105 protein-coding genes and 3 tRNA genes (2 of these 108 cut by a window edge) are annotated in these 115343 nt (G+C 63.0%); 98 read left to right on the forward strand and 10 right to left on the reverse strand.

The window, feature by feature from the left end:
- The 9 genes in view from AC6H4Z_RS11645 to AC6H4Z_RS11685 are tightly spaced (at most 51 nt apart) and all read left to right on the forward strand, a layout consistent with a single transcriptional unit that may run on beyond the window.
- Positions 1-9, forward strand: partial view of a PHP domain-containing protein gene (locus tag AC6H4Z_RS11645; protein ID WP_497546922.1) — the end only. It extends 849 nt beyond the left edge of the window; only the last 9 of its 858 coding nucleotides appear in the window; its start codon lies off the left edge, out of view; the stop codon is at positions 7-9.
- A gap of 40 nt (positions 10-49) precedes the next feature.
- Positions 50-781 (forward strand): SDR family oxidoreductase, encoded by a 732-nt coding sequence (locus AC6H4Z_RS11650; protein ID WP_497546923.1) that lies wholly within the window; start codon positions 50-52, stop codon positions 779-781.
- Entirely contained in the window at positions 768-1571 is an 804-nt protein-coding gene (locus AC6H4Z_RS11655) for a hypothetical protein (protein WP_497546924.1), read from the forward strand. The genes AC6H4Z_RS11650 and AC6H4Z_RS11655 overlap by 14 nt, the downstream gene beginning before the upstream one ends.
- A 51-nt stretch (positions 1572-1622) precedes the next feature.
- On the forward strand, positions 1623-2618 hold the full coding sequence (trxB, locus tag AC6H4Z_RS11660; RefSeq protein ID WP_497546925.1) for a thioredoxin-disulfide reductase: 996 nt from the start codon (positions 1623-1625) through the stop codon (positions 2616-2618).
- Positions 2615-3256: an MBL fold metallo-hydrolase gene (locus tag AC6H4Z_RS11665; RefSeq protein WP_497546926.1), complete on the forward strand. Its 642-nt coding sequence runs from the start codon at positions 2615-2617 to the stop codon at positions 3254-3256. Before trxB ends, AC6H4Z_RS11665 begins: the two co-directional genes overlap by 4 nt.
- Positions 3257-3259: 3 nt before the next feature.
- Positions 3260-3757, forward strand: a complete 498-nt coding sequence (locus tag AC6H4Z_RS11670) for a DUF4149 domain-containing protein (RefSeq protein ID WP_497546927.1) — start codon at positions 3260-3262, stop codon at positions 3755-3757.
- Between the two features lie 33 nt (positions 3758-3790).
- Complete coding sequence (locus tag AC6H4Z_RS11675; protein WP_497546928.1) at positions 3791-5215, forward strand: aspartate ammonia-lyase; 1425 nt, start codon at positions 3791-3793, stop codon at positions 5213-5215.
- Between the two features lie 39 nt (positions 5216-5254).
- Positions 5255-5743 carry an RrF2 family transcriptional regulator gene (locus AC6H4Z_RS11680; RefSeq protein WP_497546929.1) on the forward strand — a complete coding sequence of 163 codons (489 nt, stop codon included), beginning with the start codon at positions 5255-5257 and terminating at the stop codon, positions 5741-5743.
- A gap of 5 nt (positions 5744-5748) precedes the next feature.
- Positions 5749-6318, forward strand: a complete 570-nt coding sequence (locus tag AC6H4Z_RS11685; RefSeq protein WP_497546930.1) for a hypothetical protein — start codon at positions 5749-5751, stop codon at positions 6316-6318.
- Positions 6319-6350: 32 nt separating this feature from the next.
- Here AC6H4Z_RS11685 and AC6H4Z_RS11690 read toward each other — a convergent pair.
- A tRNA-Leu gene (locus AC6H4Z_RS11690) sits at positions 6351-6434 on the reverse strand.
- Positions 6435-6562: 128 nt separating this feature from the next.
- Between AC6H4Z_RS11690 and smpB the strand changes: the two genes are divergently transcribed.
- The 27 genes from smpB to AC6H4Z_RS11825 all read left to right on the forward strand — a co-directional run bounded on the left by smpB (position 6563) and on the right by AC6H4Z_RS11825 (position 36165).
- Entirely contained in the window at positions 6563-7069 is a 507-nt protein-coding gene (gene smpB, locus AC6H4Z_RS11695) for an SsrA-binding protein SmpB (RefSeq protein WP_497546931.1), read from the forward strand.
- Positions 7066-8346 carry an N-acetylmuramoyl-L-alanine amidase family protein gene (locus tag AC6H4Z_RS11700; protein ID WP_497546932.1) on the forward strand — a complete coding sequence of 427 codons (1281 nt, stop codon included), beginning with the start codon at positions 7066-7068 and terminating at the stop codon, positions 8344-8346. The genes smpB and AC6H4Z_RS11700 overlap by 4 nt, the downstream gene beginning before the upstream one ends.
- Entirely contained in the window at positions 8343-9296 is a 954-nt protein-coding gene (locus AC6H4Z_RS11705) for a dihydroorotate dehydrogenase (protein WP_497546933.1), read from the forward strand. Before AC6H4Z_RS11700 ends, AC6H4Z_RS11705 begins: the two co-directional genes overlap by 4 nt.
- Positions 9296-9988 (forward strand): orotidine-5'-phosphate decarboxylase, encoded by a 693-nt coding sequence (gene pyrF / locus AC6H4Z_RS11710; protein WP_497546934.1) that lies wholly within the window; start codon positions 9296-9298, stop codon positions 9986-9988. Before AC6H4Z_RS11705 ends, pyrF begins: the two co-directional genes overlap by 1 nt.
- Positions 9989-10141: 153 nt before the next feature.
- Entirely contained in the window at positions 10142-10258 is a 117-nt protein-coding gene (rpmJ, locus tag AC6H4Z_RS11715; protein WP_497546935.1) for a 50S ribosomal protein L36, read from the forward strand.
- A 5-nt stretch (positions 10259-10263) separates the two neighbouring features.
- Positions 10264-10641, forward strand: coding sequence for a 30S ribosomal protein S13 (gene rpsM / locus AC6H4Z_RS11720; protein WP_497546936.1), 378 nt, complete (start codon positions 10264-10266; stop codon positions 10639-10641).
- A 20-nt stretch (positions 10642-10661) separates the two neighbouring features.
- Entirely contained in the window at positions 10662-11039 is a 378-nt protein-coding gene (gene rpsK / locus AC6H4Z_RS11725; protein WP_497546937.1) for a 30S ribosomal protein S11, read from the forward strand.
- A 2-nt stretch (positions 11040-11041) separates the two neighbouring features.
- On the forward strand, positions 11042-11677 hold the full coding sequence (gene rpsD, locus AC6H4Z_RS11730) for a 30S ribosomal protein S4 (RefSeq protein ID WP_497546938.1): 636 nt from the start codon (positions 11042-11044) through the stop codon (positions 11675-11677).
- Positions 11678-11893: 216 nt separating this feature from the next.
- A complete protein-coding gene (locus AC6H4Z_RS11735; RefSeq protein ID WP_497546939.1) occupies positions 11894-12967 on the forward strand; it encodes a DNA-directed RNA polymerase subunit alpha in 1074 nt (357 codons plus the stop codon).
- Positions 12968-12971: 4 nt separating this feature from the next.
- The gene (gene rplQ, locus AC6H4Z_RS11740; protein ID WP_497546940.1) at positions 12972-13328 is read left to right on the forward strand and encodes a 50S ribosomal protein L17; all 357 of its coding nucleotides are present in this window, start codon (positions 12972-12974) and stop codon (positions 13326-13328) included.
- A gap of 3 nt (positions 13329-13331) precedes the next feature.
- The gene (rpmB, locus tag AC6H4Z_RS11745) at positions 13332-13550 is read left to right on the forward strand and encodes a 50S ribosomal protein L28 (protein ID WP_497546941.1); all 219 of its coding nucleotides are present in this window, start codon (positions 13332-13334) and stop codon (positions 13548-13550) included.
- 172 nt (positions 13551-13722) lie between these two features.
- Positions 13723-14691, forward strand: a complete 969-nt coding sequence (gene gmd, locus AC6H4Z_RS11750) for a GDP-mannose 4,6-dehydratase (RefSeq protein ID WP_497546942.1) — start codon at positions 13723-13725, stop codon at positions 14689-14691.
- The gene (locus AC6H4Z_RS11755) at positions 14688-15650 is read left to right on the forward strand and encodes a GDP-mannose 4,6-dehydratase (protein ID WP_497546943.1); all 963 of its coding nucleotides are present in this window, start codon (positions 14688-14690) and stop codon (positions 15648-15650) included. The genes gmd and AC6H4Z_RS11755 overlap by 4 nt, the downstream gene beginning before the upstream one ends.
- Positions 15634-18894, forward strand: a complete 3261-nt coding sequence (gene carB / locus AC6H4Z_RS11760; RefSeq protein ID WP_497546944.1) for a carbamoyl-phosphate synthase large subunit — start codon at positions 15634-15636, stop codon at positions 18892-18894. The genes AC6H4Z_RS11755 and carB overlap by 17 nt, the downstream gene beginning before the upstream one ends.
- On the forward strand, positions 18891-19475 hold the full coding sequence (locus tag AC6H4Z_RS11765; RefSeq protein WP_497546945.1) for an acyltransferase: 585 nt from the start codon (positions 18891-18893) through the stop codon (positions 19473-19475). The genes carB and AC6H4Z_RS11765 overlap by 4 nt, the downstream gene beginning before the upstream one ends.
- Before the next feature lie 13 nt (positions 19476-19488).
- Positions 19489-20532: a Gfo/Idh/MocA family protein gene (locus AC6H4Z_RS11770; protein ID WP_497546946.1), complete on the forward strand. Its 1044-nt coding sequence runs from the start codon at positions 19489-19491 to the stop codon at positions 20530-20532.
- 104 nt (positions 20533-20636) lie between these two features.
- A complete protein-coding gene (locus tag AC6H4Z_RS11775) occupies positions 20637-21749 on the forward strand; it encodes a DegT/DnrJ/EryC1/StrS family aminotransferase (protein WP_497546947.1) in 1113 nt (370 codons plus the stop codon).
- Between the two features lie 7 nt (positions 21750-21756).
- A complete protein-coding gene (locus AC6H4Z_RS11780; protein WP_497546948.1) occupies positions 21757-23100 on the forward strand; it encodes a nucleotide sugar dehydrogenase in 1344 nt (447 codons plus the stop codon).
- A gap of 12 nt (positions 23101-23112) precedes the next feature.
- Complete coding sequence (locus tag AC6H4Z_RS11785; protein WP_497546949.1) at positions 23113-24429, forward strand: UDP-glucose dehydrogenase family protein; 1317 nt, start codon at positions 23113-23115, stop codon at positions 24427-24429.
- A gap of 2 nt (positions 24430-24431) precedes the next feature.
- A complete protein-coding gene (locus AC6H4Z_RS11790) occupies positions 24432-25313 on the forward strand; it encodes an NAD-dependent epimerase/dehydratase family protein (protein ID WP_497546950.1) in 882 nt (293 codons plus the stop codon).
- Between the two features lie 88 nt (positions 25314-25401).
- Positions 25402-26205, forward strand: coding sequence for an outer membrane protein assembly factor BamD (locus AC6H4Z_RS11795; protein ID WP_497546951.1), 804 nt, complete (start codon positions 25402-25404; stop codon positions 26203-26205).
- A 2-nt stretch (positions 26206-26207) separates the two neighbouring features.
- On the forward strand, positions 26208-26780 hold the full coding sequence (nadD, locus tag AC6H4Z_RS11800; protein WP_497546952.1) for a nicotinate-nucleotide adenylyltransferase: 573 nt from the start codon (positions 26208-26210) through the stop codon (positions 26778-26780).
- A gap of 8 nt (positions 26781-26788) precedes the next feature.
- Positions 26789-30079, forward strand: coding sequence for a preprotein translocase subunit SecA (gene secA / locus AC6H4Z_RS11805; RefSeq protein ID WP_497546953.1), 3291 nt, complete (start codon positions 26789-26791; stop codon positions 30077-30079).
- 66 nt (positions 30080-30145) lie between these two features.
- Positions 30146-31585 carry an SDR family oxidoreductase gene (locus AC6H4Z_RS11810; RefSeq protein WP_497546954.1) on the forward strand — a complete coding sequence of 480 codons (1440 nt, stop codon included), beginning with the start codon at positions 30146-30148 and terminating at the stop codon, positions 31583-31585.
- Positions 31586-31676: 91 nt separating this feature from the next.
- A complete protein-coding gene (gene radC / locus AC6H4Z_RS11815) occupies positions 31677-32381 on the forward strand; it encodes a RadC family protein (protein WP_497546955.1) in 705 nt (234 codons plus the stop codon).
- Entirely contained in the window at positions 32378-34552 is a 2175-nt protein-coding gene (locus AC6H4Z_RS11820; RefSeq protein WP_497546956.1) for a RelA/SpoT family protein, read from the forward strand. The genes radC and AC6H4Z_RS11820 overlap by 4 nt, the downstream gene beginning before the upstream one ends.
- Before the next feature lie 35 nt (positions 34553-34587).
- The gene (locus tag AC6H4Z_RS11825) at positions 34588-36165 is read left to right on the forward strand and encodes a hypothetical protein (protein WP_497546957.1); all 1578 of its coding nucleotides are present in this window, start codon (positions 34588-34590) and stop codon (positions 36163-36165) included.
- Between the two features lie 5 nt (positions 36166-36170).
- On the opposite strand, the gene AC6H4Z_RS11830 is transcribed toward AC6H4Z_RS11825, so the two are convergent.
- A complete protein-coding gene (locus tag AC6H4Z_RS11830) occupies positions 36171-38261 on the reverse strand; it encodes a hypothetical protein (protein WP_497546958.1) in 2091 nt (696 codons plus the stop codon).
- Positions 38258-40306 carry a hypothetical protein gene (locus AC6H4Z_RS11835; protein WP_497546959.1) on the reverse strand — a complete coding sequence of 683 codons (2049 nt, stop codon included), beginning with the start codon at positions 40304-40306 and terminating at the stop codon, positions 38258-38260. Before AC6H4Z_RS11835 ends, AC6H4Z_RS11830 begins: the two co-directional genes overlap by 4 nt.
- A gap of 76 nt (positions 40307-40382) precedes the next feature.
- Between AC6H4Z_RS11835 and uvrB the strand changes: the two genes are divergently transcribed.
- From uvrB to AC6H4Z_RS11860, 5 genes are all read left to right on the forward strand, one after another.
- Positions 40383-42422, forward strand: coding sequence for an excinuclease ABC subunit UvrB (uvrB, locus tag AC6H4Z_RS11840; RefSeq protein ID WP_497546960.1), 2040 nt, complete (start codon positions 40383-40385; stop codon positions 42420-42422).
- The gene (gene tsaE, locus AC6H4Z_RS11845) at positions 42423-42884 is read left to right on the forward strand and encodes a tRNA (adenosine(37)-N6)-threonylcarbamoyltransferase complex ATPase subunit type 1 TsaE (RefSeq protein ID WP_497546961.1); all 462 of its coding nucleotides are present in this window, start codon (positions 42423-42425) and stop codon (positions 42882-42884) included.
- Positions 42881-43546, forward strand: coding sequence for a tRNA (adenosine(37)-N6)-threonylcarbamoyltransferase complex dimerization subunit type 1 TsaB (gene tsaB, locus AC6H4Z_RS11850; protein WP_497546962.1), 666 nt, complete (start codon positions 42881-42883; stop codon positions 43544-43546). The genes tsaE and tsaB overlap by 4 nt, the downstream gene beginning before the upstream one ends.
- On the forward strand, positions 43543-44001 hold the full coding sequence (rimI, locus tag AC6H4Z_RS11855) for a ribosomal protein S18-alanine N-acetyltransferase (protein WP_497546963.1): 459 nt from the start codon (positions 43543-43545) through the stop codon (positions 43999-44001). Before tsaB ends, rimI begins: the two co-directional genes overlap by 4 nt.
- A gap of 117 nt (positions 44002-44118) precedes the next feature.
- Positions 44119-44616, forward strand: coding sequence for a single-stranded DNA-binding protein (locus tag AC6H4Z_RS11860; protein ID WP_497546964.1), 498 nt, complete (start codon positions 44119-44121; stop codon positions 44614-44616).
- Between the two features lie 170 nt (positions 44617-44786).
- On the opposite strand, the gene AC6H4Z_RS11865 is transcribed toward AC6H4Z_RS11860, so the two are convergent.
- Entirely contained in the window at positions 44787-45674 is an 888-nt protein-coding gene (locus AC6H4Z_RS11865) for a prolipoprotein diacylglyceryl transferase (protein WP_497546965.1), read from the reverse strand.
- A gap of 283 nt (positions 45675-45957) precedes the next feature.
- Here AC6H4Z_RS11865 and AC6H4Z_RS11870 point away from each other — a divergent pair, with 283 nt between their 5' ends.
- Entirely contained in the window at positions 45958-46302 is a 345-nt protein-coding gene (locus AC6H4Z_RS11870) for a PadR family transcriptional regulator (RefSeq protein ID WP_497546966.1), read from the forward strand.
- Between the two features lie 7 nt (positions 46303-46309).
- Complete coding sequence (locus AC6H4Z_RS11875) at positions 46310-48979, forward strand: ADOP family duplicated permease (RefSeq protein WP_497546967.1); 2670 nt, start codon at positions 46310-46312, stop codon at positions 48977-48979.
- 45 nt (positions 48980-49024) lie between these two features.
- On the opposite strand, the gene AC6H4Z_RS11880 is transcribed toward AC6H4Z_RS11875, so the two are convergent.
- The gene (locus AC6H4Z_RS11880) at positions 49025-49405 is read right to left on the reverse strand and encodes an Ig-like domain-containing protein (RefSeq protein ID WP_497546968.1); all 381 of its coding nucleotides are present in this window, start codon (positions 49403-49405) and stop codon (positions 49025-49027) included.
- Between the two features lie 360 nt (positions 49406-49765).
- Here AC6H4Z_RS11880 and AC6H4Z_RS11885 point away from each other — a divergent pair, with 360 nt between their 5' ends.
- The 24 genes from AC6H4Z_RS11885 to AC6H4Z_RS12000 all read left to right on the forward strand — a co-directional run bounded on the left by AC6H4Z_RS11885 (position 49766) and on the right by AC6H4Z_RS12000 (position 79421).
- Positions 49766-52987 (forward strand): SusC/RagA family TonB-linked outer membrane protein, encoded by a 3222-nt coding sequence (locus AC6H4Z_RS11885; RefSeq protein WP_497546969.1) that lies wholly within the window; start codon positions 49766-49768, stop codon positions 52985-52987.
- A 21-nt stretch (positions 52988-53008) separates the two neighbouring features.
- Positions 53009-54385, forward strand: coding sequence for a SusD/RagB family nutrient-binding outer membrane lipoprotein (locus AC6H4Z_RS11890; protein ID WP_497546970.1), 1377 nt, complete (start codon positions 53009-53011; stop codon positions 54383-54385).
- A gap of 246 nt (positions 54386-54631) precedes the next feature.
- Entirely contained in the window at positions 54632-55771 is a 1140-nt protein-coding gene (locus AC6H4Z_RS11895; RefSeq protein ID WP_497546971.1) for a LysM peptidoglycan-binding domain-containing protein, read from the forward strand.
- A gap of 66 nt (positions 55772-55837) precedes the next feature.
- Entirely contained in the window at positions 55838-56644 is an 807-nt protein-coding gene (ccsA, locus tag AC6H4Z_RS11900; RefSeq protein ID WP_497546972.1) for a cytochrome c biogenesis protein CcsA, read from the forward strand.
- Positions 56641-57252: a precorrin-2 dehydrogenase/sirohydrochlorin ferrochelatase family protein gene (locus AC6H4Z_RS11905; RefSeq protein WP_497546973.1), complete on the forward strand. Its 612-nt coding sequence runs from the start codon at positions 56641-56643 to the stop codon at positions 57250-57252. The genes ccsA and AC6H4Z_RS11905 overlap by 4 nt, the downstream gene beginning before the upstream one ends.
- Positions 57243-58541, forward strand: a complete 1299-nt coding sequence (gene hemA, locus AC6H4Z_RS11910; protein WP_497546974.1) for a glutamyl-tRNA reductase — start codon at positions 57243-57245, stop codon at positions 58539-58541. The genes AC6H4Z_RS11905 and hemA overlap by 10 nt, the downstream gene beginning before the upstream one ends.
- Positions 58538-59524, forward strand: a complete 987-nt coding sequence (locus tag AC6H4Z_RS11915) for an NAD-dependent epimerase/dehydratase family protein (protein ID WP_497546975.1) — start codon at positions 58538-58540, stop codon at positions 59522-59524. Before hemA ends, AC6H4Z_RS11915 begins: the two co-directional genes overlap by 4 nt.
- Positions 59525-59535: 11 nt before the next feature.
- Complete coding sequence (locus AC6H4Z_RS11920) at positions 59536-60297, forward strand: MotA/TolQ/ExbB proton channel family protein (RefSeq protein WP_497546976.1); 762 nt, start codon at positions 59536-59538, stop codon at positions 60295-60297.
- A gap of 1 nt (position 60298) precedes the next feature.
- On the forward strand, positions 60299-60712 hold the full coding sequence (locus AC6H4Z_RS11925; protein ID WP_497546977.1) for an ExbD/TolR family protein: 414 nt from the start codon (positions 60299-60301) through the stop codon (positions 60710-60712).
- A gap of 1 nt (position 60713) precedes the next feature.
- Positions 60714-61421 carry a TonB C-terminal domain-containing protein gene (locus AC6H4Z_RS11930; RefSeq protein WP_497546978.1) on the forward strand — a complete coding sequence of 236 codons (708 nt, stop codon included), beginning with the start codon at positions 60714-60716 and terminating at the stop codon, positions 61419-61421.
- Positions 61418-62728 carry a TolB family protein gene (locus tag AC6H4Z_RS11935; protein ID WP_497546979.1) on the forward strand — a complete coding sequence of 437 codons (1311 nt, stop codon included), beginning with the start codon at positions 61418-61420 and terminating at the stop codon, positions 62726-62728. Before AC6H4Z_RS11930 ends, AC6H4Z_RS11935 begins: the two co-directional genes overlap by 4 nt.
- A gap of 80 nt (positions 62729-62808) precedes the next feature.
- Positions 62809-63429, forward strand: coding sequence for a peptidoglycan-associated lipoprotein Pal (gene pal / locus AC6H4Z_RS11940; protein WP_497546980.1), 621 nt, complete (start codon positions 62809-62811; stop codon positions 63427-63429).
- Positions 63426-64235: a tetratricopeptide repeat protein gene (locus AC6H4Z_RS11945; RefSeq protein WP_497546981.1), complete on the forward strand. Its 810-nt coding sequence runs from the start codon at positions 63426-63428 to the stop codon at positions 64233-64235. The genes pal and AC6H4Z_RS11945 overlap by 4 nt, the downstream gene beginning before the upstream one ends.
- Before the next feature lie 16 nt (positions 64236-64251).
- Positions 64252-65043 carry a twin-arginine translocase subunit TatC gene (gene tatC, locus AC6H4Z_RS11950; RefSeq protein ID WP_497546982.1) on the forward strand — a complete coding sequence of 264 codons (792 nt, stop codon included), beginning with the start codon at positions 64252-64254 and terminating at the stop codon, positions 65041-65043.
- On the forward strand, positions 65040-68009 hold the full coding sequence (locus tag AC6H4Z_RS11955) for a putative LPS assembly protein LptD (protein ID WP_497546983.1): 2970 nt from the start codon (positions 65040-65042) through the stop codon (positions 68007-68009). The genes tatC and AC6H4Z_RS11955 overlap by 4 nt, the downstream gene beginning before the upstream one ends.
- A 149-nt stretch (positions 68010-68158) precedes the next feature.
- Entirely contained in the window at positions 68159-69271 is a 1113-nt protein-coding gene (locus AC6H4Z_RS11960) for a hypothetical protein (RefSeq protein ID WP_497546984.1), read from the forward strand.
- Between the two features lie 71 nt (positions 69272-69342).
- On the forward strand, positions 69343-70866 hold the full coding sequence (gene hutH / locus AC6H4Z_RS11965; RefSeq protein ID WP_497546985.1) for a histidine ammonia-lyase: 1524 nt from the start codon (positions 69343-69345) through the stop codon (positions 70864-70866).
- Complete coding sequence (gene hutU / locus AC6H4Z_RS11970) at positions 70863-72581, forward strand: urocanate hydratase (protein WP_497546986.1); 1719 nt, start codon at positions 70863-70865, stop codon at positions 72579-72581. Before hutH ends, hutU begins: the two co-directional genes overlap by 4 nt.
- A 39-nt stretch (positions 72582-72620) precedes the next feature.
- The gene (locus AC6H4Z_RS11975; protein ID WP_497546987.1) at positions 72621-73592 is read left to right on the forward strand and encodes a radical SAM protein; all 972 of its coding nucleotides are present in this window, start codon (positions 72621-72623) and stop codon (positions 73590-73592) included.
- Positions 73589-74872, forward strand: coding sequence for an imidazolonepropionase (hutI, locus tag AC6H4Z_RS11980; RefSeq protein WP_497546988.1), 1284 nt, complete (start codon positions 73589-73591; stop codon positions 74870-74872). Before AC6H4Z_RS11975 ends, hutI begins: the two co-directional genes overlap by 4 nt.
- 63 nt (positions 74873-74935) lie before the next feature.
- Positions 74936-77863, forward strand: a complete 2928-nt coding sequence (locus tag AC6H4Z_RS11985; protein WP_497546989.1) for a tetratricopeptide repeat protein — start codon at positions 74936-74938, stop codon at positions 77861-77863.
- Positions 77860-78867, forward strand: a complete 1008-nt coding sequence (locus tag AC6H4Z_RS11990) for a polyprenyl synthetase family protein (protein WP_497546990.1) — start codon at positions 77860-77862, stop codon at positions 78865-78867. Before AC6H4Z_RS11985 ends, AC6H4Z_RS11990 begins: the two co-directional genes overlap by 4 nt.
- Positions 78868-79146 (forward strand): DUF4321 domain-containing protein, encoded by a 279-nt coding sequence (locus tag AC6H4Z_RS11995; RefSeq protein WP_497546991.1) that lies wholly within the window; start codon positions 78868-78870, stop codon positions 79144-79146. It begins immediately after the preceding gene.
- 8 nt (positions 79147-79154) lie between these two features.
- Positions 79155-79421, forward strand: a complete 267-nt coding sequence (locus AC6H4Z_RS12000) for a Sec-independent protein translocase subunit TatA/TatB (protein WP_497546992.1) — start codon at positions 79155-79157, stop codon at positions 79419-79421.
- Positions 79422-79520: 99 nt separating this feature from the next.
- Here the strand turns inward: AC6H4Z_RS12000 and AC6H4Z_RS12005 are convergent, their stop codons facing one another.
- Complete coding sequence (locus AC6H4Z_RS12005; protein ID WP_497546993.1) at positions 79521-81353, reverse strand: peptidylprolyl isomerase; 1833 nt, start codon at positions 81351-81353, stop codon at positions 79521-79523.
- Between the two features lie 209 nt (positions 81354-81562).
- On the opposite strand from AC6H4Z_RS12005, the gene AC6H4Z_RS12010 reads away from it, so the two are divergent.
- From AC6H4Z_RS12010 to AC6H4Z_RS12090, 17 genes are all read left to right on the forward strand, one after another.
- Positions 81563-84295: a tetratricopeptide repeat protein gene (locus AC6H4Z_RS12010; RefSeq protein WP_497546994.1), complete on the forward strand. Its 2733-nt coding sequence runs from the start codon at positions 81563-81565 to the stop codon at positions 84293-84295.
- The gene (aroQ, locus tag AC6H4Z_RS12015; protein WP_497542209.1) at positions 84292-84732 is read left to right on the forward strand and encodes a type II 3-dehydroquinate dehydratase; all 441 of its coding nucleotides are present in this window, start codon (positions 84292-84294) and stop codon (positions 84730-84732) included. Before AC6H4Z_RS12010 ends, aroQ begins: the two co-directional genes overlap by 4 nt.
- Positions 84725-85813 (forward strand): M24 family metallopeptidase, encoded by a 1089-nt coding sequence (locus AC6H4Z_RS12020; protein ID WP_497542210.1) that lies wholly within the window; start codon positions 84725-84727, stop codon positions 85811-85813. The genes aroQ and AC6H4Z_RS12020 overlap by 8 nt, the downstream gene beginning before the upstream one ends.
- A gap of 38 nt (positions 85814-85851) precedes the next feature.
- Positions 85852-86355, forward strand: a complete 504-nt coding sequence (accB, locus tag AC6H4Z_RS12025) for an acetyl-CoA carboxylase biotin carboxyl carrier protein (protein WP_497542211.1) — start codon at positions 85852-85854, stop codon at positions 86353-86355.
- Entirely contained in the window at positions 86348-87544 is a 1197-nt protein-coding gene (locus AC6H4Z_RS12030; protein WP_497542212.1) for a type IV pilus twitching motility protein PilT, read from the forward strand. The genes accB and AC6H4Z_RS12030 overlap by 8 nt, the downstream gene beginning before the upstream one ends.
- A 56-nt stretch (positions 87545-87600) precedes the next feature.
- Positions 87601-88956 (forward strand): acetyl-CoA carboxylase biotin carboxylase subunit, encoded by a 1356-nt coding sequence (gene accC / locus AC6H4Z_RS12035; RefSeq protein ID WP_497542213.1) that lies wholly within the window; start codon positions 87601-87603, stop codon positions 88954-88956.
- Positions 88957-89703, forward strand: coding sequence for a 2-phosphosulfolactate phosphatase (locus AC6H4Z_RS12040; protein ID WP_497542214.1), 747 nt, complete (start codon positions 88957-88959; stop codon positions 89701-89703). It abuts the gene before it with no gap.
- Between the two features lie 4 nt (positions 89704-89707).
- Positions 89708-92077, forward strand: coding sequence for an FtsK/SpoIIIE family DNA translocase (locus AC6H4Z_RS12045; protein ID WP_497542215.1), 2370 nt, complete (start codon positions 89708-89710; stop codon positions 92075-92077).
- Positions 92061-92825, forward strand: coding sequence for a DUF3108 domain-containing protein (locus AC6H4Z_RS12050; RefSeq protein ID WP_497542216.1), 765 nt, complete (start codon positions 92061-92063; stop codon positions 92823-92825). The genes AC6H4Z_RS12045 and AC6H4Z_RS12050 overlap by 17 nt, the downstream gene beginning before the upstream one ends.
- A 92-nt stretch (positions 92826-92917) precedes the next feature.
- Positions 92918-93292, forward strand: coding sequence for a YraN family protein (locus tag AC6H4Z_RS12055; protein WP_497542217.1), 375 nt, complete (start codon positions 92918-92920; stop codon positions 93290-93292).
- Between the two features lie 112 nt (positions 93293-93404).
- Entirely contained in the window at positions 93405-94448 is a 1044-nt protein-coding gene (gene recA, locus AC6H4Z_RS12060) for a recombinase RecA (RefSeq protein WP_497542218.1), read from the forward strand.
- 117 nt (positions 94449-94565) lie between these two features.
- Positions 94566-95057, forward strand: coding sequence for a regulatory protein RecX (locus tag AC6H4Z_RS12065; RefSeq protein ID WP_497542219.1), 492 nt, complete (start codon positions 94566-94568; stop codon positions 95055-95057).
- Positions 95058-95174: 117 nt separating this feature from the next.
- A complete protein-coding gene (gene alaS / locus AC6H4Z_RS12070) occupies positions 95175-97967 on the forward strand; it encodes an alanine--tRNA ligase (RefSeq protein WP_497542220.1) in 2793 nt (930 codons plus the stop codon).
- Positions 97964-98278, forward strand: a complete 315-nt coding sequence (locus tag AC6H4Z_RS12075; protein ID WP_497542221.1) for a hypothetical protein — start codon at positions 97964-97966, stop codon at positions 98276-98278. Before alaS ends, AC6H4Z_RS12075 begins: the two co-directional genes overlap by 4 nt.
- Positions 98279-98321: 43 nt before the next feature.
- Positions 98322-98894, forward strand: coding sequence for a D-sedoheptulose-7-phosphate isomerase (locus AC6H4Z_RS12080; RefSeq protein WP_497542222.1), 573 nt, complete (start codon positions 98322-98324; stop codon positions 98892-98894).
- Positions 98891-99649, forward strand: a complete 759-nt coding sequence (locus AC6H4Z_RS12085) for an SDR family NAD(P)-dependent oxidoreductase (protein WP_497542223.1) — start codon at positions 98891-98893, stop codon at positions 99647-99649. The genes AC6H4Z_RS12080 and AC6H4Z_RS12085 overlap by 4 nt, the downstream gene beginning before the upstream one ends.
- Positions 99646-100617: an asparaginase gene (locus AC6H4Z_RS12090; protein ID WP_497542224.1), complete on the forward strand. Its 972-nt coding sequence runs from the start codon at positions 99646-99648 to the stop codon at positions 100615-100617. The genes AC6H4Z_RS12085 and AC6H4Z_RS12090 overlap by 4 nt, the downstream gene beginning before the upstream one ends.
- Here AC6H4Z_RS12090 and AC6H4Z_RS12095 read toward each other — a convergent pair.
- Positions 100614-101033 carry a hypothetical protein gene (locus AC6H4Z_RS12095; protein ID WP_497542225.1) on the reverse strand — a complete coding sequence of 140 codons (420 nt, stop codon included), beginning with the start codon at positions 101031-101033 and terminating at the stop codon, positions 100614-100616. The two genes, AC6H4Z_RS12090 and AC6H4Z_RS12095, sit on opposite strands and share 4 nt — an antisense overlap.
- Positions 101034-101197: 164 nt before the next feature.
- Here AC6H4Z_RS12095 and AC6H4Z_RS12100 point away from each other — a divergent pair, with 164 nt between their 5' ends.
- The 6 genes from AC6H4Z_RS12100 (at position 101198) to hflX (ending at position 107058) form a co-directional block, all read left to right on the forward strand.
- The gene (locus AC6H4Z_RS12100) at positions 101198-102538 is read left to right on the forward strand and encodes a CCA tRNA nucleotidyltransferase (protein WP_497542226.1); all 1341 of its coding nucleotides are present in this window, start codon (positions 101198-101200) and stop codon (positions 102536-102538) included.
- Positions 102539-102606: 68 nt separating this feature from the next.
- On the forward strand, positions 102607-103083 hold the full coding sequence (locus AC6H4Z_RS12105; RefSeq protein ID WP_497542227.1) for a hypothetical protein: 477 nt from the start codon (positions 102607-102609) through the stop codon (positions 103081-103083).
- Positions 103080-103796: a ZIP family metal transporter gene (locus AC6H4Z_RS12110; RefSeq protein ID WP_497542228.1), complete on the forward strand. Its 717-nt coding sequence runs from the start codon at positions 103080-103082 to the stop codon at positions 103794-103796. The genes AC6H4Z_RS12105 and AC6H4Z_RS12110 overlap by 4 nt, the downstream gene beginning before the upstream one ends.
- Positions 103797-103820: 24 nt before the next feature.
- Positions 103821-105206 (forward strand): replication-associated recombination protein A, encoded by a 1386-nt coding sequence (locus tag AC6H4Z_RS12115; protein ID WP_497542229.1) that lies wholly within the window; start codon positions 103821-103823, stop codon positions 105204-105206.
- A gap of 31 nt (positions 105207-105237) precedes the next feature.
- On the forward strand, positions 105238-105714 hold the full coding sequence (locus AC6H4Z_RS12120) for an LEA/WHy family protein (RefSeq protein WP_497542230.1): 477 nt from the start codon (positions 105238-105240) through the stop codon (positions 105712-105714).
- A 72-nt stretch (positions 105715-105786) separates the two neighbouring features.
- Positions 105787-107058, forward strand: coding sequence for a GTPase HflX (gene hflX, locus AC6H4Z_RS12125; RefSeq protein ID WP_497547035.1), 1272 nt, complete (start codon positions 105787-105789; stop codon positions 107056-107058).
- Between the two features lie 87 nt (positions 107059-107145).
- Here the strand turns inward: hflX and AC6H4Z_RS12130 are convergent.
- A tRNA-Val gene (locus AC6H4Z_RS12130) sits at positions 107146-107219 on the reverse strand.
- A gap of 404 nt (positions 107220-107623) precedes the next feature.
- Between AC6H4Z_RS12130 and AC6H4Z_RS12135 the strand changes: the two genes are divergently transcribed.
- Positions 107624-108067 carry a hypothetical protein gene (locus AC6H4Z_RS12135; RefSeq protein ID WP_497542231.1) on the forward strand — a complete coding sequence of 148 codons (444 nt, stop codon included), beginning with the start codon at positions 107624-107626 and terminating at the stop codon, positions 108065-108067.
- 52 nt (positions 108068-108119) lie between these two features.
- Here AC6H4Z_RS12135 and AC6H4Z_RS12140 read toward each other — a convergent pair.
- Both AC6H4Z_RS12140 and AC6H4Z_RS12145 read right to left on the reverse strand, forming a co-directional pair.
- A tRNA-Ile gene (locus tag AC6H4Z_RS12140) sits at positions 108120-108193 on the reverse strand.
- A gap of 55 nt (positions 108194-108248) precedes the next feature.
- Positions 108249-109241, reverse strand: coding sequence for a bifunctional heptose 7-phosphate kinase/heptose 1-phosphate adenyltransferase (locus AC6H4Z_RS12145; protein WP_497542232.1), 993 nt, complete (start codon positions 109239-109241; stop codon positions 108249-108251).
- Between the two features lie 115 nt (positions 109242-109356).
- Between AC6H4Z_RS12145 and AC6H4Z_RS12150 the strand changes: the two genes are divergently transcribed.
- The 7 genes from AC6H4Z_RS12150 to obgE all read left to right on the forward strand — a co-directional run.
- Entirely contained in the window at positions 109357-110172 is an 816-nt protein-coding gene (locus AC6H4Z_RS12150) for an MlaE family ABC transporter permease (protein ID WP_497542233.1), read from the forward strand.
- The gene (locus AC6H4Z_RS12155) at positions 110165-111031 is read left to right on the forward strand and encodes an ABC transporter ATP-binding protein (protein ID WP_497542234.1); all 867 of its coding nucleotides are present in this window, start codon (positions 110165-110167) and stop codon (positions 111029-111031) included. Before AC6H4Z_RS12150 ends, AC6H4Z_RS12155 begins: the two co-directional genes overlap by 8 nt.
- Positions 111032-111033: 2 nt before the next feature.
- Positions 111034-112020, forward strand: coding sequence for an MlaD family protein (locus tag AC6H4Z_RS12160; RefSeq protein WP_497542235.1), 987 nt, complete (start codon positions 111034-111036; stop codon positions 112018-112020).
- Between the two features lie 56 nt (positions 112021-112076).
- Positions 112077-112973, forward strand: coding sequence for a DMT family transporter (locus tag AC6H4Z_RS12165; protein ID WP_497542236.1), 897 nt, complete (start codon positions 112077-112079; stop codon positions 112971-112973).
- Between the two features lie 127 nt (positions 112974-113100).
- Positions 113101-114090 carry an asparaginase gene (locus AC6H4Z_RS12170; protein WP_497542237.1) on the forward strand — a complete coding sequence of 330 codons (990 nt, stop codon included), beginning with the start codon at positions 113101-113103 and terminating at the stop codon, positions 114088-114090.
- A 33-nt stretch (positions 114091-114123) separates the two neighbouring features.
- Complete coding sequence (locus AC6H4Z_RS12175; RefSeq protein WP_497542238.1) at positions 114124-114753, forward strand: carboxymuconolactone decarboxylase family protein; 630 nt, start codon at positions 114124-114126, stop codon at positions 114751-114753.
- Position 114754: 1 nt separating this feature from the next.
- A protein-coding gene (gene obgE, locus AC6H4Z_RS12180) for a GTPase ObgE (protein ID WP_497547036.1) crosses the window boundary here: on the forward strand, positions 114755-115343 show its 5' portion. The gene runs 434 nt beyond the window's last position; only the first 589 of its 1023 coding nucleotides appear in the window; its start codon is at positions 114755-114757; the stop codon falls past the right edge of the window.

The raw sequence follows: 115343 nt of genomic DNA on the forward strand, positions 1-115343 counted from the left end.
GCCGCGTAGCCAGCGCTGATCGAACAACTCGCAATTCCTGGAGGGACCGATGGAGCTCCGTGGCCGCATTGCGCTCGTCACGGGCGCGGGACATCGCGTCGGACGCGCCATCGCTGTTGCACTCGGCGCGCGTGGTATGCGCGTCGCCGTGCACTACAACGCCACAGCTGACGGCGCGCAGGAGACCGTTCGAGAAATCCAATCAGCAGGCGGAGAGGCCGCGGTCTTTCCAGGCGACCTGACGAAAACTGAGGCAACGTCGGCGCTAGTGGACGCGGTCGCAGCGAAGTTCGGTGGACTCGACGTCCTCGTGAACTCCGCGGCGGTGATGGTGCGCACGCCTTTTGGCGAGGTGACCGCCGAGCAGTGGGACAGCGTGATGGCGCTCAATCTTCGCGCGCCATTCTTTCTGTCGCAGGCGGCGGCGCCGCTGCTGCGTGCCGCGCACGGTGCGATCGTCAACATTGCCGATCTCGCCGCCTTCGAGTCGTGGCCGGCGTATATCCCGCACGGAATTTCGAAATCCGGTATCGTGCACATGACACGTGCGCTCGCGCGGATTCTCGCGCCCGAGGTTCGTGTCGCCGGCATCGCGCCAGGGACCGTCCTGCTTCCGGAGAAGTGGAGCAACGAGGACGAAGAACGGCTGCGCGCCACCACGCCGTTGCAGCGCACGGGGAGTCCGGCGGATGTATCGTCGACCGTTCTGTTCATTCTCGAATCGGACTACCTCACCGGCGAGACGATCATCGTAGACGGTGGCCGGCATGTCCGCTCCTGACGAGCGCGAAGTACAGGTGTACGACGACATCATCGTCGTTGGCGGTGGTTGTTATGGTGGCTATTACGTCCGTCAACTCGGCCGTGCAATCAAGGCGAACGCGCTCACTGCGAAACGAATCGTCGTCGTCGATCGTGACGCCAACTGTCCGGTCGCGGCGAATCGAGAGACTGCCGCGGAGGGCGCGGTCGTCGACGTCGATATTGTCGTCGCCGAGTGGAGCGCGTTCTTCGCTGATTATCTGGCGCGCGCGGCTGATGCGCCGGAGCGCGTCGCGCGTGATGCGATCGTTCCGTCGCCGCTGATGCCACACCTCATGGGTGAGTGGATCGTGAATCGCGCGCGCGAGCATTTTCCGGAGCGCGAGATTTTGCCAACGCCGTTTGATCGGCCGCCTGACGTTCCGTGGGAGCGCGCCGGTGTGGATGGCACGCACTACGTGAGCTTCGCCACCTGGATGTGCCCAGTGAACTGCGTCGAGCCGCGCATCTGTCCGCACACGCGCGATACGCGGACGTGGAGCATGCCTGAGCGACTAGCCGAGCACGCGCGGGAACAGGCTGTGGCAGGGCACCCCGTGGTCGTGGCGGCGCTGTTTTGCCGGCATCGCGCGTATGGGGTCGGAATGTTCGACACGCGCGAGGTGCTCGAGGCTGACCGGCGGGTGACCGTCGCCGCGCAGCGTGGCGCGGCGGAGGTCATCGTGGGGACGGTCTCGCACTGCCACGGCGCGCTAACGCGGCTCATGATCGCTGGCGCCGCTTCGACAATGGATTCCCCCGTCGCATAGATTTGGTGACATTGGATGGCGACGCTCGCAGAGCTCGCCTGAACACGAGGAATGGAATTGGCCACGACCTATCAATACGACGTCGTCATCGTCGGCGCGGGGCCGGCGGGCATGTGCGCCGGCATGTACGCGGGCCGCTCGATGCTGAAGTCCGTGGTGCTCGAGCGAGGGTTTCCTGGCGGCGAGCTGCTCAACACGGAATTGATCGAGGATTACCCGGGATTCGAGACGATTCTCGGGCACGAGCTCGCGCAGAAGTTTGCCGACCACGCCGCGAAGTTTGGCGCCGAATTCAAGAACGGCGTCGTCGTGGAGTGCGTTACCAGACTCGATGACGGCACGTTCGAAACGCGAACGGAGTCGGGTGATGTCTACGCGTCACCAGCGGTGATCGTGACGGCCGGCGGCACGCCGGTGAAGCTCGGAATTCCCGGCGAGATCGAGTACGCAGGGAAGGGCGTGTCGTACTGCGCGATTTGCGACGGCGCATTTTTCCGCAATCAGGTCATCGCGGTCGTGGGCGGCGGCGACGCGGCGACGGAGGAAGCCGACTTCCTCACGCGCTACGCCGACAAGGTCTATCTGATTCACCGTCGTAACGAGCTTCGTTCGTCCAAGATTCTGCAGAAGCGACTGTTCGCGAATCCCAAAGTCGAGGTCATTTGGGACACGCTGGTCGAGGCCGTCGAGGGCGATGAGCAGGGGTTGGTGAAGACGCTCAAGCTGCGAAACGCCGTCACCGGCGAGGCGAGCGATCTCGCTGCGACCGGTCTGTTCGTGTTCGTCGGATTCCGTCCGAACACGGGCATCATCGAAGATCACGTCGATCACGATGACATGGGGTATTTGCTCACCGATGCGAACATGCACACGAGCATTCGTGGTCTGTTCGCGGCGGGCGACGTGCGTGCCCAGCTCACGCGTCAGGTGACGACGGCGGTCGGCGATGCGACGACGGCGGCAATCGCAGTCGAGAAGTATCTCAAGGCGATTGCCGACGGAAATCCGAACGAGCCCATCGTCGGGACCGGGGGTTACACCGCGTGATTGTCGATTCGCGGACGGTTGGTCCGTTCAGCGAGAACTCATATCTCGTGGTCGACGAAGCGACGAATCGTGCGGCGCTGATCGATCCGGGTGACGAGCCGGACGAGTTGATCGACATGGTTCGGCAGTCGGGCGCGACGCTCGAGGCGATCTGGCTCACGCACGGTCATCTCGATCACATCGGTGGCATTGCCGGTGTGCTGCGTGAGTATCCGGTTCCGGTGCATATGCATCCGGCCGATCTCCCCTTGTATCTGCAGGGGACGAAGCAGGCGGCGATGTACGGCGTGGCGTTCGAACAGCCAGAACCGCCGGACACTCAACTATCCGATGGCGACGTTCTCACGCTCGGCGCGACGTCGTTCGAGGTCACGCATCTGCCGGGGCACTCGCCCGGGCACGTTGTCCTTCGAAACGGCGACGTCGTGTTTGGCGGTGACTTGCTGTTCGCCGGGTCGATCGGCCGTACCGATCTGCCACTCGGCGATCCCGTCAAGATGCAGGAATCGCTCATGCGGATCTGTGAATTGAGCGACCAAACCGTGGTCCATCCGGGCCATGGACCGAGTACCACGATTGGTCGCGAACGGATGACGAATGGTTTTCTCAACGGCGCAGCGCGCATCGCGAGGCGATAGCACATGGAGCACATGCCCGTCCGCGCCAGCATTTCGACGTTGCAGCTGATTCTTCTCTCGCTCTGGATTGGCGCCGCGGCCTTTTTCAGTTCCGCGGTCGCGCCGGCGCTCTTTGCCGTGCTTCCGACGCGGACGCTGGCAGGTGCGGCCGTTGGCCGTATGCTTCCGGTCGTCTTCTACTCGGGGATCGTCGTTGGCGTGGCACTGGTGACGCTCCAGGTCATGGCGCGCCGGCAATGGACCTTCGGCGCGCGGGAAATCGTCGGTGTGGTGATGGTGGGTGCGTGCGGCGTCGCGCAGTTCGTCGTCAGCCCGCGCATCGAACGGCTGCGAGCAGAAATTGGCGGTTCGCTCGAATCACTCGCCGCCGATGATGCTCGGCGCGCGGCGTTCGGGCGGCTCCATGGCATCAGCGTTGGTTGGCTGGGTGTTGCGATGATTGCTGCGGTGATCGCGATGGTTGTCGCCGGTCGGGCATTGAGCGCCGATTCGACGCACTGAGTACATACACAAACTCAAATTTCTACTACTGAAATGACCGATACGCGCCGCGAGAAGGATCCGCTTGGGCCCCTCGACGTTCCTGCCGATGCGATGTACGGAGTGCAGACGCTTCGTGCCAAGCAGAACTTTCCGATCAGCGGGCTCAAGCCGCTCGATGCGTTCGTCGACGCGCAGGTGTGGCTGAAGAAGGCTGCCGCGCTCACGCACAAGGAGACTGGTCGCCTCGACGGCAAGCTGGCCGACGCGATTTCCAAGGCGGCTGACGAGGTCCTCGCCGGTCAGTATCGCGATCAGTTCATCGTCGACCCGTACCAGGCTGGCGCCGGTACGTCGCACAACATGAACGCCAACGAAGTGCTGGCGAATCGCGCCAATGAATTGCTCGGTGGCAAGCGCGGCGAATACACGCCGGTGCACCCGAACGACCATGTGAACATGGCGCAGTCGACGAATGACACGATTCCCACGAACATTCGGCTCGCGTGTTTGTCGCAGCTTCCGGCGTTCAACAAGGCGTTCGAGAATCTGCGCGACGCGTTTGCGGCGAAGGGCGTCGAGTTCGACGACATCGTGAAGGCTGGGCGTACGCACCTGCAGGATGCGATGCCGATCCGTCTCGGTCAGGAGTTCAACGCGTACGCTGGCTCGCTGTCACGCGGCATGAAGCGCGTGAACGAGGCTGCGGACTATCTGCGCGATCTCGGCATCGGTGGAAGCGCGGTCGGCACGGGCGTGACCGTGGAGAAGGAATATCCGGCGCTGATGAACAAGTACCTCAAGCAGATCACGGGTCTCGATCTGCGCGTCGGCCAGGATCGCATTCAACTCATGCAGAGCATGGGTGACGTAGCGGCATTCAGCGCGCAGCTTCGCGTCGTGGCGGTCGATCTGAGCAAGATCGCGAGCGATCTCCGCCTCATGGTGATGGGTCCGCGCACCGGCATCGATGAGATCAAATTGCCGGCGGTGCAGCCCGGTTCGTCGATCATGCCTGGCAAAATCAATCCGTCGATCCCGGAGATGGTGAACCAGGTCTGCTTCCAGGTGATGGGCTGCGACACGACCGTCTCGATCGCCGCCGAGCACGGGCAACTCGAGCTCAACGTGATGATGCCGGTGATCGCGCACAACGTGTTGCTGTCCATGCGCATCCTCACCAACGCGGCGAACGTGCTCGCCGACAAGTGCGTGAAGGGCATCGAGGCGAACCGCGAGATGTGCCAGTACTGGGTCGAGCGGTCGGCCGCGTTGGCCACGGCGCTCGCGCCGCAGATCGGCTACGCCAAGGCGGCCGAGATCAGCAAGCAGTCGGTGAAGGAAGGCGTGCTGATTCGCGACATGGTCAAGCGCGACAAGATCCTGCCGCCGGACGAGGTGGACGAGGTGCTCGACCTCAAGAAAATGACGGAGATCGGCGTTCCCGGCGGAAAGTTCAGCGTGTCGGCGGGAGGATGACGGATATCGCAACGCACTCGGCGCGACTAACTTAAAGCCGTGCGCATCACTACTCTCGCCGAATACGGCGTCATCTGCGCGCTGCATCTGGCGCGGCGTGCTGAAGAAGGTCCGATCAACGGTCGAGAGATCGCTGAACGTGAGCGGCTACCCGGCGACTACGTCGAGCAGATCTTGCTTCGCCTTCGTCGCGCCGGTCTGGTGCGCAGCACGCGAGGCGCGCGCGGAGGGTACGCGTTGGCGCGCCCTGCTCAGGACATTTCGATTCGCGACGTGATCGAAGCGTCCGAAACGACGACGTTCGATCTTCACTGCGTATCGCATCCCGTCGGCGAAGAGCGGTGCTCGTCGTCGCACACGTGCAGCATTCGCCCCGTGTGGATGCTGCTCCAGCGGAAGATCGACGATGTGCTGCAGGGAGTTCGGCTGGCCGATCTCCTCCTCGAGGAGGGTGACGTCAGAACCCGCGTTGGGTTGACCGATCTTCCCGAGCCTGGCTACCGCTCGCTGCCGGTCCTCCAGCTCTAACGTCGGTGCCACTGTTCGCGCGTTGGCGGGCCGAGCGTGATTTGCGCCGAAAGGCGGCAACGTTCGTTGACGCGCTGTTCCGCGAGCCCGATCCAGCCGATGTCCAGTGGTTGGCCGACGCCGCCACGCGTGGAGATCTCGACCACGCCCGCTGGGAGCTTCGCTATGCGCGTCGCGCGCTGGGACTGATCACGGCCCAGCGCGACGCGCTCGATGACCGCACAGCCTCGATTGTGGCCCGCGGAATCGCCGAATCGCTCGGGCGGGACCAGAACATCGCGGCCGAGATGGCGGAGACGGCCGAGCGTCAGTTCAATGCGCGGTTGAGCGCGTATCGGGATGGCCTTGGAGCCAAGGCTGGCGCCCCAACGCAGGTTCGAATGGGCCAGACGTTGATCGCCTTCGCTGGCGGCAGCTTCACGCGTCAGGATGCGAACATTGATCGGGCTGGTGAGCTGCTCGCGGCCTATCTGGCCGAGGCGAACGAAGCTCTACGGTCGAGCTTCGGGGCGGCGGCGCTACCGGAAGGCATTCCTCCGAGCGCACTGGTCGGCGGATCGCCGAAAGGCCGCTAAAAACCACTCAAGAAGTACCAAGAACAACAAAGTGCCGAAGGGGGGACTCGAACCCCCACGAGCTTGCGCCCACTGGCTCCTGAAGCCAGCGCGTCTACCAGTTCCACCACTTCGGCAGGAGCGGAAAACCTAGTCGGCGCGAGAGGCGCAGTCAACGTATCACGTGTTGCTGCGCGAACATGGCGCGTCTAAGTTGCGATATCGCGCGAGGCGTCGACCGCGCTCGATCTCCCTCGCCGTTCCGATGGCCAAGCCCGAGAAATCGTCCGCGAAAGCGGCTGCCAATGCGCCTGCCAAGGCGCCAGAGATCCAGTCGATCGCCCGAAACAAGCGCGCTCGGCACGACTACCACATTCTCGAAACGTGGGAAGCTGGACTCGTTCTGACTGGCACCGAGGTCAAATCGCTCCGTGACGGCCGCGCAAACATCAGTGACGCCTACGGAATTGTGACGGACGGCGAGGTTTTCCTGCTCAATCTGCACATTTCGCAGTATGAGCGAGGCGGATACACCAACCACGAGCCCGCACGGACCCGCAAGCTGTTGCTCCACCGCAAGGAAATACGTCGTCTCATCGGGGCGGTCGAACGCCAAGGTCTGACGCTCGTGCCCCTCGAGCTGTACTTCAAGAACGGGGTGGCCAAGGTGGCGATGGCGTTGGGCAAGGGAAAGAAGCTGCACGACAAGCGCGATACCGAGCGAACCCGGGACGCCGAGCGCGAGATAGCGCGCGCGGTGCGGACTCGATGATCGCGTCGCTTGCCGTCGCGTTCCAGCTCGCCGTGACCACACCCGTGCTCATGGTGCGGGAGCGTGATCGCGTCGTCCGGATTCCGACCATCGCGTCGGCTGACGGGCCAATGCTGCGCCCGGAGTCGCTCGCACCGATGGTCCCGATCGAGGTCCATCGCGTCGCCGGAACGGCCTATACTCTCGACGTGTGGGGCGCTCATCTCCGGCTCGAGCCGGGCGTGGCAATGGTCCGCGTCGGCGACGATGCACGCCCGCTGGCAAGCGCGCCGCGGGTTCAAGATGGGCATCTGCTGATTCCGCTGCAGATGGTGTCGGAGGTCTTTCCGGACGTCGTTCCGAATACGCGCTGGGACGCCGAGACTCGGCAGCTGGTTGTGTTCAGCGCGCAGCCGTCGAATGCCGAGCGTGTCGTGAGCACGGCCAGTGACCGTCGAGATTCTTCGCCGCCTCCCTCTACCCGCCGACTGACGAGCGGCCCATCGTCGTCGCGCGCGGATGATGCGCGCTTGCCCCCGGTACCAGCAAAGCGTCACCGGTATACCGTGATCGTGGACGCGGGCCACGGTGGCGTTGACAACGGCATGACCGGACCGCTGGGCGGCGGCCCAAAGCTGTACGAGAAGAACGTCACGCTCGCCGTGGCGAACAAACTCGGCGACCAGCTCGAGTCGCGCGGTGTCGATGTGGTCTACACGCGCACCAGCGACACGCTGATCGCCCTCGACGATCGCGGCAAGATCGCGAACCGCGCCGCGGGGAGCTTGTTCATTTCGATCCACGTGAACGCGGCGAATCCGAACTGGAAGGATCCGCGCGGATCGCGCGGTTTCGAGACGTACTTCCTGTCCGAGGCTCGCACGGAAGACGCTCGCCGCGTGGAGCAGATGGAAAACGACGCCGTGAAATTCGAGGCGGCGCAGGACCGGATCGACAAGGACGACCCGCTGAGCTTCATTCTCAGCGACATGCAACAGAACATGCATCTGCGAGAGTCGAGCGATCTCGCCGACGTCATCCAGCGGCGACTCGGCAAGATGCATCCGGGGCCGAGCCGCGGTGTGAAGCAGGCGGGTTTCCGCGTGCTGGTGACGGCGTACATGCCGGCGGTGCTCGTGGAAATCGGATTCGGCACGAACCCGGCTGAAGCCGCGTTCATTTCGGATCCGTCCAAGCAGACGGCCATCGCAACCGCCATCGCCGACGCCGCGATGCAGTACCTCGGTCGATACGAGGGGCGCATCAAGAGCGGTAACGGAGTGGGTACGTCACCGTGACGACGAGCGCCTCGCTCCGCACGGTCGTCAACAATCTCATATTTCAGAATCCTATCGTTCTCGCCGCCGGCACGGCTGGCTACGGCGAGGAGCTCACGGGCGTCATGCGTCCCGAGCGATTGGGCGGATTGGTGACGAAGGCAGTGTCCCTCGAGCCGCGACACGGTGCGCCTTCGCCGCGGGTCGCCGAGTTCGCCGGGGGCATGATCAACGCGATCGGTCTGGCGAATCCTGGTCTGGCCGAGGTTCGGCGGGATCGACTGCCGTGGTTGGCGACGCATCTGCCGGCGACGCGAAAGATCGTGAACGTCGTCGGCTTTTCGGTCGACGAATATCCGGCGGTGGTCGCCGGAATCGAGGAAGGTGTGGCAAACGGCGCGGGCGTTGGCGCTGTCGACGCGTTCGAGCTCAACGTGAGTTGCCCGAACACCAAGGCTGGCGGACTCGAATTCGGTGCTGATCCCGCGTCGCTGCGAGCGGTGGTCGAATCGGCGCGCCGCGAGACCAAGCGTCCCGTGTACGTGAAGCTCTCCCCGTCGCTCGCGAACATCGGCGACGCGGCTCGAATCGCGGCAGATGCCGGTGCCGACGCGATCAGCGTCGTGAACACGATCCCCGGCCTCGTGATCGACGTCGAGCGTCGCCGACCCGTACTCGGCTTCGGGACCGGGGGCGTGAGCGGTCCGGCGATTCTGCCGGTCGGCGTGCTCGCTACGTGGAAGGTTCGGAAGGCCGTGACACTGCCGATTCTCGGTCTTGGCGGGGTCTCGAGCGCCGAGGACGCGCTGCAGTATATTTTCGCCGGCGCGTCACTCGTCGGTGTGGGAACGGCCGCTCTGCGGGATCCGCGAGCGCCCGAGCGCATCATCGACGGGTTGGAGGCGTGGTGCAGCCGTCACGGCGTGCACGACATCCAAACCTTGAGCGGCACTCTGGAGTGGTCTAGCTGATGAGCGTAATTCCGATCGTTCCCCTGGATGTTCCGACGGCTGCCCAGGCGCTCGATCTCGTGGATCAGTTGGGCAACCGGTGTCGATTCTACAAAGTGGGGAACGAGCTGTTCACGGCAGAGGGTCCGCCGATCGTGCGCCAGCTGATTGATCGCGGCGTGGATGTGTTCCTCGATCTGAAGTTTCACGATATCCCGAATACTGTCGCGGGCGGCGTGCGGAATGCTGCGGCGCTTGGCGCGCGACTCGTGACCGTGCACGCGGCGGGCGGGGTGGCGATGCTCGATGCGGCGGTCGCGGCGACCGCTGGGACTCGGTGCGGCGTTCTCGCGGTCACGGTGCTGACGTCGATGTCGTCGGCTGAAATCGCGGATGCGTGGGGTCGGACTGAGCCGCTCGATTTGTCGGAAGAGGTCGTCAGGCTGGCGGGGCTCGCGGCGGCGGCCGGGGCGCACGGGGTTGTGTGCTCTGGGCGCGAGGCTGCGCGCGTGAAGGCCGACCATGGGTCGGGGTTGGCGGTGCTGGTGCCCGGAGTCCGCGCAGCGGGCGGGGCAGTGCAGGATCAAGCGCGCGTCGTGACGCCGCGCGAGGCGGCGGACGCGGGTGCGACGTACATCATTGTGGGTCGGATGGTGACGGCGGCGCCGGATCGGCAGGCGGCGATGGACCGGGTGTTGGCGGAAATCGCCTAGGGTCCGCTGGGAAATGCAGGCGAACGCGCGAAATCCGGGCGGCGCAAACGCCGTGTCAACCCGTCCCCTTGCTTGAAGTTACAGCCCTAGCTACTGTTAGGGTCTGGCCGTGAATTTTTTGGTTGGTTTATATCGTCAGTTTTCGGAGCGCCTGTGAAAGTTCGCACAAGCGTGAAGCCGATCTGTGAGCACTGCAAAGTTGTGAAGCGCAACGGCGTGACTCGCATTATCTGCAAGCGCAACCCAAAGCATAAGCAGCGTCAGGGCTAACACTCATGGCTCGTATTGCTGGCGTCGATCTCCCTCGCGACAAGAAGGTCGAGATCGGTTTGACGTACATCTACGGCATTGGCCGTCACGCTGCACTGGAGATCGTCCAGAAGGCGGGCATCGATGCATCCCTGCGCATTCGCGACCTCACGGACGCGGATGTGAACAAGATTCGTGGCGTGATCGAACGCGACTTCAAGGTTGAAGGAGCGCTTCGCACGGAGGTCGCGATGAACATCAAGCGATTGATGGACATCGGATCGTACCGCGGAATCCGTCATCGCCGTGGGTTGCCCGTTCGCGGACAGCGCACGCACACGAACGCGCGCACCAAGAAGGGTCCGCGTCGCGCGATCGCCGGCAAGAAGAAAGTCACTAAATAAGTCTTAGAGATTACTCAGTCATGGCAACCGGGAAGAAAGCAAAGCGGGTCGTCGAAGCGGAGGGCGTGGCGCACATCAGCGCCACGTTCAACAACACGACCATCACGATCACGGACACGCATGGCAATGCGGTGTCCTGGGGTTCGTCTGGAAAGGCGGGCTTCAAGGGGTCCAAGAAGAGCACCCCCTTCGCCGCCACCGTCGCCGCCGAGCAGTGTGCTCGCGAGGCGCTCGGCCTTGGCGTGAAGCGCGTCCATGTGCGCGTGCAGGGTCCGGGCTCGGGTCGTGAGTCGGCGATTCAGGCGCTGGCGACCGCAGGATTGCAGGTCAAGTCGATCAAGGACGTGACCCCGATCCCCCATAACGGTTGCCGTCCCCCCAAGCGTCGGAGAGTCTGATCATGGGTCGCTATACAGGGCCAAGCTGCAAGCAGTGCCGACGTGAGGGAACGAAGCTCTTCCTGAAAGGCACCAAGTGCTTCACGGAGAAGTGCCCGGTCGAACGTCGTCCGTACGCGCCTGGTCAGCACGGCCAGAACACGGCGCGTCGCCGTAAGTCGTCGGAGTATTCCAAGCAGCTGCGCGAGAAGCAGAAGATCAAGCGCATCTACGGCATCAGCGAGCAGCAGTTCCGGAACACCTTCCAGAAGGTGCGTCCGCTGCCGGGCATCACGGGGCACAACCTTCTCGCAGCACTCGAGAGCCGCCTCGATAACATGATCTACCGCATGGGTTTCGCTGCGAGCCGCAAGGCTGCGCGTCAGCTCGTTCGGCACCGTCATGTCGAAGTCAACGGCAAGTCCGTCGACATCCCGAGCTACATGGTTGCTCCGGGCGAAGAGGTGAAGGTCCGTCAGAAGTCGCGTGAGATGGTCGCTGTGTTGGCCGCGATGGATCAGGCCTCGCGTGGCGCTCCGTTGGCTTGGTTGGCGGTCGATCGCGACACGTTCAGCGGCCGTATGCTCGAGCGCCCGTCGCGTCCGAACATTCCGATCGCGGCGCAGGAGCAGTTGGTCGTCGAGCTGTACTCCAAGTAGCGGTTGTAGTCATCCTCTGCCGCCGATGGCGGTAGAGGATCTATCGTCCCTGCCGAGTGGCCAGCCACTAACACGGGATAGCAGATCCCCGTCGCGCGAAGCGCGACGGGGGATGACGGTCGGAGCCCTCATCTCCGTTCGAGCTTGCCGCGCATGAGGGGCGGGGCAAGGCGATGCCGAGGCGAATCTCGGCAAGACCAAATGGAATTCACAGAAATGGCAAACACGATTGATCTGCGCGGACTCGTCCGCCCGCAGCTGGTCGAAGCGACCAAGCGCGAAGACAACCCCAATGTCGCCGAATTCCGGCTGCAGCCGCTCGAACGCGGTTTCGGCCACACGCTCGGCAACTCGATGCGGCGTATGCTGCTGTCGTCCCTCCGTGGGTCGGCAGTGTGGGCCTTCCGCATCGACGGCGTCGTGCACGAGCACCAGACGATCCCGGGTGTCGTGGAAGACGTCCATCAGATCATTGGCAATCTCAAGACGCTCACGCTGACGCTGCCGGAAGACGTCGAAGACGTCGTCCTGCACATCTCGAAGTCGGAAGCCGGCGCGGTCACTGCCGCCGACATCAACGCGTCGGGCGGTGCCCGCGTCGTCGACGGAGCGCACCACCTCTTCACGCTCCAGGACGACCGCGATCTCAACGTCGACCTGTACGTGAACAAGGGCCGCGGCTACATCGAGTCCGATCAGCACCCGATCGACCGTGGTTTGCCGGTCGACCTGGTTCGCATCGACTCGATCTACAACCCGGTTCGTCGCTGCAATTTCACAGTCGCCGAAACGCGCGTTGGCCAGCGCACCGACTACGATCGCCTCGTCCTCACGGTCGAGACGAACGGCACGATCTCGCCGGAAGAGGCGGTCAGCTACGCCGCGGCGCTCGCGCAGACGCACTTCCAGTATTTCGCCGACTTCGGCTCGCACTCCTCGGCGCCGATCGGCCAGTCGAGCGAGAGCGGCGCTGGCGACGGTGCTCGTCTCGGTGGTTTGCTCCGTACGCCGATCGACGACCTCGAGCTCTCCGTTCGTTCGGTGAACTCGCTGAAGAATTCGAACATTCGTACGTTGGGCGATCTGGTCCGTCAGACCGAGAGCCAGATCTTGCAGGTGAAGAATTTTGGTAAGAAGTCGCTCCAGGAGATCGCGGATCTTCTCGAGCGTGAAGGATTGAATTTCGGGATGCGCTTCGAGGAGGGTGGAGACGGTAGCGTGCGAGTGCTCGATTGGGGCACACCGCCGAGCCGCGCCGCCGCCGCCGCGCCCGACGACATGGAGGAGTGAGGCAATGCGGCATCGTAAAGCGGGGCGTCAGCTTCGCCGGACCAGTGAACAGAAGCTCGCGCTCATGCGGAATCTCGCCTCGTCGCTCATCGAGCACGGCGCGATCGAGACCACTGAAGCGAAGGCGAAGGAACTCCGTCCCTTCGTCGAAAAGTTGATCACCAAGGCTCGCGCCGGCACGTTGCACGCGCGACGCTTGGCCGGTCGCCACATCCAGAAGCGTGAGACGGCGGACAAGCTCTTCCAGGAGCTCGGTCCCAAGTTCGCTCGCCGTCCGGGTGGCTATACGCGCATTCTCAAGACCGGCCACCGCAAGGGTGACGGTGCAGAGATGGCGCGCATCGAGCTCATCGAGGCCTGAGCCATGGGAATCCAGAGAAACCGCTGCTTCTGCTGCGACAAGGGCGTCGCCTTCGGCAACAACGTGTCCCACGCGAACAACAAGACGCGTCGCACGTGGAAGCCGAACCTGCAGGTCGTCCGCACGCTGGTCGACGGCAAGATCGAGAAGGTGAAGGTTTGCACGCGTTGCCTGAATGCAGGCAAGATCAAGCGTGCACCGCGCGGGACCGCGGTGGCGTGAGTCTCGCCTCCGTCCGGTTCGTGCACGAACGAGGGGAGCTTTCGGGCTCCCCTTTTTGTCATCCCACGCGAGCAACGCGAGTGTGGGATCTACTGTCTCTTTCGCGAAGCCGGCACCACGCCCAGTGAGAATAGATCCTACGCTCGCTTCGCTCGCATAGGATGACTCTCGGATGACAACAGCTCTAATCACCGGCGTCACGGGCCAGGACGGTTCGTACCTCGCCGAATTCCTCCTCGCAAAAGGCTACCGGGTCGTCGGCACGGTGCGCCGCAGTTCCACTACGCCGTACGAACGAATCGGACATCTAGTCGATCGCGTCGAACTAGTGTCGGCCGATCTCCTCGACCAGTCGTCGCTCACCGACGTCGTTGCCGAATGCGAGCCTGATGAGATCTATAATCTCGCCGCACAGAGCTTCGTCCAGACGTCGTGGAATCAGCCTGTCCTCACCGGTGAGTTCACGGCACTCGGCGTCACGCGCGTGCTCGAGGCAATGAAGAAGGCCGCGCCCAAGGCGCGCTTCTATCAGGCCAGCTCGAGCGAGATGTTCGGCAAAGTCGTCGAGAGCCCACAGCGCGAAAGCACGCCGTTCTACCCGCGCAGTCCATACGGTGTGGCAAAGGTCTACGGTCACTGGATCACGGTGAACTACCGCGAGAGCTTTGGTCTCTACGCCGTGTCGGGAATTCTCTTCAATCACGAGAGCCCCCGGCGCGGTCTCGAGTTCGTGACGCGCAAAGTCACCGACGCCGTTGCGCGCATCAAACTCGGATTGGGCACCGAGGTTCGACTGGGCAATCTCGATTCGCGTCGCGACTGGGGCTTTGCCGGCGACTACGTCGACGCGATGTGGCGGATGCTCCAACAGGACGAGCCCGACGACTACGTCATCGGCACCGGGCACACGTGTTCGGTGCGCGACCTGTGCGACGCGGCGTTTAGTCACGTCGGACTCGACTACCGCGAGTTCGTCAAGCAGGACCCACGCTTCTTTCGCCCGGCCGAGGTCGACTTGCTGGTGGCCGATCCGTCGAAGGCGCGAACGGAACTTGGCTGGGAACCCGCGACGAGCTTTGCTCAACTCGTCAAAATGATGGTCGACGAGGATCTGGCGAGACACGCAGCGACGCGGCGATGACTCGATTCCTGCTGACGGGCGGCAGTGGGTTCGTCGGCCAATGGCTGACGCGCCTGCTGCTTCAGCGGGGACACGAACCGACGCTCGCGGGCTTGGGATCGTGGGACACCGCTCCCGCGATTCTCTCGGCTGAAGAGCGCAAGGCGGTTCGCTGGATTGGCGCCGACATGCGCGACCAGACCGAAGTCAATGCGATGCTGGACGCGGCGCGGCCTGAAGCGATCGTTCATCTTGCGGGCATCGCCTTCCAGCCGGCGGGCGATCAGAATCCGGCGCTTGCCTACGATGTGAACGTCCTGGGCGCGGTCCGCCTGTTTGCCGCGATCAACGAGCGTCGCGCTGCGGGCACGCTGGATCCAGCCACGCTCATCGTCGGTACAGGTCTCCAGTACGGCGTCCATCCGCCTCACGAGCAGCCGATCGTCGAAGATGCTGCCCAGCGCCCACTGACGCCGTACGCGGCCAGCAAAACGGCACAGGAGGCCGTGGCGCTGCAGGTTCACCGCGCCGGGGGCGGACGGATTGTTTGCACGCGGAGCTTCAACCACTCGGGCGCAGGCCAGCCGTCGGAATACCTGCTGCCATCGCTCGTCGGGCGCACCCGTGCGTTGCAGCGAGACGGCGGGAACACTTTGTCGCTCGGGAATGACGTCGTGCGTGACTATCTTCACGTCGCCGACGTTGCCGAGGCGTATCTCGCGCTGGTTGAGCGCGGCCGCGCTGGTGAGGTCTACAACGTTTGCAGCGGTGTGGGGATAGGCGTTCGGCGGTTGGCTGCCGATGTCTTGCTTCGTGCTGGCGTAACCGCTGAGATTTCCACTGCACCATCACTCGTACGAGCTACTGACATTCCGGCGCTGGTTGGTTCGCCGGAGAAGTTGATGCGGGACACGGGGTGGTCGCCCCGGAAAACGCACGCTGACATCATCGACGATTTGCTCAATGCCGCGACGGAATGACCTGCACAAGATTCTCGTAATCGGATCCGGTCCGATCATCATCGGACAGGCCGCCGAGTTCGACTATTCCGGCACGCAGGCGACGAAAGCGCTGAAGGAAGAAGGGTACGAGGTGATTCTCATCAACTCGAACCCGGCCACGATCATGACCGATCCGGAGTTTGCGGATCGGACGTACATCGAGCCGGTGACACCCGAGTTCGTCGAGCTCATTCTCGAGAAAGAGCGGCCCGACGCGATTCTCCCGACGATGGGCGGCCAGACGGCGCTCAACGTCGCCATGGCGCTCGCCGAATCCGGCGCGCTCGAGAAGTACGGCGTCGAGTTGATCGGCGCGACAGCGCACGCGATCGCCATTGCCGAAGACCGCAAGCTGTTCGGCGAAGCGATGGCCCGCATCGGCCTCGCGGTTGCCCAGGGCGGCATTGCCGAGAGCTACGAGGAAGCGGAAGCGATCGTCGAACGGACGCAGTTCCCGGCGATCATTCGGCCTTCGTTCACGCTTGGGGGTACGGGCGGCGGTATCGCGTACAACTGGGACGAGTTCGAACAGATCGTGCGCAACGGCCTCGATCTGTCCCCGACGCACCAGGTGCTCGTTGAGAGAAGTGTGATCGGCTGGAAGGAGTTCGAGCTCGAAGTGATGCGTGATCACGAAGACAACGTCGTGATCGTCTGCTCGATCGAGAATCTCGATCCCATGGGCGTGCACACCGGCGACTCGATCACGGTTGCGCCGGCGATGACGCTCACCGATCGCGAGTATCAGTCGATGCGCGATGCGGCGGTGGCGATCATTCGCGAAGTCGGCGTCGATGCGGGCGGTTGCAACATCCAATTCGCCGTGAATCCGCAGGACGGCGAGATGCTGGTGATCGAGATGAATCCGCGCGTATCGCGGTCGTCGGCGCTCGCGTCCAAGGCGACGGGCTTTCCGATTGCGCGCATTGGCGCCAAGCTCGCGGTGGGCTACCGTCTCGACGAGATCCCGAACGACATCACCAAGACGACGCCAGCGTCGTTCGAGCCAGTGCTCGACTACGTGGTCGTGAAGATTCCGCGCTTTGCCTTCGAGAAGTTCCCGTCGGCCAGTCCGTATCTCACGACGCAGATGAAGTCCGTGGGCGAGGCGATGGCGATTGGGCGCACGTTCAAGGAAGCGTTCCAGAAGGGCTTCCGCTCGCTCGAGACGGGACGACACGGGTGGGTCACTTCGCCGCGCCTGATCGACGATCGCCTGTCCGACGAGACCGATGAGTCGTTGCGTGGAGCGCTGCGTCAGCCAACGCCAGAGCGAATCTTCCAGGTCAAGCGCGCACTGGATCGCGGATTCTCGGTGCCAGAGGTGTACGACCTTACCGGCATCGACCCGTGGTTCCTCCAGCAGATGGTCGAACTCATCGAGGCGGAGCGCGAATACAGCGCGCTCACATCGGTGGCCGAGGACGACGTGCGCCACATGAAGCGACTCGGATTCTCGGATCGCCAGCTCGGCACGCTCCGCGGCGAAGATGAAACAGCCGCTCGTGAGCGTCGCTGGGCGCTGAACGTTCGCCCATCGTACAAGATGGTCGATACGTGCGCCGGCGAATTTCCGTCAGCCACGCCGTATCTGTATGGCTCCTACGACGAAGAGAGCGAAGCGCCGCGCAGCGGGAGGCGCTCGGTCGTGATTCTGGGCAGCGGACCGAATCGCATCGGGCAGGGAGTCGAGTTCGACTACTGCTGCGTGCGTGCGGTGTTGGCGCTGCGCGATCGTGGCTATGAGACGATCATGATCAACTCGAACCCGGAAACGGTGTCGACTGATTTCGATACGTCAGACAAGTTGTACTTCGAGCCCCTTACGTTCGAAGACGTGCTCGAGATCGTGCAGCGCGAACAGCCCGAGGGCGTGATCGTGCAGCTCGGCGGCCAGACGCCGCTCAAACTCACGCGCCAGCTCGAGGCGGCCGGCGTGAGGATTCTTGGAACGTCGCCCGACGCGATCGACATTGCAGAGGATCGTCGGCGGTTCGACAAGATCGCCCGTGAGCTCGGCCTGACGCAGCCGCCGAACGGTACCGCAACGAGCTTCGAAGAGGCACTCGAGGCGGCGAACCGGATCGGGTATCCAGTGCTCGTGCGACCCTCGTACGTGCTGGGCGGACGTGCGATGCAGATCGTGTACGACGATGCGTCGCTCGAACACTATTTCCAGACAGCGGTGCGTGTGTCGGAAGAGCGCCCGGTGCTCGTCGACCGGTTTCTGGAAGACGCCTTCGAGTGCGACGTCGACGCGATCAGCGACGGCAAGCGCGTGGTGATCGGTGGCATCATGCAGCACATCGAAGATGCCGGCATTCACTCGGGCGATTCGGCGTGCGTGCTTCCACCGTATCTCATCGGCGCGTCCGACATGCAGTCGATGCGCGAGCAGACGGTCGCCTTGGCTACCGCGCTCGGTGTTGTCGGCTTGATCAACGTGCAGTACGCGATCAAGAATGGCGTCGTGTACGTGCTTGAAGTGAACCCGCGCGCCAGCCGCACGATTCCGTTCGTGTCCAAGGCGATCGGCGTTCCGCTCGCATCGGTAGCTGCGCGCGTGATGATGGGGGAGACGCTCGACGACATCGGATTCACCGAAGAGATCGTTCCGCCATACGTGTCGGTGAAGGAAGCGGTGTTTCCGTTCAACAAGTTTGCTGGCACCGATCCGGTGCTTGGTCCCGAGATGCGGTCGACAGGCGAGTGCATGGGCATCTCCGACTCGTTCGGATCAGCGTTTGCGAAATCGCAGCTGGCGGCGTCGAACGGCTTGCCGCTCGAAGGTTGCGTATTGATCACTGTCGTCGATTCGGACAAGCCGACAGTCACTCCGATCGCGCGTCGCTTCCACGAAATGGGCTTCAAGATCACGGCGACTGAAGGCACGGCTGCGTATCTCCGTGCTCGCGGCATCCCCGCGCAGCGCGTGCACAAGGTGCACGCCGGTCGGCCGAACTGCCTCGATATGATCGTGAATCACGAGACGCAGTTGCTGATCAACACGCCCATGGGCAAGCACGCGCAGCAGGACGATTATCTGCTTCGGCAAGCGGCGATCGTGAACCGTGTGTCGTACACGACTACGATGTCCGCCGCGAGCGCCGCCTGCGATGCGATTCTGTCGCTTCGCTCGCGCCGGTCCACGGTGCGGTCGATTCAGGAATGGCAGAGCGATCTTCCCGCCAAGTCGGAGACGTCGGCCGAAGTCCCTGTATGACATCGGCCAGCGGGACGTTCATTCACGAGTCGGCGTACGTCGACGACGGCGCCACGATCGGGGCCGGCACCAAGGTGTGGCACTTTTGCCACGTGATGCCCGGCGCCGTCATTGGCGAGCGTTGCAGCCTTGGCCAGAACGTCGTCGTGATGAACGGCACCCGCATGGGAACGAATTGCAAGATCCAGAACAACGTGTCGATCTACGAGGGTGTGGAACTCGAAGATGACGTGTTCTGCGGCCCGTCGATGGTGTTTACGAACGTCATGAATCCGCGGTCGGCGGTGTCGCGCAAGAATGAGTATCGCCGGACGCTCGTGAAGCGCGGCAGCTCGATTGGCGCCAACGCCACGATCGTCTGCGGCGTCACGCTCGGCGAATACTCGTTTGTCGGTGCTGGCTCGGTGATCACTAAGGACGTGCTTCCGTTTGCGCTCATGGTTGGCGTTCCGGCGCGGCGATTGGGATGGATGTGCCGGTGCGGAGAACGCTTGTCCGATACTGGCGTGGGGACGTGCAAGGCCTGTGGGACGACGTACGAGAAACGTGGCGACGGGATTGGTCTCGTCGGCGAGCAGTAACTCCGAGTCTTTCATGAACGATCGTTCGTTTCGCATCGCACTGGTCGGCTGTGGCCGCATCAGCAAGAATCATTTCGACTCCATTCAGCGGGTCGAGGGACTGTCGCTGTCCGCCGTGTGCGACATCGACGCGGAGCGCGCGCGCGCCGCGGGTGAAGCGCTCGGCGTTCCGTCGTATGTGTCCTACGAGGAAATGCTGCGCCAGAGCGATTGCGACGTCGTGACGATCTGCACGCCGTCGGGACTGCACGCGCAGCAGGGCGCTGCTGCGGCGGCCGCCAAGAAGCACGTCGTCACCGAAAAGCCGATGGCGATCTCGCTGCGGCAAGCCGATGAACTCGTGCGCGCGTGCGATCAGGCCGGAGTGCAACTGTTTGTCGTCAAACAGAACAGACTCAATCCGCCGATTCAGCTGTTGAAGCGCGCGGTCGACAAGGGACGCTTCGGGCGCATCTACATGGCCAACGTCACCGTGCGCTGGCAGCGTCCCCAGGAGTATTACGACGCCGAGCCGTGGCGCGGCACGTGGGAGTTCGACGGCGGTGCGATCATGAACCAGGCGTCGCACTACGTCGATTTGGTGCAGTGGCTCGTAGGCCCGGTCGAGAGCGTGCTGGCCAAGACTGCGACTCAGGCGCGACGCATCGAAGCGGAGGACTCGGGAATTGGCATTCTGAAATTCCGATCCGGCGCTCTCGGCGTGATCGAGGTCAACGTTTTGACCTATCCGAGAAACCTCGAGGGCTCGATCACGATCCTCGGTGAAAAGGGCTCGGTGAAGATCGGCGGGACGGCCGTGAACAAGGTCGAGCACTGGACCTTTGCCGAGTATGATGACGACGACAAGCTCATCGACTCCGCGAACACAACGCCGCCGAACGTGTATGGGTTCGGGCACGAGGGGTACTACCGAAACGTGCTCGCCGTACTGCGGGGGCAGGCAAAACCGGAGACGGATGGCCGGGCCGGGCGGAAGTCGCTCGAGCTGATCCTAGGGATCTACGAGTCGGCCAAAACGGGCTGTGAGGTACCAATCCCGCTAAAAAACGTCGGCTAAATTGACCGAGTAGCCGGATCCAGTGAGCTTTGAAGGCATCGGGGCAGCCTCGAGTGCCCCGCCGCGCCACACCATGAGCGCGATCACATTTTTCCGACCCTACAATGCCGGTCTCCTTGCTGGATCTCCGCGCGCAGCACGCGACGATCCGCGATGAAGTCGTTGCTGCGATGATGAAGGTGGTGGACTCTCAGCTGTTCATCCTCGGCGCAGCCGTCGAGGAGCTCGAAGTCGCCGTCGCCAAGCTGTCGCACACCAAGTACGCCGTGGGCTGCGCGAACGGCACCGATGCTCTGCTTCTGGCCATGCGGGCCGTGGATTGCGGTCAGGGCGACGAGGTCATCACGACCCCGTTCACCTTCTTCGCCACTGCGGGAACGATCCACAACGTCGGCGCCAAGCCGGTCTTCGTGGACATCGATCCGAAGACGTTCAATATCCTGCCCGAAGCGGCGGCTGCCGCGCGGAACTCCAAGTCCAAGGCCTGCATCCCGGTCGACCTGTTCGGCCAAATGGCTCCCATCGAAGACGTGATGAAGGCGCTGCCCGGCCTTCCGGTCATCGAGGATGCCGCGCAGACCATTGGCGCCCGCCGGTCGGTCGACGGTGAGTGGCGCATGGCCGGCGAAATGGCCACCATCGGCACCTTCAGCTTCTTCCCGTCCAAGAACTTGGGTGGTTACGGAGACGGTGGGATGATGGTCACACAGGACGAGGCGCTGGCCGCAAGGCTGAAGCGTCTTCGGATGCATGGCGGTTCCAAGATGTATTTCCACGACGAAGTTGGCTTCAATAGCCGGTTGGACGCGCTCCAGGCCGCGGTGCTTTCGGCCAAGCTGCCCCACCTGGCCGGATGGAGCGCCAAGCGCCGGTCGAACGCCGCGTACTACACCAAGGCGTTCGCAGACGTATCTGGTTTGACCACACCATTCATCGATTCGTCCAACGAGTCGATCTTTAATCAGTACACGATCAGGACCGAGCGACGCGACGAACTGCAGGCGTATCTGAAGGAGCGGGGCATTGGCTCGGCGATCTACTATCCGCTTCCACTGCACCTGCAGCCCTGCTTCGCGTATCTCGGCTACAAGAAGGGAAGCTGTCCGGAGTCCGAACGAGCCGCGGCTGAAGTGCTGTCTTTGCCGATCTACCCGGAGCTGACGCAGACTCAGCTCGACGAGGTGATCGAAAACGTGCGGGCATTCTACGGGTATTGATGATTTTATGAAACAACGATTGCTGCAGCGCCTCCAGGACCGATCAGGTGTCATTGGCGTCATCGGTCTTGGCTATGTGGGCCTTCCGCTGGCTGTCGAATTTGCCAAGGCGGGCTTCCACGTGATCGGATACGACGTGAGTGAGCGTGTCTGCTCGCTGTTGATGGCGGGTGAATCGCACATTCAGGACGTTCCCGCGTCGGAGGTTGCGGCACTCGTTCGCAGCGGCGCATTCGAAGCAACGACCGACGAGAATCGGTTGGCGGAGTGCGACGCGATTTCGATCGCTGTGCCGACGCCGCTGTCCAAGACACGCGACCCGGACATGAGCTACGTCATCTCGGCGGCAGCGACGGCGACGCGTCAGGCGCACCCCGGACTGCTCGTCGTGCTCGAGAGCACGACGTATCCGGGCACGACTCGCGAAGTGTTGCTGCCGGCGCTGACCGAGCGCGGCCTGGTCGTTGGTGAGGATGTGTTCGTGGCATTCAGCCCCGAACGCGTTGACCCGGGTAACCCGGTGTATCACACCAAGAATACGCCAAAGGTCGTCGGCGGAATCACGCCGGCGTGTACTGAACTCGCGACCGCGCTGTACGACACGTGCATCGACATCACCGTGCCGGTCACGTCGCCCGAGGCGGCGGAACTGGTCAAGCTGCTCGAGAACACGTTCCGCTCGGTGAACATCGCCATGGTGAACGAAATGGCGATCGTGTGCGACAAGCTCGGTGTCGACGTGTGGGAAGTCATCGACGCTGCCGCGACGAAGCCGTTCGGCTTCATGAAGTTCACGCCGGGCCCTGGCATCGGCGGTCACTGCATTCCGCTCGATCCGCACTACCTCGCGTGGAAGATGCGCACGTTGAACTACAAGACGCGCTTCATCGATCTCGCGAGCGAGATCAACAGCCAGATGCCGCACTTCGTCGTCGACAAGGTGGCACAGGCACTCAACGCCGAGCGAAAGCCGGTGAACGGCAGCAACATCATGGTCCTCGGCGTCGCGTACAAGCGCGATATCGACGACGTTCGTGAGAGCCCCGCGCTCGACGTCATCCGGCTGCTCGAGGAGAACGGCGCGCAGGTCACGTTCCACGATCCGTACATCCCGACGATTCGTGAAGATGGACATGTTCGCACCGGCGTTCCGCTGAACGCAGCCACGTTGTCGGACACGGATGCCGTTGTCGTCGTGACGGACCATCGCTCGGTCGATTATCAAATGGTGATGGACCATGCGTCACTGGTCGTCGATAGCCGCAACATCATGACCGGCCTGGTTCGTACCAAGGCGCGTGTCGTGACCCTCGCTGCGACGTCGCGGGATGCGATGGGCGCTGCCGTCTAAGCCCGGACGGCTGTGAATATTTGCATCGTTGGTACCGGGTACGTTGGCCTGGTGGTCGGCGCGTGTCTCGCGGAGACCGGCAACCAGGTCGTTGGAGCTGATGTCGACGCCGGGAAGATCGACGGCCTGCTGAAGAACGTTCTTCCGATTTACGAGCCAGGCCTCGATCGGCTCGTCGAGCGGAATCAGAGCGCCGGACGCTTGAAATTCACCACCGACGTCACCGCCGCCGTTGCTGCGAGCGACGTCGTGTTCATCGCCGTCGGTACGCCGCCGGATGAAGATGGCTCCGCGGACCTGCGGCACGTCCTCGCCGTGGCGGAGTTGGTGGGCAAGAGCATGGCGCGCGAACTGGTCATCGTCACGAAGTCGACGGTGCCGGTGGGAACGGCGACCAAGGTCGCCGCAGCCGTCGGGCAACACGCGCGCTTTCCGTTCCACGTCGTCAGCAATCCAGAGTTCTTGAAAGAAGGCGCGGCGGTCGACGACTTCATGAAGCCCGACCGCGTCGTGCTCGGCGCCGAGACCGACCATGCGAGAAGTGTGATGGCCGAGCTGTATGCGCCGTTCGTGCGCACGGGCAAGCCGATCATTTTCATGGACGTCGCGTCGGCGGAGATGACGAAGTACGCGGCGAACGCCATGCTCGCGACGCGTATCAGCTTCATGAACGACGTTGCCAACCTCTGTGAGCTGGTTGGAGCGAACGTCGACATGGTGCGTCGCGGAATCGGATCCGACGAGCGCATTGGACCGGCGTTCCTGTTTCCGGGTCCGGGGTACGGCGGCTCGTGCTTCCCCAAGGACGTGAAGGCGCTCGCGCGTACGGCGCGTTCGCATTCGTCGTGTCTCCGGATCCTTGAAGCCGTCGAAGCCGTGAACGACGATCAGAAGCGCCGGCTATTCGCCAAGCTTCGCGAAATGCTCGGCGCCGATCTCACCGGCGCGCGCGTTGCGGTCTGGGGGCTCGCCTTCAAGCCGAACACGGACGACATCCGCGAGGCGCCGGCGCTCACGCTGATCGAGGAATTGCTCGCGTCGGGAGTGTCCGTCGTCGTGCATGATCCGGTGGCGATGGAAGAGGGCAAGCGCCGTCTCGGAGCGAGCGTGGAGTTCGCATCGTCGAGCTACGACGCGCTCGCAGGCGCCGACGCACTGGTCGTGGTGACCGACTGGAACGAGTACCGGCATCCGGACTTCGGCCGCATCAAGGCATCGCTGCGCCGCCCGGTGGTGATCGATGGTCGGAATCTTTATTCGATTGACAAGATGCGTGCGCTGGGCTTTGCGTATGCGTCGATGGGGCGCCCCGCGGTCTCTCCCGCCTGACCATGGCCACGATTCTCGTTACGGGCGGTGCGGGTCACGTCGGCTCGCACGTCGTCGAGATGCTCGCGGCTGATCCGGGCAATCGGGTCATTTCGCTCGACAACTACTTCAACGGCAGCGTCGACAATCACGTCGCCGGTGTCGAATACCGTCGTGGGCACACCAAGGATATTGAGGCACTCGTTCCGGAGACGCCCGATATCATCTACCACCTTGGCGAGTACGCGCGGATTGCGCCGTCGTTCGAGGACGTCCGCCTCGTGTTCGACATGAACACCGTCGGGACGTTTGCCGTGGCCGAGTTCTGCCGGGTGCGCCGGGTGGGGAAGCTCGTGTACGCTGCGTCGAGCACCAAGTTCGCGATCGAGGGCGATGGCCGGCATCAGAATCCGTACTCGTTCACCAAGGCCGGGAACGTCGATCTGATCAACGACTACGGCCGCTGGTACGACCTGCCGTACGCGATCTGCTACTTCTACAACGGGTTCGGGCCGCGAGAGCGAGGCGACGGCAAGTACGCCACGCTCATCGCCAAGTTCGCCCGGCGGTACCTGGCGGGCGAAAGCCTGACCGTGGTCCGCCCCGGGCATCAGCGGCGGGCGTTCACCTATGTGAAGGACCTGGCGCGCGGGCTAATCCTCGCTGGCGAGAAGGGTCATGGCGACGGATACGCCCTTGGCGTCTCGGCTAGCCACTCGGTTCTCGAAGTTGCCGAGGCATTTGGTGGACCTATCGAGCTGGTCGACGGGTATGCCGGTCGCGAGGAATCCGAGAACGATCTCAGCAAGGCGCGCGACGAGCTTGGCTGGAGCCCTACTGTGGACGTGATGGACTACATTGGGCAGTTCGTTCGAGAGCATCCTCGACCAGTCGTTCCGGCCTAAACCTCGCAAGTGGGCCGGGGGAGAGAGGTTGGTTATCTTTCCCGATCGCTCGAACCGATTGCCACAGTAGCGGGTAGAACCCCCCGATATGCACCAATACTCCTGGAGACTCGTCGCGGCACTGCTGTTGTTGGGTGTCGTGGCGTGCCGGCCGGAATTTCAACTAAAGAACCTGACCACGAACGAGGCCTTGTATTCGGCGTCGTTCAACGAGTTCCAGCACAAGCGCTGGGACAACGCGGTCAGCGGCTTCGAGAAACTGACCACCGACCTGTCGGCGCGCGATTCGCTGCTGCCGAGGTCGTACTGGTATTTGGCGTCGTCGCACGAGCGACTGGGCGAGCATTTGCTCGCCGCGCAGAGCTTCAGCCGACTCGTAGAGTCGTTTCCAGAAGACTCGCTCGCGGATGATGCCGCACTCGAGTCATCGCGTGCGTATCGCCGGCTGTGGAGAAAGCCCCAGCTCGATCCGACGTACGGTGAAACGGCAATCGCGTCGTACAACACGCTCATCGGTCTCTATCCGACATCGCCGCTGATTCCGGTGGCGCAAAAGGAGATTGCCGAGCTCGAGAACTGGCTGGCGATGAAGGACTACGACGCCGGCATGTTCTACTTCCGAAAGAAGTGCTTCGACTGCGGCATGATCTATTTCAAAGACGTGCTCACGAAGTACGCAACCTCGCCAACGGCACACGACGCATCGCTCCGACTCGTCGAGTCGTACAAGGCGGTTCGCTATCGCGATGACGCTGCCGAACTCTGCGCGCAAATTCGCGAGCGGTATCCGAATGACCCGGAAGTGCGGGATGTCTGCTCAGGCGTCGCTGTCGTAGCCGCGAAGCCGGACTCGATTCCGCCAGCCGCGAGCAAGCCGCCTCCAGGGCGCTGAGCTTGAGGATCGGGCTCCTCGGGGGGAGCTTCGATCCCCCCCATAACGGGCACCTCCTCGCCGCCGGCGACGCGTTCGACGCGCTGGGGCTCGACCGCCTGATCTTCATTCCGGCCGCCGTCCAACCCCTCAAGGTTGGCAAGGCCGCGGCGGCCGCGGCTCACCGGCTCAGGATGGTGGAATTACTCGTCGGGGGCGATGAGCGTTTCGACGTAAGCGCAATCGAAATAGACCGGGGCGGGTTATCTTACACGGTTGACACATTGGCAGATCTGGCCGGTCGTTGGCCGCAAGCCGAGCTGTTTTGGCTGGTAGGGGCGGACGCGGTTCGGTCGTTCGACAAGTGGCGTGAACCCGGACGAATCGTCGAGCTTGCGACTGTCGTAGTACTTCAACGGGCCGGAGACGCACCCGAAACCGGTTCGATGCCAGGCACCCCGAAGTGGTTGTCCACCCGTCGCGTCGACATCTCGTCTACCGAGATTCGAGCCCGGGTTCGCGAAGGCAAATCGATTCGAGGATTCGTTCCTGATGCCGTCGCCGAATTCATTGCGGCGGAGCAGCTGTACCGATAGGGGATTGCATGTTCAAGCGAGTCATCAACGCCGTGATCGGAACGCGCCACGAGCGCGAACGGAAGAAAATCCAGCCGATCGTCGACGAGATCAACGAGCAGTACGCCCGGCTGCAGACGGTCTCCGAAGAGGAGCTTCGCGGTCAGACGGCGAAATTTCGCGAGATCATTCGGCAGCGTACCGCGGAGCTCGAAGAGCGAGTAGCAACGCTCAAGGAGCAGAAGCGCACGGCGAGTGATCCGGCGGAACGCGATCGCATCGACGCGGAACTGACCGGCGCCGACGGTCGCGGTGGCGCGGAAACCGCGCTGCGCCAGGAGATCGCCGACGTTCTCGATGAGATCCTGCCTGAAGCCTTTGCTACCGTCCGCGAAGGCGCGCGCCGCCTCGTGGGAACGACGGCGATGGTCACTGGCCGCGAGCTCCCGTGGGAGATGGTGCACTACGACGTGCAGCTCATGGGCGGCATTCAACTGCACTTCGGCAAGATCGCGGAAATGGCGACGGGCGAAGGCAAGACGCTCGTTGCAACCTTGCCGCTCTATTTGAATTCGCTCGCCGGCAAGGGCGCTCACCTCGTCACGGTGAACTCGTACCTCGCTCGCCGCGACTCGCAGTGGATGGGGCACCTCTACAACTACCTCGGCCTCACCGTTGGTTGTCTCGACGACACCGAGCCGGGTTCGCACGAACGTCGCGCGGTGTACTTCGCCGACATCACGTACGGCACGAACAACGAGTTTGGCTTCGACTACCTGCGCGACAACATGGTCGTGTCACTCGACCAACGCGTGCAGCGCCCGCACTCGTATGCGATCGTCGACGAAGTGGACTCGGTGCTCATCGACGAGGCGCGTACTCCGCTCATCATCTCGGGTCCCGTTGGGAACGAGAATGACGGCATGTACTTCGAGCACAACGCGGCCGTGGGACGTCTGGTTCGTCGCCAGACCGAGATGGTCAACACTCTCGTTGGCGAAGCCGAACGACAGCTCGAAAAGAGCGATACGGCCGGAGCCGCGCTCAGTCTGTACAAGGCGCAGCTTGGAAGCCCGAAGAATCGTCGTCTGATGAAGGTGCTGCAGGAGCCGGGCAACAAGCAGCTCGTGCAAAAGATGGAACTCGATCACATCGCTGATCGTCGTCTGCCCGCCGCAAAGCAGACGTATCGCGACATCGAAGAAGATTTGCTCTTCGTGCTCGACGAGAAGGGGCACTCGGTGCACCTCACGGATCAGGGCGTGGAGTTCATGTCGCCCAACGAGCCCGAAGCGTTCGTGATGCCAGATCTGTCACAGGAAGTGATTCGGATCGATCGCGATCACGACATGCCGCCCGAAGCCAAGATCGAGGCGCGTCGCCAACTCGAGATCGAGTACGCGTCCAAGGCCGAGCGGTTGAACATCGTGCACCAACTCCTGCGCGCGCATGCGCTGTATGACCGCGACGTGAACTACGTCGTGCAGGAGGGCGAAGTCCTGATCGTCGACGAGTTCACTGGTCGTACGATGCCAGGCCGCCGTTGGTCCGAAGGTTTGCACCAGGCAGTCGAAGCCAAGGAAGGCGTTCGCGTCAAGGGCGAAACGCAGACCATGGCCACGATCACGATTCAGAATTACTTCCGCATGTACGACAAGCTGGCCGGCATGACCGGTACGGCCGAAACGGAAGAGAGCGAGTTTTTCCAGATCTATAAACTCGAAGTCGCGGTCATTCCCACGAACCGTGCAATGGTTCGCGAGGATCGCCACGATCTCGTGTACAAGACGCGCCGTGAGAAGTACAACGCCATCGTCGACGAGACGCGGCGCTTGCACGACCTCGGCTTCCCGGTCTTGATCGGTACGACGAGCGTGGATGCGTCGGAGACGCTGGCGAAGATGTTCAGTCGCGCCGGCATTCAGCACAACGTGCTCAACGCCAAGTATCACCAGCGCGAAGCAGAAATTGTCGCGGGCGCTGGTCAGCCGGGCGCGGTCACGATCGCAACGAACATGGCCGGCCGCGGAACCGACATCAAACTCGGTGGCGGCGTCGTGGATCCCAAAGCGTCGAAGGTCAAAGATCCGGACGGCAAAGAAATCAACGTCATGGAGATCGGCGGACTGCACATCCTCGGCTCCGAACGCCACGAGTCGCGCCGTATCGATCGACAGTTGCGCGGCCGATCTGGTCGTCAGGGTGATCCAGGTGCGTCGCAGTTCTTCCTGTCGCTCGAAGACGACTTGATGCGCCTGTTCGGCTCCGAGCGCATTGCCAAGCTGATGGATCGACTCGGCGCGGTGGAAGGCGAGATGCTCACGCATCCGCTCATCACGCGCTCGATCGAGCAAGCACAAAAGCGCGTCGAGTTGCAGAACTTCCAGGCTCGTAAGCGTCTGCTCGATTACGACGACGTGATGAACCAGCAGCGCGAAGTGATCTATTCGCTGCGCAGCTTCGCACTCGAGGGCGGCGAGGAGCTCAAGGGCGAAGCGTTGAAGATGATCGACAAGGCGATCACGCACCGCATCGAGACGTCGCTGGCCGAGTACGAAGAAGCGGCGCAGTGGGATTTCGATCTGCTGCGGCAGGACCTGCTCATGCACTACTTGCTGCAGGTTCCTGAATTCGACAACGCCGACCATCGCCCGACCGAAGAGGATGCCGCCCGCAGCGTTGCTGTCGAAGCGGCGAAGAAGGCGTTCTGGACGAAGCTCGAGAACCTAGACACGGTACGCGATGAGATGGGCACGCCCTACGGCGATCGCCTGCTGTCGCTCGTGATGTTGAATGTGCTGGACGAGAAGTGGAAGGATCACCTCTACGATCTCGATCAGCTGCGCAACGCGATTCACTATCGGTCGTGGGGACAAAAGGATCCGCTCATCGAGTACAAGCAGGAAGCGTACACGATGTTCGTGGACCTCATGAACGACATCTACAACACCTTCAGTGAGCGTTTCCTCAAGGTGCAGTTGGTGTTCGAACAACCAGCCGCGCCCGAGCCGGTTCGACTCGAGACGCCGAAGAAGCGGTACAACGCCCTCGGCATCCTCGAAGACGTTCCGTCAGAGGACCTGACGCGTACGCCCGAACCGATCGACACCGCAGTAGACATCGGACCGTCGGAGCAGCCACAGGAGCAGGCGGTAACGGCGAAGAAGGATCCGGTGATCGTCGGGGCAGGGCGGACGCGTTCTATCAGCAACGCGGCGAACCCACCGGCGAACATCGATTGGTCGACAGTCGGACGGAACGACCCGTGCCCCTGCGGATCGGGGAAGAAGTTCAAGAAGTGTCACGGAGCGACGCTCTAGTCCGGCACGCCTAGGTACGAGCACAAGGGGCGCGACGAGAGTCGCGCCCCTTTGCGTTGTGAGGCGATGAGTCGTTTGGTGCTCGTGACGGGCGCGACCGGGTACGTCGGTGGGCGCCTCGTGCCGCCACTGCTGTCGCGTGGCTACCGGGTGCGGTGCCTCGTTCGCCGGCCGGAGCAAGCTGTCAAGCGACTCTCGCCCAACGTCGAGATCGTCGCGGGCGATCTCTTGGAGCCAGCATCCGTCGCGTCCGCGCTGATCGGCGTCGACACCGCGTTCTACCTCGTGCACGCCCTGGGCTCCGGCGGCGACCTGTGGCGCGAGGAAACAGAAGCCGCGGAGAACTTCGCCCGCGCGGCGGAGCGAGCCGGTGTTCGACGCATCGTTTACCTAGGCGGTCTAGGAGACGCGCCGCAACTATCTCCTCATCTCGCGACTCGTCAGGCCGTCGGCAAGATTCTGCGCGATAGTCGCGTCGAGACACTCGAATTTCGCGCGTCGATCATTCTCGGCTCGGGAAGTCTGTCGTTCGAGATGATTCGTGCGCTCGTTGAACGATTGCCGGTGATGGTCGCGCCACGATGGGTCCACAGCAAAGCGCAACCGATCGCAATCGAAGATGTGATCGCATATCTCGTTGCCGCGGTCGATGCTCCGATTCATGCGAGCGAGTCGGTGGAGATCGGCGGTGCCGACCGCGCGTCGTATCTCGATCTGCTCCGCGAGTACGCGGCGCAAAGAGGTTTGCATCGCGTGATGATTCGTGTACCGCTACTGAGTCCACACCTTTCCGGGTTGTGGCTCGCACTCGTTACGCCGCTGCATGCGAGAGTTGGTCGCCGCCTTCTCGAGAGCGTGCGAAACGACACCGTCGTAACTGGCAACCGTTCGCGCGCTCTCTTTCCGCAGATCAAGCCGAGGGGATTCCGCGACGCCATTCGGCGCGCGCTGGCCAACGAGGACCGCGAGTTCGCTGAGACGCATTGGTCGGATCCGCTGTCGTCGGGCGCGCCGGCGAGAAGTTGGCACGGCGTCCGGTTTGGCGTTCGTCGCGTCGATTCACGCGCGATGCAGCTCGACGTCAGCGCAGCGGAGGCGTTTGCTCCGGTCGCGCGGATTGGCGGAACGACCGGCTGGTACTACGCGAATGCGCTTTGGCGGGTCCGCGGCCTGGCCGATCTCATTGCCGGCGGTGTCGGCCTCCGACGCGGACGCCGGCATCCCGAACAGCTCCATCCGGGCGACTCGCTCGATTTTTGGCGCGTCGAAGCCATAGAGCCGAATCGGCTGCTGCGCCTACACGCCGAAATGCGGCTGCCGGGGCGCGCGTGGCTGCAGTTCGAAGTAACAGGGAACGGACCCGTGGTTCTCCGGCAGACGGCCACCTTCGACCCAGTCGGCCTTTTCGGATTGCTGTATTGGTATGCCCTCTATCCCGTGCACGCCCTGATGTTCGAGGGAATGCTCAAAGCGATCGCGGAGGCTGGGCGTCGCCAGCAAGCGTGATGGCGAACAGATAGCTGCCACACTGTTTTGATGACGCTCGGCTGACTCGGTGAGTGAAGAATGGCCGGACACCGCCTCCACGAGGTCCTGCATGTCTGGTCAAGCCCCGCCAAGGGCGTTAACTATTCGAGAGTTGCCCCGTTCCGAGCGGCCGCGAGAGCGGCTCATTGACCTCGGTGCTGGTGTATTGAGCAGTGCGGAGCTGCTCGCCATCCTGCTCGGGTCAGGAGGGTCGGGCCGAACTGCGGTTCAGGTCGGTCAGGCAGTTCTCGCCGAAGCGGGCGGGGCGCTCCGTTGGATTGCTCGCCAACCCGTGGCCGCGCTCACCGCCGTACCCGGTGTGGGAACGGCCCGTGCGGTCATGATACACGCGTCGTTGGAACTTGGCCGCCGGATGGCGGCCGAAGGTCGCCAGGACGGGACGCCGATTCGCTCGCCCAGGGACGTGGTCGAGTACTTCGCGCCTCGCATGGAGGACCTGCCGGTGGAGGAGTTCCACGTCGCGGTGCTCGACGCGCAGCACCGGCTCGAGCGGGACATCACGGTGACACGCGGGATTCTGAACTCGTCTCTCGTACACCCGCGTGAAGTGTTTCGGGAAGCCATCGCCGAGCGGGCGGCAGCGGTGGTGTTGGTGCACAATCACCCGAGCGGCGATCCGGCGCCGTCGATGGACGACCGGGCGGTGACGGAGCAGCTCGTCGCTGCCGGACGATTGCTCGACATTCCGGTGCACGACCATGTGATCATTGGACGGGGACGGTACACGAGTTTCGCGGAGGCGGGGCTATTGTGACGACGGCGTCGGTAGTGCGTGAAGTGATGCCAGGGTGGCGCGAGGACGAGCTTCCATTGCACGACAAGCTCGACCGCGAACTGCTCCTGCGTGCCTATCGCTATGGCGAGGCGGCACACAGGGGTCAGGTCCGTAATTCCGGCGACCCGTACATCACGCACTCGGTCGAAGTCGCAAAGATTCTCGCCGACCTGCAGCTCGACTCGATCACTGTCGCGAGCGGGTTGCTCCACGACGTCATCGAGGACACGCACCTCACGCTTGCCGACGTCGAAGCGGAATTCGGGAAGGAGATCGCGGCGATCGTCGACGGTCTGACGAAGATCGCCAAGTTGCCGGCCGGCGGCTCGACGCAGGAGCGCCAGGTCGAGAGCTATCGCAAGCTCCTCCTTTCGATCGCAAAGGATCTGCGCGTGATCATCGTGAAGCTGGCCGACCGGCTCCACAACATGCGTACGCTCGATTGGCTTCCGCCCGAAAAGCGAAAGAGAATCGCCCAAGAGACGCGCGATCTCTACGCGCCGCTCGCGCACCGCTTTGGTATGGCCAAGCTTCGGTGGGAGCTCGAAGACCTGGCGTTCAAACATATCGAAACAGAAGAGTATAAATCGCTCGCCAAGAAAGTCGCGCAGAAGCGCGTCGAACGCGAAGCGTTGATCAAACAGCTGGCCGATCCGCTCAACACGCGCCTCGCGTCGGCGGGCATTCGTGGTGTCGACGTGTCTGGTCGACCGAAGCACCTGTGGTCGATCTACAAGAAGATGAAGCAGCGCGAAAAGCCATACGAGGAGATTTACGATCTCCTCGCCATTCGCGTGCTCGTCAATACCGTTCCCGATTGCTATCACGCCCTCGGCGTCATCCACGACGGATGGACGCCGGTACAGGAGCGCATCAAGGACTACATCGCGCAGCCGAAGTCGAACGGCTACCAATCGTTGCACACGACGGTGTTTGGTCCAGGACGACAGCTGTACGAAGTGCAGATCCGCACGCGCGACATGCATCGCACCGCGGATTTTGGTGTTGCCGCGCACTGGCGGTACAAAGAAGACGCGAAGAGCGACGAGCTCGATCGACACCTGTCGTGGTTCCGTCAGGTGCTCGAGCTCCAGATGGACGCCAAGACGCCAGACGAGTTTCTCGAATTCCTCAAACTCGACCTGTATCAGGACGAGATCTTCGTCTTCACGCCGACCGGCGACGTCATCCAGCTCCCCAAGGGCGCGACGCCGCTCGACTTCGCGTTCGCCGTGCACACCGAAATCGGATTGCACTGTCAGGGGGCTCGAGTCAACGGACGCATCGCGCCGCTGTCGCGATCGCTCCGCAATTCAGAAACTGTCGAAATCATCACGGCGACGTCGGCCAAGCCGACGCGCGACTGGCTGGCGCACGTTCGCACTGGTCGTGCGCGCCACAAGATTCGTCAGGTTCTCAAGCGCGAAGCGCAGACGTCAGCCGAGAAGCTGGGCCAAGAGATGCTCGATCGTGAGATCAAGCGTCGGAAACTCGCGAAGCCGGACGACGATCGTCTCGATGCCGCGGCGCGTGAGCTCAGTCTCACCGACGCCACGCATCTACTTGCGTCGATCGGTCAGGGCGATGTCAACGTCACGCTCGCGCTCAAGCATCTTTTCCCCGATGCCGAAACGGGTGAGCTACCCAAGCCGAACGTCTTCGAGCGTTTCGTCGATCGCGTCACGCGCACGTCCAAGGGCGTTCGCATTCAGGGCGTCGATGGGCTCATGGTGCGGTACGCGCAGTGCTGTCAACCGGTTCCGGGCGATCCGGTCGTCGGTTACGTGACGCGTGGACGCGGTGTGAGCATTCACCGAGCGGATTGTCCGAATTTGCTGCTGCTCGCACACGAACCAGAGCGTCGCCTCGAGATCGATTGGCAGGAAGCGCAGGGTGAGCGTTTCCTCGTGCGTCTCGCCGTGGAAGCGAACGACCGCCGGGGACTCTACGCGGACGTTGCGACCGCGGTCAGTTCAACGGGCACAGACATCAAGAGCATGGATTTGCGGAGTACCGATGGCCGCACCAACGGGTCGATGCTCGTCGAGGTGGAAAACCTCGTACACCTCGAGAAGATCATTCGGGCGACGCGCCGAGTGAAGGGCGTTACAGACGTCGCCCGTCGAGAGCGCCTCACGACGGATACCTAGCGAGACTGCCCGGCGCGTGAGTCGTCTAACAGGCGATGCCCTCGCGCGCCACGTTACCGGTCAGCTTCCGTCGCTTCGTCCTTCCGATCCTGCTCCTCTGGGCGGCATCGGCGGCGGTTCGGTGGTACCGGTATGACGACCGTCTCGTGCCGACCAACGTCAGCGCATCGTACCATGTGTTGCTGACCGTCGAAGCATTGAATCGCACGCCGGTCTCGGTGCATCACATGCTCCCCATCGTCACGCTCGGCAGGCCGTTCGATCGGGAGATTCCATTCGGAGCCTCGGTTCGCGCACCGAACGGCATCTACTACTACACGTCCTTCCCGCCACTCGGCTTCATCGCGCCGTGGGCGTTCTTCAAGGTGACGCACCTGGCGCCCACGGTCGCGCACCTCATGATTTTCAATTTCGGTATTCATCTCGTCGCGACGCTCTTGCTCGGGCTGTTCCTCGCTGAGGTGCTGGCGCGGGCGGGGATTGAAGAAGTCGTACAGCGCTTCGTGATTCTGCTTGGCGCGCTCACGTACCTGTTCACCTTCGAGGCGGCGTATTCGCACGGCCTCGTCTACTGGCACCACTCGCTGTTTCAGGTCGCGTGGCTTGCTCAACTCGTTGCGATCGCGCGCGTGTTTCGCTCGCTCGACGAGAGCGCTCATCCTCGCCGCGTGGACTGCATCGTATTGCTCGCGCTCGGGTTCGTGGCGCCAGCCATCGAGTGGACCGGCTACTTGACCAGCGGCGCGATCGCGGCGGTCCTTTGGTGGCGCCGGAGTTCCGAGTCGCGTCGGCTCGCGCTGGGAGTGGCGATGGCCAGCGCCGCGGCTGCGCTCGTGTTGGTATTGCAGTTTGCGTCGGTGGTTGGACTCGAGCCGCTGCTTCTCGCGCTACGAGAACGCGCGGGTGCCCGCTCGGTCGTTCACGGATCTTTTATATCGCTCGCGCGCGGGTACGTCGAGTCGTTCGGCCTGCTTCTCGCCCTCTGCGCGGGAGTCGCGGTACTCTATGTCTTGCGCATTCGCCAAACGCTCCCGGTCTGGGCCAGTCGGTTGCTGATCGTCGCGTCGATACCGCTGGTCGAGAACGTCGTGCTGATGGAGCACGCGACCATCTATTCGTTCGATCGGCTCAAGGCGCTCGTTCTGGTCATCTTGTTGCTGACGCTTTTCAGCGCGCTCCTGACGTCGACGTTGCGCGATCGCGCGCTCTTTGTCTGGGCCGCCGTTCTCGTCTTCATCGTCTCGTATCCCGCGGCGAAGCGACTCTCCGGCGTCATTCCGCCGCTGGAGAGCAACGCCAATCTGCTCGCTCACGTTCGTGCCGCGGCGCGTCCTTGCGCCGTGTACGCAACGAACAACATCACGCGAGGCTGGGTGGACCTGACGCTAGGCGCGAATGCCTACGAGTCCATTCCTGGCCTCGATTCGCTGCGCCGGATCGTCGCGGCGCGCGGAGCATGCCAGGGCATTTATCTGCGCGTCGCGCTCGACGCCGGCGAATCGATCTATGTCTGGCGCTTTGCCGATGTCTATGATGCCGTGAGCGGACGCGTCGACTCGATTCCCGGAACGGACCCTCGCCGGCCAAGACTGGCAGCGGCGAAACGCGACTAGCTCGATCAGTGCGCGACTGCGTTCAACCACTGTGCATTGCGTGGATCGACGCGCACGACTGAAACGCGAAGCCGTCGAACCGTGAATGACGCGCCAGGCAGCAGCGAGAACGTTCGGAAGACCAACGTCGGTGTGCGGCTTGGATCGACGAAGATCGGGAATGTCTTCTGCTGATCGTACGGCGCGAGCGAGATCGGTAGTTCGCGAATCGCTCCGTCGATACCAATCAGATATCGCGGCACGGCACCAAGAATCGGAAGCCAGTGCAATGGGTTGCGCGTTTCGTACGTCACTTCGACTGACAGCAGCGTCACCGGCGAGCGCAGGCTATCGGGAACGGGTGGGAGCGGAACGCTCGACGTGCCCGCAGGGACGTCCATTGTGCCAATCACGACGGGCTCTAGCGCCGGCGTTGCCCGCCGCTCCCAGAAATACGACCACGGCGTCGTCGACGTGATCACGTACGACCGAAGCAACTCGTCGTACAGCTGCCAACTGTTGTTCTCGATCCAATCTTCATATTGCGTGATCGCGGGCGAGACGGTTTGTACGAGCGCGGGGCGCGTCGCGCGAAACGTGTTGTAATAGTCGCGGCGATTCTCCGGCCCAAGTGCGTGAATGATGTAGTCGAACGTCGGGTGAAAGATTCCGTTCCGCGCCTCGAGCCAGCCGGCGTACGTCGACCATAACGTCGGAAGCTCCCCGCGCGGTCCACGATGGGCATCCAGCGTTCGCTGTCCGTCGCGTAAGGTCTGCGCCCACATCTCATCGATGCTGAAGCCCACTCTATTCACGACGTGCTCTTCGACGAGGTGCGGCGCGATCGACGTATACGCGTTTGCGACGATCGGCGCCTGGACGAGGGCGAGTGCCGAGAGCAGGAGCGCGCCCGCGGCCATCACCGAGGGGACGCCGAGCCAGTCGCGCTGGCCGAACAGGTTGACCGGGCGTTCGGCGAAACGGGCGCCTTCGAGGAGCGCGATCAGAACCAGAACCCGCCAGCACGGCTGCGAGTACGCTCCTGTGAATACGCCCAGCAGCGACGTGCACGACAGCAATCCATAAACCGGGAGTAGTGCCAGCGCGAAAGCTCGCCGTCCGGCGTCGCCGCTCGGTGCGAGCCAAAACCGTCGGATGTACACCGCGACCGCGATAGAGCAGAGCAGCACCGCCGCGCCAATGAACGGCGCACCGATGAGCATCGGCACCACGTCGCTCCAACTCGGAATGAACGCGTTGGGAGGACTGCCGAAATACCAGTACTGATCGAGCGGAATGATTCGAAAGTTGTATCGCAACGCTCCGCGCATTCCAGCGATTCCACCGACTGCGCCGAGGCACACGATCAGCGTCACGGCGCCAATGGCCAACGTCGCGGCCGATTCGCCCAACTCGGCCAGGCGATTCGGTCGCCGCAGGATCGCGATGCCGGACACCACGATATACGCGAGAACGGCGGCGAGTCCCTGCTCGGTGCTGATGAAGAGGGCAAATCCGAGCGTCAGCCCGACGATGACGGTGCGCGTCCGCCGCGTGGTCGCGAGAAATGCAGCGACCGGAAGCAAGGTTGGGAGCGCGGAACGCAACCCGAGCATTCCATTCAGTGCGAAGAAGACGACCGACAACTTCAGCACAAACGAGAGTGCGAGCGCCGCCGCGGTGAGGCAGAGTACCCGTCGCACGTCTCCGACGAAGGCGCGAAAGAACAGATAGAAGACGAGCGGATACGCCGCCGTCGTCAGGAGCTCGCGCGCCAGTTGCGACCCGCGCAGGCCATTTCCGAAGAGTCGGAAAAGCCAGTAGTGGAGATACGGAATTCCAAGTCCGTGGAAGAATTGGAAATCCACGCCCGGGCGAAATCCGCCGGCAATCCTGCGCAATGCGTTGTAGAGCTGGAACGGTCCATCGATCGGCGATCCGTCGAAGTGCATCGCTCGCTCGAAGGCGACGAGCACGCCCGCCAGCGCAAAGACCAGCAGGAGCACGACCCAGACGAACGTAGAGAGCAGGCGACGGTCGCCATGTTGTGGCGATGCGTGGGCCTTCAACGGGTCAGGCAGCGTTGCCGTGAGCGGGGAGTCGGTCGATGAAGTCATCCGGCGGTGTTTGGCTCCGATTGTTTGATCATCAACATCAGCCATGCCTGATTCCGCTGATCGATGTCCCGCGAGTAGATCCTCACGACACTCGGCGTGAATGACGCACCCGGGAGCAGCGAGAAGGTCTGGAAGTGCAGGGAAGGACGTTGTCCCGGCGAGACGAACAGAAGAAAGCGAGCGCGATGATCGTATGGCGCGAGCGAGACCGGCGTGCGGTTGTGCGCGCCTCCGATACCAATGAGGTATCGCGGGTTCGCGCCAATCAACGGCAGTACGTGTAGCGGATTAGAGATCTCATAGTCAACTTCGACCTCGAGCACCGACGCGGCGTTTCCTCCCGTCGCGGGCACTGCCGGAAGCTCGATATACGGCGCCTTCGAGGGAACTGGAATGGTCGACAACAATGCCGGCGGAGCCGCGGGTGTGCTACGTCGCTCCCAGTACAGCGACCACGGCGTGGCCGCCACGACGTCATACCAGGTGAGCAGTTCGTCGTAGAACGCCCAGTTGTTGTTCTCGATCCAGGGCTCGTAGAGTGTGTACCCCGGCGCCACGGTCTGCACGAGTGCTGGCCGGATGGTGCGAAACTTGTCGACGTATGCCCGCCGGTTGTCGGGGCCGAGTGATTGGATGACGTAGTCGAATGACGGGTTGAATAGACCGTTCCGAGCCTCGATCCATCCAGCGTACGTCGACCACAATACAGGCAGCTCACCACGCGGGCCGCGGTGTGACTCGATGACCGCCTGACCCTCGGCCAGCGTGCGTGGCCAAATGCCCTCGGGGCGAAGTCCAACGCCAGCTCCGACATGGTCGCGCAACACGTGGGAGACGAGCGCGAGATTTGCACGCACGGTGCCGACACGAGAGAACGCCCAGAGCGATGCCAGCGCGCTAGCGAGCGCCAGCGCACGCGGCACACCGAATAGCGGCGCTCGTGATGTGCGAGCATCGCGCGCGTCGGCGATGCGCGAGAGCTCGAGCACAGCAACAATGACGAGCGTCCGCCAGAGCGGTTGGATGTACGGTAGGTCTCGCACACCGAGCAGAGAGCCACAGGATACCAATGCGTACAGTGGCAGTGCTGCGAGCGCGATTGCGCGCCGCGCCGATTCATTCTCTCCTGCATCCGCCAAGTTCCAGATGCGACGCACGTAGACGAATGCCACGCCGAGCGTGGCGATGACACCGATGCCGACGGGGGGAACGGCGAAGAGCCTCGCGAAGTCAGGCCACGACGAGATGAAGCGATTCGGCGGAACACCGAAGTACCAGTACTGGTCTTTCGGAACCGTCGAGAAGTTGTACTGCAGTGCACCGCGCATTCCGGCAAAACCGCCGACGGCGAGCAGCCAGAGCGACATCACGGCGATTGCGATCGCGATCGTTGCCGCGGCCTCGCGCAGACGTTCGCCGTGATTGCGCGCGCGAATGGTCGTCACCGCCATCACGCCGATGTAGGCGAGGACCGCAGCGATCCCTTGTTCCGTGCCCATCAGCAGCGCCGCGCCCAACAGCGCTCCCGTCGCCGCGATCCGATGACCGCGGGTGCGCGGGAGATACAGCGCAACGGGGAGGAGCGTCGGCAGTGTGGAGCGCAGACCCAACATTCCGATCGCCGCGAACATGATCGGACCGAAGTTGATCACCCACGATGCGGCGAGGGTGGCGGCCGTCATGCAGAGCGCCCGTCGCCAATTCGGCGAGAAGGTCCGGAAGAAGGCGAGGAACAGGACCGGGTACGTCGTGGTGACCAGAAGCTGCCGGGACAGCTCGGCGCCGTTGAACCCTCCGCCCAACAGGCGGTATAACCAATAGTGGGCGTACGGAACGCCCATACCGTGGAAGAACTGGAACTCCACCCCCGGCCGATACCCGGCCTGGATGCGGCGAAGGGCGTTGTAGAGCTGAAAGGGACCGTCGAGGGCCAGACCGTTGAAGTGCATCGCGCCTTCGACGGCGACGACGAGCGCCGGAATGGCGAGGAGTAGAACCACAAGCGCCCAGACTGTCAGGCTGGCGATAGCGGCCGGCCTGGACACCGGCTGATCAGTCGTCAGAATGTGCTCCGAAAGAGGGACCGAACAAATCCCGAGATAGGTGTTATCTTCCGACCCTATGGACCGCGCAGAATTCGATCTTCAAGCGCCCTTCCAGCCGGCCGGCGATCAGCCAAAAGCGATCGCGGAGCTCTCGGCTGGTCTCGAGCGCGGCGACCGCTTCCAGACGTTGCTTGGCGTGACGGGTTCAGGAAAGACGATGACGATGGCGAACGTCATCAAGCAGCATGGCCGCCCGACGTTGGTGCTCTCCCACAACAAGACGCTCGCCGCGCAGTTGTACGGTGAGCTCAAGAGCTTCTTCCCGCACAACGCCGTCGAGTACTTCATCTCGTACTACGACTACTACCAGCCGGAAGCCTACGTCCCCACGACCGACACGTACATCGAAAAGGACGCGTCGATCAACGAGGATATCGATCGGCTCCGGCTTCGCGCCACATCGAGTCTGATGGAGCGCGAGGACGTCATCATCGTCGCCACGGTGTCGGCAATCTACGGCCTTGGCGACCCCGTGTCATACCGTGAGCAAATGGTGACATTGCTCACCGGTCAGAAGATCGATCGCGACGACATTCTCCGTTCGCTCGTGCGCATCCAGTACGGGCGCAACGATGTGTCGTTCGATCGAGGTACGTTCCGCGTGCGCGGCGATACGGTCGAAATTCTGCCGGCGTACGAGGAGCAGGGCGTCCGCGTCGAGATGTGGGGCAACGAGATCGAGCGGATCTCCAAGATCAACGCGCTCACCGGCGAGACGATTGCCACTCTCGAGCGCGCGGCGATCTATCCGGCGAAGCACTTCGTCACCCAGCGGCCCACGCTCGAGCGCGCGGTAAAGTTGATTCGGGCCGAGCTCACGGATCGCCTGGCGGAATTGCGAAACGCCGGGAAGCTGCTCGAGGCACAGCGCCTGGAGTCGCGCACGAATTTCGACATCGAGATGATGCTCGAGATCGGAACGTGCGCCGGCATCGAGAACTACTCTCGGCATCTCGCGGGGCGCGAGTCAGGCGAGCGGCCGGCGTGCCTGTTCGACTACTTCCCCGAAGACTTCCTCGTCGTGGTCGACGAATCGCATGTCAGCCTTCCACAGATCGGCGGCATGTTCAACGGCGACCGCGCGCGCAAGCTGACGCTCGTCGAATACGGCTTCCGGCTTCCGAGTGCGCTCGACAACCGGCCGCTGATGTTCGACGAATTTCTATCGCTCACGCCGCGGGCGGTTTTCGTGTCCGCCACTCCGTCGGATCTCGAGCTTCGGCTCTCCGAGGGCGTCGTCGTCGAGCAGATCATTCGCCCGACGGGTCTGATCGATCCGGAAATCGAGATTCGCCCGGTCCGCGGCCAGGTCGACGATCTGCTCAACGAGATCCGCGTCCGCGAGCGAAAGGGCGAGCGAGTGCTCGTCACGACGCTGACCAAGCGGATGTCGGAAGACCTCACCGACTACCTGCAGCAGGTCGGTGTACGGGTTCGATACATGCACTCCGACATCGACGCCATCGAGCGCATGGAAATCGTCCGCGGCCTCCGGCTCGGCGAATTCGACGTGTTGGTCGGCATCAACCTGCTCCGTGAAGGTCTCGACCTTCCGGAAGTGTCACTCGTCGCCATTCTTGATGCGGACCAGGAGGGTTTCCTCCGCAGCGACCGATCGCTCATCCAGACGGTGGGTCGTGCGGCGCGCCACGTGAACGGTCGGGCAATTTTTTACGCAGATCGCATCACCGGCTCGATGCAACGCTGTATGGAAGAGACGTCGCGACGCCGCGCAGTGCAGACGCAGTACAACGTCGATCACAACGTCACGCCGATGTCGGTGAGCAAGAGCATCGATCAGGTGCGCTTCATTACGCGAGTCGCCGACGCACGTGCCGAGAAGGAAGACAAGAAGAAGGTCGCCGAGCCGGCGCGTGGCTACGCGATCATGGAAACACAGGCGCTCGAGAAAATGCTCGAAGAGCAAATGAAGGAAGCCGCCGCAGCGATGGACTTCGAGTTGGCCGCGCAGCTCCGCGATCAACTATTCGAGGTCAGAGCTCGGAAGGACACAGCCGCGAAAAAGGTCGCCGGCTCATCGCGCGGTGGACGATAAGTGTCTCACGATCCTCTCATTCCGCCGCTGGCGGACCACGGCCGACTCGCGTGCACGCTCGACGAACTGGTCGCGTGGGGCGAGCGGCTTGGTAAACTCTGCAATCCGCCCCTGATCGTCACCATTGCCGGCGAGCTGGGCGCGGGAAAGACGACGCTGGTGCAGGCGATCTGCCGCGGATATGGAGTGAAGGACGACGTCACGAGTCCGACGTTCGCCCTCGTCCATCGGTATGCCGGCTCGAAGTCGCCAGTGTTTCATCTCGATCTGTATCGTCTCGAGCGTCCCGACGAGCTGACGAATCTCGCTTGGGATGAAATCATGGCCGAGGAAGCGCTCGTCCTCATCGAGTGGCCAGAGCGCGCGGCTGGACGAATTCCGCGCATCCACGTACCGATCGACCTGCAGCACCTTCCCACAGATCCATCGCGACGGCTGCTCTACGCGGGCGGTCACGTATGATCACGTTGGCGCTGGACGCGTCGACGTACGGCGGGAACGTCGCGGTTCTTTCGGGTACGACGTTGCTCGCCGAGTCGGCGACGGCGATGAAGGGTGCGGAAGAAGAACGACTGATGCCCGCGGTGGCCGAAACGCTAGCGCGAGCGGGAGTCGACGTGACGGCGGTCGAGCGCGTCGTGTGCGGAGCGGGGCCGGGAAGCTTCACCAGTCTGCGAATCGCCGGTGCGATTGCGAAGGGCGTGGCGAACGGCGTCGGCTGTCCGCTCTATCCAATTTCGTCGATGGCGCTGATCGTCGGTGGCGACGAACGGGCGCCGGGTCGGTATCTGGCGGCGATCGACGCGCTTAGAGCGGAGTTCTATGTCGGCCTGTATGAGGTCGCGGACGACGGCGAGATCGTCGAGCGTGAACGCGCTCGTCTCGTTCCGGCGGCGGATCTGGAGTCAGTCGCCGCGGAGTTCGATGCAACGATCATCGGACCGGTCGCGGCGCCCAGATCGATCGTCGCAGCGCCGCTCGCCCGCGCCGTCGCTCGGCTCGAGCGCATGCTTGTCGCGACCGGGCCGACAGACATCGGGAGCTGGGAGCCGGCGTACGGGCGTCTCGCCGAAGCGCAGGTGAAGTGGGAGTCAGCGCACGGGCGTCCGCTGCCGGTCGGATGAGGCCAGCGATCGCGGTCGTCACGGCGGACGATCTACCGGGTATCGCCGCGATCGAACGAGAAGCGTTCAGCGATCCGTGGTCGGAAAAGTCGTTCCGCGAGGCGCTGGCGCATCCGTCGATTTACTTCGTTGCGGCGCGCGGTGACGCCGGTGAAGTGCTGGGTTATGTTGTCGCGTGGTTCGTTGCCGACGAGGGGCAGATCGCCAATCTCGCGGTCGCTCCGTCGGGTTGGGGCTGTGGCATTGGTCGCTCGCTGCTCGATGCGGCGCTGCGTGAAGCGGTGCTGCGAAAGGCGACCGAAGTGTATCTGGAAGTGCGGGACTCGAATGAACGCGCGCGTCGATTGTACCGGTCGCGCGGCTTCGAGGAGATGGGCCGGCGGCGCGGCTATTATCGTCGGCCGGTTGAAGATGCCATCGTGCTGCGGCGCACGCTGAAGTCGGTGGATGTGTGAAGTGAGTTGTGAGAGGTGCAGTACAACCGGTTGATGCGCAATACTTTGGTTGCGCACGACCAAGGACTGGATCATACCGTGAACGGCGAGTACCCAATCTCTCGCCAGGAGGAGCTCGTGAGCCGTAGCTTGAACAAAGTCGTGCTGATCGGAAATCTGGGGAACGATCCTGAGGTGCGTTCGACGACGGGTGGTAACCGTGTCGCCACGTTCTCTCTCGCCACCAGCCGGTCGTGGAACGACGCACAGGGTGGAAAGCAGGAAAAGACGGAGTGGCATCGCTGCGTCGTGTGGAACACGAACAGCTCGAAGCTCGCTGACATCGTCGAGAAGTATGTGAAGAAGGGCGACAAGCTCTACGTCGAAGGACGCATCGAGTATCGCCAGTGGCAGGACAAGGAGAACCAGACCCGCTACAGCACCGAGATCAACGTCCGCGAGATGATCATGCTCGGCGGAGGGAAGGGCGGTGGTGGCGGCGATTTCGAGAGCGACGGCGGTGGTTCGCGTCGCGCACCGGCCGCGGCGTCGAAGGCAAAGTCGCCTGCGGGCGGGGACGACTTCGAGGATTTCCCGGGCGCGCTGGCGGACGAGGACGACGATCTGCCGTTCTAGGTCCTCATTATCTCATGCGTCTGTAGACGTGAGATAGGATCGTCGTTCCCAGATATCTCATGCAGTAAGCTTCACGGGCGGCATTTCCTCCGGGATTTGTCGCCCGTCTTTTTTGGCCGGTATCGTTTCTTGCGCAACGACTAATCGTCGCGGCTCCCGAGACTGCGTGCTCAGCGCGGTCCTGCGGCACATGCCCACGCCGTCGCGAGAACCACAGCGCCGCTGATTACGAATTGCAGCTTGCGGCGATTCAGCGTGATGAATGGCATCGCAGCGAGAATCAGCGACGCGATCCACTGTGCCGGCGTCAGGCGCAGATACCGCGCGTCCGATACGCGGAGCAGATCCAGCATGAAACGCACGGGGAAATACAAACCCGCGAACGCGGCGAGAAAGAACCCCGAGGCTCGTGGTCGTCGATCTAGGAACATGAAGGCCGGAACGACGATCAGGAGCAGAAACAAAAACTCGTAGAATCCGAGATCATGGAAGCCCATCACGCCGGCCCCCGCAGGCAAAGCATGACCAGCGGCGGCGTAGACCTGGGCGATGTACGACTGCGCAGCGGCAGACTTCAGGCTGATCGCTAGTGGGAAGGTCGTCACGACGCCGGGATGATCGTGTGCGAGCGCGCACCCGAACCGACCGATCGCCAGCCCGAATGGAAATACGAATGCGATTGCGTCGAGATAAGCAAGCCGGGTGTGGGAGTCGAGTCGGCGCGCGCGAATCGAGAAGAACAACAACGCCCCGATGATCCCGCCAAGCATGCCGCCTAGCGAACTGACGTCCTGCCATACCCGTAGAATGAGCCATGGGTCGGCGCGCAGCTCGTCCGGGAAATACAGCAACACCGAGAACAGATGTGCGCCGAGAATGCCGCCGGCGAGCATCCACCCGCCGAGTCGCCGGCCAAGGGAAACGTCGAGCGCTTTGCGCTCGAAACGCTGATCGGCCAACGTGGAAGCGACCCATGTCGCGACTGCCACCGTCAGTCCGAATGCGTGGATGGTCAGTGGGCCCAGGTGCCAGGCCGGCTGTTCAAAAAAGGGAATCATTGTCGGTTGTACCCGGCATCGGTAATCAGATCCGCCGCAGGCCAGCTGATGCGCGAACGCTGCCTGGCGTGAATATCGTCGCGACGCACAGCATATCATTCATCGCGCGGGCCATCGCCGCACGCAAGGTCGTTCCATACGGACGCGGGGCGTCGGCGTATGTATTGCGGACGAGCCTGAGCCTTCCGAGGGGCGGATGGTGGGCGCCGAGGCCTTTCGGCCGCCGCCTTGCGACGGGGTGCGACGGCGACTAACTCTCCCATAGACGTGACAGGGAGATTAAATGCCGATCGGGTCCTCCGATCTCCTGCAAGGCACGCTTCAGATCCTCATTCTCAAGGCGCTTCTCGCCGAGTCTGCGCACGGCTACGGGATCGCACGGTGGATCGAGCAGACCACCGATGACGCGCTGCGCGTCGAGGAAGGCTCTTTATATCCGGCCCTGCGCCGCCTAGAAGACAAAGGATACGTCTCGTCCGACTGGGGGCTGTCGGACAACAATCGGCGAGCGCGCTACTATGCCCTGACGAACGTCGGGCGGGCGCACCTTGCGAACGAAGCGGCGGCGTGGCTCCGATTCTCACAGGCGATGACGCGGGTCATGCGCGCCGCACCGTCGCTGGCGTGAGGAGCACATGAAAGCCTGGCGACGCTATCTGCGCTTTTGGGGGCCAGACATCGAAGCGGACGTGCACGACGAGCTCGGTTTCCACCTGGACCAGCGCATTCGCGAGTACATGGCACGCGGTCTCTCGCGTGCCGACGCCGAGCGAGCGGCGCGCGAGCGGATTGGCGATCTCGACGCGATTTCGCGAGACCTGGAGACCCACGACAGAGCGCGCGCCCGGCGCGCGCGATGGAGCGACACGATGGACAGAGTTCTCAGTGACCTGCGCATCGCGCTCCGTAGCCTGGCGCGATCGCCGGGCATCGCCGTCACCACGACCGCGATCCTCGCCGTCGGTATCGGCATGGCGGTCGCGATGTCCACCGTCGTTCGAACGGTGATCGTCCAGCGTCTCCCGGTCCAGAATCAGCAGCAACTCGTCGTTCTTCGCGCCTTCGTTGGGAAGAACGAGCTGTGGCTGCCAAGCGACGACCGAAAGGCGTTTCGCCGCGAAACAAGGACGCTGCGCGACGTGGCCGGCGTCGGCGAGCTTCAGATTGCGTCACCGAACATCATCGGCGACGCCACCTATTCTCTCCGCTCGGCCCCCGTCAGCGGAAACTTCTTCGAACTGCTCGGGGCCCGGCCGGCCCTCGGGCGATTGATCACGTCGGCGGACGACGCCAAGGGCGTCCAGCACGCCGTTGTGCTCAGCTATCGCGCGTGGCGGGAGAAATTCGGCGGGGATTCGTCGGTGCTGGGCAAACACAACAGCGACCCGTGGGATCCGGATTACCGCTTCGCGGACTACGTGATCGTCGGTGTCGCTCCTCCCGGCCTCGACTTCCCGGCCGGCGTCGACAACTGGTATACGTACGAAGGCGACCCCCGCGCGTCGCCGGCCACCGCCGGCATCACCATCGGACGACTGGCGCCCGGAGCGACGCGGGGCGCAGCTCGCTCCGAATGGATGGCGTTCCGCGAACGTGCATATGAGCAAGCTCTCGCGCGCGCGCACATGACTGGGAAGTATCATGTCACCAACGTCGACGCCGTCGGTCTCACCGAAGAAGTCCTCGGAAACTCGAGCACCATCCTCGTAATTCTCGGGGCGGCAGTGGTGCTGCTCTTTCTGATCGCGTGCCTCAACGTCGGAAACCTGCTCCTCCTTCGTGCCGCGACCCGCAGCCACGAGCTGGCTGTCCGGCGCGCGGTGGGCGCATCGTTCGGGGACATTCTGTCGTCGCTACTCGCCGAAGGCGTCGTGATCGCGATCCTCGGCGGCGCGGCGGGATTCGTCGTTGCGGAGGCGCTGCTCCGCGCCCTCGTTGCCGCCGCGCCTGCCCAACTGCCGCGCATCGACGACATCTCGCTCGCGGGCGCACCGATCCTGACCGCGGCGGTGATCTCTTTGCTCGCGACACTCGTCTTCGGTGTCGCGCCGGGCCTCACCGTGGCGCGTGGCAGTCTGGCGTCGCCACTTCGCATCGACACGCGGGCCGGCGGTCGCACGCGGCAGAGACGACGTCTTCAGCAAACGCTCGTCGCGGTTCAAACGGCGCTCGCCGTTGTCACGCTCGCCAGCGCCGGGCTCCTGATTCACAGCCTCGAGCGCCTCGAGCGGATCGACCTCGGGTTCGACCCGGACCACCTGTCTGTCTTCAGCGTGACGTATCCGCTCGCGTCGTACGATTCCGTCAGTAAAGTCGGCGCGCTCGGGAAGCGGGTCCTGCCGCTCCTGCGCGCGACGCCGGGTGTGACGGCGCTCAGCAGCGTCTATATGCCGCCGTTCCTGGGCGCGGATCACGGGAACACCGGCGTCATTCGCGAAGGCGCGTCGACGAGTGAAGCCGCGACGCTGGTCGCGGCCGACCTTGGCGACCCGGAGCTTTTTCGCACCCTAGGGATTCCGCTGCTTCGCGGCCGCGCGTTTCTCGCTTCTGACAACGAGCACTCGCAGCCGGTGACCGTTGTGAGTCACGCGGTCGCCGAGGAGCTATGGCCCGGAGAGAATCCGATCGGCAAGCGTGTGGGACAGCTCAGGGGCAGCAACGTGGTCTGGCGAACGGTGGTGGGCGAGGTCGGCGACGCGCACCTGCGCGCGCTGCGCGTCGCGACGCCGACCATATACATCCCGTCGGAGCAGTTCTTTCCAGGATGGACGGCCACAGTGGCCGTGCGCACGAGCGGGGATTTCTCCACGGTGCTCCCGTCGCTGCGACGCGCACTCGCGCAAGTTGATCCGCGCCTCACCATCTGGGACGCGCACTCGTTTGATGATCTGCTGGGCACGCAGCTGGCCGCGCCACGACTCAGCAGTTTTCTTCTCGGCGCCTTTGCCCTCGTCGCGTTGCTGCTGGCGGCCATTGGTCTCTATGGCGTGATGGCCTTCACCGTGCGCGAGGAAACGCGCGAGATCGGCCTGCGAATGGCCCTTGGTGCAGGGCCGGAGCAGGTTCGCCGCGATGTGCTCCGGCGGGCGCTCGCGGTCGTCGGCGTTGGCGGCGCGCTTGGTCTCGTTGGAGCACTCGCGAGTTCGCGGGTTCTGGCCGGGCTCCTCTTTCAGGTCCAGCCGGCAGACCCGGTTGCACTCGGCGCAACGTGTTTGCTTCTTGGCCTTGTTGGGCTGGCAGCGGCCTACCTCCCCGCGCGTAGAGCAACGCGTGTGGACCCTGCGATCGCACTGCGATCGGAGTGATCTCGCGTAGGGCAATCGCGCAGCTTGAACCGACGGACGCGAGGTTCATGCGGGCGGAGCGGTGATCGTGATGACCGATGTGCCTTTGACGCTCGTATCGGCCCTCGAGGTGGCTGTGATTGTCACCACACCGGTGAGTGTTCCCGGTGTGACTAATCCAGCGTCGCTCACCGTGGCGATGGCGACGTTCGACGACGACCACGCAACTGTCCGCAGCGTAACACCGGCTCCCGCGTCGACCGACGCGGCGAGCTGAAGCCGCTCCCCGATTTTCACGGTCGCAGTTTGCGGGGACACCGCCACTGCATTGACGGTTGAGTCCATCGGGGGCCCGCTCATGGGGAGACGGATCGTCGGATCGCTACACGCGAGCGCGCCGGCGAAGGTGCCTGCGACAGCCAACATCCAAACAACGTGTGGTTTCATCTACCTCATCCCCTGAACGATGATCGGCTGCGCCATCGTCGGCGGGATACATCAGCATTTGTAAATACTAGTTTCTCACCAATCCGGCAAGGCGGTTCCGAATGGGCTGCTTTCGCCAGGCTCCGTCGATTTGTCAAGACGTAGGTGCGAGCCGTGTGCCGGATCGTTGATTCGTGAACTGTCGCGCCTCGACTCGGCGACCGGCGATTTCACTTTCCTTACTCTTGTCCGGGTCATCACAAAGAACGAGCGCGCGCTGGTTCCCACTCGAGTCACGAACGGGTAACGTTGGCCCGTCCGAAGCGCTTTCATGTCCACCCATCGCAGCAACTCGGCGGAAATCCGCCGAGCCGAGGACTCATGAAACATCCTTCATTGTGGTCGGTTGGCGTCGCGTGCTGTCTTGCACTCGCGCCGGCCGTGGTCTCCGCCCAACAACAAAACGCCACCATTACAGGTCATGTCCGCGGCGAAGCGGGCAACGCGCTGCCTGGCGCCACGGTGGCGATTCCCGAATTCGGTCTCGGTACGATCGTTCGCGAAAGCGGCGAGTATTCGTTGAACGTCCCCGCGACTCGCATTCGCGGGCAGGCGGTGACGCTCTCCGTCAGGATCATCGGTTACAAGGAGCGAACTGCTCAAGTCACCCTCAACGCAGGCGCGATCACGCAGGACTTCACGCTGATCGCGAATCCGCTACAACTCGGCGAAGTTGTGATCACGGGAGCGGGCACCGCCACGACCCGCGAGAAACTCGGAACGGTGATCAACACCGTCGACTCGGCAGCTATCTCGCACAGCAACGAGTCGAACATCGTCAATGCGCTGGCGGCGAAAGCGCCGAACGTGCAGATCGTGTCTAGCTCCGGTGCGCCGGGCGCGTCGTCGTACATCCGTATTCGCGGCATCAAGTCGCTGTCGGGCAGCGCACAGCCACTGTTCGTCGTCGACGGCATTCCGATCGACAACTCGACGTCGATCAACGGATCGAACTTGAGTGGCGCGAATACGCCGAACCGCGCCTCGGACATCGATCCCTCTGACGTCGAGTCGATCGAGATCCTCAAGGGCGCCGCGGCCGCGGCCATCTACGGCGCGCGCGCGTCGGACGGAGTCATCCTGATTACCACGAAACGTGGGCATCCCGGTCAGACGCGCTATTCGCTGCGCTCCAACATGACCAACGACGACGTCACCAAGAGCTTCCCGCTGCAGACGAAGTACGGGCAGGGAACCAAGGGTGTCGCCGGCACATGCACCACCGAGAACTGCTCCGGTACGTCGACGTCGTGGGGCCCGGCGATCACCGGCCCGACGTACGATCACTTCGGCGAGCTGTTCCAGACCGGTCACACGATGGACTCGCAGCTTCAGGTTTCCGGCGGCGATGACCAGAACCAGTTCTTCGCGTCCGGAGGTCGCACGGACCAGACGGGCGTGATCGTCGGGAACAACAACTTCTATACGAAGAACAACGCTCGACTCAAGGCGTCGCACAAAGTCTCGAACAATCTGACGCTCGGCGGCAACGTTGCGTTCGTCGACGTGCGCAATGCTGCGCTACTGAACGGTGGCGCGGTGTCGGGGCTCATGCTCGGCGCGCTTCGTACGCCGCCTGATTTCAACAACTTCCCGTTCCTCGATTCCACGACGGGCCTTCAGCGTTCGTATCGCTTCCCGCATCCGGGCGCGTCGTCGCTGCTCACGTCGCGCGGGTATGACAATCCGCTCTTCGCGTTGAACAACAACCCGAACACGGAGCTCACGGATCGTACGACGGCAGCGATGAACATCGACTATCAAGCCGCGCTCTGGCTCAAGGTCGCGTACTCGCTGGGTGGCGATTACTACGGCGACACCCAGATGACCGGGTATGCGCTCACCGCGAGCGATTTCCCCAAGGGACGCGTGCAGCGTACCACGGCGGAACGTCTCCAGCTCGACCACAACCTCGTTGCCACCGCGTCGCACGAATTCAGCGACCGCTTCTCGGGCACGCTCACACTCGGCCAGAACCTCAACAGCCGACGCGTTCGCGATCTCTCGGTGACCGGCAGCGACTTGATCGCGCCGCAGCCGTTCGCGATCAACAACACTGTCACGCAGGCGTCGACTGAAGGCTTGTCGACGATTCACACCGAGTCGTACTTCGGCCAGGTGACGAGCGATCTATTCAATCAGCTTTTCCTTACCGCCGGCGTTCGTAACGACGGCTTCTCGACGTTCGGTCAGGCCAATCCGCGCGCGTGGTATCCGAAGGCGAGCGCGGCGTGGACATTCACGAACGCACTCGGCAACACGACGCAGAGTGGACTTCTCAGCTACGGAAAGGCGCGCCTCTCATACGGAGAGACCGGCAAGGAGCCTGGCGTTTACTCGACGAACACGACGCTCGGCAGCGGCAGTTTCGGCAGCGGCTACGGTGACGTCACCAAGGCGACGCAAGGCGGCTTCGGTGGTCTGCTCAGCTCCGGAACGCGCGGCAATCCCGATCTCAAGCCGGAACGGCAGAAGGAAGTCGAAGCCGGAATGGATTTCGGATTCTTCAATCAGCGGGCCGACGCGGGCCTCACGTACTACAACACGCACTCGGTCGACGTCATTCTCAGCGTGCCGCGTCCGCCGACGTCGGGCTTCAGCGCTCAGCAGCTCAATGGAGCGTCGTTGCGCAGCAAGGGATGGGAAGCGACGCTGAACCTTCGCCCGATCACGACGCGACGCGTGACGTGGGAAGTCGGTGTTCAGTGGGCGCAGAACCAGACGACGGTCGAAGACCTTCAGGGCGCGCTCTTCGTCGGCGCAGGCGGCGGCAGCTTTGCCGAAGCGTCTCCGCAGGCGGTTGCCGGCGGAAGCTTCGTATATCGCGGCCTTGGCTTTGCCCGCTGCGGCATGAGCATCCAATCAGCGCTGCGCGACAACAAGAACGCCGTGATCAACGACTTCGACTCGGCCTGTTCTGGAAAGGCGACGGGCACGCTGTACGTCGACGCGTCGGGCTTCCCGGTAAAGGATCCGAACATTCGTCAGGTGGCCGACCCGAATCCGAAGTGGACGGGTGGTCTTCACTCCAACCTGACGTTCGGGCGTTGGCAGGTTTCCGCGCTCGTTGATCACAAGCAGGGCGGCCAGATCATGAACACGACCAAAGGCTCGCTCTACAACTTTGGCACGCACAAGGACACCGAGAAGCGCGACGTCAACGAAGTGTTCGGCACCGATCTACTGCCGGGACCCGTCACTGGTCCGGGCGCTGGCATTCCGGTGATGATCGGAGAAGCGTGGTACACGGGCAACGGCACGGCAAATTCGAACATCGTCGAAGAATTCGCCGAGGATGGCGGGTACACGAAGCTGCGCGAGATCTCCGTGGCATACGCGATGGACAACTCTGTCGTGCGTCGCATGGGCCTGAGCAGCGTCGACATTCGGCTTGCCGGCCGCAACCTGCACACGTGGACCAAGTACAGCGGCCTCGATCCGGAGACCAACCTTGCCGGCGCCTCGGCACTTTTGCAGGGCTATGACTTCTTCAACATGCCGCAGACGCGATCCTTCGTGATCTCGATCGGCCTGAACCGCTGACGCCAAGGAGTATTGTCTAATATGAATCGCAATATTGGAATGGCGCTCGCGGCGACAGCGTTGATCGCGGCCACGAGTTGCAGCGACTATCTGGGATGCGCGGAGTGCGTCACCAGTCCGACTGCCCCCACGACGGCGACGTCGACGCAGCGCATCGTCGCGACGCAAGCAAAGTTGTGGCAGTTCGTGAACGGCGATCTTGCTCGCGAGACGTCGATGTTCATGCAGCAAATGGCTGGCGTCGGCAATCAGTATCAGGTCATCGACAAGTACTCGCTCGACGCGAGCGGTGGCGCCGATTTCACGACGCCATACACGGGCGCTGGTCTCGTCGACCTCAAGAAGGTCGAAGACGCGTCTCGCGCTTCCGGCGACAAGACGATGCTTGGCATCGCGCTCATTCTCAAGGCGTGGCTCATCAGCGTCTCGGCCGACATCTGGGGTGACGCACCGTACACGCAGGCCGGTCAGCCCGACGCGTTCCCCACGCCGGCGTACGATCCGCAGAAGACGGTGTACGACAGTCTGCAGAACGCGCTCAGCGACGCGATCACCGCGCTGGGTGCTGGTGCAGGTGCTGGTCCGTCGTCGGCGGAGCTGGTGTACAAGGGCGATCGCGCAAAGTGGATTGCTTTCGCGCACACCATGAAGGCCCGTCTGTACTTGCACACGGCCGAACGCGATGCGTCCAGCTACGCGAAGGCACTGGCCGAGGCGAACCTCGGTATCTCGTCGAACGCGGGTGACTACGTGACCGTGCAGACGAGCACCGCCGGTGAACAGAACGACTGGTATCAGTTCCAAGTCGTCGGTCAGCGCACGTCGTACATGCGCGCTGGCGCGTTTGGTGTGAATCTGTTGACCAACACCAACGATCCACGTCTGTTGGAGCTGTATCAGAAGGCGACCGGTGCCGCGACGGTCGTTGGCGCCACGCCGGGACAGTCGTTGACCACGGCGATGGGCAACGCCAGCGCCAAGCGACTCACCGACGCCTACGGGCAACCGCTGGTGACGTATAATGAGAATCTGCTCATCAAGGCCGAGGCATTGTTCAAGGGCGGCAACCTCCAAGCGGCGCTCGATACGCTGAACAAAGAGCGCGCGGCGTGGGCGGCGACGACGCCGTGGCACACCGCGATCACGCTGACGGCGGTTACGGGTCCCGTGACGCTCGAGCAGATCATGAACGAGAAGTACATCGTGCTCTTCCAGAACATCGAGTCGTGGAACGACTACAAGCGCAGCTGCTATCCCGCGCTCGTGCCGGGGAATGGAGCGGTCGCCATTCCGGGCCGCCTGCTGTATCCGACGGCGGAGCGTCAGACGAACAGCGCCAACGTGCCGGCCGATCCAGTGCGCAACTGGAACGATCCTAACGCGTGCACGGGCGCGTAACGCGGCGCGACTGATGCAACGACAGGGGCCCGGCGAACATCGCCGGGCCCTTTGTCGAAGTAGCCAAGTTTTTTCGCTCTTCTCTGAGAACACTGTCGTCCGTCATCAATGAACTGTGACGCACCTTACAGAGCGTGTTCATTCATTGAGGCCGGCGTTTCCAACGTCGTAATACGATCGTCCAGCGCTTGAGGTCGGCACTGTCTGCCGCCATTTGGATTTACTAACTCGTCTGGAGTTGACGCTATGCTCGTGCGGGATGTCCGCAGCCGGCAACGCGGTCCGATGATCTGCGCCGCTCTTGCCGCATTCGCGCTCGGCGCGGCCCGTCCTCAGTCTCTGCTCGCTCAAGAGCAGGCTGGGTCGACCCCCGCGTCCCACACGGTGAAGCGTGGCGACACGTTGTGGGATATCGCCAAACTGTATCTCGGTGATCCATACCTTTGGCCGGACATCTATCGGCTGAATACCGATGTCGTTCAGGATCCGCACTGGATCTATCCTGGCGAAGTGCTCAAGCTGGGTCGCACGGCCAAGGTTGTCGCCGTGACTCCGCCCGTAGCGGCGCCAGAACCTGTCGCGGTTCCGGTCCAAGCGCAGTCGGCACCGATGGAAATGCCGTCGGCGTTTTCCGCGCCCGCTGCTGCGCCCGCGCCGCGTGAACAGCAACTCGAACCCGCGCATTCGGCGGTTCGTGTCGGCGAATATGCCGCGTCGCCGTGGGTCGATCAGGACGGCGGACCGCGCGGCTCTGGGTACATCATGCAGGCGCGCGACCTTCCCGGCATTCGGTCGAAGGATCAGTCGCGCATGAATCTGTACGACGGCGTCGTTGTCGCACCGCCTGTCGGTGCAGTCGCGCCAGAACGCCAACTCTATTTGTCGTATCGCCTCGGACCGCTCATCGAAGGCTTCGGGCAGATCGTCATCCCCACGGGCGTGATCGAGATCACGCGTTCGCCGCGCAACGGCGAAGCCGCCATTGGTCGCGTGGTGAAGATGTTCGGCGAAGTCCTGCAGAATCAGCGGCTGATTGCCTACGACAGCAGCGCCGCGATTGTCCGCGGTGGTCCGCTGCCGGTCACAAACGGTGTTGCAGGAAGGATTCGCTGGATCAAGGAGGAGCCGGTTCTCCCGAGCCTCCAGAACTACGTCGTCATCGACATTTCGCGTCGCGACGGCATTTCGACGGGCGACCAGATCGACCTATACAAGCCGCGTCAGCGTCCGCTGGACGATGACGGTCTCGCGATTCCGGAGCTGTACATCGGCCGCGCACAGGTGCTTCGCGTGACCCCGTACGGCGCCACCGCGATCATCACGGCGCACGAACAACCGCGCATCGAGGACGGAACGAACGTCCGCGTTGCCGCAAAGATGCCTTAAGCGCGAAAAGCTGTAGGACCGGCGATGCCGTAACTCCTGTACCAGCACTAGATTTGGGCGAGCGCCATGATAGCGATCGCCCAGTTCATCGCCATCTCGTTTTACCTAGGCGCCGCGGCATTAGCTGCGGTGCCTTTTGCGCGTCCCGTTCAGGCTCCTGTTCGGGGGGTTCTCGCGGCGCTTGCCGGGGGCGTCACCGCGCACATCGTGGCTCTCGTCGCGTTCGGACTTTCGGCTGGCGCCGTTCCGCTCACGGGTCTGGGGCCATCGCTGTCGTTCGCTGGGCTCATCCTCGCCGCCACGCTTTTCGTCGTTGAGTTTCTGGCGCGCGACGTCAGCGTGACGCTGGTTGCCGCTCCGCTCGCGGCAATTCCGACAATCTGCGCCAACATTATCGGCCTGGCGCCCGGTCGATCGCAGGAAGGAGCGCGCGGCGCATGGCTGTTCGCGCACATCGCGCTGAGCTTCATCGGGATTGCGGCATTCGCGACGGCGGCTGCAGCCGGCGCGATGTACTTGCTGCAGCGCCGCGAACTGCGGTCGCGCCGATTCACCACGCTCTTTCGATTCTTTCCGCCGCTCGCAACGCTCGATCGTGTGAATCACCTCGCCGCCATCGCGGGCTGGGTCGGACTCACGCTCGGTGTCGTGCTCGCGACGACGTATTCGCTTGCGTACCACGAACTCAATCTGCCGCAGATCGTTTGGGGCACGGGTGCGTGGCTTGCCGTGAGCTGCGTGGCGTTCGGACGGCTGACGCGCGGCTGGCAGGCGCAACGCGCCGCGAAATACTCGAGTGCTGCGTTCGTGGCGGTGCTCGTGTTGTACGTCGCGTTCCGCGTCGTCGATCCGACCGTGGGGAAATTCCTGTGAGCGCGTATCCGCTGATGCTCGACGGTGCGACGCTCTCGGCGCTTGTCGTCGGCGCGGGACGCGTTGCGACGCGAAAGGTCGCCGGCCTAGTTGCCGCTAGCGCGGAGGTTCGCGTCGTTGCGCCGGACGTTTCGCCGGAGATTCGTCAGATCGCACTGGCGAGTGGCCGGGTGCACGTGATCGAAGCGCGCTTCGACGACCAACATTTCGGCGACGAACTACTCGTCATTGTCGCGACCGACGACCCTGAGACGAATGCGCGAATTGCCGCAGCGGCTCGCGCCCGTGGCCGTTTGGTCAATGTGGTGACTGCGCCAGAGCAGGGAAACTGTGCGACTCCCGCCGTACATCGCGCCGGCGGAGTGACGGTCGCGGTCACCGCTGATCGTGTCCCAACTGCCGCGGCGCGCATTCGCGATCGTGTTGGGAAGATCGTCGATACGCGCTACGGCGAGGCCGTCGGTGCCCTGACAATGCTGCGTTCGAGTTTGCTCGAGCGCGGCGCACGCGATCGCTGGATCGAGGCGAACAATGCACTCGTCGGCGATAACTTCTGCGAGCGTGTCGAGGCGGGTGAATTCGACGCCGGGATGGCCGCATGGCGGTGATCGTCGTCGGCGTGAATCATCGCGGTGCGCCGCTGGATGTGCGCGAGCGAATCGCCTATCGCACAGCGGAGACCGACGACGCGCTCGATGCGCTGTGCAGCGCGACCGACGCGAGCGAAGCCGTGCTTCTCTCGACGTGCAATCGCACGGAGATCTATCTCGTCGAGTCGACCAATGACGCCGCGTCGGTGATCTGGTCTGCGCTTTCGGAGCGCCTCGGTGCCGACGCCGCGTCGTACGGGTATGTTCGCCGCGATCGCGACGCCGTGACGCATCTCTTCCGCGTCGCGAGCGGTCTCGATTCGATGGTGCTCGGTGAAGCGCAGATTCACGGACAGGTGCGCGACGCGTGGGAATCGTGCCGCACGCACTCCGGGCCGATTCTCAATCGCCTCTTCCAGTCGTCGCTCTCCGTCGCTGGGCGCGTGCGCAACGAGACGGCCGTTGCGCGCGGCGCCGCGTCCGTAAGCTCGGCGTCGGTGCAGTTGGCGAAGCAGATCTTCGGATCGCTGTCGGGCAAGCGTGCCATGGTGCTCGGCGCGGGAGAGATGGCTGAACTCGCGCTGGAGTGTTTGACGGATCAGGGCGTGCGGGCGGCGATCGTCGCGAATCGCACCTTCGAGCGCGCAACGGCACTCGCGGCGAAGTACGGCGCGGTCGCGATGCATTACGACGAATCGTGGGCGCTCCTCGCTGACGTCGACGTGCTCGTGTGCTCTACGTCGGCGCCTCGGCCGATCGTCTTCGCGGAGCACGTTCGTCCGGCGCTCGCGGCTCGTGGCGACCGTCCGCTCTGCGTGCTCGACATCGCCATGCCGCGCGACGTCGATCCGTCAGTTGGCGAACTCGGAAACGTCTTCCTGTACAACCTCGACGATCTGCAGGCCGTCGTATCGGCCAATCTCGAGCGACGTCGCGCCGAGTTGCCTACGGCCGAGCAACTGATCGCCGGCGAGACCGATCGATTCTGGGATTGGCTCGGCGGCTTGTCCGCGGTGCCGGTGCTCAAGGAGATGCGCGCGCGAATGGAAACGCTGCGCAACCGTGAGCTCGCAGATGCGTTGCGACGTCTCGACCACCTCGCGCCGGCGGATCGCGCGCTCGTCGAGGAGTTTTCCAGAACACTCATGAACAAATTCTTGCACGAGCCGTCGGTACGACTGCGGGCCGCCGCCGCCGAGGGCCGCGGGCTTGGCGTCGTCGACACGGTGCGATACCTGTTTGGCTTGGATCACGCGAACGAATCGGCTCGCGAGCCAATGCTTACCAACTCCGGGGGAGATGAATGACGCGGCGGGTTCTCGTGACGGGCGGGGCCGGGTTCGTCGGATCACACGTCTGTGATCTCTTCCTGTCGAAAGGCTGGGCGGTCGACATCATCGACAATCTGTCGAGCGGAAAGCGCGAGAATGTGCCCGCAGGCGCGACGTTGAATGTCGTCGACATCCGCAGCGAGGAAGGCGCAGCGATCATCACCAACGGCGCGTTCGATGCGATCGTGCATCTCGCCGCGCAGATGGACGTGCGGCGCAGTGTGGCCGAGCCGATGTTCGACGCGAGCGTCAACATCCTCGGAAGCTTGAACGTGCTCGAGGCGTTGCGGGCGAGCGGGCGCGCGGCGAACACGCGGGTCGTGTTCTCGTCGACCGGCGGCGCGATCTATGGCGATTTCTCTACGCCGCCAAACCACGAAACGACTCCGAAGGAACCTGACTCGCCCTACGCAGTCGCGAAGCTCTCGGTCGAATACTATCTCTCGTATTACACGCGCATTCACGGCTTCGATGCCGCGAGCGTGCGCTACGCAAACGTCTATGGTCCGCGTCAGGATCCGCATGGCGAGGCTGGCGTCGTCGCGATTTTCTGCGGTCGCATCATCGAAGGTCGGCCGCTGACGGTCTTTGGCGACGGTGAACAGACGCGCGACTACGTCCATGTCTCCGACGTGGCCGACGCCACCTATCGCGCCGCGACGACCAAGCTCGATTCGCCGCGGCAGGTCGACGATCGTTCGTTCAACGTCGGAACCGGAGAAGGGAAGTCGGTGCTCGAGTTGGCGCACACGCTGCTTGCTGCGGCGGGCGCGCGCACGTCACTCGAGTTCGCCCCGAAACGGCCTGGCGAACAGGCTCACTCGTTCATTGCCACAGACAAGGCTCGCGCGGTATTGGGATGGTCGCCGCGAGTGTCTTTCGCTGAAGGACTTGCTGACACGTACAGCTGGTTCGCTGCACGCGCGAACAAGCCCGCCGTCGAAACGGCGCGAACCTGAACCCGCCTCTCGTGCCTCTCATCCTGCCTGTCCTCCAAGCCACTCAGGGCGCGATCCCCTCGAGCCCAATCGATCTCATCCTGAGCGCGAGCACGATGACGCAAGTCGTGCTCGTTATCCTCGCGTTGCTCTCGTTGTTGAGCTGGTCGATCATGTTCGGCGTGTGGCGCTCGCTTTCGAAAGCGCTCAACGCGGCGGACAAGTTCAAGAAGGACTTCGAGCACGCGACGCACCTCGACGAGGCGTTGGCCTTCGCCAAGCGTGCGACGCCCAGTGCGCTGCCGCGACTGTTCATGCGGGGGATTCGCTTCGTGTCGGATGCGCGAGTAGCTGGCCAGCAGATCCGCGAGCGATCGACGCCGTCGGGCATTGGCGTCGACGCGCCGCCGTCGGCCACGCTGAGCGGATCACAAATCGAAACTCTCCACCTAGTGCTCGATAGCGATGCATCGGACGAGCGCGATCGCATTGGTCGCTTCCTTCCATGGCTCGCCACGATCGGATCGGTGAGCCCGCTCATCGGGCTGCTCGGAACGGTGCTCGGCGTCATCAACGCGTTTCTCGGAATCGCGACGAAGGGATCCGGCAATCTGTCTGCTGTTGCGCCGGGTGTCGCTGAAGCACTGATTGCCACGGCAGCGGCGCTGTCTGTCGCGATTCCCGCCACCTTTGGTTACAACATCTTCGCGAGCCGCCTCAACCGTCTGGATGGAAAGATGGAGAGCTTCAGCACGGCATTGATTGCGATGCTCGTGCGCGAAGGGCGGATCTAGAATGGCTCGCCATCGGCGGCGCCATCGGTTCGAGTTGAATGCGGACGTAAACGTCGTCAGCCTGATCGACGTCATGCTGCTGCTGCTCGTGATCTTCATGATCACGGCGCCCATGATGCAGGGCGGCGTGGACGTCACGCTCCCGGCGACGGACGCAAAGCCACTCGAGTCAAAAGACGGCCTCACGGTGACCGTGAATCGGCTGGGTATGGTCTCGATCGGCGACGAAAAGTTCAGCGTCGCGCAGTTCAAGGTGGTTTTCCGGGCGCTGGCCAAGAACAAGACGCGCAACGGTGTGTATCTGAGGGCAGACAAGGACGTCCCCTATGGGGTCGTCGCACAGGTGATGGCCGTCATGGCTGCCAGCGGCGTGAGCAATATCGGATGGGTGACTGAGCCGGAGGAGATTCATTAGCGTGGTGCAGGCACCGCGGTTGACCGGCGGCGTCGTCGCGTCGGTCGTCTTTCACGGCGGTCTTGTCGCCGCGCTTCTGGTGTTGCGTCCAGGTGCGACGCCACCGTCGCCACCGGTGTATCGCGTGCAATTGTTCGCCGCGCCGGCGGGCGAGCGCGCGATCGGCGTCGTGCAGCCTGCGCCCGAAGCCCCTCCGGCGGCAACGCCTCCGCCCATTACGAAGACGGTCACGCCAAAGCCAAAGGTTCCGGCGATAAAGCCCAAGCCGGCCCCGACGCAGAAGGCCGCGACTGCGACTGCAGCACCGAAGCCGCCTGAGACCAAGCCCGCGCCCACGACGCCAGAGGCAACAGCTGGCGGCGGTCCGACGGGCGGGAAGGGAGCGGACGTTGCCAACATCGATACGAACGGCCTCGAATTTCCGTATCCGTATTACACGGCCAACGTCGTCAGTCAGATTCTCAAGCAGTTCCATTCGACCAGCGCGCGGTACATCGCCGAAGTTCGCTTTGTCATTCAGCGCGATGGAACGGTCGATCCGACGAGCATCAAGTTTGTGACCAGGTCGGGCAACTATCCGTTTGATATGCAGGCGTACGGCGCGGTCGAAGCAGCATCGAAGGACAAGGGCTTTGGCGCGCTGCCTCCTGGTTTCCACGAAGACATTCTTCCCGTGACGTTTCGCTTCTCCCCATCGCTTTCGAAATGACCCGCTCTCTTCGCGCGTGCGTTTGCGCCCTTCTCGTGGCTGCCGTCGTTCCGGCCGTCGCTTCTGCGCAGGACACGACGTTTCGTGGCATCAAGCTGAATGGCGCGTATGACGCGTCGGGCAAGATTCCCGTTGTCGTGCTCCCGGTCTCTGGCGCGTTTGGCGATTCCATTCGCACGATCATTCAGCGCGACCTGGATTGGAGCGACCGCTTCACTGTCATTCCGATCGACAGCGCCGATCCGAACGCACTTCGGACGGAAGCAGGTGGCGGACTCAGCTATCCGCTCTTCGCGCGTATTGGTGCGGCCGCCGTGGTGCAGATCACGTCGGTGGCGACTGGTCTTCACGTCGCGTTGCACGACGTCGGCAAGTCACAGGTAATGAACGTCGGCGAAATGCCGCTCGCGTCGTCGGGGCTGAGCCGCGATTGGCGCCTCGGCGTGCATCGCGCTTCTGATGAAGTCGAGCGATGGATCACTGGGCAGCGCGGCATCGCGGCGACGCGAATTTCCTACCTTCGCAGCGGCTCGATTCGCATCGTCGACAGCGACGGCGCCAATGAAATCACCGTTCCGACCGAAGAGAACGGATTCTCGCCGGCGTGGAGCCCCAACGGTTCGACGTTGGTCTACAACACCTTTGGCTCGGTGGGATCGCGCCTGATCCTGATGGATCTCGTTACCGGACGGTCGCGCACCTTGGCGACCGCGCCGCGCAACACACAGTACATCACGCCCGTGTTCTCGCCTGACGGCAACACGATTGTGTTTTCACGGGTAAGCGACAACGGCTCTGATTTGTTCAGCCTCGGCATCGCCGGCGGGGAACCGCGACGTATGACGTCGTTGCGGGGAACCGAGAATACGCAGCCCACGCCGAATCCGACCGGCACGCGCTACGTGTTCAACAGCGACCAGCAAAACCATCCCGAGTTGTATATTACCGACGCCGATGGATCGAACGTCGAGATTCTGACGAACTTCGACTTCAGCACGAAGAACTACCGTTCGGATCCGGATTGGTCGCCCGACGGAAAACAGATCGCCTATCAGGAACGCACGAACGATCACTTTCAGATCCGGACGATCCGCGCGAGCGGCAGTACGCCAAAGTATCTGACCAGTGAGGGCGAGAACGAGCAGCCGTCATGGGCGCCCGATTCACGCCATATCGTTTTTACGTCGACCCGAACGGGCGTTCGACAGCTGTGGATTCTGGATACGGAGTCGAATCGGCTCCGTCAGCTCACGAAGTCGTCGGGTTCCAAGCTCGCATCGTGGTCGTCACGACTCACCACGCCGTAAGTCGCAATTCGTACGTTGTCATTTGAAAGATAGAAATCCCCCGCGTCTTCCCCCTGCCCCCACCTCGGAGAACTCACATCATGCACACTCGACGGATCGCAGTGCTGGCGATGGCGGTGCTTTCTGTGGCCACGGTTGCCTGTCACAAGGCTCCAGCTCCAGCGCCGGCACCCGCGTTACAGTCGCAGCCAGCAGGACCGAACGCCGATAGCATCCGTCGCGCGCAGGCCGAGGAAGCCGCACGCCGCGCTGCCGCCGATGAAGCTGCTCGCCGCAAGGCAGCAGACGACGCCGCAGCCGCAGCTGCGCGTGACGCCGCGAGTGCGGCGGCGAACGCACGCACGACGCTGCTCGCCATGGTGCATTTCGAGTTCGATCAGTCTGATCTGCGCGCCGAAGATCGTGCGCTGCTCGATGCCAAGGTGCCGATTCTCCAGGCCAATGCTGGCGTCATGATTCGAGTGGCAGGGCACACGGACGAGCGTGGCTCCGACGAGTACAATCTCGCGCTCGGTCAGCGTCGCGCGGCCGCGGTGAAGGCGTATCTCGTGCAGCATGGCATTCCGGAAACGCGGATCGAAACGGTGAGTTACGGGGAGGAGCGTCCCATCGCGCAGGGATCGAACGAGGGTGCGTACTTGCAGAATCGTCGCGCCGAGTTTGAGATCACCGCCGGTGGACAGACGCTGCGCAAGCCATGAAATCCCGGGTGGTCGTCGCGTCGATCCTGATCGCATCCACGGGCTGTCTCGCCTCGAAGAGCGACATTCGTCTTCTCCAGGATGAGCTGCGGGCGACACGCTCGCAGCTCGGTATCGTCGACACGTCGATCCTCCGGGCGAATGAACAGCGCCGTCAACAGATCGCTGCGCTCTCGGGCAACATCGATCGAATGAACGATTCGCTCCGCGTGCTCGCGGCGCGTTTCTATTCGTTCCAGGCCACGGCGACTGGCGAATTCGACAGCATGGCTCGCCAGATGGTCTCGATGCAATCGCTCCTCGGACAGACGACGCGAAACGTTCAGGACACGCGTGCGCAGATCGAGGCCCTGAAGGAGCAGTCGAATTCTGGCGCCGCGCCTCCGGTCGCGGCGGCTGGTGGCGGAGCACCCTCTGGCGTTCCTGGCGCTGGCACGCTGTTCACCACAGGCCGGCAGTTGCTCGACGAAGGCGCGAATGGCACGGCTCGCACTGCCTTTGAACAGCTGCTCAGCGCGTGGCCAAGTGCGCCAGAAGTGCCGCGGGCGCAGTACTACATTGCGGTTTCTTACGCGAATGATCGGAACACAACCGCTGCGGACTCGGTATATCAGCTCGTTTTCAACAAGTATCCCAAGAGTCCCGAGGCGGCGACGGCGCTGTACAAGCATGGGCTTTTTCTCTGGGACGCCAACAAGAAGGCCGAAGCTCGCATGGCCCTGAATAGGGTTCAGCGAGACTACCCCGATTCCGACGAAGCGCGAACCGCTCGGGATTTTCTGAGGGATCGGGATAAAGATCGGTAGCGGAGCCCAGAGCTGAATGTCAAAGCAGCAGCCAATGTCGGGAGAGATGCCCTTCCTCGACCATCTCGAGGAATTGCGCTGGCGCATCATCTATGCGCTGGGGTCCGTGTTCGTCGCAATCGGCATCGGGTTTTGGGTGACGTTGCATTTCGATCTGGTGGGGATCCTGGCCAAGCCGATCCTCACCTATCTCCCTGAACACGTTCTCTACTTCACGCACCCGAGTGACAAGTTCAGCATCGCGCTGAACACGTCGATGACCGTGGGCCTCGTGCTCGCGGCGCCGGTCATTCTCTACCAACTCTGGCTGTTCCTCGCGCCCGCGCTGCACAAGCATGAAAAGCGCGTGGGCATTGGCGTGTTGTTCAGCGGCATGCTCCTGTTCATTGCGGGCGCCGCGCTGGCATATCTCGTCGTCGTTCCGCTCGCGCTGCCCTGGCTGCTCGATTTCGGTTCGGCATCGATGAAGCCGCTCATCACCGCGGAAGAGTATTTCGGATTTCTCTTTACGATGGTGCTGACCTTCGGCATCAGCTTCGAGTTGCCGATCGTGGTGCTCGCTCTCGCGGCGCTCAACATCGTGACGCCGCAGTTTCTTTCGAAATACCGTCGCCACGCCATCGTTGCCATCATCATCATTGGCGCTTTCTTGACGCCGGGCGATCTGGTGTGGACCACCATTGCGCTCGCGGTGCCGCTCTACGCCTTGTACGAATTGAGCGTGGTCGGAGCGTATATCATTTTCCGCGGCAAGCAACGCCGCCGGGCGGCGCTGGCCGCAAAGGAGCAGGCGGAGGGCTTGGCGTGAACGCCCTCGTCGGCCGGGTGATCGTCGCGACCCTCGTCGGTGTCGTGATGGCCCAATCATCCGCGGCTCAGATCATTCCTGGCCGACCACCGGTTCGTAGCTCCGGTCTGCAGCCGGTGAAACGCGATACGACACCGGACAGCACCGCGATCAAGTGGCCGACGCCTGATTCGGTCGCGCAATCGCTGTTGAGTAAGAAGGACTACACGATCACTCGCTATCAGGGCGACACCGCCTTCTTCAATGCGGACAGTAAGGTCTTAGACCTGCTCGCCGCAAAGAAGCGCCGGGCGATCGTCGATCGCGACTCACAGATCGTCGTGAGCGACAGCGGCATCTACTACAGCGAGGCGACTCGCCGCGTCACGACGGGCGGACGCTACGTCTTCAGCTCGCCCGGTAGCGGCCAGGCAGATATCACTGGGCACGGGCGCGGCGACTACAGTCTCGCCGAGCGATCCGTGAGCGTGACGAATGCGCGCTTCCCGGTGAACAATGGCGAGATGTGGTATCTCGACGTCAATGTCGCCAAGGTCGTCGCCGACAGTCTGAACGCCAAGAACTCCACGCTGTACGCGCGTGGCGGCTCGATCACCAGCTGCGACGACTCGATTCCAGACTATCACTTCGAGTACCGAGAAGCCAAGCGTACTGGCAACAACACGATCGTCGCGCGGCCGGCGGTCCTCTATATCAAGGACGTTCCGGTCCTCTGGCTTCCGTTCATTTTCAGCGATACGCGCTCCGGTCGTCACAGCGGAATCCTCGCGCCGCAATTCGGCGTCGGCGACATCGTGCGCAACAGTCCCACGTACCGTCGTAATGTCGATCACGTCGGCTACTACTGGGCGCTCAGCGATTACATGGACTTCGGAACGTGGCTCGATTGGCGCAGCTCCGCGGGCTCCACGCTGAACGATCCGGGCTGGACGCGCTACAACGGTGACTTCGAGTATAAGTGGCTGGATCGATTCCTCGCCGGACGGATCGGCCTTGGCTACACCCAGCAGTCCAATGGGCCGACGAATCTCGCGATCAGCTGGGCGCATCAGCAGGACTTCTCGCATGATGCGCACTTCAACACGAGTCTGAACTACGTCACGAGCACCACGCTTCAGCGGCAGAACACCTTCAATCCGTACACGGCGCTCGCGACGATCGCGTCGCAGGCGAGCTATCAGAACAAATTCGGACCGGCCTCGCTGTCACTCGGCGCCACGCGCAAGCAGTATCCTGGTCGCGAACAGGTCGACCAGACGCTACCAACGCTGTCCATCACCACGACGCCGATCACGCTCGGACAGTGGCTGAGCTGGACGCCGACAATGAGCTATAGCCGCAGCGACGTCTTCAACATCGATCAGCCGGGCGTCGGCTCAGTGGTCTTTCATCAGGATCCCGTTACTGGCCTGACGGACAGCCTGCCGGCAAAGGGAAGAGGCTCGTCGCAATCCGCGCTGTCGTTCGACACGCCGCTCCAGATTTTCGGTCGCGACATCAAGAACTCGTTTCGCGTCAATCAGCAGCGAAACAACTTCCCGCAGCAGGTCGCGATCTACGATCTCAACAGCGGCCAGGTCATCGAGAATCGGGTCTTCGCCGCGACGTATCGAACCGACATCGATTGGACGCCCGACTTCACACTGCCGTCGTTGGCGCGAAACAGATTCAACCTCACGCCGAGCGTGAGTTTGCAGAACGTCGATCCAGGTCCGTTCTGGGTGGCCAGCGAGCGCACCAACGGTCGGTATGTCCATCAAAGCAAACGCCTGACCTATGGTCTCTCGGCGTCACCGACCATTTTCGGACTGTTCCGCGGCTTCGGTCCCTTCGAGCGCTTCCGTCATTCGATCACTCCGTCGATCGGCTACAACTACGCCGGCGCATCGAGCGTGAGCGATGAGTATTTGCTCGCGCTTGGTCGCACACGGTTTGGCTACCTGGGCAACCTGAGACAGAACGCGATCAATTTTGGGCTGACGCAGAACATCGAAGGAAAGGTCCGCTCGAGGACCGATACCTCGGCGAATGCCAAGGGCGAAATCCTGCGGTTGGTCAGCATCACGATGACACCGATCAACTACGATTTTGAGCGTGCGCACGCGCCGGGCGTTCACTCCAAGTGGGCTGGCGTCACGAGCGAAACATGGGGCTATTCACTGAACTCCGAACTCCTGCCTGGCTTCGATTTCTCCAGCAGTTATTCGCTCTTCCAGGGGAATCCGCTGAGCGATACGGCGGTGTTCAAGCCTTATCTCACCACTGTCTCTGCCTCGTTCAACATCGGCAAAGGACAGAACCCGCTCGCCGTCTTCGCGCGACTGTTCGGTAAAGCGGTGCCAGAGGCGCAGAAGTCGCCCACACCCGGCACGGATCAGGTGCGTCCGCGTTCCGACGACACGCTGTCGGCGATCGTGGCGGCAACACCGGTAGCCGGCACGATGCGCGGCGGCGACCGTTTCATCATTCCGCCGAGTCAGGGCTGGCGCGCGCAATTCCAATTCAGTCATTCGAGTCCGCGACCGCCCGTCGGAACAAATGTCGTGAACTTCGACCCTCGCCAGCGGTGCGAAACCATCGCCGGCGGAAACCCGTTCCTGTTCAACGCCTGCATCGCGCAGATCGGTACGCAGCCCACGATCGACTCGCCCGTGCTGACGCAGACCGCCGGCGGTCAGTTGTACAAGATTCCGCCCACGACGTCGCTCAACTCGAGCATTTCGTTCAACCTCACGCAGAAGTGGGCGACGCAGTGGCAGACGACGTACGACATCCAGCGGCATGAGTTTGCCAGCCAGATCGTGTCGCTCCAGCGCGAACTGCATGATTGGCGCGCGATCTTTGGCTTCACACAGTCGCCGAACGGCAACTTCGCCTTCAACTTCACGATTGCGCTCAAGGCCGAGCCGGATCTGAAGTTCGACTACAACAAGGCGACAGTTCGCAACGGGGCGCCTCCGTTCTAAGAAGGGGTCAGCGCGCTGTCCTCGAGCGGGGACGCTCGCCAGATCTCTAAAAACGGCAAGAGAGCGAGACACAATCACTTAGGTGTTGTGGTCGGCTGGGTGCGCGGAATGCGTTAAGCGCGTGCGCATCCCCACCCAGGAGCGCACCAATGAGATTGTCTCGTCAGTTGCTGGTCCTTGCAATGCCGCTGTCGCTCGTCGCGTGTGAACAGCTCACCGGTCTTACGGTGAGCGCCGACGCGCCCGCAAATTTGACCTACCAGCTTGTCCCGAGCGGCGATCCGGCCAATCCGCTCGGCGTCCTGCTCAGCTGGGACGTGCCCGCTACGGGACGGGCGAATTCATTCAATGTCTACGGCCGCACGTCAGCCGGAAGCGCGTGGGAGCTCCGCGCAACAACGACATCGCCAACGTTCCACGATGCCGGCGTTCCGGAGGCGCAGTACTACGTCGCGACGCGCGACGCGCAGGGTGATGAGCTCGCGCAATCGTCGATCGTCACCATCGACCTTGTTTCTTCGCGGCTGCCTGCGCCGCTCGGCCTCTCGTCGATATCGCTCAACGGCGCGGTGCAGCTTGCGTGGCGAGGCAATGCTGTTGACGCAGCGCATGGCACGTTCGACTACTACCGTGTCTATTCGACGGCATACGATGGAACGCGCGGCGTGTGCACGGCCACGTGGGTTGTCGAAGGATCTACGGTGACGGACGCGTTCTACGCCGGCAATCTCGCGAACGGCGCATCACGTTGCTTCGCCGTGACGGCAATCAGTCGGGACGGACACGAGAGCGAGTGGAGCGAATCGCGCCTCGATACGCCGCGGGCTGACGCGCGAAATGCCTTCGTCTATTCCACGACTGCGCGGCGCGACAGCTCGGGTTTTCTCTTTGTGGAAGATGCCACAAAGAAGTTGGGTGTCGTTGGCTCGTCGGCGCGCACCGATCTCGACTTTGTCATCGAGCGCCACCAGGACGGATCGTTGTGGTTCACACCGGCGCGCGCCGGTGTCACCATGGCGCTCTACTCGACGCAACCCATCGGCGACCTCACGTCGATCGATCGCGCGCCGTCCACGGGCTTTGGTAGCGTCACGATCGAGGCCGTGCCCGGGTTCGCCTATGTCTTCCGGATCGTTAGGCCAGACGGGGTGCATTTCGCCGGGGTCCGGGTGGCATTCCGGACGTCGGAGTACGTGGTGTTCGACTGGTCGTACCAGACGGCTCCAGGCAACGCCGAGTTGAACCGCGGTCCTCGCGCGTGAGAGGGGAAAATCGTGCGGAACGTGACCAGGCAATCCCTTGAATTGTGGGGAGGCCTGGTCGAAGTTCCGCCATGCACAACGAAGTAGTTCTCGACGGTAATTCGCTGACGCTGGACGAGGTCGTAGCGGTTGCTCGCGACCGAACGCCGGTCACACTCGCCGAAACGGCTGGCCGACGCGCAGGCGTGACTCGCGGGATCGTCCAGCGGCTCGTCGACCAGAACGCGGCGGTCTACGGCGTGACGACGGGCTTCGGTAAGCTTTCCGACATCGCCATTCCGCGCGAGCGTCTCGCCGAACTGCAGGTCAATCTGGTGCGCAGCCACGCCGCGGGCGTCGGCGACCTCCTGCCGGAACGCGAAGTTCGGGCGATGATGCTCCTGCGGGCAAACGTCATCACGAAAGGCCACTCGGGCGCTCGGCTCGATCTGGCCCAGCTACTCGTGTCGATGCTGAACGCCGGGTTGTATCCGCCAGTTCCGGAGCAGGGCAGCGTCGGCGCCAGCGGCGACCTTGCTCCGCTCGCGCATCTCGCGCTGTCGCTGATCGGCGAGGGAACGCTTACGCGCGGCGCTGAATCGGGCGCGGCAACGGAGATGCTTCGCAGAGCCGGCCTTGCCCCGATCGAACTGGGCCCCAAGGAGGGGCTAACGCTGATCAACGGGACGCAGGCGCACACGGCGATCGCGTCGTTGGCGCTCGAGGACGCACATCAGCTTTGGCGCGCCGCACACGTCGCCGGCGCGATGTCGCTCGAGGCGTTGCTTGGAACCCCGGTCGCGTTTGATCCGCGTATTCAGGACGTGCGCGGCCAACTCGGCCAGGCGGCGTCGGCGGCGTATCTCCGTGAACTGCTCGCCGACAGCGAGATCCGCGAGTCGCACCGCGAAAACGATCCTCGCGTGCAAGACGCGTATGCGCTCCGCTGCATGCCGCAGGTGCACGGTCCGGTGCTCGACGCGATGGACTTTGCGGCAAGTATCATTGGTCGCGAGCTCAACGCAGCGACGGACAATCCGCTCGTGTTCGAGACAGGCGATCTCCTGAGCGGCGGGAATTTCCATGGCCAGTCTGTAGCGATGGTGCTCGACTTCCTCGCCATTGCGATGACGAACCTGGCCACGATTTCCGAGCGGCGCATCGACCGGCTCGTGCATCCCGATCTCAATCAGGGCCTGCCGCCGTTTCTTTCGCGCGATGCAGGTGTCAACTCGGGCTTCATGATGGCGCAGGTGACGGCGGCGTCGCTGGCGAGCGAGTGCAAAGTGCTGTCGCACCCAGCGAGCGTCGATACGATCCCGACGGACGGCAGCAAGGAAGACGTCGTGCCAATGGCTATGGCCGCCGCGTGGAAGCTGCGGCGCGTCGTGCGCAACGTGCGCTACGTCTTGGCAATCGAGTTGATGTGCGGCGCGCAGGGAATCGATTATCGCGCACCGCTCAAACCGGGGCGCGGGGTGGCTCGCGCACACGCCGGCGTGCGAAAGCTCGTCGCGCCGCTGGAGCGAGACCGCGTGCTGTCGGGCGATATCGAACGTCTCGCAGCCGCGATTCAACATGATGAGTTGTCTTTTTCGCCGATGAGTACTTCATGAGCACTTCGACATTGACGGACCTACCAGAGTCGGACACGCACGGTCCGCGCGTGGTTCGCGCGCCGCGTGGCTCGACGCTGTCGTGCAAAGGCTGGCAGCAGGAAGCGGCGCTGCGAATGTTGATGAACAATCTCGACCCCGATGTCGCCGAGCGCCCCGATGATCTGGTGGTGTATGGCGGAACGGGCAAGGCCGCGCGCAACTGGGAAGCGTTCGATGCAATCGTCGCATCGTTGCGGCGACTCGAGAACGACGAGACTTTGCTCATTCAGAGCGGAAAGCCGGTTGGCGTGTTTCGCACGCACGAATCTGCGCCGCGTGTGTTGCTCGCAAACAGCAACCTCGTTGGCCGCTGGGCGAACTGGGATTACTTCCGCGAGCTCGAGCGCGCCGGTCTGATCATGTACGGTCAGATGACGGCGGGTTCGTGGATCTACATCGGGTCGCAGGGAATCTTGCAGGGGACGTACGAGACGTTCGGTGCCGTTGCTCGCACGCACTTCGGCGGAACCCTCGCTGGACGTTTCGTTCTCACCGCCGGACTCGGCGGCATGGGCGGCGCACAGCCGTTGGCCGCGACGATGAATGGCGCGGCGATCCTTGGCATCGATGTCGACGAGTCGCGCATCGACAAGCGACTCGAGACCGGCTACTGCGATCGCAAGACACACAGCCTCGACGAAGCGCTCGCGTGGATTCGACAGGCGACGGTGAAGGGGGCCGCTCTGTCAGTGGGACTCGTTGGCAATGTCGCCGATATCATGCCGGAATTGGTGCGCCGTCGTGTCACGCCCGATGTACTCACCGATCAGACGAGCGCGCACGACACGCTCAACGGGTACATCCCCGCAGGCCTCTCGCTCGACGCGGCGCGGGCGCTGCGGGCGAGCGATCCCAAAGAGTACATTCGCCGCGCCAACGCATCGATCGTATCGCACGTCGAAGCCATGCTTACGATGCAGCATCGTGGTGCTGTCACCTTCGACTACGGCAACAACATCCGAACTGTCGCCCTCGACAATGGCGTGAGCGCCGCGTTCGATATTCGCGGCTTCGTGCCCGAATACGTCCGTCCGCTTTTCTGCGAGGGCAAGGGTCCATTCCGCTGGGTTGCTCTCTCTGGCGATCCCAAAGACCTCGCGCGAACCGACCAACTGATCCTCGAGCTGTTTCCACACGATGCGCACCTGCATCGTTGGATCACGATGGCTCGTGAGCGTATTCATTTCCAAGGCTTGCCTGCGCGCATCTGCTGGCTCGGTCAGGGCGAGCGCGCCCGCTTCGGTGTCGCCCTGAACGACCTCGTCGCGAGCGGAGAGCTGTCCGCGCCGATCGTGATTGGTCGCGACCATCTCGACACCGGCAGCGTTGCGTCGCCTTTCCGAGAAACGGAAGCGATGAAGGACGGAAGCGATGCGATTGCTGATTGGCCGATTCTGAATGCGCTGTTGAATACGGCGAGTGGCGCGTCGTGGGTCTCATTCCACCACGGCGGCGGCGTCGGTATTGGCAATTCGTTGCACGCGGGCCAGGTGATCGTGGCCGACGGCACACCGGAAATGCGTGTTCGTCTCCAGCGCGTTCTCACCAACGACCCCGGCATCGGCGTCGCTCGGCACGTCGACGCCGGTTACGACAGTGCGATTCGCACAGCAGAAGAGCAGGGAATTCAGATTCCGATGAGACAGGATTCAGGGTCGAAGGTCGACGGTTGAGGGACGTATGTCGCGGGACAAACCCTAAACTCTGATCTTTTGCTCTCCTCGCGCTTCAAGCCCTGGCACGTCGCGCTCTTTCTCGGAAAGTACGCGTGGCTGACGGCGCGTCGTCGACCTGTGCTCGTCCACTTCGAAGTGACGCTACGGTGTAACGCCCGTTGCGGCTTCTGCGACTACTGGAAGACGGACTCTGAACAGCGCGCAACGGAGCTCAAGAGCTACGCCGACGCCGCGCGGTTCTTCAATCCAATGCTCGTCACCTTCACCGGTGGCGAGCCGACGCTGCGTCGCGACCTCGAGGATCTGGTCGCCGAGGTCGATCACGCGATCAGTCTCAAGTACGTCACGCTCATTACGCACGGCGCTATGCTCACGCCGGAGCGCGCGCTATCACTCTGGGACGCCGGGATCAATCAGTTCAACATCTCGCTCGACTATCTCGACGAGCGTCACGATGCGGCCCGCGGAATTCCTGGTCTGTCGGCGAAGATCCTCGCGGCGATTCCCGAAATGCGCGCGCGCGGAATCGACAACATTCGGTTCAACACCGTCATCAAGAACGACAACCTCGATCAAATCCTCCCGTTGGCGCGATATGCCGAGTCGGTTGGAGTTGGCGTGAACTTCAGCGTGTACACCGACGCGAAGAACGGAAATCGCGACTATCTCGTCGACGATCGAACGTTCGCCGAACTCGACGGAGTGGTCAGTGAGTTGCTGGCGTTCAAGAAGCGTCGCCGCGGCATCATCACGAATTCGGACTACTATCTCGAGCAGATTCCGCGGTACGTACGAGGAGAATTGCGCGAACCCTGTCAGTCGGGAATTCGAACCATTCACATCGATCCGACTGGGCACGTGAAGCGATGCCCCGATTTCCCCACGGATTTTCACTGGCGTGAGTTCAAACAATACGAACCTGTGAACTGTAATGCGTGCTATTACGCATGCCGGGGAGAGGCGCAGGCTCCGCTCCGGCTCTCGCGCGTCCGGGACGTGATGGCATGACCATGTCGCCGACGCCGCTCCTGTTCGTCAATGCGTCGCAGGTCGTGACCTGTGCCGGCCCGGCACGCGCGCGACGAGGCTCCGAGATGAGCGATGCCGGAATTCGCACCGGCGTCGCGGTTGCCGTCGAGGACGGGAAGATCGTTGCGATCGACACCGCACAGTCGTTGGCCGAACGGTTTCCCGCGGCGACCGAGATCGACTGCGGGCAGCGTGTGTTGATGCCTGGCCTCGTCGACTCGCACACGCACGGCGTGTTTGGTCGTCCGCGGTACGAAGAGCAGGAGATGCGCGCCGCCGGTCTCGATTACATGGAGATCGCTCGGCGCGGAGGTGGCATTCATTCGTCGGTGCGCGATCTTCGCACGCGCTCGGAAGACGCGCTGTTCGAGCTCGCGCACGCTCGACTGCGCCGCCTCGCGGCGTTCGGCACGACTACCGTCGAAGTGAAGTCGGGCTACGGACTGTCACTCGACGACGAACTCAAGACGTTGCGCGTGATCTCGCGGCTCGGCGCTGCGCTGCCAATGCGCATCGTCCCCACCTTCCTCGGCGCCCACGAAATTCCGCTCGAGCATCGCGAGTCGGCGGCGTCGCGTGAGGCGTACGTGCGACTCGTCATTCACGAGATGATTCCTGCGGTCGCCGCTGGGAAGCTGGCGCGCTTCGCCGACGTGTTCTGCGAAACGGGCGTATACAGCGTCCAGGAAAGCCGGGCGATTCTCACCGCGGCTCGCGATGCTGGCTTGCTGATCAAGCTGCACGCCGACGAACTCACGTCGTGCGGCGGGGCGGAGTTGGCGGCGTCGCTCGGGGCTACCTCCGCCGATCACCTGGCGGCCATTTCGGACGACGGAATCGCTGCCCTGGGGCAGGGATCGACCGTGGCCACGCTTCTCCCAGGGACCATGCTCTTTCTCGGGAAGAGCAAGCAGGCCCCCGCCCGCCGGCTCGTGGATGCCGGCGTCCCAATCGCCCTGGCAACCGACTTCAATCCGGGCACATCGCCCACGCCCAACCTGCCCCTGATCCTCGCTTTGGGAGTCAGTCAGTTGCGTCTGAGCGTCGCTGAGGTCTTGATAGGAGCCACGGTGAACGGAGCGGCTGCGTTGGCCCTGTCCGATAGCGTCGGACAGATCGCCCCGGGCTTTTCCGCGGACCTGGCTCTGTTCGACATTCGTGACGTTCGGGAGCTGCCATACTGGTACGGTGACAACAGATGTGTAGCGACCTACGTGCGAGGCAAAGCTTGTCACACGAGTGACTTAGCGATAACTTAACCCTCCCTCTTTTCCTGGTTCGGCCCAGCCGTCGCGGGTTCGATCGGACCATATCAGGCGCTGATGTCCAACGTCGCAAAGCTGAAAAAGCAGGCCGCCGAACTCGAGCTCAAGAAGCAATTCGACAAGGCGTTGGCCATCTACATAAAGCTCCTCGATTCGTTCGATCAGAACGCGAGCGAGCTGGATGTGGCGCTTTTCAACCGCGTTGGGGATCTGCTCCTCCGCCAGGGAAACGTCGCCGACGCCGTCGATTACTACGAACAGGCCGTCGACCGGTACGGAGAAACAGGGTTCTTTAACAACGCTATCGCGTTGTGTAACAAGATCTTACGGCATTCCCCCGGCCGGGCGAGCGTGTATTACAAGCTCGGGAAGATCAGCGCGCAGAAGGGGTTCAAGAACGACGCGAAGGTCAATTTCCTCGAGTACGCCGACCGAATGCAGAAGGCCGGCAAGGTCGACGAAGCCTTCCGTGCGCTGAAAGAGTTCGCGGACCTTTGTCCGGACCAGGACGAAATCCGTCTCATGCTCGCCGAGCAGCTCACCAAGGCCGATCGGAAGGGCGAGGCCATCGAGCAGCTCCAGACGCTCCACGAGCGGTACGACTCCGAAGGGCGCACCTCCGAGGCGACAGCGACGGCCGCCCGAATGCGCTCCATTGATCCATCGGTCGAGCCACGGTCATCGGGCGGCGGCCGGCGCAAGACGACCTCCGGCGATCTGATTTTCATCGATCTGGACACGCCGTCTGGGAGCGGCTCGTACGCGCGACAGATCACGCCTCCCGCGCCGGTGGGTCGCGCGCCAGAGGCCGCGGTACAGTTGGAGTCTGCGCTCGATCCCACGCTCGAGATCGAGCCTGAGATCGAAGATGTGATTGGCGAATCGGTTGTTGAGATTCCTCTCATCAGCGCCGACATCGACATCGGTACGCCCATGTCGACTCCCGTCATCGACGATCCGCTCAGCGACGTGATGAGTGCCGACGAGTCGCTGGGCGTGATGAAGTCGACGCCGACGTCGTCGCTGTTCATCATCGAGCCGACGGTGGACGAGGAGCCGGCCGAAGCGGAGCAGGAGGACGCGCCGGTTGAAGTGCCGTTGGCGTTGCTCTCGCTCGATGAGCCGCTTCGCGCTCCGACGCCGCTTGCGACTGCGATCGTTGACGAACCGATCGTCGAGCCGACGCCGCTGTCGTCTGAAGTGGTCGAAGACGAGCTCACGGTCCCACCGACACCGGTGTCGTCGGCGTTTATCGAAGAGTCGTTCGCAGTGCCACTGCAGCCGACGCCGATGTCGACCGACATCGTCGAAGAGTCGTTGCCAAGTCTCACGCCGATGTCCACGGACGTCGTCGAAACGACTTTCGCATCGCTCACGCCGATGTCCTCCGACATCGTGACCGAGGAGCCGGAGTTCGTCGATCTCATCGAGCTATCGAGCGCGGAGGCGACGATCGATGAGGATTCTGTAGTCGACGACTCGCTTGCCTTCGACGAGGATCTCGAGTTCGTCATGCCGGGCGACGAGCCCGTGGCCGAAGCCGAGGCGCCGTCCATCGACTTCGATCTATCGTCGCTGACAACTCCGCCGATTCAAACGACGCCGCCGGGACGCACGGCGACGCCAGTGCGCCCAACGCCGAACACCACGCGCGTCGCGCTCGACGGCCTACCGCTGATGGACCTCGAACTGCCTGAGCTCACGCCGCGGTCGACTCCGAGCGTTCCGAAGCCGCGCGAGGGCCTGCCGATGACCGCCGACCTCGAGCTGATCGAGGATCCGGCGCTCGGCATGATGTCGGATCTGATGGATCGCGTAGAGGCCGAGTCGCTCGACAACGAATCGACCGTCGACCTGAACACCGAGAGCCTCACGTTCGAGGAGGAAGACGCGACGGTTCCCACGCCGTCGGTTGCTCGCCGTTCGACGATGGTGGCAGAGCGCTCCGTCGAGATCCTGCACGCGTCCGTGGATGGAGATCCCGATAACTGGTCGCTGCGACGCGAACTCGCGGAAGCGATGCTCGAGGCAGGCCACCGCGATGACGGACTCGCGGAACTCGAAGTCGCGATGAACGGAGCCGAGCGTTTCGGTGATCTCGACCTCGCGTCGTCGTTGGCTGAAGAGATTGCGCGACTCGAACCCGATGTCGTGCGGCACCATCAGAAGCGCGTCGAATACGCCTTCCGCACGAACGACCGTGCGCGGCTCATCGAGGCATACGTCTCACTCGCCGACGCGCTCCTCGCGTCGGATCAGGCAGACAAGGCGCGCACCGTGTATCAGCGCGTGCTCGATCTCGCCCCGGACGATGTTCGCGCTCGTGGTGGGCTCGACTCGCTGTCCACGTCGGAACCAGAGCCGCTTCCCGAGCCGTCAGACAGTCGTTCGTCGACGCAGCGACGCTCGTCGATCAACGCTGCGCCCGCGGAATCGAAGCCAGCGGGTGCGTCGAGTGACAGCTTCGTCAACCTCGGCGATTGGTTGCGTGGCGATGCGGTGCCGAGGGACACGCGCATGGTGGTGGACGAGCAGGAGCCGACTGGCGATGAAGAGGCCGATTTCGCCGACATGCTGCGTAAATTCAAGCAGGGTGTTGCCGAAAACGTCGACCCCGAGGACTATCAGAGCCATTATGATCTCGCAATCGCGTTCAAGGAGATGGGTCTCCTTGACGAAGCCATTGCCGAGTTCCAGAAGGCACTGGGAAGTCCGACCAACCGCCTGCCAACGTACGAGGCGCTCGGTCAGTGTTTCCTCGAGAAGTCGCAGTACAAGCTTGCATCGTCGATTCTTTCACGCGCGCTGAACGAGCGCGCGCCCGAGGAGCAGTTGGTGGGAGTGCTGTATCTCCTCGGCCGCTCTGCTGAAGCACAAGGACTCGCCACCGACGCCGTGACCTACTATCAACGCGTGTTTGTTCTCGACATTCAGTTCCGCGACACTGCCGACCGTTTGAGCGAATTGGAACGGGTCGCCCAATGAGCGGTGTTGCCGCACGCACCCGTAGTCCCGCGACGAACGCGTTGCGCGAGATCCAGGCTCCGGTTCACGACGGGCTCGAAGCAGTCGTCGTCGAGATGCAGCGCATCGTCACGGACGATCTGCCGCTGATCCGCGAGGTGAGCGGTCATCTGCTGCAGATGCGCGGAAAGATGTTTCGGCCGACGCTGGCGCTGCTGTGCAGCCGCGCTGCGGATCGCTCGGAGTCGAGGGTTGTCACGCTCGCCGCGGTCGTCGAACTCATGCATCTCGCGACGCTCGTGCACGACGACTCCGTCGACCATTCGGTGTTGCGCCGCGGTCTTCCGACAGTGAACTCGCTGTTCAGCCACCAGATCTCTGTGATCATGGGAGATTTCCTCTACTCCCGTGCCCTCACTGCGCTCGTGCGTATGAACGACCTCGAGATCATGCGCATCGTGACGGACGTGGCAAACGAGCTCACGATTGGCGAGATGCGCCAATTGGCGGCCGTTGATACGCTCGAGTTCACGGAAGAGGACTACTGCCACCTGATCCGCGCCAAGACTGCATCGCTCATTTCTGGCGCCTGTGAGAGTGGTGCACTCTGTGGTGCGCCTGAATTCCGGCAGCCGCTGCGCGACTTCGGCGATCGCCTGGGCATGGCGTTCCAGATCGCCGACGACATTCTCGATTATACTGGGAACGAGTCGGTAACCGGAAAGCCAGGCGGTCTGGATCTCCGAGAACACAAGGTGACGCTGCCGCTGATTGCCGCGCTGCCCCATGTTACACCCGCAGCACGCAGTCGAATCGACCAGCTTTTTGCTGCGGAAAACCCCGAAGACGAGGCTATTGCCGAGGTCATCGGGATCGTGTCGGAAGCTGGTGGAATCGACTACGCGCGTCGGCGCGGCGAACAGTTCGCCCACGACGCAGAGCAGGCGCTCCACGTCCTCCCAGAGTCTCCTGTCCGGTCGGCGCTGACGGACGCGATCGCTTACGTCATGGATCGACGGTCATAAATGGCAATTCGCGGATCATCCAAGCACCGACCGGGGTTTCACGCTCTGGTCCTGGCCATCGGGTTTGTGGTCGGAGCCGTCATTCAACAGGCGGCCCGCATCCTCTTTCCCGCAGGCGCGGCCAAACAGTTTCTCACGGCCGGCGTCACACCTTCGATCGGGCCATTGCCGGTCGATCTGGGGCTCGTCAAGTTTTCTTTCGGGATAGCACTCGACGTATCTTTGCTTAGTCTTGTAGGCGTGCTCGTCGCATACCTCATCGCCCGTTCGCTCTTCTAGGAGTCGTTATGAATTTCGGCAATCTCGGGTTCACCGAACTGTTGATGATCCTGGTCATCGTGCTGGTGCTTTTTGGCGCCCGGCGCGTACCTGAGATCGGAGCATCCATCGGGAAGGGCATTCGCGAGTTCAAGAAGAACATCAGCGACGTCGATCGCGAAGTTCGCGAGCCGCTTCGCGATTCGCGCTCGTCCGACCGCCTCGGCGCCGGCGATCCGTCGGTCAACACCGCGCACGAAGAGGCAGTTCGCCCCGAGCCGAAGCGCCTGATCTAACGCTGCACATCGCGCGAACCACGAGGACGGGCAAACGAAAAGGGCGGACCAATTGGTCCGCCCTTCGTCGTTTCTAGGAGCCGTGCCCAGCGACTGCGCTCAGGTCTGAGCGCGTCGCGTGGCTGCCTGAATGTCCTTGCGGCGATCGTCGACCTTGGCGGCCTTCCGAATGTCCTGCAAGAACATCTGGATGCGCTGCTGGCGGAGCTGCTGCATGCGCATCGCCTTCTGTGCGGGCTTCTGCTTGACCCACTCCGCGCTGTCAGCGAGCACGCGTTTGTCGAGGCGAAGGACGTACACGCCATCCTCCGACTTCACCGGCTGGCTTACCGCGCCAACTGGAAGCGCGAACGCAGCACCGATGGGCTCGGTGAACTGGCCGAGTCCCGGAACGAGAGACGAGCGCGTGAACATCGGCGTCGTCTCGACCTTCTTATTCGCCTGCTGAGCTGCCGACTCGAGCGTGCTACCCGCTGCAGCGGTCGCAAGCTTCTGCGCCTCTGGAACGAGCTTCTCGATGGCGCGCTGAAGCGCGACGCGCGTCCGAATCTCTTCCTTCACGTTGTCGAACTTCGGTTCGCCGCCGCCGTGCAACGAGTCGAGGCGAGCCAAGTAGTAGCCGTTCTCGTCGTCGTACAGGTCGCTGGTCTCGCCAACCTTGGCACCGCCGAATGCCCAGGCACTCACGCTCGGAATGACGCGACCGGCCAGCACCGCAGGCTGATCTTCGAATGCCTGCACGTGCATTGTCGGCAGGCCGAAACGGCGAGCAACCGTGTCGAGCTTGGCGCCCTGATCGCTGTTCGCGGCTCTACGCGACAGCGTATCCGCTTCCGCGTCAACGCGAGCGGTCGTGGAATCAGCCGCGCGAATCGGAATCAGGATGTGGCGGAGCGAGAGCGTGTCACCCTTGTGCTCGTCGACGCGAATGATGTGGAAGCCGAATGGCGTAAGCAGCGGCTGCGAGAGCTCGCCAACCTTGAGCGCATACGCGGCTTTCTCGAACTCCGGCACGAAGCGGTTCTTACCGCCCTTGCCGAGGTCGCCGCCCTGCTGGCCGGAGACGCTGTCCGCCGACTCACGCTTGGCGACGTCTTCGAACTTGGCGCCCTTCACGATCTCTTCACGAATCGCCGCGGCCTTGGCGCGCGCTGCCGCCGTGTCTGCCGCCGTGATCGTCTTCGGGATCATGACCACCGTGAGGCTCGCCCGAGCAGTGCCCTGGAAATCGGCCTTGTGCTGGTCGAAGTACGCGCGGAGGTCGCTGTCGGAAATCGCCTTCGCCGCCGCTGAATCCGGCGTGGGAAGGAACGAAACGTAGCTCGCCTGCGCGCTGTCGTGCTGATCGCGCCACGCGCGCCACAGTTCGGCATCCGTGACGTATGTGCCCGACGAGATCTGATCGAAGAGCTTCTCGCGGGGGATCTCGCTGCGGTAGTAGTTCTCGAGCTGCACCAGCAAACCGCTCTGACGCGCCTGAGCGCTGCCAAGGTAGCGCTGATACTTCTCGGGATCGAAGCGGCCGTTCGTCTGCAGTTCCGGCGCGCTGGTGATCCACTGGGGCGGGGCATACCGCGCGAATTCGCGGACTTCATCGTCGCTCACGACGATACCGCGCTTCCGGTACTGATCCTGGAGCAGCAGCTCAGCGACCATCTGATCGAAGACGCCGTTCTCGATCCGCCGGTTGTCATCCTGTGACAGCGAGCGTCCCGGATCGCGCTGCTGCGCGGTCTGGACCTCGTTCTGGACTCGGGCGATGTAAACGTTGTAGGGGATCTCGTGCCCGTTGACGACCGCCACCGCCGTTGAAGCGGTGACTGGGGTACGGCCCATGAGGCCCGACGTTTCGTACAGGAGGAAGCCACCGACGAAAACAAGGGCGACGATCACCCAAATGTATTTCGCCAAGCCGCGCATCTGTTGCAGCACGGGATGAAACTCCGTAGCGCTGGAGGGGACGGAAAAAGACCGGGGAAATCCGATCGAGCGAAGCTTGTAATGTTAGATGCCAACGCGGGCTAAAATCAAGTGAGGATGTGACTTCTGATTGACGGTCTCCGTCCAACTCATGTATTATCCGCTTTCAACCCGGTCCGGGGCTTAGGCTCAGGCTCGTGACTCTGCATCGAGGGCATTCAATGGCCAGTTCGGCTCGAATCGACGAGCTCCGTAAGAAGTTCGACGAGAACCCGCGGCGCTATTTCGCGCCCCTTGCCAACGAGTATCGAAAGGCGGGCGATCTCGAACAGGCCATCTTCATTTGCCAGGAGTATCTGCCGCAGCAGCCGGGGCACATGAGCGGCCACATCGTCTATGGCCAGGCGCTGTTCGAGCAGGCCCGCTTTGACGAGGCCCGTGCCGTTTTCGAGACCGCACTGTCGCTCGACCCAGAAAACCTGATCGCCCTTCGCCACCTCGGCGACATCGCGCGGCAGAGTGGCGATCTCCGGGGCGCGAGATCCTGGTATCAACGCGTGCTGGAAGCCGATCCGCGCAACGAAGAAATCGCGCAGATCATGCTCACCGTGTTGACCACGCCGCACGAGTCGCAGCCCGCGATCGCAAGCGGAGGAACCCCGTTGGGTACCGACGTCGTTCCAGGAATCGAGAGCGGCTTTCAGTCGACGGCGATTTCGGGGAGCGAATCTGCGTTTCCAGTGGAGAGATCGGACGACGGCTCGGGTTTAGCCGTGGGTCCGGAGCTCAGCCAGCTCGCCGAGCGTCAGCCAGAGCCGGAGCCCGAGATTCGCCGTTCACGCGAAGCGATTCCCGACGACGAACTCCTCGACCTGAACGACTTCAGCGTTGGCGACGTGCCCCTGTCGTCGCTCGTATCGGCGCCGGTCGAAACGCCCGCGCAAGAGCCGGCGAACATCGAAGGGTTCGTTGAAACTGCGCCGGTGTTCGACGCCGTCACTGAGACGTTCGAAGCGGAGTCCTTCCGCTCGGAAACGGCTCAGCCGGACAGCGTCGCGTCTGAGAGTATTCATATCGAGCGCAGCGGCGACGAGACGCCATTCGAGGCCGACCCATACGCCATCGCCTCTGTTGCGGCGCCTGAGTCGCCTGAGAGCGACGAGCCGCCGCCGCTTCCGCCCGAAGCATTTGCTACCGACATCGCACTGGGCCTTCCGGATGACGGAACGACGCCGAGCCTGTCGGAGCCGCACGATACGTTGGCGATTGATGGACTCGAGTCGTTTAGCGATCCCGCGTTCGGCTTTAGCGCCGAGCTAGCAACGGATACGCCGGCTGGCGTCGAGCCGTTCTATGCGGAGACCGAGTCGCCGCTGTCGAGCCAGGACTTTGAGTCGTCGTTCGCGCCGCCTGCAGAAGCTCCGGCTCCGGTCGAGTCGGTGTGGACGCCTGCTGTCGATATTCCCGCGGAACAACACGAGGAGTTTGTCGCCGCGAGCTTCGCCGAATCGATCACCGAACCCGAACTGCACGAGGAGTTCGTTGCTGCAAGCTTCGCCGAGCCGACTGTAGAGTCAGAACCGATTGTCGAGCCGGAACCAATCGTCGAGGCAGTGCTCTTCAGTGAGCCGCTCACCGAATCGTTCAGTGAAGCGAGCGATGCCGTCGAGGAAGCCGAACCCGAGGCGTTCGTCACCGAGACGATGGCCGAGTTGTATCTGCAGCAGGGTCATCTCGAAGCTGCGTTAGACATCTATCAAAAGCTCCTCGAGCAGCGCCCGGGTGACGAGCAGTTGCGTGATCGCATGCTCGCCGTTGCTGACGCGATCGAGGGTGCTTCCGCAGTCGGTGCTACAGAGGAAGCCGCCGTCGAAGCCGGTCCGACGATTCGCGAATTCCTCTCCGGACTTCTGCAGCCGCGTGCGTATCAGTCGTTCGCGGGCGAGCGCACGCCGACTCCGATGTCGACGGCGACGATCGATGCTCCTGCCTTCGATTCGCCGGATTTCGATCAACCAATCTTTGATCAGACATCGGGTTCAGCGTTCGAGGAACCGGTGTTCGACACGTCGGCGTATGGCGACGCACCGTCTTTTGGTGAGACGCCGGAGTTCGACACGTCGGCGTACGGCGACGCGCCATCCTTTGGTGGGACGCCGGAGTTCGACACGCCGAGCTATGAAGCGTCGACGTACGATTTGCCAGCGTTTGGAACGCCCGCACGGAGCGCCACACCTGCATTCGGCGGAACGCCCGCCTACGGTGTGGATTCGTCCGATGCAACGCTAGCGGAATCCGACGTCGCCGATCACGCGGTGACCGACGGTCCGACGTTCGAAGAGTCGCCATACGACGCCACGACGCTCGAGATCGATCTTAGCGGCCCGGAATTTCAGTCACTCGGCGCCTCCGCAGCGCCGACGGATTCTCACGGGAGCATCGACGAGCAGTTCGGCGCCGATGTGAATGATTGGCAACAGACCGACGCCGCGTTCGAGCCCGAGGCCGAGCCGATGGTCGTCGAACGCGAAGCTGCCACGGAGGCTGCTGAGGCAGCGTCTGCGGTCGGTCGTCCGACTCCGTCGTCGTCAGAGACAATCACCGGATCGATCGACGCGCTGTTCTCTGGCGCAGACGCATCCGTTGGCGATGCCACCGCGGCGAGTACGCTCGCGCAGGCATTCGCGTCGGAAATACCTGATGCGCCGCCGCTTCAGGGAATGCCGGCACATCGCGCCGCCGACGAGCTATCGCTGGATCATGTGTTCAAGTCGAATCCGGCACCCCGGCCCGAAGCCGAAGGTGAAGCGTTCTCGTTCGACCAGTTCTTCGCGGACGATATGACCGAAGCGGCACCCAAGGCGGGAACGGATCCGATGTCGTCCGGCGCGCAGGGCGGCACCGATGACATCGCGCAATTCAATAACTGGCTCAACGGGCTGAAGAAGTCGTGAAGATCGCCGTCATCAACGGCCCGAACCTGAATTTGTTGGGAACTCGCGAGCCAGCCCTGTACGGCCGCGAGTCGCTTGCCGACATTGAGCGATCGCTGCGAAGCGTGGCGAAAGAGCTCAGCGTGGAATTGGAGTTCGCACAATTCAACGGCGAGGGGCAACTCATTGATGCAATTCATGCATTGCGTGGCAAGGCGGCCGGCGTTGTGATCAACGCGGGCGCATACACGCATACGAGCCTGGCGATTCGCGATGCACTCACGGCGGTCGAGCTGCCGTTCGTCGAGGTGCATCTCACGAACGTCTATGCGCGCGAACCGGAACGTCGGCATTCGATGCTCGCACCGGCGGCGGTCGGCGTCGTAGTAGGCCTTGGGGCGTACGGATACGAGCTCGCTCTTCGCGGTCTGACGCGCAAGCTCGCACCCAGTGCTTGATCCGCGTCGTCGCCGTCTGTCGGCGCTCGCCGACGGCCTTACGGCCGCCCATATCGATGGGCTGCTCGTTACGAGTCTGCCCAACATCCGGTATCTGACGGGCTTCTCTGGTTCGAGCGCGCTGCTCTTTGTGAATGGGCGCGACGCGGTGCTGATCACCGACTTCCGCTACCAGACGCAGGTTGGCGACGAGGTGGGCGACCTTGCGCGCATTTCTATTGAGCCACAGAGTCTGTGGACTGGTCTGTGGCAGCAGCTGGCGGCGCTGTCGCACCTAGAGGTGATCGGTTTCGAGTCGGGCCATTTGCTACACCGGGACTTTCAGCGTTTGCTCGAGGCGGGCGCACGCTGGCAGTGGCGCCCGACAACTGATCTCGTCGAGGTTCTACGGGAGCGAAAGGATCCCGGCGAGCTAGCGTTGATCGAAGTGGCGAACGGTATTGCGACGCGCGCACTCGCGCGCACGCTTCCCGAAGTGCGCGTCGGCATGACGGAGCTTCAGGTAGCTGGAGTGCTCGAGAAGGCGCTGCGTGACGAGGGAAGCGAAGGCTTTCCGTTTCCATCGATCATCGCTTCGGGGCCGCGCTCGGCGCTACCGCACGCGCGGTCATCGAGTCGTGTAATCGAGTCGGGTGATTTCCTTCTTCTCGACTATGGGGCTGAGACGCAGGGCTATTGCTCGGACGTGACGCGAACGGTGGTGGTTGGGCGGGCGTCGGCAGAGCAGCGGGAGGTCTATGAAGTCGTTCGAGTGGCTAACGAAAGCGCGGCACGTCGCGTTCGCGCCGGAATGACCGGACGGGATGCCGACGCCATCGCTCGCGACTACATTGAGCAGCGCGGGTACGGCGACTTGTTCGGTCACAGCCTTGGCCACGGTCTCGGACTCGAGGTGCACGAGGCGCCGCGGCTGGCACGAACGGCCGAAGGCGTGTTGGCCGAAGGCGCAGTGGTGACGATCGAGCCGGGAATCTATCGGCCAGGGTGGGGCGGCGTTCGTATTGAGGACGACGTTTTTCTGGGGCCGCAGGGTGCAAAGATCCTCACGAGCTTCACGCGTGAGCTGATCGAGCTCGGATAACACGGGAACGAAGGTCCGGCGCGACTTATCAGAGGCCTATGATCGATTTACGCTATGTGAAAAAACTGATCGAGATCATCGACGAATCCACCGTCGACTCGATCGAAATTACGTCGGACAAGGGGATGAAGATTCGCATCTCCAAGAGTCCGCAGCAGCGCGGCGCCATGCAGGTCGCGACGCCTGTGCAAATGCCAGCCATCGTCCCGGCACCTGTCGGACGGCTGTCGCCGCCGCAGGGCATTCCGGTGGTGACCGACGACGGCGTCCCGGCTGCACCGGAGCCGCCGAAATCGACTGGCCTCGAGGTCAAGTCGCCGATGGTCGGCACCTACTACAAATCGGCCGAACCGGGTGGCAAGGCGTACGTCGCCGTGGGCGATCGCGTGTCGAAGGGTCAGATCCTCTGCATCATCGAGGCGATGAAAATCATGAATGAGATCGAGTCGGAATACTCGGGCGTCATTCGCGAGGTTCTCGTGCAGGACGCACAGCCGGTCGAATACGGCCAGGTGCTGTTCAAGATCGATCCGAATGGCTAATCCGTCGCAGGCCGCCGGTGAACCGGCGAGCCCCGCTCCCGCGGCTCCGGCCGCGGCGGCACCAGCGGCGGGTATCAATTTCAAGCAGGTCCTTCAGGAGATGATCCGTCGCAACGGCTCGGATCTTCACCTGAAGGTCGGTCGTCCGCCCACAGTTCGAACGGACGGCGAGCTCGATCCGCTCGATCACGCACCACTTCGTCCTGAAGATCTTCGTGCCCTGGCCGAGCAATTGATGACGCCGCGGCAGGTGAAGCAGTTCGCCGACGAAAAGGAATGCGACTTCGCCATCGGCGTGCCTGGCGTCGGCCGTTTCCGCGTGAACGTCTACCAGCAACGCGGATCACTGTGCTACGCCATGCGCGCCATTCCGTATCAGGCGCGCACGATCGACGAGCTGAATCTGCCGTCGGTGCTCGAAGAGATTTCGATGAAGCCGCGCGGCCTCGTCCTCGTGACGGGCGTGACTGGCTCCGGCAAGTCGACGGCGCTTGCGGCGATGATTCAGCACGTCAATGAGAACCGCCGGGCGAACGTCATCACGATCGAAGATCCGATCGAGTTCTTGCACCGCGACATCAACTGTCACATCAACCAGCGCGAAGTCGGCACCGATACGGCAACGTTCGGTCAGGCTCTTCGCCGCGTGCTGCGACAGGATCCCGACGTCATTCTCATCGGTGAAATTCGAGATCTCGAAACGCTGGATACGGCGCTCAAGGCGGCCGATACCGGCCACCTCGTGTTCTCGACGCTCCATACCATGGATGCCACGCAGACGATCAACCGCGTGCTGTCCTTCTATCCGCCGCACCAGCAGGCCGAAGTCCGGTTCTCGCTGGCCAGCGCGCTGCAGGCCGTCGTTTCGCTGCGCCTCGTGCCGCGCTCCGACAAGGCGGGCCGAATTCCGGCCTGCGAAGTCCTGATCAACACGGCCGCGGTCCGCGACAACATCCGCGACATGGAAAAGATGCTGAACATTCCCGACCTCATCAAAGAGGGCGCCGTGCAGTACGGAATGCAGAGCTTCGACCAGTCGCTCATGCAGCACTATTCACGCGGCGTCATTTCGTATGAAAGCGCCGTGTTCTACGCTACCAGTCCGGCCGAATTCGCCCTCCGCGTTCAGGGCGTTGCGGGAACGAGCGACACGTCGTGGTCGGGCTTCGAGGAATCAAAGAATGAATAGGTACGGCAGGGTCGAGGGTCGAGGGCCCTCCACCCTCGACCCTCAACCCTGTTTCCGTGTTTAATAAAGTTCTAATCGCGAATCGCGGCGAGATTGCGCTTCGCGTCATTCGCGCCTGCCGCGAGCTCGGAGTGCAGACGGTCGCCGTGTATTCGGAGGCGGACCGCGAGTCGCTGCACGTTCGCTTCGCCGACGACGACGTCTGCATCGGTCCCGCGCCGGCACGCGAGTCGTATCTCAACATTCCGCGGCTCATTGCCGCGGCCGAGATCACCGGCGCCGACGCGATTCACCCGGGCTACGGATTTCTCGCCGAGAACGCCGAATTCGCCGACATCTGTGTTGCGTCCAAGATCGCATTCATCGGACCCACCGGTGATCAGATCCGCGTAATGGGCGACAAGGCGGCAGCCCGTAAGGCCATGACCGCCGTGGGCGTTCCGATCGTGCCTGGTACTCCGGGGCCCGTCGAGGACGTCGAGGAAGCATTGGAGTTTGCCAAGCAGATTGGCTTTCCCGTCATCATCAAAGCCGCGGCAGGCGGCGGCGGGAAGGGCATGCGCGTCGCGCGCGACGCCGACGATTTTGCGCGCTCGTTCCAACTCGCGCGCTCGGAAGCGCTGTCGGCGTTCGGTAACGGCGACGTCTATGTCGAGAAGTACCTCGCTCGTCCACGCCACATCGAATTCCAGATCCTCGGCGACAAGTTCGGCAACGTCATCCACCTTGGCGAACGCGATTGCTCGGTGCAGCGACGGCACCAGAAGCTGATCGAGGAAGCGCCGAGTCCGGCCATGACGCCCGATCTGCGTTTGCGCATGGGGCGGGATGCGGTGGCCGGCGCGAAGGCGATCGACTACGTGGGTGCGGGCACGATCGAAATGCTGCTCGATGAAGACGGTTCGTACTTCTTCATGGAGATGAACACCCGCATTCAGGTTGAGCATCCGGTAACGGAAATGCTCACGGGTGTGGATCTCGTGAAAGAGCAGATCCGCGTTGCATCGGGCGAGAAACTGAGCGTGACCGAGCTTCCGCCGCTGCGCGGGCACGTCATCGAGTGTCGTGTCAACGCCGAAGATCCGTCGCGCAACTTTCAGCCGTCGCCCGGCAAGATCCTGGCGTTTCATCCGCCCGGCGGCCCTGGTGTTCGCTTGGATACGCACGTGTACGATGGGTACACGGTGCCGCCGTATTACGACTCGCTGCTCGCCAAGCTCATCTGCCAGGGTAAGGATCGGGCCGAGGCGATTGCGCGCATGCACGTGGCGCTCGATGGTTTCATCATCGAAGGTGTTACGACGACGATTCCGTTTCTCGCCCGCGTGATGCACAATCCCCGATTCATGGCCGGCGAAGTCGACACGAAGTTTCTCGAACGCGAAACCGAGCTCTTTCGGGAGCCAGCCTAGGTGCGAGTCGATGTCGTGTTTGGCGGGACGTCGCTCGCTCCGGGCGACGTCGCCGGTCGTGTCGTTGCCGTCATCGACGTCCTACGCGCGTCGACGTCGATTGCTGTCGCCATGGAGAATGGCGCCAGGGCGATCGTGCCGCTCGAAAGCTCGGACGAAGTCATCACGCGAGCCAAAGCATTCGAGCGTAGCGACGTGCTACTCGCCGGCGAACGGAAGATGCTCGCCATTCCCGGCTTCGACCTGGGCAACTCGCCGCGGCAGTTCACGCGGGATGTGGTCGAAGGCAAGACGGTGCTGATGACGACGACGAACGGTACGCCCGCTATTGCGAACACTCAGGGCGCGCGTGACGTGGTCATTGCGTCGTATGTCAACTACACGGCCGTTCTGACGATGCTGCGCACTGCACTGCGAGGCGGCGCCGACATCACGTTGGTGTGCGCGGGGCGCGATCGGCAGTTTTCACTCGAAGACGCGGGCTGCGCTGGGCGGTTCGTGTTCAACGTGTCGAAGGGCGCCGGGGACATGGCGCTCAACGATGCGGCGCAGGCTTGCGCGCTGATCGATCAGAAGTATGGCGATCAGATCGTTCGCCTGTTCGACGCGTCGGAGCATGGCAGGGCATTGCGCGACGCAGGCTTCGCCGAAGACCTCGATGTCTGTGCAGCGGTAGATTCCGCGCCGGTCATTCCGTTATATCAGGATCGACAGATTACCAAGCTCGGACCCGATCGAGAGCGGTAGCCTCGTGAGCAGTTCCTCCCTCAAGCGCGAGATCCAGGGAATCGCGCTGTTGCTGTTTGCCGTCTTCCTCGCCGGAGCGTTCATTGCGCTGGCGATTGCGCAGCTGCGCTCCGGCCGCGCGGGAGACGCCAGCCTGCAGGCCAGCGTTGGCGTCGTCGGGACCTATCTCGCGAGCCCCCTCGTGTCGTTCTTCGGATGGCCGGCCGCCATCCTGATTCCGCTCGTTCCCGCGGTTCACGCGCTGCGCTTGTTTGGACGGCTCGCGTCGGACACGGATCGGTCGTGGATGATCTTTTTCGCCGGCATGGTCATCCTGCTGCCGATTGCGCTCGCGCTTGCGCTCCCGGCGCCCACGCCTGGGCTTCCGAGCCTCGGCGCGGGAATGTGGGGCGAGATCGTCGCCGGCTGGTGGAAGAGCTGGTTCGGCGCGTTCGGCGCGTGGATAGTGGTGGCACTCGCGGCGTCCGTCCTCATGGCGGCGACGCTGGCCTGGAATCCGATTCGCGCGCTCATCGGACATACGGCGCCGATCGTCGCGGTCGTTCCGGACGTTGGAGCTGCTTCGACCGAAAAGCTGCCCAAGCGTCGAAAGAAGCGCGGCGCCGAAAACGAGTCAGACGGCGACATCGCGCTACTGCTCGAGCCTCCGCCGGAAGAGATGCCGGCCATCGATCCCACGCTGGCGTCGGACGCAGATGGCGATGTCGCGCCCGATGGTTCGAAGAAACGGAAGAAAAAGTCGAAATCCGAGAGTTCAGCCGATCACGAAGCCGAGATCGTCGCGGCGATCGAAGCGACGGAGCACTCGGATGTTGGCGGAGAAGAGCTGCCACCGACCGACCTGCTCGCGCCCATCCCGCCGCACAATCACGATGCGAGCAAGCGGGAGCTCGACGCCATGGGCCAAAAGCTCATGGATGCGCTGCGCACCTTTCGCGTCGACGGCGAGTTGGTGGGCCGGACCCAGGGTCCCGTGGTCACGCAGTATGAGATTGAACCGGCACCTGGCGTAAAAGTTCGTCAGTTCGCGAATCTCTCGAACGACCTCGCGCTGGCGATGCGCGCGGCATCCATCCGTGTCGTGGCGCCGATTCCGGGTCGCGGAGCGGTTGGCGTCGAAGTGCCGAACCCGATCTCGGAAACGGTTTCGTTTAGAGAACTCGTAGAGTCGCGCGACTTTCAGTCCGCGCGCGCTGCGCTGCCCATCGTACTCGGCAAGGATCTCGAGGGTAAGCCGGTCATCGCTGATCTGGCCAAGATGCCGCACTTGCTTATTGCCGGCGCGACGGGATCGGGCAAGTCGGTGTGCGTGAACACCATCATCACGAGCCTCGCGTACCGGCACACGCCGCGCACGCTGCGCTTCCTGATGGTCGATCCGAAGATGGTCGAGCTTTCGGTGTACAACACGCTTCCGCATCTGCGCCACAAAGTCATCACCGACAATCGCGACGCCGCGTCGGTGTTGAAGTGGGCCGTGATGGAGATGCAGGAGCGCTACGAGCTGCTCGCGGCGAACGGCTGCCGAAATATTCAGGATTTCAACAAGCGCGTGCAGGATGCCGTTCCGCTCAAGCTTCCGAAGAATCCGAACGTTGCGTTCGAGAATACGGAGTACAAGGACGGCATCCTCCCGTACATCGTGGTCGTGATCGACGAAATGGCCGACCTCATGATGACGGTTCAGGGCGAGGTCGAGACACCGATTGCCATGCTTGCGCAGAAAGCGCGTGCGATCGGCATCCACCTCATTCTCGCGACGCAGCGTCCGAGCGTGAACGTCATCACGGGTCTGATCAAGGCGAATTTCCCGAGCCGAATCGCGTTTCGCGTCGCGTCGCAGATCGATAGTCGTACGATCATCGACGGGTCGGGTGCCGAAATGCTGCTGGGTAACGGCGACATGCTCTTCATTCCGCCGGGGAAGTCGGAACCATCGCGTCTTCAGGGTGCCTATCTGTCGAGCGAGGAAACCGAACGCCTCATGCAGTGGTATCAAGACAAGCGGGCTGCAAAGCGCGCGGCCTTCGCGGCTCAGGGGCTCATGCTCGACGAGTTCTCCGACGCCGAGCCGGATATCCTCGAGGCGGTGCGCGCCAAGGAAGCGACTGAGGCGGGCCACGGTGACGGTGAAGCCGCCGACGCCAGCGACCGCGACAAACTGTTCCGCGAGGCGGCAGAAGTGGTTGTGCAGAATCAGCAGGGTTCAACTTCGCTCTTGCAGCGCCGTCTCAAGGTTGGTTATGGTCGGGCTGCGCGCATCATCGATCAACTCCATGCCGCCGGCGTGCTCGGCCCGCCGGACGGCTCCAAGCCCCGCGACGTGTTGGTGGGACTCGACCAGCTTGACCACATCTGTGGCCCTCGTTCGTAACGCCCTGGTCCTCGCGCTGGCGTGCCTTGGCGCGCGCGTCGCGTCGGCGCAAACGGCAACCGTCGTTGACTCGATGCAGCCGCGGCGGCTGCGCGTCGACGGCGGACGTCTCACGCCCACGCAGCTCGTCTATCAGACAACGCTCGAACGCGACTCCGGCACCGCAATGCTCGGCTATCGAACCGTGTCGCTCTCGGCGACGACGTATGCCGGTGTTCCTGCGTGGCTCATGGTCGAGACGCGTTTCGGCGACGGCATTCCCGCGGCGGATTCCCTGTACGCCACGTTCAGCGCGTTGAGTCCGCTGCACTGGAGCGCGTCGCAGGGAAGCGCACGTTTGGCGACGGAATTCCGTGGCGACACGACGTTCGGTGGGACGAGCGCACCGCCGGGGCGTCGATCGATTGTCTCTGCGCTACCGCCGGGAACGATCGTGAGTGGAGCGATGCTGGAGACCGTGCTCCGCGTGCTTCCGCTCGCGGTGACATGGGAAGACTCCGCAACCGTGATGTCCGTGTCGATAAGCTCCAACTCGACACTGCCGGCTCGCCTCGCAGTGATTGGCGAGGATCGCGTGCGAGTTCCCGCGGGCACGTTCGATTGCTGGGTCGTTTCGGTTCGCGCGGATCCGGCTCGCGGGATGTACTGGGTAACGAAGCGCGATCCCATGGTTGTGCGCTCGGCGATCGACGTGCCGGGTTTAGGAACTGCTCAACTCGTCAGCGCGCTGACCAGGATTGGGCGGTAGGGTTTAAGTCGTCGCCGCGGTCGTGCAGCGAAATGGTCCTGCGCACCGCCGATTGATGACAGAGGCTTCCGGCCTCGACCCTAGGTTGGCCCATGTCAGCGGCCAGGCAGCAGTTTGGAGAACTAGGGGAGCGTATCGCGGAGCGCTGGCTTCGGAGGCAGGGGTGGCGCGTGGTTCAGCGCCGGTTCCGAAGCGGCCACCGCGACATCGATCTGGTTGTGGAGCGAGAGGGAACGGTGGCTTTCGTCGAGGTCAAGGCCAGGCGGGGACGTGAGTTCGGAGATCCTTGCGAAGCGGTCAACTGGAGCAAGCAGAAGCAGTTAGCACGCTCCGCTTCGGTTTGGATCGAGCGCCATGGCCGCCCTGCCGAGTGCTACCGGTTCGACGTGGTCGGAGTACTCGTCGAGGGGGACCGTGTGCGGGTTCGACACGTTCCCAACGCCTTCTCTCTTTCACATTCAGCTTGAATCCGAGACCCGCCTTTCGTATTTTATTCGGGTATCGAATCGACCGCTTTCCCGGTACGATTACGCTGCACGGCCAGAGCGGACCACGACTAACCGAGAGGACGAGCGAGACATGGCTGTGTCGACTCTGCAGGACGACAAGAAGAAGGCGCTGAATCTGGCCATTGCCCAGATCGAAAAGAACTGCGGTAAGGGTTCGATCATGCGGCTGGGTGCGGATCAGAAAGTACGAGTCGAGTCCATCTCGACGGGGGCGATCAACCTCGATGCAGCGATTGGCGTGGGTGGCATTCCTCGCGGTCGAATCACCGAGATTTATGGACCGGAGTCGAGCGGTAAGACCACGCTCTGTTTGCATGTGGTCGCGAACGCGCAGCGGAATGGCGGGGTCGCGGCCTACATCGATGCAGAGCACGCGCTCGATACGGACTATGCAAGAAAGCTTGGAGTCGACGTCGAAGCGATGTTGATCTCCCAGCCTGATACGGGTGAGCAGGCGCTCGAGATCTGCGAAATTCTGGTTCGCTCGGGTGCGGTAGACGTCGTAGTGATCGATTCGGTGGCGGCCCTGGTTCCCAAGGCCGAAATCGAAGGTGACATGGGTGACTCGCACATGGGCCTGCAAGCTCGGCTCATGAGTCAGGCGCTCAGAAAGTTGACGGGCGGCATCGCACGGTCAAAGACCGCCGTGGTGTTCATCAATCAGCTGCGTGAAAAGATCGGCGTCATGTTCGGTAACCCGGAAACGACGACTGGTGGTAAGGCACTCAAGTTCTACGCGTCGCTGCGGCTCGACATCCGCCGCATTGGCCCGGTGAAGGACAAGGAAGACGTGGTCGGTTCGCACGTCCGCGTGAAAGTGGTCAAGAACAAGGTCGCCGCACCGTTCAAGCAGGCCGAGTTCGACATTATGTACGCGGAAGGCATTAGCCACGCGAGCTTGGTGTTGGACATCGCATCGGAAGCGGGGATCATCGACAAGTCTGGCGCGTGGTACAGCTACAACGGTCAGAAGATCGGGCAGGGTCGTGAGAACGCGAAGTTGTATCTCAAGGACAGCCCGGCGCTCATGGCCGAAGTCGAAGAAAAGGTGAAGACGCTGCTTGGTGTTGGCCCACGTGAAGTGATCGGCGACAACGAGGTCACGGAAGAGTAGGCCAGAGAATTGACCACCGGCTGACAGATAGAGCCGGGGAGAAGTAGCCCTGCGACGTTGGGACCCGGAAACTCCCTTCGGAACAGGCTACGGCTCCCCGGTTTTTCTTTCCTCCCCATGAGCAAACTCGAACGTCCCAAACGGTCGACGTACGAACGTGCGTTGGACATGCTCGAGGCCCGCGCCCGGGCGACCACCGAACTCCGTCGGCTACTGATCAAGAAGGGCGAGCCAGAGCAGGACGTGGACGCCGCCATCGAGCGGCTGCGCGCCTCTGGCCTCCTCGACGACGCCAACTTTGCGCGCCAACTCACCCGGTCCAAAGCACTCGGCGCTGGCTTGGCGCGGCGTCGAATCGCTCAGGAGCTCACCAAGCGTGGCGTCGCTCGGGACGTGTCGGCTGAGGCGATCGACGCTGTGTTCGACGAAGAGGGCGTGGATGAGGACGCGTCGATCGAACGTGTGGCGCGGAAGAAGCTGCGCATGTTGACCAAGGTCGACGACGCGACTCGAAAGCGGCGCCTCTACGGTTTCCTCGCGCGCCGCGGTTACGACGGCGACGACATCCAGCGCGTGCTTCGGCTCGTCCTCGGCAGCACTGAAGACTGAGCCTTCGCGCGCAAAACGCCGTTCGCCTGCCGCCGCACGCTTGGCGCCGCACGGGTCACGCCGTACGCCCTGACGCCGCCCGCTTCAGCCTCCCGGCCGGATATATATTCCGCATATATGCTTGCCTCCGAAATCCGATCCCGTTTCCTCCAGTATTTCGCGCGCAACGGCCACGCCATCCGTCCGAGTTCGGCGTTGGTGCCCGCGGACGATCCGACGTTGCTGTTCACGAACGCCGGCATGGTGCAGTTCAAGAAGGTTTTCCTCGGGATGGAAGACCCGCCGGAGGGAAAGCGCCGAGCGACGACGTCACAGAAGTGCGTGCGCGCCGGAGGCAAGCACAACGATCTCGAGCAGGTCGGCCACACTGCGCGCCACAACACCTTCTTCGAGATGTTGGGCAATTTCTCGTTTGGTGACTACTTCAAGCGCGACGCGATTCGCTTTGCGTGGGAGTTCGTCACCACCGAGCTGAAGCTCGATCCGAAGCATCTGCGCGTCACCGTTCACCACAGTGACGACGAAGCGCGGCAGCTCTGGCGCGAGATCGCGGGTTTGCCTGACTCGCGCATCTACAGCCTGGGCGACAAGGACAACTTCTGGCAGATGGCGGACACGGGCCCATGCGGACCGTGCTCGGAGATCTTCGTCGACGTCGCCCACGTGGCGAGCGACTGGCGCTTCCCGGAAGGCGCGACCGGCGAGTGGACCGAACTCGATCGAGAGGAGTTCTCTCTCGAGGCGTTTGTCGAAGGATCGGACAAGGACCGGTTCCTGGAGTTCTGGAACCTCGTGTTCATGCAGTACGACAAGCAGCCCGACGGAACGCTCATTCCACTGCCCAAGCCGTCTGTCGACACTGGCGCGGGCCTCGAGCGAATCTCGGCGATCACGCAGGGCATGCGCATGATCTTCCACACCGATCTCTTCGCGCCGCTCATCGCCGCGGTCGAGAAGGTCGTGGGAATCGACTATTGGGGACGCGAGAGCAACGAGCCGCGCACCGGCGTGAAGATTCGCGGCGGCAAGGGCGGATCGGACGTCGTTCCGAACGCGGTCGATCCTGCCTCGTTCCGCGTGTTGGCAGATCACGCGCGCGCAGTGGCATTCCTGATGGCTGACGGCGTCTTCCCGTCGAACGAAGGACGCGGCTACGTGTTGCGTCGCATTCTTCGACGGGCGGTGCGTCATGCGTGGCTACTCGGCAGAAAGGAGCCGACGCTCGTTGCGGTCGTCGCGGCCGTCATCGAGACGATGGGCGAGGCGTATCCGGAGCTCAAGCAGCGCGCGCAGCACATCGTCAACACGACGCGCGTTGAAGAGCAGAGCTTCCTGGCAACCATCGAGGGTGGTCTCACGCGGTTCGACCAGCTCGCGCCGACACTCACCGCCAGAGGCGGTTCGGAGATCCGTGGCACGATCAACGGCGACGACGCATTCCGTCTGTATGACACGTTCGGTTTTCCGATCGATCTCACGGAGTTGATGGCTCGCGAGCGCGGGTATCTCGTGGACATCTCGGGTTTCGAAACAGCACTCGACGCGCAGCGTAAGCGCTCGCAAGAGGAGCGCAAATCGCGCCGGCTCGGTGTGTCGGCCGATGTGCTGGACGACGTCCGCGACTGGACAACGCCGCCCGAAGACTCGAGCGGCGATTCGGCGTTCGTCGGCTACGATGCGATTGAAATCGAGACGCAGGTCACGGCCGTCAAGCATTTCACCGATGGCCGCGTGGCGATCATGCTTCGCGAATCGCCGTTCTATGCCGAATCCGGCGGTCAGATCTCTGACCGTGGCGAGATCATTGGCGAGACGTGGCGAGTCGACGTCGACGACGTCAAGAAGGTCGACGGCCGGCCGGCGGCGCTGGGAACGATCTCCGGTTCGTTCCACTTTGGCCGCGTCATGGCCCGAGTGCCGAGCGATCGGCGGCGGGACACGGAACGGAATCACACGGCGACACACCTGCTCCACGCAGCGCTGCGCCAGGTGCTAGGCGAGAGCGTGCACCAGGCGGGGTCAATGGTCGCGCCTGAACGGCTCCGTTTCGACTTTACTCATCACGGTCCTGTGAACTCAGAGAAGCTGACCGAGATCGAGGCGATCGTGAATCGCGAGATCTGGCGCAGCCTTCCAGTCACGTATCGTGAGATGGCGTATCCTGACGCTCGAGCGGCAGGTGCGATGGCGCTGTTCGGCGAGAAGTACGGCGACGTCGTACGCGTCGTGACAGTGCCCGGCTTCTCGATGGAGCTGTGCGGCGGTACGCACGTGCGTAATACTTCGGAGATCGGCATCTGCAAGATCGTCGCAGAGACCGGCGTCGCAGCAGGCGTGCGACGAATCGAGGCCGTGACCGGTCCGGGCGCATACGAAATGCTGCGCAACGAAGAGCGCACGCTGCGTCGCATTTCCGAGCTGCTCAAGACGCCAGTCGACGGATTGGAGAAGCGCGTTGCTGGTCTGATCGAAGAGCGACGCGGGCTCGAGCGACGACTCGAAGAGTCGATGCGCGGCGGTGGCGATCAGCTTCAGACGCTGCTTCAACATGCGGAGTCGGTCGGGTCGAACGGATCGAAGCTCATCGCCAGTGTCGTACGAGCTGGCGACGTGAAGGAACTGCAGGCGCTCGGCGACGCGATTCGCGAAAAGCTCGGCAGTGGTGTCGGCGTGCTCGCAGCGAGCTTCGAGGACGGCAAGAACACGCTGCTCGTCGTCGTGACCGACGACCTCCGCGATCGTGGTGTTCGCGCCGATGCGTTGATCAAGGACATTGCTGCGGCGGCTGGCGGCAAAGGCGGTGGAAAGCCGCACATGGCGCAGGCGGGAATTCCGGACGCCGCACGCTTCGGCGACGCGCTCTCGCGCGCGCCTGAACTGGTGCGCAGCGCCCTCGGCACTGCGCCGTGACGCTGGGCGCGTGGTTGCACGAACGATCGCCCGCGCCGCCGACGCGTTTGCTGACGCGGGTGGAAGAGACTCTGGACGGACGGTTGACCGACGATGCTGCCGACGCGCCCAAGCTGTGCTTGGATGCGGCCGAGCGGTTGTTGGGTGAATTGCTGGAGCGTTCGAGCGTCGGTCGCGAATCGGCGCTCGATCTTCTGACTGTCGACGCGCTCGTGACGTACGCGCTCGAGGCAGCAGCCCAGACACCAGAAGCGCTTCCGGCGTTGACTACAGACGCCATGACACGCCTCGCCGCCGTCGCCGGCGCGTGATACGTACGTTCGCGGCTCATCCCACGATCGGAGCACGACCATTGTGAGCGATGCTCGTCAGCATTTCGTTTCCGGCCTTCGCGATCTCGCCGAGTTGGCGCGCACGGTTGGTGAACAGCTTGGTCCAGAACTCGACGCCGCGCTGGAACTCGTGCGCGGAACCGTGGCGACGGGCGGTACGCTGTTCTTCTGCGGCAACGGTGGCAGCGCGGCCGATGCGCAGCACATGGCCACCGAATACGTCGTGCGGTACATGCGAAATCGTCGCGCGTATCCAGCCATCGCACTCACGACTGACACTTCACTGCTGACTGCCGCCGGAAACGACTTCGGGTTCGATCACATCTTCTCGCGGCAGGTCGAAGCACTCGCTCGGCCGGGCGACCTGTTGATCATCCATTCGACGAGCGGCAATTCGCCGAACGTACTTCGCGCCGCGGAAGCCGCACACACGAAGGGCGTGAAGGTCCTCGCCTTTAGCGCTCGAGATGGCGGTGCGTTGCGGGCGCTTGCTGATCTATCGATCGTGATTCCAACGACTCGAACTGACCGCGCGCAGGAACTGCATCTCTGCATTGAACATCTGATCTGCGAACTCGTGGAGCAAGGACTATGATCGGCCTTCGCGGCAAGCGAGCGTTGGTGACCGGAGGATCGCGCGGCATCGGCGCGGCCGCGGCGGAATTATTCGCCGAGAATGGCGCCGATGTGGCGATCGGATATCGGAGCCGCCATGCAGACGCCGAAGCGCTCGCGGCCGATTTGCGTTCACGTTTCGGTGTGAAGGTCGTGACGCACGCTTCTGATATTTCGACGCGCGCTGGAGCCGACGAATTGATCGACAGCACGGCCACGGCGCTCGGCGGTTTGGATTTCTTCGTCGGCAATGCGGGAATCTGGCCCGCGGATGACGTCGCGCTCTCCGATATGACGGACGAGCAGTGGCGGCGCACGATGGCCGAAAACGTCGATTCGGTGTTCTGGACGACGCGGGCGATGATTCGCCGAATGTCCGATGGCGGGCGCATCGTACTCGTGGCGAGTACCGCGGGACAACGCGGCGAAGCGTTTCACGCCGACTATGCAACGTCCAAGGGTGCGATGATCTCGCTCGTGAAATCGCTGGCGCCAGAGTTGGGCAAGCGCGGAATCACGGTGAATAGTGTGGCGCCGGGTTGGGTCGACACCGAGATGTGCGCGCAGCCGTTCGCCGCCGGTGGTCGCGAACGTATTGCCGCCTCGATTCCCGTTGGCCGCATCGCGACGCCACGTGACATCGCCGGACCAATCGTATTTCTCTGTTCTGATCTCGCGCGACACATCACGGGCGAGATCGTCAACGTGAACGGTGGCAGCGTGCTCTGCGGATGATTGTTCTTCTCTTTACCGGTGGCACGATCTCGATGCGGAACGATCCCGCCACTGGCGGCGCCGTTCCGAGTCTTCGCGGCAAGGACATCATGGCCCTGGCGCCGGGAATCGATCAGCTGGCGCAATTGGAGATCGATGATTGGGCCGCGTATCCTGGTCCGCACATGACGCTCGAACGCATGTGGGCGCTGCGCGAACGGATTGCGTATCACATCGCTCGTCCTGAGGTGCAGGGGATCGTCGTCACGCACGGGACGGATGCGCTCGAGGAAGCCGCGTACCTTGCGGCTCGTTCGATCGAGCCGGAAAAACCCGTAGTGTTCACTGGTGCCATGCGCACGTCGAGCGATCTCGGTTGGGATGGACCAGGAAATCTCGGTAGCGCGATTCGGGTAGCAGTGAGCCCCGACGCGAGTGACTGCGGCGTTATGGTGGTGATGGCCGATCGGGTGTTCGCTGCCATCGACGTTACCAAGACGCATACACACGCGCTCGAGGCGTTCGATAGCCCGGGCCTCGGTCCATTGGGCGTGATCGACGACGGACGCGTGATCTTCCGTCGTGCGCTGCCAGAACCAACGACCGTTCTCTCGCCGCGAGCGCTCGCGGCGCCGGTCGACATCATTTACGCGTACGCCGGAGCGGATTCACGATTGCTCGACGCGGCCCGTGTGGATGGGCATGGCGTCGTGATCGCAGCTATGGGGCGCGGCAATGTGCCGCCCGCGATGGTGGACGGCATCGATCGATGGATTGCCGAGGACAAACCGGTGGTGATTGCGTCGCGTGCGCAGCGTGGTCGCGTGGGGCAGACCTACGGCTACCCCGGCGGCGGTCGTCGTTTGGCTGAGCGCGGAGCAATCCTGGCGGGTGCAAAGCGTGCGCAGCAGGCCCGGATCGACGTCATGCTCGCATTGGGTGCGGGCTTCGGAGTCGCCGAGCTCCGCGAGCTATTCGAACGCGCTTAGATCGTGGCGCCGTGTTGGGCGCTGATTGGCTCCCAGCGCTCGAAACAGCGCCAGTCGTACTCCTCGGCGGCGCGGATCTGGTCGGGAAAGCCGAAGCAGTCGGTCCAGCCTTCCTGCTCGGCTCGCCAGCGGCAGTCCCAGACGAACGAGTACACCCGCGTGTCGGTGGACGTTTGAACGTGAACCGTTCCGACGAAGTCCGAGCAGCCGGAGCGACCGCGCAGGACAATGCCCTCGATCGGAAGCTCAGCCTCGACCGACAGCATCTGCGCGAGCAGGCGACGAACCTTGACCTTCGGAGCGAAGCCCTCGATCCGAATACGATCGGCCGTGCCGGTCGCATAGTAACTGCGAACGGCGGACTTGAAGGGTTCTGCGGCTCGCGACTGCGCGAGGATCGACTCCAATTCGCTCAAGATTTCAGCCCTGAATCACACGTAAGGGTTTCTGTTACACTGCCGTCAAATATCGTCAGGTGGCAGGCCAAGTTGCAGTCGGGGGCCATCTTCACGCGTGATCCGGGCGCGGCTATTCTCCACGGGCGCCGCGTTTGTCGCCTTCCAGCCCTCCAGTCGCCCGAATGAAGCTCCAACCGCCGTCCACCGTGCTCGAGATCGCCGACGCCCTCGAGGGTGCCGGCTATGAGGCGTGGTGCGTTGGCGGGGCAATCCGGGACGTCTTGCTCGGTCATCCGCACCTCGATTGGGATCTGGCGACGTCGGCCACACCAGCTCAGGTCCGAGAGGTCTTCGGGCATCGGCGCACGATTCCGGTGGGGATCGACTTCGGCACCGTCGGAGTGCTCGATCGCGTCGGCAAAATGCACGAGGTCACGACCTTTCGTCGCGACGTGAAGACCGATGGCCGTCACGCCGAGGTCGAGTTTGGTGTGTCCTTGAACGACGACCTCGCTCGGCGCGACTTCACGATCAATGCGATCGCTTATTCGCCGCGTCTCGACGAAATTCGCGACCCGTTCGACGGGCAGAAAGATCTCGCGAGCAAGATCGTGCGCGCGGTTGGCGATCCCGACGCGCGAATGCGTGAGGATCGTCTGCGTGCCCTTCGCGCGATTCGCTTCGCCGCGCGCTTTGGCTTCGTCATCGACCCGGCCACTCGCGCTGCGATCGAGGCGAGCGCGCCCTTTCTCGGCCGACTTTCGCCGGAGCGCGTAAAGCAGGAGCTCGACAAGACAATGGAGCAGGTGCGGTGTCCGAGCGCGGCGCTTGAGACGTGGCGCGCGACAGGCGCGTTCCGCGTGCTCGTTCCTGCGCTGGACGGACCTTCTGGTGCCGCGCTGCGTACGCCTGACCATCTGGCGATGCCTGGCCCACAGACGCGGCCGGCGCGTCGCGGGCTTCGGTTCGCCGGTCTCATGATCGGCCTCGAGCCGCGCGTAGCGGCGTCGGTTCTGACGAACCTGCGGGCGTCGCGGGCCGAGATCCAACTCGTGTCGACTGTGCTCGAGCGCTGGAGCGCCATCAAGGAATCCATGTCGGCTGCGCTCGTGCTCGAAATACCGCCGACCGATGCGCAGGTGCGCGCGTGGGTAGCGGCCATCGGGCGCTTGCAGGTTGGTCATGTGATGCGGCTGGCGTCCGCGGCGTGGGCGGTGGCCAGAATGAGCGACGAGGCGGCGCCGTCGACCAGAGCGATTCACGCTCTCTATCGACGTATGCTGACCAGCGCCCTTCGCGATCCGATCGACCTCGGCTCGCTCGCGGTGGATGGGGACGACTTGCGCCGGGCAGGCATACTTCCCGGTCCAGGGCTCGGTAGAATTCTGCAGGCGTTGCTGGCGCAGGTCATCGTTGATCCCGCGCTCAACACCACGGACTGGCTGTTGCAAGAGGCTCAACGGCTGCAGGGCGATGGAGCCGCTGAGCCGCAGCGGAACGCCGGTCATACCGACCGACGATAGCACGGACTGGAGACGACATGTTTTTCCGAGGGAGACAACCCGAAGCGTCGATATGGCGACGATTCCGCGTGAGCGCGGATGGGTTCACCTTCGGCCAGGAGGAGGACCATTACACCGCACACGTCGTAGCAAACGCCGAGCGGGTCGTGGATCTCTTTTACAATCTCACGGAGCAACTTCCGCCAGCGGTGGACGTTGTGCTGGACGATCTCCGGAGCGGCCGTTCTTGGAAGGGCGAGGCGGTCGCGCTGCCTGACGTCCGGGATTCAGTCGCACGGCTCAAGATCTTGCTGGCGCGATATGGCGGCGTGGAGCTGTCCGTCTTCACCGGCGACGATCAACTCACGCTCAACCCGTATCTCGAGTTCTTCATCTACGCACGGACCGATCGCTGGCTGTATCTGCTCGAGGGTAAAGGACTCGAAGAACAGTCGCGCGTGCACACGAAGAGCTGGAAGACGAATCGCCAGCACTTTCCCGCGGCGCCGGATCTGGTCAACGCAGTTACCGCGGCGGCGGAGCGGCTCGGACTTCAGCCGGCGTGACCCGTCCAGAAATTCTGTACGGCCTGGCGGCTGCGGCCGCCAACGTGCTTGGTGCAATCGCAGTCACGTCGCGGGCGACGAAGAGTCTCAAGGCGCTCGACGCAATGCTGTCGTTTGCGGCGGGCTTTCTGATTTCCGTATCGTTGATCGATCTTTTTCCAGATTCGATCACCGTTGCCGGCCGAACGGCGCCGATCGTCGCGCTGGCGGCGTACGTGTTGGTGCACCTCACGCAGCACACGATCGGCCGTCATTTCCATTTTGGCGAAGAGACCCATTCGGTCTCCGAGCTCGTAAGCGTTTCGGCGCTCGTGGGTCTGCTGATGCACACGTTCGTGGACGGCGTCGCAGTGGCAAGCGGACTCCGCGTGGGATCAGGACTCGGGATGCTCGTGTTCACCGCGGTGCTGCTGCACAAATTCCCCGAAGGGCTGGCGATCTCGAGTCTATTTCTCGCGGCTGGCGCAGGGCGAACGAAAGCGATTCTCGCCGCGGCCGCGCTTGGCGGCATGACGATTCTCGGAGTACTGGTAACGGATCAGCTCGCGTTTCTTCGCACCTACGGTCTCGCGGTGTCGGCTGGCGTGACCTTGTATGTCGGTGCGTCGAATCTCGTACCGGAATTTCAGGATCGCCCTGGGCTGCGAATTCCGTTGAGTTTTGTCGGTGGCTGCGCGCTGTATTTCTTGGCGCGCTCCATCGCACCGGTGTAGCGTCTCATCGATGGTTGGCTGCTGATGGCTGATAAGAGAAAAGCGCGCGACGAGGATGCGCACGGCGAACGTGGGACGGCGTCGCTCTTCGAGCGCACGATGCCGCAGCCGTTGGCTGCGCGCATGCGTCCGCGCACGCTCGATGAAATCGTAGGACAGCGCCACCTGCTCGCGCCCGGGAAGCCGCTCCGCGAAGCCATCGAGAAGGGAAACGTCGGGTCCATGCTCTTTTGGGGACCGCCGGGTACAGGCAAGACAACGATCGCTCGAGTGATTGCCCAGTATACGGACCGTGAGTTCGTTCCATTCTCCGCCGTGACGGAAGGTGTTCCGCGTGTGCGCGAGATCGTCGCAGAAGCCGAAGGACGTCGTCGTCTCGGGCGCGGAACGATTCTGTTCGCCGACGAGATTCATCGATTCAACAAGGCGCAGCAGGACGCGTTTCTTCCGCATGTCGAAGCGGGAACCATCACCCTGATCGGCGCGACGACGGAGAACCCGTCATTCGAGATCAACGGGGCGCTGCTGTCGCGAATACGCGTGTTCGTTTTGCAGGCGCTCACGCCGCAGGACGTGCGCTCGCTGCTCAATCGTGCGTTGGGCGATCGCGATCGCGGGTTGGGCGACCTAGGGCTGACGGTCGACGACGATGCCCTCGAGTTGATTTCCGTGGAGGCCGACGGCGATGCGCGTCGGTCGCTTACGGTGATGGAAGCCGCTGCCGAACACGTTGGCCGGAATGGTCAGATTACCGTCGAAGTCGCGCGCGACGCGATGCAGCTTCGCTTCGCGCGCTACGACAAGGGCGGCGAAGAGACGTACAACATGCTAAGCGCATTTCACAAAAGCCTGCGAGGCAGCGATCCGCAGGCGGCGCTGTACTGGATGGGACGCATGATCGAGGGCGGCGCCGATCCGATGATCATGTTTCGGCGCGCGATCGCGATGGCGGCCGAGGATGTTGGGCTGGCGGATCCGGAAGCATTGAAGCTGGCGGTGGCGGCACGTGACGCCTATCACATGCTCGGACCGCCGGAGGGATATCTTCCGCTCGCCCAGGTGATCGTATACCTGGCAACCGCGCCGAAGTCGAATAGCTCCAAGGTGGCGCTGGGCGCCGCGTTGGCCGCGGCGCGCGAACATCCGGCGGAGGGCGTGCCGCTGCACATTCGGAACGCGCCCACGGCGCTCATGAAGGAACTGGGGTACAACTCGGGGTATCAGTACGCACACGATGCTCCGGAGGCCTACATTCCGCAGGAGTACCTGCCGGATCGACTCCGAGGCGCGCGTTTCTACGAGCCCGGACCTTTCGGGTTCGAGAAGGAAATCGCGAAGCGGATGGCGTGGTGGGAAGAGCTGCGTCGACGCGGTAGTGGTGGCGGATCGACGGGCGAGAACTCTGACTGACGGGGCATCTACGGGGAGGGAGGGGACGGCGATGAGAAAACTCGCATTGGCGGTAGTTCTGTCCGCGGCGGTCGCGGGCGCCGGGTGTTCGGCACTTGGCAAGGCGGCGTTCAAAGAGCCCGTCGTGACGCTCAAGCAGGTGACCTTGAAAGGGGTCGGGCTCACGGGTGGATCACTCGACGTCGTGCTAGCCGTTCAGAACCCGAATCACTTTCGGCTGGATGCAACGCGCCTGACGTATCGCGTCGCAATGGCAGGCGACAGCATCACGATAGCGAACGGAGCGCTGGACAAGCTGTTCACCGTGCAGGAGGGTGAAACTTCCGACGTCACGATTCCGGTCGATTTCACCTACGCAGGACTGGGTGCTGCGGGCCGAAGCTTGCTGAATACGGGCGCGGTCAACTACCACGTTCTCGGCGACGTGACGGTCGGTTCTGCCGTGGGGCACTTCACCGTGCCGTACTCGGCCACAGGACGCTTCACCACGACAGGTGTTGCGCGATAACAAAAGTCGAAAGAGGATAATACCATAAGCCGCGATCCGATCGTCGTCACAGCGCCCGTTGAACGGGCGCTTCTGGTTGGCGCCCCGCTCAAGCGTCCGGGCGCGAGACGTCTCATCGACGACCACCTTCGAGAACTGGCCGAGCTCGCGGATACGGCCGGCGCAACGGTCGTGGGTGAGCTGACCCAGCAGATCGACCGACCACACCCCGGCACATATCTGGGGAAGGGAAAGATCGACGAACTCCGCGATCGAGTGGGCCAAACGGAAGCAACCCTCGTTCTGTTCGACGACGAGCTTTCGCCGACCCAGGGCAAGAACATCGAGGACGCGATCGGCAAGCGCGTGATGGATCGCGCCGAACTGATCCTCGACATCTTCGCGACGCGAGCACGGACGGCCGAGGCGAAAATGCAGGTCGAGCTTGCACAGCTCGAATACATGCTGCCGCGGCTGACGCGAATGTGGACCCACCTCGAGAAATTTCGCGGCGGCATCGGTATGCGCGGCCCTGGCGAAACGCAGCTCGAAACCGATCGCCGACTCATCAACCATCGCATCAAGATTCTGCGCGAACGGTTGCATGACGTTCAGCGCGGTCGCGCCATTCAACGTCAGTCGCGACAGTCGCAGTTCAAGGCGTCGATCGTCGGCTACACCAACGCAGGTAAATCGTCGATTCTCCGCGCGCTGTCGAGCAGCAAGGACGTGTTCGTCGAGGATCGTCTCTTCGCCACGCTCGATCCGCTGACGCGCGACGTCGACCTCGGCGACAATGCCCACGTGTTGTTGACCGATACGGTCGGGTTCATCCGTAAGCTGCCTCACCATCTGGTCGCGTCGTTCCGCGCCACGTTGGAGGAGACGAGCGAGGCAGATCTGTTGCTGCACGTGATCGACGCGAGTTCGCCCACGTGGGAAGAACAGCGCATCGTCGTGGATCAAGTGCTCGACGAACTCGGCGTGAACGACCGGCCGAAGCTCCTCGTGTTCAACAAGATCGATCTGTTGGAGCACGACGCGCTGCTCGCGCTTCAGGAGCGAATCGGGGCATTGATTCCGTCGTCGATCTTTGTCTCGACCATGTCCGAAGGTGGCCTCGAACCGCTGCGCCGGTCACTCGCGACAGCTATTCGACAGCGACGTCCGTTGGCTGAGATCCGGATTTCTCCGTCTGATGGAAAGCTGCTCGCGGAAATTCACCGCGACGGCGAGGTGCTCGATCAGCGCATGGACGGCGATCGTCTGCTCGTCACGGCGCGCGTGAACGACGTGCTCGCCGGGCGCCTGCGCCACGCCGGTGCTGAGGTCACGAACGGAGTGAAGGCCGGGGCTTCATCGTAGCGAGCGGGGTTCGAAGGTCCAGACGCGACAAAGGTGCTACGGCGAATGTCTCGCGGTAGCACCTTTTTTTGTCGCCGTTTGGATCAATGGTCACGCACGGACTCGAACCGTGGACCTCTGCTGTGTGAAAGCAGCGCTCTAACCAGCTGAGCTACGCGACCAGAGTGTCAAACATATTCGAGCGCCGCCGACAACGGTAGACCGCGGGCAGCCATTTCGACGCGCACCGAGCGTCGCAAAACGGGCGAGAAAGAATCTTGCGGACTGCCAACCTCGACGATAAAATCGCCGCGCGCTGAAAGGTCGATCGCGCTCCGCGGCAGATCGCGCGGATAGACGCACGGCACGTCTGCACGCTCGTACGTCGCACAGCCAGAAGGTCAGTTCCTACCCGTCGCACTCCACAATTTCGCCTCACGTTCTCGCGGCTCTACCGCGGGCCGTTGGCTATCGCCCACCGCTGTTGCAGGCGGCCGGCGATGCAAGCGTCAGTGCGTTGCGGCAGGAACTGCGCTCCTCCCTCCCGAAGTTCTCCAACAACCCTGCTCGACGAGAGAATTCAGAGATGCTCAAGGTGCTCGCGGCGATGATGCTGCTTGCGTCCGCCCACGTTGGCGCGCAACAGCCAGACTGCAACCTCGCCCGCAAGGCGTTCGACAATCCGTTCAGCGACAGTCATGGCTATACGCTTCGCCGCTACCAATGGCACGCCGCCTATGCGACGGCAGGTGCGCTCGTTGGCGAAACCATTCATCGAACAACCGGACTGCCTCGGTGGGCGAGCTTTCTGGTCGCCGGAACGGCAATCAAAGTGATTCCTCACGTGCGCGGTGTTGTTGCGCATCGCTATCCGGTCAACGGACGCGATTGGGCGTTCGACGCGTTCATCGGCGCCGCTCCGCTGATCGCCTGGACCGGATGGACTGGCGGCAACTGGCAATCGCGCACACTCGGCGCCACCACACTCGTTAGCGGCTACGTGGCGCTCGCCTGCTTTGCGTCGCCGTAGAAAATGAAACGCCGCCGCGCTCAATCGAATGGCGCGGCGGCGTGACGACGAGTGGTCCCGGCAGGACTTGAACCTGCGATCGTCGAATTATGAGTTCGCTGCTTTAACCAACTAAGCTACGGGACCAGATCATCACCCTCGCCTGAATATATGCCTCGGTGAGGGCCGGTGAAGAAGCAGCCTATGACTCCATGAACGCGTCGTACGCTTCGAGCACTTCGTCTGGTGAGACCGTCGCGGCTCCTGGTTTTCCGACTTCCACGCCGGCCGCAAAGTTCGCGATGATCGCGGCTTCGGTTGGCGACCCGCCGGCGGCGAGAACGAGGGCGAGATACGCCGTCACCGTGTCACCGGCACCGACGACGTCGTAGACTTCGCGCGCCACCGTTGGCACGTGCTTGATGACGCCGTTCGACGACAGCAGCACCATGCCGCGCTCGCCGAGCGTCAGCAGCAAGTGTCCGACGCCAAGGCGGTCGAACGTTGCCGGGAGGGCGGTGGGGTGCTCGAGATCGACGTCAGCACCGAGCGCAGCCTCGAGCTCTCGGCGGTTCGGTTTGAAGATCGTGGCGCCGCGATACAGGAAGAAGTTGCGGTACTTCGGATCGACGACGATTGGGATGCCGCGCGATTGTGCCGCCTGCATCGCCGCTTCGATCACGCGAGGCACGAGGACGCCCTTGTTGTAATCCTCGAGCACCAACGCGTCGGCGCGCGCGACTGAGGCGTGCACGGCCGCGAGCAGACGCTCGACATCTGCATCGCTGTGGTCGTCGTCCTCCTCCTCGTCCACGCGTACGACCTGCTGCGACCGGGCGACGATACGCGTCTTGGTCGTGGTCGGTCGTGCGGTCGTCACCAGCGATTCGAGATTGGCCGAGATGCGTCCGAGCATCTCGCAGAGTTGGCGGCCGCCGGCGTCGTCGCCCACCGTAGCGACCAGGTCGCACCTCGCACCGACCGCACAGACATTCTGCGCGACATTTCCGGCTCCGCCGAGCGCGTAGCGGCGATCGCGCACGCGGACGACGGGGACGGGCGCTTCGGGGGAAATACGATCGACGTCGCCGCGCAGGTAGACGTCGAGCATGGCGTCGCCGACGACGGTGACGCGTCGTCCGGCGGCGCTGCGCAGAAGCTCGACCAAGCGGTCGCGAGAAAGAGAGCGGGGCATCGCGCGCAAGCTAGCGGTCCGCTCGGACCGGGGTCAACCGAATAGGTAGTTCGGCACGGGGTTTGCCCCTTCCGGACTCGACCGGCCCCCGCTGCACGACTCCGACCGCACTTCCTTGCCCGCACTACTCACACGGATCAACGAAGCGGCCAAGGCGAAAGTCCTGACGCTGCAAGAGTACTTCATCCTCGCCGGCAAGTCGCTGCGGTTCATTTTCGCACGACCATTCTACGCGCAGGATGTGATTCAGCAGATGGACGAGATTGGCGTCAAGTCACTCGGCATCGTGCTGCTCACTGGGTTGTTCACTGGCATGGTGCTGGCGCTCCAATCGTCGGTGCAGCTCAAGACGTTCGGCGCAACGATGTACATCGGCAACCTCGTTTCCGCGTCGATGATTCGCGAGCTCGGTCCAGTGCTGGCGGGACTGATGGTTGCCGGCCGCGTCGGATCGGGGATCGCGGCGCAGCTTGGCTCCATGCGCGTCACCGAGCAGATCGACGCGCTGAATACGCTCGGCACCGACCCGATCAAGAAGCTCGTCACGCCACGCGTCCTCGCCGCGTTGATCATGCTGCCGGTGCTCACGGTGATTAACGATTTCGTGGGCATCATTGGCGGGAACATCATCGCCGCGTTCGTTGTCGGATTGCCGACGGCGCAATACTGGCGAACAGTGTGGGATCAGATCGCATCGGACGGATTCATCCTGCGATACATCCCGAACGATTTCATTCAGGGGCTGTCGAAGCCGCTGGTGTTCGGCGCGATCATCTCGATCACGGCGTGCTATTTCGGACTGGGCACGACGGGTGGAACGGAAGGAGTCGGACAGAGCACGACGCGGACGGTCGTTACGTCGAGCATTCTGATTCTCATCGTCGACTATTTCATCACGCAGCTGCTGCTGTCGGTGCTGTCGTATGGTTGACCGATCCAAGTCGAGCGAAGGCAAGCGGTCGGCGGATGTGCGCAATGCGATCCGGACCGAGTTGGCCGTCGATGCACGGGAGGGAGCGCTTCGCGACGGGAAGGCGTCGCGCGAGCGCGACCCGAGTACACCGGTCGTTCAACTGGACAACGTGACGCTGTCCTTCGACGTGCCGATCATCGAGAACGTGTCGTTCGTCGCGTGTCAGGGTGAAACGATCGTGATCGTCGGAGAATCAGGCACGGGGAAGTCGACCATTCTCAAACTGGTTCTGCGCCTGCTCGTGCCCGAGCGCGGCCGCGTGCTCATCGATGGTGACGACATCACGCACCTCAGCTTCGAAGAGGCGCTGCTCGTTCGGCAGAAGATGGGAATGGTGTTCCAGGGTGCGGCGCTGTTCGACTCCATGACCGTGTTCGAGAACGTTGCCTATCCACTGCGCGAGCACACCGACATGGACGAGGACGAGATCGAGGGTCGAGTTCGGGAGAAGTTGCAGTTCGTCGACCTCGACCCGGATCGCGTGTCCGAACAATTCCCGTCGGAGCTCTCGGGCGGAATGCGCAAGCGCGTCGGTGTGGCGCGCGGCATGGCGAACAATCCCGAGATCATGCTCTATGACGAACCAACGTCGGGGCTGGATCCGCTGACCACGGCAACGATCACCCGGCTGATCATGAAGCTTCAGCGTGAGCTCGGTGTGACGAGCGTCGTGGTGTCGCACGACATTCGCTCGGTGTTTCGCATGGCGAGCAAGGTCGCATTGCTGAACGATCGCCGCGTCACGTTCTTCGGCACGCCTGAGGAGATGACGGCGAGCGAGGATCGCTACATCCAAGATTTCCTAGGCGGGCTGTAATCATGAAACGCTCGTCATTCATCACGTGGGACCAGCTCAAAGTTGGCGGGATCATTCTCGCCGCCCTGGCTGTGCTTGGCGTCGCGATCTACAAGTTGGGGCAGGCGGCGAATCTGTTCGCCAAGCGCTACGAGCTCGTCGCGTTCGTGCCGAACGCGAACGGTCTACGCGCTGGCGGAACGGTGTTCGTGGCTGGCCAATTCGCTGGAACGATTCGGTCGATCGAATTCCTCCCGGTCGACAACGATACCACGCGTAATTTGCGAGTCCGCATGGCGATCGACGCGTCGCTTCAGGAGCAGATCCGCGGCGATTCCAAAGCCAAGATCCGCACGATGGGCCTGCTCGGCGACAAGGTGATCGATATCTCGATCGGAACGCCCAAGAACGGCGTGCTGCGCGCCGGCGATACCATTCGCGTCGCGCAGTCGCTCGACTACGAAGCGGTACTCGCGCAGGTCGCTGGCGCGGTGGACGACATGGTGGGGCTGACCCATGACATGCGCAAAATCACCGGCGGCATTGTCGACGGAAAGGGAACGATTGGCCAACTGATGACCAATCGCGCGTTGTACGATCAGTTCGTCGGTACGATGGGTCGCGCCAACAGCATGATTGGAAGGTTCGAGAATCCACATGGCAGCCTGGCGATGCTGCTGAACGATCCAACGCTGTACAATCGGTTCGTCGAAGTTGTGACCTCGGCCGACTCGCTCGTCGTGGCGCTGAACGACAAGAACGGCACCGTCGGCAAGCTCCTGCGCGATGACACGCTGTATTCGCACATGGTCAACATGGCGGTCGCTGGCGATTCGCTGATGAAGATGCTCTCGAGCGGCCAAGGGCTCGCAGGCCGACTTCTCAATGATCCGACGCTCTACGACAAGCTGAATAAGCTGACGACCGATCTGGGCGCCATTCTCGACGACATTCGCAAGGATCCGCGACGGTACCTCAAGGGAATGATCTGCGTTCTGCCATGTAGATAGTTTCGTAAGCAAGTGCATGTTGACGCCTGCATGCCCCGCGGGTACACTCCCGCGCCATGCCCGCATCGATTGTTCTGTGTCTGGCGCTGATCGGTATCTCGTTTGCGGGTCCGCTCGTGCGACTCTCGCACGCGCATCCGCTGACGATTGCGATTTGGCGCATTGGCTTTTCACTGATCTTCATCGCCGGCGCGCTCGTGGCGACCGGATCGTGGCGACAGTGGCGACGACTTGATCGATCGCAATTGCTCTTGTCGGTGGGCGCGGGCATCATGCTCGCGCTCCATTTCTGGAGCTGGAATGCATCGATCGCCCTCACGACAGTTGCGGCATCGGTTGTTCTCGTGAACATGCAGCCGGCGATCGTTGCGCTACTATCGGTCGGTTGGCTGCACGAGCCGCCAACGCGCGCACAGTGGATTGGCATTGCCGTCGCCATGCTCGGCGCACTCGTCGTCGCGTATCCCGATCTCGCGTCAAGCTCGCAAGCGGCGGCCAGCCACGCCCTGCTGGGTGACCTCCTCGCGCTCGCAGGAGCCGCAACAGCGGCGTGCTACGTTGTCGCGGGCCGCCGTCTCCGCGCTACACTCGATCTGTGGCCGTACGTTGCGCTCGTGTACGGCACCTGCTTCGTCGTCCTGCTGATCTTCGCCGCCGGCGTCGGCGCCCCCATCCTCCATCAGCCGCCTCGCGAGCTCGAGATTTTTCTCGGCCTCGCCATTGGGCCGATGCTGCTCGGGCACACAGGATTGAACTGGGCGCTCCGATACCTGCCCGCGTACGTCGTGAATCTCACGCTGCTCGGAGAACCCGTGGGCGCGACGTTCCTCGCGGCGACCCTCCCCGGGATTCGCGAAGTGCCTGGGCCAGCGACTTTCGCTGGAGGCGGACTCATTCTCGCCGGCATCTACGTGGCGGCCCGTTCGGCGCGCCAGCGGCCGGCAACCGCGTAACCAGCACCGGCGCACCGGTTCAGCCCTTTCGCCCCGGTCGCCCCATTAGGTTTCGGGCACAGTCGAGGGATGGCAGGCACCGTGTCTGGTGTCGCCACCAACGGCCCTGCGGACGCCCCCCTATCGCATGAAATCGCTCGAGCTGGACGTTGTCGCGACTCGCGGCGCGGAAATCGAATCGCGCCACCGCGTTCACGCGGCGGTTGTCGGCGCCGACGACACGCTCATCGCCAGCGCCCACTCGCCCGCGCTCGTCAGCTCCTGGCGATCGTGCGCGAAGCCGTTTCAGGTGATGCCGCTGCTGGAGTCTGGCGGTTTCGATTCGCTGCACTGGGGCGACGATCAGCTGGCACTCGCCTGTGCATCGCACGGCGGCGAACCCGAACATGTCGCCATTGCCGAAGGAATGCTGCACGATATCGGCATGGAAGAGGGCGACCTCGCCTGCGGACCGCATGATCCGCTCTCCACGCGCGGAATGAAGCTGCTGCGCGAGTCAGGCGCCCTTCTGACACGCACGCACAACAACTGCTCTGGCAAACATGCCGCGATGTTGGCGCGCGCCCAGACGGCTGGTTGGCAGACGTACGGCTACGAGCGTCGCGATCACCACGTGCAGAAATGCTGTTTGCGCGAGATCGCCGAGTGGGCGGGGATGAACGAAGAGGACATTGGCCAGGCGATCGACGGATGCGGCGTGGTTGCATTCGCACTTCCGCTCGAGAACATGGCGCGCGCATGGTCGCGGCTCGCACGTGGCGTTCGGGACGAGGACGAGATTCCATCGCGCATCATGCACGCCATGCGCACGCGTCCGTTTCTCATCGGCGGTACGGACCGATTCGACTCCGTACTGATCGAGGAGACCGATGGTCGCGCCATCGCCAAGATCGGCGCCGAAGGCGTTCACTCTGTGGCAGTGCCAGAACAGGGAATCGGCTTTGCGGTAAAGGTGGATGACGGCGCGCAGCGCGCGCAGTTTCCGGCCGTGTTGCGGATGCTGCAGCTCCTCGACGTGCTGCCCGAAACACTCCCCCCGCGCCTCGAAGAATTCTCACGCCGTCCGGTCAGGAACACGCGCGGCGAAGTCGTTGGCGAGATTCGTCTCTCCGCCTGACAACTCGTAATCGGTACGCTCCGCGGTGAAACGATGACACCAACCGGTTCGGCGCCGGCCACGTTGCGCGAACTCGATTCCGCCACTCGTTCGCTCGTGCGGCTCGCCGCGATCATTGCGGCCGGGTCGGAAACGGAAATTCGGGCGGCGATGGCTGATGCGCGCGACTCGATCCCCGCACAGTGGGTCGAAGAGCTAGGGCTGCAGACGTATTTGTTCGCTGGCTTTCCTCGCGCGCTCAACGCCATGCGTGAATGGCGTCGAGTTCAGCCGGCAATTGCCGATGAGTCTTCACTGCCGGCGAACGAATGGCGCGAGGATGGAGAGGCGACCTGTTCGGCTGTCTACGGCAGCATGTACGAGAAATTGCGCGACAACGTGCGGGCACTGCATCCGCTGTTGGACGAATGGATGATCGTTGAGGGATATGGAAAGGTATTGTCGCGGCCGGCGCTGGATCTTGGCCGGCGCGAGCTCTGCGTCGTTGCGGCATGTGCCGCATCGAAGCAGGATCGTCAGCTGCATTCACATTTGCATGGAGCGCTGAACGTGGGTGTGGAGCCGAGCGTGGTCGAGGCCACGATCGATGCGATCGCCGACCTCGTGGGCGACACACATACGCATTCAGTTCGCCTGCTCTGGGCGCGAGTCCGAGGAAAGTAGCATCGTGTTTATCGATCGCGTGGTAGTGAATGTGAAGGCGGGCGACGGCGGATCGGGGATTACCTCCTTTCGTCGCGAGAAGTTCGTGCCCATGGGCGGACCCGACGGCGGCGATGGCGGTCGAGGCGGCGACGTCGTGATCGTTGGCGACAGCAACCTGTCGACGCTCCTCGACTACACCTATCGAGATTCATGGACGGCTGAGACGGGCGATCACGGCTCCGGCTCAAATCGAAGCGGACGATCGGGCGAAGATATCGTCTTGCCGGTTCCGGTTGGCACCATCATCACCGACACGCGGTCGTCCGAACGCATCGGTGAAATTCTCGAGAGCGGACAGCGCATCGTCGTCGCGCGCGGCGGTCGCGGGGGCAAGGGCAATTCACACTTCGCGACCGCGACACATCAATCGCCACGAGAGTATCAGCCGGGTGAAGACGGCGACGCGCGGACGCTCGAGCTCGAGCTCAAGCTCATCGCCGACATTGGACTCGTGGGTCAACCGAACGCAGGCAAGTCGACCCTGCTCTCGGTGATCTCCGCAGCGCGTCCAAAAATCGGCGACTATCCCTTCACCACGCTCAGCCCCA

It is taken from the genome of Leucogemmata humicola (assembly GCF_055379415.1).

Coding starts and splice junctions, on each gene's coding strand:
- rpsM (WP_497546936.1), top strand. CDS start 10,264: ATGGCTCGTATTGCTGGCGTCGATCTCCCTCGCGACAAGAAGGTCGAG.
- rpmB (WP_497546941.1), top strand. CDS start 13,332: ATGGGAATCCAGAGAAACCGCTGCTTCTGCTGCGACAAGGGCGTCGCC.
- AC6H4Z_RS11650 (WP_497546923.1), top strand. CDS start 50: ATGGAGCTCCGTGGCCGCATTGCGCTCGTCACGGGCGCGGGACATCGC.
- hutH (WP_497546985.1), top strand. CDS start 69,343: ATGCACAACGAAGTAGTTCTCGACGGTAATTCGCTGACGCTGGACGAG.
- ccsA (WP_497546972.1), top strand. CDS start 55,838: ATGATAGCGATCGCCCAGTTCATCGCCATCTCGTTTTACCTAGGCGCC.
- pyrF (WP_497546934.1), top strand. CDS start 9,296: ATGAGCGTAATTCCGATCGTTCCCCTGGATGTTCCGACGGCTGCCCAG.
- radC (WP_497546955.1), top strand. CDS start 31,677: ATGTCTGGTCAAGCCCCGCCAAGGGCGTTAACTATTCGAGAGTTGCCC.
- AC6H4Z_RS11875 (WP_497546967.1), top strand. CDS start 46,310: ATGAAAGCCTGGCGACGCTATCTGCGCTTTTGGGGGCCAGACATCGAA.
- AC6H4Z_RS11795 (WP_497546951.1), top strand. CDS start 25,402: ATGCACCAATACTCCTGGAGACTCGTCGCGGCACTGCTGTTGTTGGGT.
- AC6H4Z_RS11895 (WP_497546971.1), top strand. CDS start 54,632: ATGCTCGTGCGGGATGTCCGCAGCCGGCAACGCGGTCCGATGATCTGC.
- AC6H4Z_RS11755 (WP_497546943.1), top strand. CDS start 14,688: ATGACTCGATTCCTGCTGACGGGCGGCAGTGGGTTCGTCGGCCAATGG.
- AC6H4Z_RS12065 (WP_497542219.1), top strand. CDS start 94,566: ATGAGCAAACTCGAACGTCCCAAACGGTCGACGTACGAACGTGCGTTG.
- AC6H4Z_RS11885 (WP_497546969.1), top strand. CDS start 49,766: ATGAAACATCCTTCATTGTGGTCGGTTGGCGTCGCGTGCTGTCTTGCA.
- AC6H4Z_RS11780 (WP_497546948.1), top strand. CDS start 21,757: ATGAAACAACGATTGCTGCAGCGCCTCCAGGACCGATCAGGTGTCATT.
- smpB (WP_497546931.1), top strand. CDS start 6,563: ATGGCCAAGCCCGAGAAATCGTCCGCGAAAGCGGCTGCCAATGCGCCT.
- alaS (WP_497542220.1), top strand. CDS start 95,175: ATGCTTGCCTCCGAAATCCGATCCCGTTTCCTCCAGTATTTCGCGCGC.
- rpsK (WP_497546937.1), top strand. CDS start 10,662: ATGGCAACCGGGAAGAAAGCAAAGCGGGTCGTCGAAGCGGAGGGCGTG.
- tatC (WP_497546982.1), top strand. CDS start 64,252: ATGTCAAAGCAGCAGCCAATGTCGGGAGAGATGCCCTTCCTCGACCAT.
- accB (WP_497542211.1), top strand. CDS start 85,852: ATGATCGATTTACGCTATGTGAAAAAACTGATCGAGATCATCGACGAA.
- AC6H4Z_RS12175 (WP_497542238.1), top strand. CDS start 114,124: ATGACACCAACCGGTTCGGCGCCGGCCACGTTGCGCGAACTCGATTCC.
- AC6H4Z_RS12055 (WP_497542217.1), top strand. CDS start 92,918: ATGTCAGCGGCCAGGCAGCAGTTTGGAGAACTAGGGGAGCGTATCGCG.
- rimI (WP_497546963.1), top strand. CDS start 43,543: ATGAGGCCAGCGATCGCGGTCGTCACGGCGGACGATCTACCGGGTATC.
- uvrB (WP_497546960.1), top strand. CDS start 40,383: ATGGACCGCGCAGAATTCGATCTTCAAGCGCCCTTCCAGCCGGCCGGC.
- AC6H4Z_RS11670 (WP_497546927.1), top strand. CDS start 3,260: ATGGAGCACATGCCCGTCCGCGCCAGCATTTCGACGTTGCAGCTGATT.
- gmd (WP_497546942.1), top strand. CDS start 13,723: ATGACAACAGCTCTAATCACCGGCGTCACGGGCCAGGACGGTTCGTAC.
- AC6H4Z_RS11655 (WP_497546924.1), top strand. CDS start 768: ATGTCCGCTCCTGACGAGCGCGAAGTACAGGTGTACGACGACATCATC.
- AC6H4Z_RS12100 (WP_497542226.1), top strand. CDS start 101,198: ATGAAGCTCCAACCGCCGTCCACCGTGCTCGAGATCGCCGACGCCCTC.
- AC6H4Z_RS12090 (WP_497542224.1), top strand. CDS start 99,646: ATGATTGTTCTTCTCTTTACCGGTGGCACGATCTCGATGCGGAACGAT.
- AC6H4Z_RS11675 (WP_497546928.1), top strand. CDS start 3,791: ATGACCGATACGCGCCGCGAGAAGGATCCGCTTGGGCCCCTCGACGTT.
- AC6H4Z_RS11960 (WP_497546984.1), top strand. CDS start 68,159: ATGAGATTGTCTCGTCAGTTGCTGGTCCTTGCAATGCCGCTGTCGCTC.
- tsaB (WP_497546962.1), top strand. CDS start 42,881: ATGATCACGTTGGCGCTGGACGCGTCGACGTACGGCGGGAACGTCGCG.
- rpsD (WP_497546938.1), top strand. CDS start 11,042: ATGGGTCGCTATACAGGGCCAAGCTGCAAGCAGTGCCGACGTGAGGGA.
- AC6H4Z_RS11915 (WP_497546975.1), top strand. CDS start 58,538: ATGACGCGGCGGGTTCTCGTGACGGGCGGGGCCGGGTTCGTCGGATCA.
- AC6H4Z_RS12000 (WP_497546992.1), top strand. CDS start 79,155: ATGAATTTCGGCAATCTCGGGTTCACCGAACTGTTGATGATCCTGGTC.
- AC6H4Z_RS11870 (WP_497546966.1), top strand. CDS start 45,958: ATGCCGATCGGGTCCTCCGATCTCCTGCAAGGCACGCTTCAGATCCTC.
- carB (WP_497546944.1), top strand. CDS start 15,634: ATGCCGCGACGGAATGACCTGCACAAGATTCTCGTAATCGGATCCGGT.
- AC6H4Z_RS11985 (WP_497546989.1), top strand. CDS start 74,936: ATGTCCAACGTCGCAAAGCTGAAAAAGCAGGCCGCCGAACTCGAGCTC.
- AC6H4Z_RS12145 (WP_497542232.1), bottom strand. CDS start 109,241: ATGCCCCGCTCTCTTTCTCGCGACCGCTTGGTCGAGCTTCTGCGCAGC.
- AC6H4Z_RS11995 (WP_497546991.1), top strand. CDS start 78,868: ATGGCAATTCGCGGATCATCCAAGCACCGACCGGGGTTTCACGCTCTG.
- trxB (WP_497546925.1), top strand. CDS start 1,623: ATGGAATTGGCCACGACCTATCAATACGACGTCGTCATCGTCGGCGCG.
- AC6H4Z_RS12030 (WP_497542212.1), top strand. CDS start 86,348: ATGGCTAATCCGTCGCAGGCCGCCGGTGAACCGGCGAGCCCCGCTCCC.
- AC6H4Z_RS11935 (WP_497546979.1), top strand. CDS start 61,418: ATGACCCGCTCTCTTCGCGCGTGCGTTTGCGCCCTTCTCGTGGCTGCC.
- AC6H4Z_RS12085 (WP_497542223.1), top strand. CDS start 98,891: ATGATCGGCCTTCGCGGCAAGCGAGCGTTGGTGACCGGAGGATCGCGC.
- AC6H4Z_RS12165 (WP_497542236.1), top strand. CDS start 112,077: ATGCCCGCATCGATTGTTCTGTGTCTGGCGCTGATCGGTATCTCGTTT.
- AC6H4Z_RS11925 (WP_497546977.1), top strand. CDS start 60,299: ATGGCTCGCCATCGGCGGCGCCATCGGTTCGAGTTGAATGCGGACGTA.
- AC6H4Z_RS11880 (WP_497546968.1), bottom strand. CDS start 49,405: ATGAAACCACACGTTGTTTGGATGTTGGCTGTCGCAGGCACCTTCGCC.
- recA (WP_497542218.1), top strand. CDS start 93,405: ATGGCTGTGTCGACTCTGCAGGACGACAAGAAGAAGGCGCTGAATCTG.
- secA (WP_497546953.1), top strand. CDS start 26,789: ATGTTCAAGCGAGTCATCAACGCCGTGATCGGAACGCGCCACGAGCGC.
- AC6H4Z_RS11765 (WP_497546945.1), top strand. CDS start 18,891: ATGACATCGGCCAGCGGGACGTTCATTCACGAGTCGGCGTACGTCGAC.
- AC6H4Z_RS11770 (WP_497546946.1), top strand. CDS start 19,489: ATGAACGATCGTTCGTTTCGCATCGCACTGGTCGGCTGTGGCCGCATC.
- AC6H4Z_RS12010 (WP_497546994.1), top strand. CDS start 81,563: ATGGCCAGTTCGGCTCGAATCGACGAGCTCCGTAAGAAGTTCGACGAG.
- AC6H4Z_RS12115 (WP_497542229.1), top strand. CDS start 103,821: ATGGCTGATAAGAGAAAAGCGCGCGACGAGGATGCGCACGGCGAACGT.
- hutU (WP_497546986.1), top strand. CDS start 70,863: ATGAGCACTTCGACATTGACGGACCTACCAGAGTCGGACACGCACGGT.
- AC6H4Z_RS11865 (WP_497546965.1), bottom strand. CDS start 45,674: ATGATTCCCTTTTTTGAACAGCCGGCCTGGCACCTGGGCCCACTGACC.
- hutI (WP_497546988.1), top strand. CDS start 73,589: ATGACCATGTCGCCGACGCCGCTCCTGTTCGTCAATGCGTCGCAGGTC.
- AC6H4Z_RS11990 (WP_497546990.1), top strand. CDS start 77,860: ATGAGCGGTGTTGCCGCACGCACCCGTAGTCCCGCGACGAACGCGTTG.
- pal (WP_497546980.1), top strand. CDS start 62,809: ATGCACACTCGACGGATCGCAGTGCTGGCGATGGCGGTGCTTTCTGTG.
- AC6H4Z_RS12170 (WP_497542237.1), top strand. CDS start 113,101: ATGAAATCGCTCGAGCTGGACGTTGTCGCGACTCGCGGCGCGGAAATC.
- AC6H4Z_RS12120 (WP_497542230.1), top strand. CDS start 105,238: ATGAGAAAACTCGCATTGGCGGTAGTTCTGTCCGCGGCGGTCGCGGGC.
- AC6H4Z_RS12160 (WP_497542235.1), top strand. CDS start 111,034: ATGAAACGCTCGTCATTCATCACGTGGGACCAGCTCAAAGTTGGCGGG.
- AC6H4Z_RS11890 (WP_497546970.1), top strand. CDS start 53,009: ATGAATCGCAATATTGGAATGGCGCTCGCGGCGACAGCGTTGATCGCG.
- rplQ (WP_497546940.1), top strand. CDS start 12,972: ATGCGGCATCGTAAAGCGGGGCGTCAGCTTCGCCGGACCAGTGAACAG.
- AC6H4Z_RS11810 (WP_497546954.1), top strand. CDS start 30,146: ATGAGTCGTTTGGTGCTCGTGACGGGCGCGACCGGGTACGTCGGTGGG.
- AC6H4Z_RS11790 (WP_497546950.1), top strand. CDS start 24,432: ATGGCCACGATTCTCGTTACGGGCGGTGCGGGTCACGTCGGCTCGCAC.
- AC6H4Z_RS12135 (WP_497542231.1), top strand. CDS start 107,624: ATGCTCAAGGTGCTCGCGGCGATGATGCTGCTTGCGTCCGCCCACGTT.
- AC6H4Z_RS11735 (WP_497546939.1), top strand. CDS start 11,894: ATGGCAAACACGATTGATCTGCGCGGACTCGTCCGCCCGCAGCTGGTC.
- AC6H4Z_RS11700 (WP_497546932.1), top strand. CDS start 7,066: ATGATCGCGTCGCTTGCCGTCGCGTTCCAGCTCGCCGTGACCACACCC.
- AC6H4Z_RS11945 (WP_497546981.1), top strand. CDS start 63,426: ATGAAATCCCGGGTGGTCGTCGCGTCGATCCTGATCGCATCCACGGGC.
- AC6H4Z_RS12155 (WP_497542234.1), top strand. CDS start 110,165: ATGGTTGACCGATCCAAGTCGAGCGAAGGCAAGCGGTCGGCGGATGTG.
- hemA (WP_497546974.1), top strand. CDS start 57,243: ATGGCGGTGATCGTCGTCGGCGTGAATCATCGCGGTGCGCCGCTGGAT.
- AC6H4Z_RS11775 (WP_497546947.1), top strand. CDS start 20,637: ATGCCGGTCTCCTTGCTGGATCTCCGCGCGCAGCACGCGACGATCCGC.
- AC6H4Z_RS11825 (WP_497546957.1), top strand. CDS start 34,588: ATGCCCTCGCGCGCCACGTTACCGGTCAGCTTCCGTCGCTTCGTCCTT.
- AC6H4Z_RS11830 (WP_497546958.1), bottom strand. CDS start 38,261: ATGACTTCATCGACCGACTCCCCGCTCACGGCAACGCTGCCTGACCCG.